This is a genomic window from Pseudoalteromonas sp. SA25 (assembly GCF_011378705.1).
GTDB classification, from domain to species: Bacteria; Pseudomonadota; Gammaproteobacteria; order Enterobacterales; family Alteromonadaceae; genus Pseudoalteromonas; species Pseudoalteromonas arctica.
Window position 1 is genome coordinate 1 of sequence record NZ_WTKV01000020.1, and the last position, 96,296, is coordinate 96,296.

Sequence of the window (96,296 nt, forward strand, 5' to 3'; positions counted from 1 at the left end):
TAACACCGATCAGTTAAGGTATTTTTGATCGGTTGACCGATCTTTTGGTTGCTTCACAATACCCTTATCATCTTTTGATTATGAGGGTATTTTTATGCTTAGTCATTGGTTACTTGATACGGATATATTCGCCACTCCTGACTCTTTATCTACATTTCAGAAACATATCCCTCTTGAGTGGATTTCTAATGTGCTCGAACAGACCGATAAAGCAAGTATTCGCAAACGTAAGTTACCTGCTGAGCTTGTCGTCTGGCTTATCATTGCAATGGGTCTTTTTCGCGACCGCTCTATTAGTGACGTTGTTGAGAAGTTAGATTTAACACTCACTGATACCCTGGGCGATACGGTTGCTCCAAGTGCTATTCCTCAAGCGAGACAGCGCCTGAGTAGCGACCCCCTCCAAGCCTTATTTCACCTATGTGCAGCCCATTGGACACAAGAAGAAGATGCTGATGATACGTGGTATGGACTCCGGTTATTTTCTGTCGATGGAACGCAATTTCGTGCACCCGATACACCAGCTCTTGCTGAGCACTTTCACTATATTAAGCACAGTAAAAACCGTCATACAGAATATCCTATTGTACGCCTATGCGCCTTAAGCTCCTTGCGTAGCCGGTTGATACACCACGTTGCCTTCGGGCCCAGTTATCAAGGTGAGGTGAACTACGCAAAGCAGTTATTTGGTCATGTAAGTGATAACAGTCTAACTATTTTTGACCGATGTTATCTCAGCGCTGAGCTACTGATTAATTGGCGTAAGCAACACCCACAGTCGCACTGGATGGTCCCGATTAAAAGCAACACGCAATACACCGTCATTGAATCTTACTCTGAGCATGACTTCAAAGTAGAGATGAGTGTATCTGCGCATGCCAGAAAACAAGACCCTTCGCTTCCTGAGTGCTGGCAGGCCAGACTGGTTCTTTATCCTGAGCCAATGGGGCCTGGAAAAATAAAAGGTCTGCTGTGCTCTTTGGATGATAAACAGGCTTTTGGTGCACAGGCCATTCTTGATGTCTATTTCGAGCGCTGGGAAATTGAAAATAGCTATGGAGAAATAAAACACCAGATGCTTGAGGATAGTATTCTTTTGCGTAGTCAGACTGTGGATGGAGTCAATCAAGAGCTATGGGGTATATTGCTAGCCTACAATTTAATTCGAGTAGAGATAAGTCGAATAGCCAAAGAGGCTAAAGTCTCCCCGCTGAGAATTAGTTTTGTCATGGCTTTGCGGGATATACAGGATGAAATACTCTGGTGTGCCATCGCTTCGCCAGGTTCAATTCCAAAGAAATTAAGGGCAATGCGAGAACGAGTGAAACGTTATATTCTTCCAGAAAAAAGAAAACGGCCCAAAAGTAGGACCGTTCGAATTTCAAAAACTCGGTACACCATTAAGTCAAAGCATGCTTAACTGAATGGTGTTAGCTAATTAGCGGCTCTTTTTGTATTTTAAATTAATCTGAACTCAAGTTAATTAGTAGCTTGCGCTGTTGGTTGCTGTTTATTTAGTTGTAAGTAACTTAGTAGCCACATACCCAAACCACCTAAAAATAATGCAGCTGCTACGTAACCTGTTTGATTAGGTGCAGCACCCTGTGCTATTGCAATTCCACCGACCCAAGGGCCTATAGCATTGGCAGTATTAAATGCGCACTGTACTAAGGCACCAATCATAGCGTGGCCTTCGGGTGCAACGTCCATTAAAAGCGTTTGAATCAGCGTAGCCAAGCCCACACTGCAACCAATAAAGAAGATCACTGCATAAAGAGCCCAAATATTATGGCTTGCCGTTACATAAGCAAAGGCAAATACAATGGTACATACAAGCGCAAGGCCAGTCGTTTTAATTGCTGATTTATCGGCAGCTTTACCCAGTACATAGTTACCGAGCGTACAACCAATACCAAACATTACCATTGCGATAGAAATAGTATACGGGGCTGTTTTTGTTACCACTAAGATGGTGTCGGCAATGTAAGTATAAATACAAAACACCCCGCCAAAGCCAATAATTACAATACCCAAAATAGACCAAACCAGTTTGTTTTTAAGTACGCCAAACTCGTTTAGTAAGTTAGAAGGCTTAGCGTTATCTATATTTGGAACTACTTTATAAACAAAAATAAAAGCAATAAATGCAAGCACTGCAGCGCCGGCTAAACAATACCGCCAACTAAGGTTTTGACCCACAAGTGTTACAACAGGCACACCAACAATAGTAGCCACAGTTAAACCCATAAACACCTTAGACATAAAGCTAGCACGCTTACCTTTTGGGGCAATATCCGATGCTAATAAAATAGCCGCGCCAAAATATGCACCATGAGGTAAACCACTTAAAAATCTAAATATTACAAGCTGCTCAAGCGACGTTGCCATCGCGCTTAATCCGTTTGAGACAAACATTAAGCTTATAAATATGAGCAATGCTTTGCGCTTTCTCATATTAGCAGTGGTAAGCATTAAAATAGGGGCACCCACTACAACACCAATGGCGTAAGCACTAATTGCATAGCCACTTTGTGATGGCGTTGAGCCAAATGTTTCGCTAATTAGTGGCAGCATAGGCATCATCGAAAACTCAGATAATCCTAAAATAAATGTGCCTAGCGCTAATACGAGTAAAATAGCGGTTCTGTTAAGTTGACTAGATGCCGACGTTACATCTGATGTCATAGATGATCCCTTAAGGTTTAATTTTAAAAATGAAACTGCATAATAGATCTTGAATAGGACATATTATGTGTATGCTTAAATTTTGGTGTGAGAGGGTAGTCTGTGAGGGCGCTATTTTAAGTTAAAAAAAGCACAGAGTCATGCATAAATTAGTGGTTTTATTAGGTTTTTAAAATGTTAATTAGAAGAAAATACTACTTAATATTTATAAAATAAAAAAACTATTTATAAAGCATATATATATAAGATATTAAATATTAGCCGAAAGGTTATTTAAAGCTTATATTTACAGTACAGCTACATATTGATATCACATTAATTTGCTAATTTTTGTACTAATTTACTCCTTAAGGTTTTTATATGTTTGGTATTTCTAAAAGAAACGCAAAAATTGAAGAAATGGAGCTTCAATTAATTCAAAAACAATCTATTTTATCGGCAATTAATAAGCACGTTGCTTATATAGAGTTTACACCTGATGGAATAATATTAGACGCAAATCAGTTGTTTTTAAAAACGATTGGGTATAGCAAAGAGAAAATAATTGGTAAGCATCATCGTATGTTTTGCGAACCTGAATATGCAAAGTCAAACGAATATAGTCAATTTTGGCAAGCATTGAAAGCAGGGAACTCTAAAGCAGGCTCGTTTTTAAGGTACAAAGCTAATGGCGATAAGCTTTGGCTTGAGGCAACTTACTTTCCTGTAGAAGAGCGCGGCGTAGTCACCAAAGTTATTAAAATAGCCTCTGATATTACAAACAGTTACATACAAAGAAAAGCGCAAGAAGCTATTGCAAATGCACTCGACAAAGCCTTGGCTACAATAGAGTTTACCCCAGAGGGTAATATTTTAAAGGCGAACCAAAACTTTTTAGCAACAATAGGTTATAGCTTAAAAGACATTGTAGGCAAGCATCATAAAATGTTTTGTACTAAATTGTTTTATGAGAAAAACCCACGCTTTTGGAGTGAATTAGCGCAGGGGCAGTTTAAGTCAGGAAAATTTAAACGTATTGCCGCCGACGGTTCAGAAATTTGGTTAGAAGCAACTTATAACCCAATTTTAGATAGCAAAGGTAATGTAATTAAAATAATTAAGTTTGCATCAAATATTACCGATCGAATTAATAATAACAGTGCAGTGACAGAAGCCGCTGCAATAGCACATGAATCGGCGGTAGCTACTGCTACAACCGCTAAAAAAGGCTCTGAAATACTACAAAGCTCTATAGCGAACTCCGACGCCATTGTAAGCCAAGTACTTAAATCGGTAGATTTAATAAAAAATCTTAATGAACAGTCTGCGGTCATAGGCTCCATTGTTTCGACAATTAGCAGCATTGCGGATCAAACTAATTTACTGGCACTTAATGCCGCAATAGAAGCAGCGCGTGCTGGTGATTATGGTCGAGGTTTTGCTGTAGTAGCTGATGAAGTAAGGCAGCTTGCAGCCAGCACTAGTCGCTCTACTAATGAAATAGCAAGTGTTGTTAAAAATAACCAAGAGCTCACTAATGATATATCAAAGCAAATAACGTCAGTTTCAGACTCATCAAAACAAGGAAGAGAGCTTATTGCTAATGTGTCTGAGGTCATTAAAGAGATTGAACGTGGAGCCGATATTGTTTCTCAAACGGTAGCTAAGTTAAATACTTAGTTAATTGCATGTTCCTATGTTTAAAGCTGCCTTCTTATGTGCTCAAACACACCTAACAACATTCTAAATTGATAAAGTGCGACAATATGTCGCGCTTTTGCTTTTGCAACTCACACTATAATTACGCCAATTATTACAGTGGCATAAATTAACAATGGTTTATAAAAGCAAAACTCAAAAAACATATTTACTAACGCCTGTCGCACTTTTTATTAGCGGTGTGCTATCTCCTTTTGCATTTGCCGACGATACGCCTTTAGAAGTGATTGAAGTACACGGACATGCTCAAAATAAGCATTTAGCACTTGGTTCGTCAGAATCGTTATTAAGTGATTTAGGTGTCGATTTTTCAGCAGCGGGCGGCGTATCTAACTTACCTATTTTAAATGGTTTAATGGGCGACAGAGTTAAAGTGTTAGTTGATGGTGCAGATGTAACCGTTGCATGCGCTAATCATATGAACCCGCCACTTTCGTATATCTCGGCTAATCAAATTACGTCTTACAATGTGGTTGCAGGCGTGTCGCCAGTAAGCGCGGGCGGCGATAATATTGCCGGTGTAATAAGCGTTAATTCTATTTCACCACAGTATAGCGATAGCAATGAATTAGGTTGGCACTCAGGTTATGTGTCAGCAAAGTACAGTAGCGTTGATAACGGACGTAAACTTGGCGTTGGTGCACGTTTAGCAAGTGACACGTTTAGCCTTAATTATCAGGGTTCGTTTAGTGACGCAGATAGTTATGAAGACGGTAACGGCGATGTAGTATTAGATACATTGTATCGAGCACAAAATCATAGTTTAACCGCAGCTATGCGCGATGATAAACAGCAATTAGTTATAAAGCTAACGCATCAAAAAATCCCGTATCAGGGATTTGCAAATCAGTATATGGATATGACCGATAACACCAGTTACGGTGCAATAGCTCAATACAAGCGTTCCTTTGAAAACAGCGAACTTGAAGGGCAAGTTAACTGGCATAGTGTAAAGCACGAAATGGGTTTTTTCAGTGAAGAAAAAACAGGCATGATGCGAATGAAAACCGATGCACAAGATATAAGTACGCAGCTTAAATGGCGTATTGCGCTTGATAAAAACAGCAGTATTTTACTCGGTCAAGAATATTACAATTACAGCATTGATGATTGGTGGCCAGGTATTGAAGGCTCAACCATGATGGGACCAGACGATTACGTAAATATAAATAACGGTAAACGAGAGCGGATAGCGGCATTTGCAGAATTTGAGAGCCAAATAAATACAAAGTTATGGTTAAACGCAGGCGTACGTATTGAAAGTATTAATACCCACGTTGGAGAGGTTCAATCTTACAACGATGACATGAGCATGACGGATATGGACGATATGAGCGACATGGGTAGTATGGAAAGTATGACCATGAGCGATACGTCTACAGATAATACCATTGCTGCACAGAACTTTAATGCTGGCGACAGAGATAAAACCGACACTATAGTTGATGCTAACTTATTAATTAATTACCAAATAACAAATTATGATGAGCTGCAATTTGGTCTTGCCCGTAAAAATCGAGCGCCTAATTTATACGAGCGATATAGTTGGGGTGTAAGTACCATGGCAACCACCATGATTGGTTGGTATGGCGATGGTAATGGCTATATTGGTAACCCCGATTTAGACGTTGAAACAGCGCATACAATAAGTGCTACTTATATTAAATCGGCTAAAGATGACCGTTGGCGATTAAGCACCAATGTTTGGTATACAGATGTGAATGATTATATTGATGCTGATATTGTAAGAAGCTTCAATAGTTATGATTTGGACAACACAGCGCGTAACATTTTGCAGTTTACTAATGTAGATGCCATTTTATATGGTGCAAAAATAGATTTAACAGCCAACATTTATGAATCTAAGCAATTAGGCAACTGGCAGTTACACGCTAATGTTACTAATACGAGAGGCAAGCGCGACGATACTAACCAGCCACTTTATCAAATTAAACCACTGCAAACTCAGCTAGGTATTAGCCAGCAAATAGGTCGATTTGAAAATGTGTTATCTTGGCAGTGGGTCGATACTAAAACCCGTGTAGATAATAATCGTTTTGAAAACCAAACAGACAGCTACAGCCTGGTTAATTTAAGCTCTAAAGCCACATGGGATTCATTAACGCTAAGCGCAGAAGTGAGTAACGTGTTTGATGAGTATTACCAGCTCCCATTAGGTGGTGTAAGTATTGCGGCACTTAAACAAGATAGCAGCAACAGGTTTGAACAACTTGCTGGGCAGGGTCGTTCATTTAATGTAAGCGTTAGTTACGCGTTCTAACTAAACTAAATTATTAAAAATAAAGCAAAAGCCATAACTGTGTTATGGCTTTTTTTGCGTTTTAACATGTAAGCCGTAAACTTATTTTTATGAAATATTTGTATGCAAAAAGCGTTCTATTAAGCACGCTTGTATTAATTTTACAGCATTATTTTAAGGCAATGCAGTAAAAAGCAGTAACTTGTTCATCACCCAATAATTAGGAAATACAGTGTTTAAGCAATTTAAAAATAAAGTGATGGGTGCGCCAACAGCTATGGCCGGTTTAGCTTTGGGTATTGCTAGTATGGGATGGGCATGGGAAAACGTTTTTAATTTAAACTCCCAAGGGCAATTTTTGGGAGCGGTACTAGCTGGCGTATTAGTTTTACTTTTGGCTGCTAAGTTTTTACTACACCCTCATTTATTAAAAGCCGATTTAGCACACCCAGTTGCAGGAAGTGTGATCCCTACATTTGCAATGGCTAATCTTGTTATTTCAAACTCAGTTGGGCAATTTAATTCATTAGCTGGCGACATTATGTGGGTTTTAGCTTTTGTGCTACATCTCACATTTTTGGTGAGTTTTTTATACCAGCGAGCAAAAAAGTTTAACTTCGAGGATATGGCGCCCAGCTGGTTTGTCCCGCCAGTGGGGATAATTATTGCAGATGTTACTTTTTCGGGAAATCCGACATTAGCGTGGTTAGCTTATAGCGCACTGGTGATTGGTATATCAACGTACAGTATTATGCTGCCAATTATGTTTTATCGCTTTTTATTAGCATTAAAAAGTGACTACGAAATACAGCCAACACTTGCCATTTTAGCAGCGCCTGCCAGTTTAACATTAGCGGGGTATTTTCATATTGTAGCTAATCCATCACTCTTTATAGTGGGGGCATTATTTATATTAGCGATAATAAAAACACTGATTGTTTATGTGTTATTTATAAAGTTATTACGCAGGCCTTTTACGCCGAGCTACGCTGCTTTTACATTTCCAATGGTTATTGGGGCAACTGCATTATTTAAAATGAAAGACTGGATGCAAAGTATAAACCTCGCAATGCCATATGTAGATACAGTTAATTACTTAGCTACGTTTGAACTTATAGTTGCCACGGCAGTAGTTGGTTATGTAAGTGCTCGGTACTTTTGCCACTTTAAATTATCAAAGCAACGGGTAGCGTAAAGTTACTCTTGGATTACCTCTGACTCATTACTTTCTTGTTCAGCTAGTTTTTCGCGCTCAGCTTTTGACACATAACCAGGTTTGTTGCTTTTATGTAGTTTAGCGTTAGTGCGTTTATCTTTCTTTTGAAATTTAGTGACGATTTTTTTACGACGGTTCACAATTAAATACTCTCTTAATTTTAAGTCGCGCATTATACATTCATCCTCATAAAAGCTGCTATATAAATATTCAGCTTAAGTTACCTGTGTGTTTAGCGTAAAGAGCTATAAGTAAGCGCTTCATAGCGTTATAATTACCGCTCTTAGTTATTAATTAAATGGGAATTGTTTTGAAAAAGTTAGCTTTAGCCAGTATTGCTTTATTTGCATTTAGCGCTCATGCGCAGTTAAATAAAAATATTGATAGCGTTGCCGATTACGCAGTAAATACATACCAAAATGCTCAAATACACACACTAACTAACTTAGTGGCTTTTCCGACCGTTAATAAGAGCGATATTGCCGCTCCTCAAAATCCCGATTTTATTGGCTTTAAAGCACTTTTAAAAATGAAAGCCGCAGAGCTTGGTTTTGACTACCAAGATTTAGGCTACACCGTTTTAATTGGAATGGGCGAGCAAAGCGAAAAAGTAACGGTAGTAACCCACGGCGACGTGCAACCTGCTAATGCTAGCAAATGGAAACAAAGTCCTTTTATTATTGATACATCTGAACCGGGAAAATTAGTTGGTCGTGGTACGGAAGACGATAAAGGTGCAATAGCAACAGCGCTTTACGCCATGAAAGCAATTAAAGATAAAGGCATAACCCTTAATAACCGAATTGAGCTTATGATTTACCTTGCTGAGGAGTCTGATTGGGGTCCGCTTACTCAATTTATGAAAACGTATGAACAACCAAAATATGCAGTAACGATTGATGCATCATACCCTGTAGTGGTTGCTGAGAAAGGCTGGAGCTTAATTGCACCTACCTTTAATGCAACATCGCCACAAACGGGTTTATATGTAAAGGATGTAACTGGCGGTGCGTTTAGAAGCCAAATTCCAGAAGATGCCAGCTTAGTACTTCACAATGCAGACGCTGCACTTATTAATACATTAAAAGCAAAAGCCAAGACATTAAATAAAGTTGAGTTTAACTTTAGTGAAAAAAGTAATGGTTTAGCAATAAGTGTTAAAGGTATGTCGGCGCATTCATCAGAGCCGGAGTCGGGTATAAATGCGATTGCGTATTTAGCTGAGTTATTTAAAGGCGTGGAGCTTGAAAATAACAGTGACGGCGAGCTAATCGACTTTGTGAATCAGTTAATTGGTTTAGATATTCATGGTAAACAGTTTGGCGAAATAGCTTACAAGCACGACTTTATGGGCCCGATGACAGTGGCACCAACCGTTATTGAGCGCGATGGTAATGCGCTAACACTTGCTGTAAATGCACGTCGCCCTATGGGTAAAGACGAAGCTGTATTACAAAAGCAAATTGATGATGCGCTCGCTAATTGGCAAGCTGCTAACAATGTAACGCTTGCTAACATAGAAACAATTATTGGCACACCTATGCTGCTTGATAGCGCGCCGCATGCGCAAAAGCTGCTTGATATTTTCAAGCATTTTACGGGCGACGAAAAAGCTGACTTTGTATCAATAGGTGGTGGCACTAACGCAAAGCTGTTTGATAATGCGGTATCGTTTGGTCCTTCAATGCCAGGCAAGCGCTACACCGGTCACTCAGAGCATGAATTTATGACCATTGAGCAACTTAAGCTTAATTTACGTATGTACACAGCGATGATGATAGAGCTAGGTAATATGTAGCTTAAGCGTTACTTTGATTCAATAAGATTTAAATAATAGGTGTTGGGTATTAATCAGCACCTATGTCCTCAAAATTCACTTCAGGCAAGTTTTCAAAGCTTGGTTTGGCAAATAAATACCCTTGCATAAGCTCAACACCTGCGTTTTTAAGCCATGTATATTCTTCTACTGTTTCAATCCCTTCAGCCAGTGCGATAATATTTAAATCGCGAAACATATTTAAGCAATGAGTTACTATTAATTGGCGTTTTTTGTCGTTGCTTATATCGCGTATTAGCGCCATATCCAGCTTAATAATATCTGTTTGAAAGTCAGCCAGTAGATTTAAACCAGAATAACCTGCACCAAAGTCATCAGTGGCGGTTTTAAATCCGAGAGACTGATAGTAATCAACAATGCGTTTAATGTGTGCGGTGTCTTCTATTTTTTCAACTTCAGTAAATTCAAACATAATATTTTGAATTGGGAAGCTATACTTTTTTGCCGCTTCTAGTGTGGTGCGTATACATCGCTCTGGTTTATAAATAGCATTAGGTAAAAAGTTAATGCTTAGCATTGATGTTATGCCCAGCTTTGAGGCTAGTTGAATGGCTTTAATACGACAAAGCTGATCAAATGCATAGCGGTTGTCTTCATTCACTTTTGAAATGATTGAATAAGCAGACTCGCCATTTAAACCCCTAACTAGTGCCTCATAGCCATAAATAAGATTAGTTTTACAGTTTATAATCGGTTGAAAAGCCATAGAAAAATCAAATTCGAGATCGTTAGCGTCAGCACAGTTACTACACGTAACTTTTTCGCAATCTTTTGATTTTTCGCTCATTTAGCTCATCCTTTTATGTTTATTTGTTTAGGTTAGTTGAGATTAGATTCTAACACAAATAGATTAAAGTATTGTTTTTTATGTTTTTATACATAATAAATAACTATGTAATTAAATGAAAAGTGATGACTAATGTCAGATCACTTAGTGACATTTAGCAGGTGTGTACGCTGCTTATTAAAACAATAATAGCGACATACATTACTTGGAGAATATAAATGAGCAATACAGTGACATTAGGCAAAAAAATTAAAGGATATTTACTTATTTTAACTTTGCTAAGCGTTATAAATTTACTAACTTCGCCTAGTTATATGTGGGTAGTATGGCCAGCAATTGGGATGGGAATAGGGCTTGTAGTAAGTACTTTGAGTAGGAATAAACCTAAAAATACTTCTTTATACTAAGCAAGCCAAGTAATTACTTGGCTTGCTTAGTAAGGAACTGTCTAAACAGTTAAGTCTAAATATTTAAAATGCTGATTGAAGTGTCGCATCTAGTGATATTTCGGTATTTAAGAGCTTGGAAATAGGGCAGCTCTTTTTGGTTTGCTCACATAAGGCTTGAAACTGCTCGTTTTGAATATCATCAATACGCGCTTTTACCTCAAGGGCAATATGCGTTACTGAAAAACCGTCATCTACTTTATCAAGGCTTACAGTGGCTTTAGTATCAATTTTATCTGCGGTAAAGCCTGCATCACCTAATGCAAGCGAAAGTGCCATACTAAAACATGCACTGTGAGCTGCACCTACTAATTCTTCAGGGTTTGAGCCTGCCTTATCTTCAAAGCGGGTATTAAAACCATAAGGTTGTTTATCAAGCGCGCCACTTTGAGTTGATATGCTACCTTTGCCTGTTTTAATATCGCCAGACCATGTTGAACTAGCCGTTTTTTTAATCGTCATCATCTTCTCCTTGCTTGAGTGTAAGCTTTTCAGGTTAGCTAAGCGTTATTTACAAAATAAACTTATATAAAGCCTTAAAAGCATTAATTACTGATGATGTTGCAAAATAGACGCCAGTTAATTGTTATCCCTGTTTATTTCGCTTACAGCGCTCTGAACAATAAATAACGTTATCCCAGTCGCGCTGCCATTTTTTACGCCACGTAAAAGGTTTATTACAAATAGGGCATATTTTTTGAGGTAAGTTTAGTTTTTTGTGCGCCATGCTTACTTAGCCTTGCTGTTACTTTTAGCATCCGTTTTACTTTTTGTTCGAGTAACTTTTTGAGTACCCCCAACGTGCTTTTTAAGAATCCTCCCTATGGCGCGTTTAACATCGGCTCGCTCACGGTATTGCCATAAGCGCTCGCGTGCTTCTTTTGAGGCCGCTGTTAAATCAAGCATGGGTTCGGGATAATCCTCCCCTAATTTAAAGTCGTTAAAGAGTGCTTCCATTGGAGTTTGCTCCCAAGGTTGGTGTAAATATTCAATAGGGAGTTTTTCAAGCTCGGGGCACCACTTTTTAATAAACGAACCTGTTGGGTCTTGATCTTCTGATTGTTTAATTGGGTTGTAGTGCCTAATGGTGTTAATGCCTGTTACCGAGGCTTGCATTTGAATTTGCGGGTAGTGAATTCCGGGCTCAAAATCTAAAAAGTAATTAGCGAGAGGAAAGCTTGCTTGCTGCCAGCTTATATTTAAATGATGCGTTACAAAGCTTACAAGCATGGCGCGCATTCTAAAGTTTATATAGCCGGTGGCTTTTAAGCAGCGCATGCAAGCGTCAATAATGGGAATACCTGTTTGACCTTGCGCCCAGCGTTCAATATCGTTTTTAACATGTTCATCATCACGATACGGAAATACATGATAACCCGGATTAAGGGCTAAAAACTCCATAGAACATTCGCTCTCAAACTTTTGCATAAAGTGGCAGTGCCAATGCAAGCGCGATACAAACGCAGCAAGCGGGCGCTTCCAGCCTCTTTTGTTAGGGTGTTTTGAATGATATTCATCAATGGCCATTTGATACACTTGCCTAAGGCTAATATTCCCCCACGCTAAATACGGCGAAAGTCGGGAGCAATGTGTTTGGCTTAAACTTGGGCTCGATATTCCTTTTTGATAACCTTTACCGCGCTCGGCAAAAAAGCTCTGCATTACAGTTCGCGCATGCAGCGGGCCACCTTGTTGAAAGCTGTCGTGATCTTGCGTGTAAGCGCTTGGTAGCTCAGGTGTTTGGTAGTTATTGAGGGTAATTGTTTTTATACTCTTCCAATTAGGAACTGCAATAGGTTCTTGCATTGTTTGCTGCCAGCGTTCGTTCCAATTATTACGATTTTTTTTGCCGCGAATAACCGCGCCTGTTTGCGACTCTTGCCAATTAATATGGTTATGCTGGCACCATGCTTTTATTGCTTTATCGCGCTTAAAGGTGTTGTTTAAGCCTATTTCTTGATGGCTAAAAATATTAACTATTTCAAATTGTGCCTTTAACGATTCAAGTAAATCGCTCATATTTAAATTAAAGATATAAACACAGGCGTTAAAACGCGCTAGCTGATTATTTAACTCAACTATTGATTGATACACAAAGCGCCAGTGCCGGTCATTGTAGTGTGCATCTTCGAGCAATAATGGCTCAAAGTTATAAAGTAATAGGGTAGGTAAGCCATTACTGAATGCATTTTTTAATGGTTGATGATCGCTAAGACGCAAATCACGTTTAAACCACACGATGTTTATTTTCATATAATTTGTTTATTGCTTTAAATAGAGATAAAAATTAGCTTGTTATTTAACTGAGTCAGCCAAACCTATACGTAACTAACTTGAATTAAGATTTAGTTTTAATGTATTAAAAGGAAAAGTATGTTTTTAGATTTAACTGTAAATAAAGAGCTTAATGTTTATTCGTATTTAGTTGGCGGGATCAGCCCTCGTCCAATTGCATGGATAAGTACATTAAGTAGCGACGGTGTGGCTAATATTGCTCCTTACTCATTTTTTACAGTAGCGAGTTGTAACCCACCAGTATTGAGTGTGACGCAAGTAAATCCACGCGATAAACCAAGTAAAGATACATTAATTAACTTATTAGCGACTAAAGAATGTGTGATTAACATTGTGAGTCATGAGCAGGTTGAAAAAATGAATCAAAGCTGTGCTAATTATCCTAGTGATGTTAGTGAGTTTGATGCTGCAAATATAACTAAAATTGATAGCCAAATGGTCGCAGTGCCGAGTGTTGCTGATTCAAAAGTACGCTATGAGTGTAAGCTACGTGAAGTTATTACTATTTCAAGCGAGCCTGGCGGCGGACAAATGATGTTGTTAGACATAGTGGGTATTTGTATAGACGATGAAGTGTTTGTTGACGGTTATATTGACCCAACACTTTTAGATGCGGTAGGTAGAATGGGTGGGGATTACTATGCAACCACTAAAGACAAATTTGTACTTAAACGACCACAAATTTAGGGCGTGTTGATCTTTGTGGATTGAAATTTGTTCAATCTAGGGGCGATTTAATCGCGGCGCGAGGTTTGTAACCTAGTGGGCTAAGTAAAAACCGAGCAACAAAGAGTCAATCGTCCCTAGAAAGAACCCAAAGGGCAACGCATGTTTGGTCTTTATGCTGCGTTATCGCCTATTTATGGGGAATAACCACACTTCATAGGCTCTGCCTTGCCTAAAAACCAAACATACTGCTGTAAATTCAACCACCAAAGATCAACACGCCCTAGTCTTATGTTTATTCTTCCTTAGTTTGTGCACATTGTTTGCACTTTTACTTGTTAACTTTGTTTTATTAAACGTTAAAGTAAAGGTTCAAGCATTGAAAACACTTCTTAAAACAAAAGCCTCTAATGTAACTAAGTTATTTGCATTAAGCGCGCTTTGCATCGCTTTAAGCGCATGTAACAGCGATTCTACAAGTACTACAACAGACGGCGAGACAGTCAGTAATAGTGCTCCAACGGTTGACGCCGGTATTGACCAAACTGTTAATGCGGGCGATACCGTTTATTTAAGTTCAACAGTTGAAGATGATGGCGAAGTATCTGTTAGCTGGTCACAAACATCAGGCACTACCGTTAGCTTATCTTCAAGTACTGCAACGTCTACTGAGTTTGTTGCACCTGAAGTTTTAACCGATGAAGCACTTGTATTTGAAATCAGTGCAGATGACGGCACAAACGATGTCGTTGTAGATACCGTTATAGTTAATGTTATTGCTTCATCAGACTCAGACTCAGATACTGGTGCAGTTGATAATAGTGCAAAACTTACCAGCTGGTTAATTAACAACGATACAACCTCTACTTATATACAAAACAATGGCGCAGTGGTTGAAGATGTTCAATCAGTTGAGGTTGTTACTGTTTCTGAGGAAGATGCTGACGTTGAATACATGTATGTGCAAACAACTGACATTCCTAAATATGACGTAACGCTTACACAAGACCAAGTAGACGCGTTAAATAACCGCCCGCGTGCAGCTACCGATTTTTATAACGGTGTAACCTCAGCAGCAGTAGGGCAAACCATTTCGTTTGGTGAAGATATTGGCTATAACAGCAGCACTGAAAACTGTGATGACACAGGCGGTGCAGGCTATTGGCCTCCAGGACCAGGTTGCCCAACAGAACAAACAGTTGAGGCGTATTTTCCGATAACACCTACCGATTTATCTGACACTGAAACTTGTGAAACAGGTTTAGGTACAGTTGGCTTAATGGTTAATGGCACCAGTATATTTAACTGGGGCGATGGTATGAGCTACGGTAATAATATTTGGTATACATTAGCGCCCATTGCTGAGCAATACGATGTTGATGTGTGTGGCGGACATGCTGCTAATGGTGAATATCATCACCATTTTTACACTAGTTGCTTAGCTGATTTACTCGAAGATGATGGCGATGCGCATTCACCTATTTATGGGTTTGCAGCTGATGGCTATCCGCTTTATGGTCCTTATGAAAGTAACGGTCAACTTGCATTAAGCGGCTGGGAAATGCGTGATTATGGCGCGTCAGAAAGTGAAGGTGGTTGTGGTACTGAAGGTGAGCGAAGCTGTACTTTAGTCGATCAATACGATGTTAGCCAAGGCACACAAACAAGTGATGCAGGTCCTGCTATTGGCGCAGAAGTAACGACGCTCTCTGGTAATACATTAAATGCCGACGATGGTTATTATTTTGAAGATTTCTACTATGCACAAAAAACAGTAACCGGTGCTCAATTAGATGAGCATAACGGCCACGATACTAACGATGGCAAGGGTTATCACTACCATATAACACTAACGTTAGACAGCGATGGTAAATTACAGCCTTCTTTTCCTTATCAAATAGGGCCTCGTTTTAAAGGTCAATTAGCCGATAATTCAATTGGTCGCTGTGATACGGGCGAAACAATGGGTCCACCACCGGGAATGTAAGGAGTAACTATGCGTTATTTTAAATACGCATTGATCCTAACTACTGCTGCGCTATTGAGCTTTAAGCTCTTTGCGCAGCAGGAAATGATGGATCATAGCCATATGCCTATAGCAGTACCAAGTGATACGCCAATCCCGGCATTAAGCCTTAAGTTATTAAAAGATAGTATGTCGGGTTATAACTTAATTTTAGATACGCAGCGCTATGATTTATCTGTACCCCCTGAGGGCGCAATGAACATGCAGCAAATGATGAGCGTTACTACAAACGATGACACGGGCTTTTTACAAGGTCATGCTCATTTATATATAAATGGGGTTAAAATACAGCGAATTTACGGACATGCATTGCATTTACCTGCTAACTTATTTAAAAGTGGTATAAATACCGTATCGGTTACTTTAAATAATCATGGTCATATGTATTGGACCGCTCAGGGCAAAAAAATAGTTGCTACGCTGTATGTTAACGATCAAACCAAAGAGTTTATAACATACCGATTTGAAAGCTTTCCTAGCAAGGTTGAAAACACGCATTAATGAAAATTCATAATAAACTTTTTTTAATACTATTTAGTTTTACCTTTAGTGTTATTGCAGGGCTAGTAGTACTTATACAATGGAGTATAGGGCAAGGCGTAATTGATTTTGTTAATGCAAAAGAAGTAAAAGCGCTTGAACCACTTGTTGTGCAACTTGCAAAGCAATACGAAAAAACCCCCTCATGGGAACGTGTTGTTGGCAATGGCGAAAATTTTAGAAAACTTATTGAATCGCAGCTAGAAAATAGCCAGTTTTTACCTAGGCCACCAGAAGGTCCAGGCCCCAGAGGGGGAATGATGCGACGGCCGCCACCCGATCATATTCGTTTAGGGGGAGAGCGCCGCCTACCACCTGAAAATATTGCTCACTACGCTTTGCTTGACGAAAATAAGCAGCGAGTAGTGGGTAGATACCTCAGCGATTTAAAATATATAACAACCCCAATTACAGTGGGCGATAAAACAGTGGGTTACTTAGCTGTATCTAAAAGAGATAGCTTGGTTGATGGTTATGAGCTTGATTTTTTACAGCAGCAAACTAACTACTTATGGTTTATTGCTTTAGCCGCTGTATTGCTTACATTGCTAGTTACCTTTTTATTGTCTCGTCACTTAGTGAGCCCAGTAAAGCAAATTGCTAATGGTATGCATCACTTAACGCAAGGTAATTACGAGACCAAACTTACGCTTGAGCGAAAAGACGAATTAGGCCAATTAAGCGAAGATTTTAATATCCTTGCATTTACACTCGCTAAAGACGAGCAAGTGCGCAAACGCTGGCTTGCCAATATTTCCCATGAGCTTAGAACGCCAATGAGTATTTTGCTCGGTGAACTTGAAGCTATGCTACTTGGAATACGTGAGCCTAATGCAAAAAATATTAACTCGGCTAACGACGAGGCATTGCATTTAAAACGCTTAATAGATGATTTGCATATGCTCAATAGCGCAGAGTTAGGGGGTATGCATTACACTATGCAACCTACTGATATGGCTTTATTATTAAATACTATTGAGCAAAAATATCAGGTTATACTTGAGCAACATAATATAAAAATTTACTTACTAAATAGCGCTAAACACATAACTGTACAAGCAGATAAAACCCGACTTTTGCAGCTGCTCGATAATATTTTAATGAACGCGGTGCACTATGCACAATGCACCACTATTTCATTAACGGCTAATAATATAAGCATTAAAGGGCAAACCTACTTAGAGCTTATAATTGAAGATAATGGCGTAGGTGTAGAGCAGTCGCATTTATCGCATTTGTTTGAGTATTTATATCGAGTAGATAGTTCGCGTAATCGCCAAGAGGGCGGTTCGGGCTTGGGCTTATCTATTTGCCAACATATAGTTAAAGGCCATAATGGTGAAATAGCTGCTGAAAAAGCCACTCTAGGCGGTCTTGCTATTATTATTAGGCTACCAACTATTTAGCTTTAGTTGATTCAGATAAAAAATACGTAACTTGAACTTTGTTTGATATGGTATTTTTATCCTAAGTTTGGATTACTAATAACAGAGAACTCTATGAGCGAACAAATACTGATTGTGGAAGATGAGGTAAAGCTAGCTAACTTAATGAGTGACTTTTTAAGTAGCCATCATTTTGTTACTCATCAAATACATCACGGAAATGAAGTATTACCTTGGCTTGAAATTAACAGGCCGAGCGTAATTTTGCTCGACATAATGCTACCTGGTCAAAGTGGTATAGAACTATGTAAAGCAATCAGGCGCTTTTCAAATGTGCCTATTATTATGGTATCGGCAAAAGTAGAAGAAATAGATAGGCTGCTTGGACTTGAATTAGGTGCAGATGATTATATTTGTAAGCCGTTTAGTTATGCTGAGCTGGTGGCGCGAGTTAAAGCTATATTAAGGCGATTAAGTAGCGCAAGTGATGTTACAGAGTCAACAATGAAGCTTGACGAGAGCACTTACAGCGTAAAATACAAATCAAGCAGCATAGAGCTAACGAACTTTGAATTTCAGCTATTTAAACCTTTGTTTAACAACCCAAATCGTATTTATTCGCGCGATAGTTTAATGGACACTATGTACGCCGATCAGCGTATTGTGAGCCATCGTACTATTGATAGCCATATTAAAAAGTTGCGTAAAAAACTAGATGAAGTGACACAAACTGAAAGTGTTATTCAGTCTGTTTATGGGGTTGGCTACCGATTTGTGCACCCGCAGTAAGAGGTATTAGTAAGCTATGACGATGAGTTACTCATCATCGTCAGCATTTTTAATTCGCTCTAAACGGTCAAACTCTTCGTATTCGGCAGCTTGAATTTCATCAAGAATAGAATCTACATCAGCAAGTTCATCGCTGTCTTCAAATTCACCAGTAAGCGTTGAATTAGGCGTTAAATTTGCCTCTTCAAATAATGCCCACATTTCTTTAGCGTATTGAGTTTTTAGTATGCTTGGCGCAAATTCACCATAGTAGCGGCGTATGTTATTTACATCGCGTGCAAACATAGCTTGTGCACTGTTATTTGCTGAAGCGTTAACTGCTTGCGGTAAATCTATAATTACAGGGCCGTTATTATCTACAAGTACATTAAATTCAGATAAATCGCCGTGTATTATACCTGCGCAAAGCATAAGCTTAATGTAATGCATCATGAGTTTATGCTGCTCAATCGCTTGCTCTTCACTAAAAACGACATGTCCAAGTTGAGGGGCTACGTTACCATTCTCGTCCGACACAAGCTCCATAAGCAGCACGCCATCAATACAAAAGTAAGTATCAGGAACACGTACACCCACGCCAGCTAAACGAGATAACGCATCAACTTCGGCATTTTGCCAAATCTCTTCTTCTAATTGACGGCCATAGCTAGAACGTTTACCCATAGCACGCGCCTGGCGTCCACCACGTACTTTTCGGCCTTCTTGGTATTGTGCCGCTTTTTTAAAGCTACGTTTAACCGCGTCTTTATACACTTTCGCACAGCGAATGTGCTCACCACAGCGGACAATAAATACATCGGCTTCTTTACCGCTCATTAGTCGGCTTATAACTTCGTCAATAAGGCCATCATCAACAAGGGGTTGTAGGCGTTTAGGTATTTTCACAGATTGCCTGCTAAGTAGGGTTGGTTATTAATCATTATTTATGAAAGTGCTCTGTATTTGTTTGTTTAATTGGCTCAAGCAGTATATCAGCTTTGAGAATTAAGGGCAGTAACACTACTGCCTGAGAGTAATTAATCGTATTATTTTATTAGCTTATATATTGATTGCAAAGCAATCAACCAGAACTTTTTAAATAAGTATTTAGATTACTATTTTTTATTAAAATAATTTATTACTTCCTCATTATTTGCACATTGTTTGCGTTTTTAAAGCGTAAGCTTAGTTTAATTCTTAAATACGAGGTTATTACTATGAAGCATTTTTCAACTCTTGCCACTGTGGCAATATTATCTATTGCTTTTTCAGCTAATGTAGCTGCTCGAGGCGGTGACAATCCTCCTGAAAAACCTGACTTTTCAACTATTGATACTGATGGTGATGGCGTAATTAGCTTTGAAGAGTTTAGTGCTAAAAAACCGCCACACGGCGATGCACAAACAATTTTTGATTCTATAGATGCCGATGGTAATGGCGAAATTAGTGAACAAGAACTTAGCGATCATAAACCACCTCGTCGTGAACGCTGAAAGGATACTAAAATGATTAATAGTATTAACAGTAGTTCTGCGAATTTTATGCCGCAACAAAGTAGTCAGGCTGCAAAACTAACAACAGAGCAAAGCGATTTTGTTAAAGAAACGCTTGCAGAGTTTGACGCTGAAAACTTAACCGAAGAAAACGCGCAAAGTATTCAAGCGGCATTTAAAGAACAAGGTATTGAACCAACAAAAGAGCTTGCTGATTTAATGAGCGAACTTGAGTTTGATGCTAAAAGCATTGGTGATGCAGGACGAGTGGAAGGTCAAAGACCGCCACCGCCGCCACAGAACTCATTAGAATCAGTAGATACAGACGAAGTAGTCAGCTACTTAGATGAGCTATTAACTGAGTATTCAAGTCAGTTGTCTGATGAAGATAAAGAATCAATCCTTGCATCAGTGCAAGAGAAGTTTGGTTTAAGTGAAGGCGATTCACTGCTAAATGTAACTGCTTAGGTGTTATAACTTAGAGTAAAGCTGACTGTTACTCGAAAGTCTTAAGTCCAAAGCCCAACGGTTAACTCTGTTGGGCTTTTTTATTGGCTTAATTTAAGCGTGTTTCTATTTTGCTGGTGCCATCTTCTTCGGTAAATTTAAATACAAAATCTTTTTTACCGTCTTGGTTTATGTCTACCAGAAGAATATCTTTATTATTTTTAGGCAGCGTTAGTTTTAATTTTTTACGTTTATCATTTAGCAGTGAGTCTTGCTCTCCGTAATAAATATACAGCGTTTTTTTACTGTATTTGTATACCGCGTCAATATAGCTGTCGCCGTTAATATCACCTAAATAGAGGGCTGGTTCGGAATCATCGCCGTTCATTCCCACTTCCATTTCTAAATCAAGTTCTATACTCGATTTATTGGCAAATGAGCCGTCGGGTTGCTGCTTATAAATGTTCATTTCTACATCTACATCAGTACTGCCACCGCCCAATGCCATAGACGCAATAGTACCTAAGCCAATATCTAAATCCATTTTTTGTAAATCAATTAAGCCATCATTATTAAAATCAGTTTTGAGCAATAACTCACTAGGGCCTTGTGTTTCAAATAAGGTAATGGGCGTATTACTAAAGCCTTTAGCACTTCCTAGGTACAAAGTATGTGCTATTTTTATATCTAACGAATCCATACCTTGCGTTGGCTTAAACTGTCTAGTTGTAAAATCTAGGAATCCGTCGTTATTAATATCAATAATTTGCTTTATTTTGCGAGTCTCGCCATTGCTTAGCTCGCCTAATTCGATGTTAAAATCAATTGAGTTGAGCTTTTGCTCAAAACCTTCTGAATTAGCAAGTAGTACATCTGCTCCAAAGTCATTTGAAAAAACCAAGTCGCTTAACCCGTCGTGGTTAAAATCAATAACGACGGGTTTATTGTTAATGTTAACTTCTAGAGAAAGCCCTTTTCCTGAAAAGCTGCCTTCATACATAGGTGTTTGTTTAAATTTGTTAGGCTTAAAGCTGCCATCTTTATTTTGAATGTATAAAGTACTGCTTGCTAACCCAGGGATGAAAATATCGCTTAGACCGTCGTTGTTGGCATCGAAGACAAAGTCTACTTTTTCAAATTTATCTATTTTTAATTGATTTAGAACCGACTCATAATTAAACAATAGTGTTGGTTTACCAGCATGGGCTTTGTATACGCCATCACTTGTTAGTACGAGTGCTTGTTTATCGGTAATGTTAGCAAGTGTAGCCACATCAAACCCGATGGCATTTTTTGGTAAAGCAAGTTCACTACTTAGTGATGTGAGTAAATTGATGGCTTCTAATTGTTTTGATTCTTTATTATATGCAAATAAAATCTCTGAATCGGTTGATACTAATTCATCCGTTGTTTTTATTGCCATTGTTTGAGCTATAGCGCTAATGGGGGTAAGTAAAGTGATGAGTGAATAGCAAAGTGGTTTTATCATGCAAATCCCTTTTTTATATTTAGTTGTATCGTTACATTTTTATTATTCACTTATATAAGCAACATCAGCGCACAACTTAACGTAGGGTCCAGCGCTGGCGGTTTGCTAATTAGCGTAAATTTAAACGTAATACACTTATGTAAGTTGGTTTATATTTAGCCTACGCTAATAACTATGTACTGGGTGTAAGTAATTGTAAGATTATGTTTTAAGAAGGGCTTGTTGACCTTTCAGGATTGAAATTTTTTCAACCCAAGGAAGATTTAATCGCGGCGCGAGGTTTGTAACCTAGTAACAAAGAGTCAATCTCCCCTAGGCAGAACCCTTCGGGCAGCGCATTTTTGGCATTTATGCTACGTTATCAACTATGTATGGTTAATAACCACACTACATAGGCTCTGCATTGCCTAAATACCAAACAGCCTGCTGCAAATTTAACCTCGAAAGATAAACAAGCCCTAATAAAAAAGGTAGTGCAAAACTCATATGGCAGTTAAGCGCTTTTAGCGGGTTTTAGTTATCAACGGCACAGCTTATTTTGCTCATTTAAATAAGCATCTACAAAATCTACTTCCATCGGTTTTGAAAAGTAATAACCTTGCAGGTGAGATACACCAATATTAGTAAGCGTGTTTGCTTGTTCAATAGTTTCAACGCCTTCGGCAACAACAGTAAAATCTAAAGATGAGGCCATTTGTACAATTGCATGAATAATACTTAACCCTCTTTTATCCATATTTTGAATAAAACTTCTGTCTATTTTTACTATATCTACACCAATATCAAGCATGCTTGATAGTGATGAGTAGCCAGTTCCAAAATCATCAATTGAAATACAAAAGCCTTGTTTTTGTAGTGCTTTCACGGCTGTCAAAAATGTGAGTTTATCCTTAGCAAATACTGATTCGGTAATTTCTATATGCAGATCTTTAGGCTCTACTTGGTGATTGTTTACTATTTTTAATACCTTAGTTACAAAATTTGGATCTTGTAATTGTATTACCGATACGTTCACGCTTACTGCAATTTTTGTCGGTAAATGGTTGAATTTATTTGCTTGTATACATGCTTGTTCTATGACCCAGAGGCCCATTTGGGTTATTAAACCGTATTGCTCGGCAATAGTTATAAACTCATCAGGGAAAATATTTTCACCGTCTAGTTGCCAGCGTAATAATGATTCGAAAGAGGTTACTTTTGATGTTTTACTATCTACAATTGGCTGAAATACTAGTCTTAAACTGTTTTCTTCTATGGCACTGGCTAGGCGTTGACTCAACAGGTACTCTCTTTCTTGTTTTAATTTGAGTGAATCGTTATAAATATTGATATTACCTTTAGCCATGCGTTTTTGGTGATACATTGCAATATCAGCAGAGCGAATTAAGGTATTTAAATCACTCCCGTGCTCAGGGTACATGGCCATTCCAATAGTTGCTGATACCCATTTTTGATATTTATATGTTTCATGCTCGGCGCTAATGCTTTGAAGCACTTTATTAGCAAACTCGATAAGCTCAGTTTGGTTTTGATACGTTGCTAAAATTAAAAACTCATCTCCGCCCCAACGGCATTTATAGAGTTGTTGGTTGCATACATTACTAATTCTCAGTGCTATTTCTTTTAATACTTTATCGCCCACTTTATGACCCAACGAATCGTTGATTTGCTTAAAACCATCTAAATCTACAAATAATAAAGCAAAGGGTTCTTTAGGGTTATCTGCTAGTTGTTTGTTTGCATTTTTTAAAAATGCGGTGCGGTTTAATAGATTTGTGAGTGGATCGGTATTCGATAAGCGGTAAATTTCTTCAGTGCGTTGTTCGACCTTGTTTTCCATTTCATTAAGCAGCTCTCTGTTTTGGTTTTTGAGCTTGATTGCACTGTGTGTAAATGTGGCTGATTTGTACGAAGAGGCAATCATGATTGTGGCAAAAGTTAAACCTAATAACCCCAATACGTGTTGGTAGTGATCGTTTGAAAGCGCTAGCAAAAAAGAGTAGGGCGCCAATAAAGTAAAACTATATAGAACAGCGGTAAAACGACTTCCAGACAGCAAATTTGCAGAGCCACCGGCAAGCGCTGATAAAATAGCGATGGTCGTAGTAACTTCCACCGTAGATGAAGTGCTATGAAACCAAAGAGCATAACCACACCAAGACACGGCTGTTGATATACAGCCAATAGCAAAGCGATTTAGATAAGAATGTGTGTTGTAAGGTTGGCGAGAATTTTGAGCTTTCAAAAAAAGCCCTACATCAATAATACGTAAAGTAAGCACGCACATCATTATGCCTAACCAGACTACTTTATCGTGGTTAGTTTTCTCATTAGTTATATCAAAAGCAAATACTAAAGCAACGCTGACTAGTACAGAGACTGCAATTCCGGAAATAGCATTCGAGTATAAAATTTTGAGCGCTTCTTTTCGCTCATTATTACTTAAATTGTTATATGGCACTAATTAAAACCTTTTTCAAAAACAACCCCTAGGAAATTAAGTAAACCATTTAGCAAATTACACTAATGCAATACTGGTAATACAAAGAGCTTAATAAGCCTTTACGCAGCTAAATAAAACTTTAATGTAAAGTAAATATAGTTTACGGGAGGGATAAAAAAAGTTTAAAAAGTAAAAAGGCCCAAAATAAATATTTATTTTGAGCCTTAAAATTATCAAGCAGGTTAAAGTGTTAACGACTTTACTTGCTGTTCTATAGATTTAACCTTCGAAATCGCTATCGTTATGGCGCTCTGCCATTTGCTCTTCTTCAGGACCCCATGTGCGATTTACGCGACGACCACGCTTAACAGCGGGGCGCTCTGATATTTGCGTAGCCCAGCGTACAACATGGGTGTATGAAGCAACATCTAAAAACTCTGCTGCATCATATAAAGCTCCAAGCACTAACGATCCGTACCACGGCCAAATTGCAATATCGGCAATTGAGTATTCATCACCTGCCATGTATTCATTTTCGCTTAAATGGCGATTTAACACGTCAAGCTGGCGTTTAGTTTCCATGGTAAAACGGTCAATAGGGTATTGCATTTTACTTGGTGCGTAGCTATAAAAATGACCAAACCCACCACCTAAGTAAGGCGCTGAGCCCATTTGCCAAAATAGCCAGTTACGACACTCTGTTTTAGCTTTTAGATCTTTAGGTATAAGTACATCAAATTTTTCAGCTAAATACTGTAAAATAGAACCAGATTCAAAGATGCGAGTAGGCGGCGTGGTTGAATGATCCATTAGCGCTGGGATTTTTGAGTTTGGATTAATATCAACAAAGTCAGATCCAAACTGATCGCCATCACCTATGTTTATTAAATATGCGTCGTAGTCTGCATCGGTGCAACCAAGCTGTAAAAGCTCTTCAAACATGATTGTAGCTTTTTGGCCATTAGGTGTCGCGAGAGAATAAAGCTGAAATGCGTGCTCACCAATAGGTAGAGTTTTGTCATGAGTCGCGCCTGCGATTGGGCGGTTAATGCTGGCAAACTTACCGCCACTTTCACTTTCCCACGTCCATACTTTTGGTGGCGTGTATTCGTTTTTATCACTCATAAATAACCTCTGTTAGATGAAATACATATATGGTAAATGTGGCCATAAAAAATTAATTAAAGGCCCTAATACTTAATTTACCGACCTTTTAATTTATCGGCTTTTGCTAATCTATAACCTAAAAACAACCCGCTTAGCGCTCCAAATAAATGGCTTTCAAACGATACATGATAGCGCTGAGGTAAAACACCCCATATAAAACCGCTATAAAGTATAGCCACTACAACTGCAATTATAATTGATTTTAATGAGCGTCTTACTAAGCCGTAGCATAGAATAAAGCCCCATAAACCATATATAACACCGCTTAAACCAACATGTATGTTACTGCGCCCAAATGCCCAAACTAAGAGTCCACCGACTAGAGCGGTAAAAATAAATACGTTATAAAAACGTTTTACGCTGTACTGGCAAATTAGCCAGCTTAATACTACAAATGGGATCATATTACTGGCAAAGTGCCACCAGCTACCATGTAAAAAAGGTGCGCATAGTATGCCAATTAATCCTTGGATACTGCGTGGATATATGCCTAAACCATTAAGGTTTATGCCAGGTAGACTATTGATCACCTGTAGTACGAAGCAAATAACAACAATACTAAATATTGCGAAACGGGTACTCGTTAGTAATGACAGTGTGGTTGGCTTGGTTGCCATATAATCGCCCTAATTGACTTTAAGAGTTGCCAGTATAGGAATTGTATTTGCTAATGAAAAGCAATTAAAAAAGCACAGCATAAGATGCTGTGCTTATTTTTAATTTTTACTCACTATTAACCTAGTTTAGTTAATAGTTTTTTGGCTGCTAGTTCAGAGCTTGCTGGGTTTTGACCGGTAATTACTAAACCATCTACTAGCGCTAATACGCCCCAGTCGTCAGTTTTTTGATAATCGCCGCCTTTTTTAATTAGCTCGTCTTCAACTAAAAATGGCACGATATCGGTAAGTTGCACTGCAGCTTCTTCAGAGTTAGTAAAACCAGTTACTTTTTTACCCGCTACTAATGCATTGCCATCGGCATCTTTAACATTTAAAAATGCAGCACTTGCATGACATACCGCAGCAACAGGTTTTTGCTCTTTTACAAAGCTTTCGATAAGTGAGATTGAATCAGTGTTGTCAACCAAGTCCCATAATGGACCGTGACCGCCTGGGTAAAATACAGCGTCAAAATCGCTAGATTTTACTTCACTCAACACTTTAGTGTTTGCCATAAGTGTTTGCGCTGCGCTATCTGCGTCATAACGTTTTGTTGCATCTGTTTGAAAATCGACAAGCGTACTTGTCGGATCAATGGGTGGTTGACCGCCAGCTGGAGACGCTAATGTTACTTCAACGCCTGCATCAACAAATGCATAATAAGGGGCTGCAAATTCTTCTACCCAAAAACCTGTTTTTTCGCCAGTGTTACCAAGTTCTGCGTGAGATGTAAGAACCATAAGTATTTTTTTAGACATTGAATATATTCCTTCTGATGATTTAAATTGGCTTATCTTGCTTACCAATTACTATATGCACTAACAGAGCTTTAAACAACGATGATAAATTTAACTTTATTGGTTTAATAATTGATACAATAGAGGGGTTGAATTTAAAACACGCTACGGAGCACATATGAAGGTGTCGTTTGAGCAGTTAAAGAGCATGGTTGTATTTGCGCAAATTGTAGAGCAGGGCAGCTTAACCGCTGCTGCCAAACAGCTAGGGCTTACGCGAGCAGTTGCAAGTTATCATTTAAAAAAATTAGAAACGCAGCTTGAAGTTACTTTACTAAATCGCTCAACCCGTACCATGGCGCTCACTGAAGCAGGCATTGCTTATTATGAGCGTTGTAGAATAATTACCGAACAAGCTAATGCGGCTAATCAGCAAATAGAAAATATAAAGAGCGAGCCACAAGGTTTACTTAAAATTAGTTGCCCAGTAAATGTGGGAATGCAGTTAATTGTGCCTGCAATAAATACGTTTAAGCGCCAATATCCTAAAATTAAAATAGACTTACAGCTTACTGACGATGTGGTTGATATTATTAAAAATGGGTTTGATTTTGCAATTAGGGGAGTGGCACTGAGTGACTCCAACTTGCAGGCAACCAAGCTGACTACAATGAGCACTTGTATTTGTGGCGCGCCGGATTACTTTACACATTTTGGTAAACCTAAAACACCTTTAGAATTGGCAGATCATCAATGGGTGGTTTATCAGCTAGGAAGTAAAACGTTAACACTTTCAAAAGATGGTAAAAAACACGACATTACAATGCAAGGCGCCTTAAGTACTAATAACGCAGCTGCACGTACTGCCTTTGTAGAAGCAGGGCATGGCATTGGGCGTATTCCGCTTTACGATGCGTGGCCTAAAGTACAAGCAGGGCTACTTGAAATAATATTAGATGATTATAAAAGCAAAGATATTGAACTGTACGGGGTATTTCCGCCAGGAGCTGCGGGTTCTAAAAAGCTACGATTATTTATTGATTACTTAAAAGCGTATTTTGTAAAACAGCATACCTCCTTGGGTATGCTGAAAAGTGTTTAATTATTTTCGCTTTTTAAATATTTATAAAGCATTTATAAAACACTTATAAAGTACGGCTAAATAATGCAACCGCTTGTTGATACATATTAATTGCAAGGGCTGCATCGTATCGCTCACCTTCATCACGCATAAAGGCATGCTGGGCATTAACTTCTTGCCATTGGTAATTAATGCCAGTGCTTACGCATTGCTGGTATATTTTAGTACGGCCTTCCTTTGGCACATGCGGGTCTTGTTTACCCCATATAAAGTGAATTTCGCCTTGTATATCAGCCATGCGTTCAAATGAGTTATTACCTGATTTTGCCGGTAATGTATTGCTGTGAATATCAGTTGCGTATAAGCAAAAAGCCGCTTTAATTTCAGGATTAAGCGCCGCTCTGTAAGCTAAATGCCCGCCAATACATACGCCCATAGCGCCTACGGTACCTGTGCAGTAATGCTGCTGCTTTATAAAGTCGATCATGGCTTGCGTGTCGCTATCATGATGCTCAAGTGGTTTTGCCCACTTATCTGCATTGCCTTTATCTTTACCTGCATCGTCGTAAGCAAGCACAGTGCCCATAGGATTTAACTCGTGAAACACTTCCGGTACTAATACCACAAAGCCATGGCTTGCTAAAATAGCTGCGCTGCGTGCAATAGGTGCAGTTTGCTGAAAAATTTCAGAATAAAAAATAATAGCAGGGAACTGCCCTTGCGCCTGAGGGCGATAGATGGTTGTTCGCATTAAACCTGTAGGTGTTGGCAAGTCTGCGTTATGTTGTTGAATTATCATAAAAGCGCTCAGTTAAATAAAATTATATATAATGATATGGTAACTGAGCGCGATAAAATAAACGACTTTTGTTGTCGAGTATTTATACCAACCTGCATAAATCTTTGATCAATTTAACGAATTAAATTTCACTATAACGTCGTTAAAAATTTTTTATTTAGAACAACTAGATAAAAAATTTTTGCCTAGTTCTAGCGTAATTTTCTTAACGTTAAATAGACCCCATATATAAGCAGATTAGTATTAAATACTTGCAGACATTTTATTACAACTAGCGTAATAACTTACGGTAGCCGGCCAATCTGAAAATATAGCCATTACACCCACGTCTTTTGCGAGTACATCAACGACCGTCATCATATCGCCATCGTTATCTATAACATCAGCAATTGATTGATAGTAATAACCACCACCTTCATTAAGCGGACCTGAGCGCTCAAGGCTCCATGCAATAAGCTCTAAACCTGCTGCTTTTGCGTCAATTGCGTATTGTGATGGCACGATATTATTTTCGTTATCTATTGTTAGCATCATCCAAATTGGAGGGGCTAAAATTTTAACGCCGTCAGCCACAAGTTCATCCATACCAGGTTGCCATGTTTGTGGGTTACTTGGATCAAATCCGGCTTCACTGTCGCGACCATCTAGGTATACGCTTTTATCTGCAAAGTCAGGGTTAGTGTTAATCCAGTATTTTACGTCTTCAAGGTTAAACGATTGCGGGTAAACTTTTGAGGCTGGCACATTCATTTGTGTGTACTCGTCTAGCATTTTTTGCGCATATTGCTCTTGCGTCATTCCATCAAATGGCATACTTACTTGTGGCGATTTAAGTTCAGGGGTCATTTTTACACCCAGCTCATTAAACAGTGCAATGCTTTGTTTATGGGTCATCAATGTGCCGTTGGTGGCATATAAATCAGTGCGCCAATTTGGTGTACCATCCATGTAATCGGCAACGGTAGTTGCATTGGCGTTTGCACCATCCATTTTACCTTCAAGGGTTAAAAATTCCGCTAAGCTTATATCACTGGTACAACATTTTGCAGAAGCAGCAACACCATTAGCGGGGTCTGCTGGTGTAAATGTCACACTGCATTTAGCTGCAAGCTCAGGGATGGCTAAAATATTAGTTGTGGTGTGTAAGTCGCATTGGGAGTGGCGACATACTAGTTCTTTATCGTTTGTAAATGTAACATCGCATTCAACAATGCCTGCGCCCATTCTAGCTGCAGCAATGTAGGCTTCTTTGGTGTGCTCAGGATATTGCATTGATGCACCGCGATGACCAATAGAAAAGTCGGTGCGGTAAAAAGGACCTTCACTGCATGACTCTAATTGTGTTTTTAAAGCGCTGTCGCTCATATCATTGACTAAATAATACGGACGAGTGCCTAGTTGAATATCTGGCGCACTACCACTTGGTACTTCTACAATAACAGGCGTAGGTACTTCAACAATCTCAACTTCGGTGTTGGTAACAACCACTTCTTTTTCTACTATTTCTACATCGTCGTCGCAGCCAGCAAGTGTGGCTAACAATATACAGCCTGTAAGTAAGGTAATACGTTTCATTGTTTATCCTTAAAAAGTAAAATTTGTACTACCTTAATGATTATTAATGACAATTTAGCTACAAGTTTATTAATTTACTTTTTATTAAGCATTTGATTCACTAATAATGCACCTAACATTATAGCTGCACCAATACTTAACCTAACTATGTCAGCATCTCTGTTCCAAATAAGCACGTTAACAATAATCCCTGCTGGGATAAGTAAGTTATTCATGACTGCCAGAGCTCCAACGTTGACGAGTGTTGCGCCTTTATTCCACATAAAGTAACCAAGGCCTGATGCAACAACCCCTAAATAAATCAGTATGCCCCACTGAGTAGAAGTGGTTGGTAATTTGTTTGAATTACCAAATAATGCATAACAAATTGTGGCAATAATAAGTGCGCCTATAAAAAACCATCCAAATACGGTTTTATCATCAAGCTTATTGTTCATCATTAAGCGTTTATAGGTTACTTGGCCTACAGCAAAACTTATGTTCGCACCTTGAACTAATAATAAGCCAATTATGAAATTGCTATTTAGGTTTTCGTAACGAATGGTAATTGCACCAATTACAGCAATAAGTGCGACTATAAAAAAGCGTGGGTTAAAATGTTTGTTCAATGCATCATTTAGCAAGGTAATGTACAAAGGAGTCATTACTGTAAATAGCAGTACTTCGGGGACGCTTAAAAATAAAAAGGAGTGGTAGTAAAAGCTATACATAACACCAAGTTGTATAGCGCCAATCAGCATGAGCTTTAAGGCTAAAGGTTTAGGTGTTTGTTTAAACTTTAAAAAGGGTAAAAATACCAGAGTGGCTAGTGCTATGCGAATTAACACACTAAACCATGCATCAACCTGGCCAGCTAAATACACGCCAATTAAACTAAATGAAAATGCCCAAAGTAAAGTTACTGCAAATAAGTACCGCATAGCCGTCGTCTTTAAATAATTAATGGCAGCAGTTTATCTGTTATAAATTAATGTATAAACAATAAAAGCCCGCAAGCGGGCTTTTATAAAAGTGAGCTTAATAAATTAAGTTATTTATTCAACTAAACCACGGCGCTTAAGTAGTGCGTCGGTAGTTGGTTTTTGACCTCTAAACTCAATGTAGCTTTGCATTAAGTCGCGGCTGTTACCTTTTGATAGGATTTCTTTACGGAACTTATCACCATTTTTACGTGTTAAGCCGCCGTTGTTTTCCATATGTGCAAAGGCGTCTGCTGCAAACACTTCAGTCCATAGGTACGCGTAGTAACCCGCTGAATAACCACCTGCAAATGTGTGGCTAAAGAAGTTTGATTTGTAACGTGGTGGAACAGGGTAGTAAGCAATACCGTGTTTTTCTAGCGCGTCTTGCTCAAACTTTTGAACGTCAGCTACTTTTTTATCAGAACCAAATGAATGCCATTCCATATCAAGTAGTGCAGCGGCTAAGTATTCAGTAGTGCCGTAACCTTGGTTGAATTTTTGTGATTCAAGTACTTTATCAAGTAAAGCTTGTGGAATTGGCTCACCTGTTTTGTAATGCTTAGCATAGTTTGCAAGTACTGTTGGTTCAATCATCCAATCTTCATTTGCTTGTGACGGAAACTCAACAAAGTCACGCGCCGTTGCAGTACCCGCTAGGCTTGGGTATTTAACATCTGAGAATAACCCATGTGCAGCATGACCAAATTCATGGAACATAGTAGACACTTCGTCAAACGTCATTAGCGTAGGCTCGCCTGCAGCAGGTTTTGGAATGTTCTGCGCATTGTAAATAACCGGTTTAGTGCCTTTTAAGCCGCTTTCGCTAACGTATGCACTCATCCATGCGCCGCCACGTTTACCTTCACGTGCATATGGGTCTAAGTAAAATAAACCAATAGCGCTGCCATCAGCGTTAAATACTTCGTATACGGTTACATCTTCATGATAAACAGGAAGATCTTTACGTTCTTTAAACGTAATACCGTATAGTTTGTTCATTGCAAAGAATAAGCCATCGTGAATAACTGATTGCATTTCAAAGTATGGTTTAACAAGTGCTGGGTCTAAGTTGTACTTTTCTGCACGTACTTTTTCAGCATAAAAAGTCCAATCCCATGGTTTAAGCTCAAAGCTTTCGCCTGAATCGTTAATCACTTTTTGAATAGCGGCTGCTTCAATCTTTGCTTTTTCAACTGCTTTTGGTGCTAGGTCATCAAGGATGCCGTAAACGTTTTCAGTTGTTTGCGCCATACGCGACGTCATTACATAAGAAGCCCAATCTTTGTAGCCTAAAAGCTCTGCTTTTTGAGCGCGTAGGTTGGTTTCTTTAATAATAATAGGGCCGTTAGTTTTTGCTGCACGGTTTGCAGAGGCTTTAAAAATTCGCTCACGTAGGTCGCGGTTTTCAAGGCTACTTAAAATTGGTTGTTGCGTTGTATTTACCAAAGTGATCATGTAGCCGTCTTTGCCCGCTTTTTTAGCTGAAGCTGCAAGGCCTGCAATTTCGCCTTCAGAAAGACCCGCTAATTCACTTTTATCTGTAACTACAATAACGTCTTCTTTAAACGATTTTAAAATGTTTTGTGAAAACGCAGTAGATAGCTGAGCTAGCTCTGAGTTAATTTCACGCATTTTAGCTTTTTCAGCGTCATTTAATTTAGCACCTGCTTTTACAAACTGCTTGTAGTAAAAATCAACTAGGCGTTTATCTTCTGCGTTTAATTTATCTTGATTGTCGTAAATTGTTTGTACGCGCTTAAATAATTCACCGTTTAAGTAAATATCATCTGAGTGAGCAGATAATACAGGCGCCATTTTTTCATCAATACGCTGGTATTCAGCATCTGAAATTAAACCAGATAAGTTATAAAAAGCAGCCGATACGCGATTTAATAGCTCCCCTGACAATTCCATTTTAACTAATGTGTTTTCAAATGTTGCTGGAGCAGGGTTATTAGCAATGGCTTGTACTTGTGCCGTGTGCTGTGCGATACCTGCATCGAATGCAGCTTCGTAGTCTTTTGTACCAAATTTATCAAACTCTGGTGCCATATATTGCAATGGGCTTGGCTTAAATAAAACATTGTTTGCGTTCATGTCTTGCACTTGTGCTGCGCCTTCTTTTGCCATGTTTTGTGTATCGTTAGATGAACAGGCCGATAATATTAAGGCACTAGCAATAGTAGTGGCGATCAGGGTTTTACGCATAATAACTCCATAGAAAGATTAGCCGGAATAGGCTTTGCGAGTCGAAAAACCTAGTTAACTTATCAAATTTTGGCGTTTATACAATAAAGTTTATCGGTATTAAGGGGGATTTGAACGCAAATTAGCTAATATTTAGCTTTAAGGGAGGTAAGAGTAGCTCTAAAAGTAAACACCTGAGCTACTTAATAAGTCGTTGAGTCATAATTGCTTAGTTATATCCAAGTACAAATTTTCTCTCAGAGCCAAAGTTGCTAGGTTGTTGTTGGCCAAACTCTTTGTTGATAGATGCCAGTGTTTGCTCTTGTTCTGCAAGAAGGCACAAAATTTTATTTCGGTAATCTAGGCTGCTTTCAAATAAATGTAAGTCTACCTGCGGCTGCAAAGTAGCGAGTCTTTGATTTAAAGTAAGTTGTGTCATATGTGATCTCCAGTGCTTGTACACTACTTATATAGCACTCGGTGCAATAAAGAGTTAATAAATTGTTCATAAAAAGTATATTGAACTTATTAACTTGGCGTTTTAGTTATATTATGACTGCTAAACTTACCCAACACTGAACCGCTTTCACTTTATAGCGATTTAAATTTAAAGCGCTCCTTTGCTTGTTTTGGAAAATAAATGACTTTAGAACACATAAACCAAATTCTTGCCTTTGTTGTATTTAGTTACAGCGATGTACACATTACCGTAGCAAAAATTATTAAAGTGCCTTTAATACTTTTCGCTATTTGGTTTATTGTGACGCGTATTGGCAAGTTAATAACAAAAACATTATTGGCAAAAAAGTTAAGCCAAGATGCCGTGCATTTATTTACACGTATCTACTTTATTTTAAGTATCGCTATTTTAATTTTTACATCTTTAGAAGTATTAAGCATACCGCTTACTGCGTTTGCTTTTGTTTCAGGTGCAATAGCCATTGGTGTAGGCTTTGGTGCTCAAAATATTATCAATAACTTTATTAGTGGCTGGATACTAATGTGGGAACGCCCAATACGTATTGGTGACTTTTTAGAGGTAGGCAATGCAAAAGGCGTGGTAGAAACAATTAATACTCGCTCAACGCGTATTCGCCGAAATGACGGCGTACATATGCTTATTCCTAATTCTCAATTGCTCGAAAATACAGTAACAAACTGGACGCTAATAGATGGCAATGCACGCTCATCGGTCAGTGTAGGCGTTGCGTATGGATCAGACGTGATACTGGTTAAAAAGCTTATTCAACAAGTGCTTGATGATCATGAAGCAATATTGGCTAATCCAAAGTCATCGGTGTTATTTGATGACTTTGCAGATAGCTCGCTCGTATTTAACGCTATTTTTTGGGTGTGCGCCGAGTCTGAAACCATGCTTAGAAAAGTACGCAGTGATATTCGTTTTAGTATTTACGCTGTATTTGAAAAGCATGATGTAGTGATTGCTTTTCCGCAGCGTGATATTCATATCGACGGTGAAATTGCATTTAAGCGCTCATAGTTCAAATATAGTAAATATTAAAAGTCGCTCTTGGGCGGCTTTTAATAAAAACACAGGTGTTTCTATTTTAGGTTAACATGTAAAACAATCCCTTCTTCCTACTCCATTTTATTAAATCCAATAAAGGACATATGTCCTTAATATTAGAATTTTGCATCTAAATAGTGATAAAAACACGTGATTTTGTAGTTAAATGTTGCAAAAAAGTTTCTAATTATGTCTATATTTATGCAGTAAAATTATCACACAATGGTATAATCTTAATCGTTCGTTCAGCCTTATAACATCGTTTTTGTACTCTCGGTAATAAGGTCCGCGCGCATGACGCAAGTCGCGAAAAATTGAACGAGCCCGCAATGAATACATTGCGCAACACAAAAAACCGTTGAACAAGAGTGCACAAAAAAGGTTAAACCCAACATGAAAGCAATGAAAAGATCTACGTTAGCTACCCTAATCAATGCAACGTTGTTCTCTGCAGTAGCAGGTACTTCATTTTCTTCTTTAGCTGCTGAAGAAAAAACAGCTAAAAAAAGTAATCAACTAGAAGTTATTCAAGTAACAGCTCGTAAACGTGTAGAAAACGCTCAAGAAGTACCAGTAGCAGTATCTGCTCTACAAGGTGATAACCTTGATGCGTATAGCTCAGCTGGTATGGATATTCGTTTTTTAAATGCGAAAATTCCAAGTTTATCTATTGAATCTTCATTTGGTCGTTCATTCCCACGCTTTTACGTTCGTGGTTTAGGTAATACCGATTTCGATTTGAATGCATCACAACCAGTATCACTTGTTGTTGATGAAGTCGTTCAAGAAAATGCAATTTTAAAAGGCTTCCCAGTATTTGATGTTGAACGCGTAGAAGTATTACGTGGACCACAGGGAACTTTATTTGGACGTAACACGCCGGCTGGCCTTGTTAAGTTTGATACTGTTAAACCAAGCCAAGAATTTGATGGTTATGGCTCTGTTTCATACGGTAGCCGTGGCGCTGTAGACACAAGTGGTGCTGTAGGTGGTGCTTTAACTGACCGTTTATCTGCTCGTGTTTCATTATTATGGCAAGATAAAGACGATTACATTGATAACCAAGCTCCAGGCTTTGAAGCTAAAGACGAGCAAGGTGGTTACACTGAAAAAGCGGCACGTGTTCAGTTTTTATATGAAGGCGATGATTTTACTGCTTTATTAAACTATCACACACGTGATTTAGATGGCTCGCCAATTGCCTTTCGTGCAAATGTAATTAAAACGGGTACTAACGAGCTAGTAGATAATTATGAAAGTGATGTTGTTTATCAAGATGCAGCATCTCGTTCTACTCAACAAGTAGAATCTGAAGGTGCAAGCTTAAAGCTTGAGTGGGAACTTAAAAATCACACAATCACTTCAATTTCTGCATGGGAAAGTGCTGAAATTTATTCTCGCGCTGACATCGACGGCGGTTACGGTGCTTCTTATATTCCAGATTTCATGGGGCCTGGTTTTATCCCTTTCTCTTCAGAAAGTGCTGATGGCATTCCAGATCACGACCAGTTGACGCAAGAGCTACGCTTATCTAGTAACTTTGATGGCGATTTAAATTATCAAGTAGGTGTTTTTTACTTCGATGAAGAACTAACAATTGAAAACTACAGCTACGATACATTCTCAACACCCGATGCTGGTGCTTTAAATGGCTATGTTCGTCAACAGCAAGATACTACAGCTTGGGCTGTATTTGGTTCTGTAGATTATACTTTTTCAGATGATTTAAAAGTAACAGCGGGACTTCGCTACTCTGATGACGATAAAGATTTTGTCGCTGACCGTACACTTAGCCCAATTGGCGGTGGTGCATTACTTGTAGAGCGTGATGTTAGTGACGACCATGTTAGCTGGGACTTATCTGCAAATTATAAAGTAAACGATGATGTTAACTGGTACGGCCGTATAGCAAATAGCTTCCGCGCACCTAGTTTACAAGGTCGTATTTTGTTTGGTGATGATGTAACAACAGCTGAATCAGAAACTGTAACATCGTACGAAACAGGCATTAAATCAGACGTGTTAGATGGCCAAGGTCGTGTTAACGCGACTGTGTTTTATTACACAATGGACGACCAGCAACTTACAGCTGTAGGCGGTGGTGCTAACTTTAACCGTTTAGTTAATGCTGATAAAACGACTGGCTATGGTTTTGAGTTAGATACGCAGTGGGTATTAAGCGATGAGTTTAATGCAACGTTTAACTTAAGCTACAATAAAACAGAAATTAAAGATAACGATTTAGCTGTCGCTGTTTGTGCTCAATGTACTGTAACTGACCCAATTAATGGTTCTGGTCTTGCTGTACTTGATGGTAATAGCTTACCGCATGCTCCTGAGTGGATCTCTAACTTTACGCTTCGCTACACTAAAGAACTTGCCGATGGTAACTTCTTCGCAAGCGGTGATATTTCTTATCGTAGTAAAATCAATATGTTCCTTTACGAATCAGTAGAGTTTGAAGGTAAAGAGCTTATTGAAACAGGTTTGCGTACAGGTTACACATGGTCTGAAGGCGATTACGAATACGAAGTAGCCGCTTTTGTTCGTAACTTATTTGACGAGCAACAAGTTATTGGAGCTGTAGACTTTAATAACAATACGGGTATTGTTAACGAAGAACGTTACGTAGGTGCTGAGTTTAAAGTTAGATTTTTCTAACTAATAGCTAAAAGTATTTACTTTAAAAGCCTGCATTGCGCAGGCTTTTTTATTTGTATAACCCCTTTTAGAGCTGCTAAAGTAGCGCCTAATTGGTTTATTTAAAGAGAAGAGCAATGGCTGGATTTTGGAATTACCGTGTAATTTTTTGTGAAGCAACGAAAGATGAAGCAGCGCAATATCAAATACACGAAGTAGAATATAACCTGAACGGTAAAGTGACTAACTGGTCAGAAACAGGCGCAGCCCCTTTTGGTACAACACTTGATGAGTTGAAAGATGACTCAGATCGTTTAAAAACAGCATTTGAAAAGCCTGTACTTAAAGTTATGCGTAAAACGCGTGGCTATGAGCTTGTTGATGTTGATACGGGTGAAGAAGCAACGGGTGAGCCACCAGCTGGCTTAACGCAATAACAACAATTTAATAAAAGGTGCTTAAGGCGCCTTTTTTATTGTCAAAATTTGGCTTAGGTTAAATAAGGAATGAGGATGACATTAGAAGCAGTATTATTTGATATGGATGGCACATTAGTTGATTCAGAAAGCATGCACTTTGTATGTTGGAGTAAACTACTTAAGCCTTATGGTGTTAGTTATTTAGAAAATGATTTTTGTCAGCGCTTTTCAGGACGACCCACTTTAGAAGCTGCAATAGAGATTAAGCAAGAGCATAACTTATCAGTAAGCGCACAGTTTTTAGCGGATGAAAAATACCGTTTATTTGGCGAATATGTAATAACACATTTACCACCACTAATGCCGTTTACTGAGCAAACGTTGAAAGCTGTAAAAGCGAGTGGCTTAAAAATGGCGCTAGTAACGGGCAGTGCTAAAAGTGAAGCTATGCCAATACTTAAAGGTTTAGGATTTTATGAGCTGTTTGACACGGTGGTAACAAAAGACGATGTAACTAATCCTAAACCTGCTGGAGACCCATATTTACTGGCACTTAAGCAGATAAATATACAGGCAGGCAATGCAATAGCCGTTGAGGATACATTTACCGGCGTTACGGCGGCGGCGGCCAACAATGCTTTGTTACGTGTTGTAGCCATTGCCAATAGCCATACTAAAGATCACGATTTTAGCCTAGCTACTTATAAAATGAGTAACTTAGATGAGTTTTGGCAATGGGTGCAATCTCAACTATAGTTTAAGCCAACTTTTACTTGCTTGGATGCGCCAATGTTTACTATTAAACACCTGCTTTTAATTGTTGTTGTATTTTTTACGCAATGTATAAGTGCAGCACAACCCTCTGTTTTACTCGCTAAAGTATATAACGAAACTAAACATTACGATGTAAGTAAGTATTTAGTCAGTGAAAAATATGATGGTGTAAGAGCTATATGGACCGGCACGCAGTTTGTTACTCGCAAGGGCAATATTATCAATGCGCCGAGTTGGTTTACAGCGCCATTGCCAAATGTATGGCTTGATGGTGAGCTATGGACCAAGCGTGAGCACTTTTCTGTGCTTAGTGGCATAGTAAGAACTAAAAAACCTAATAATCATGATTGGCAAACTATTACTTATAAAGTATTTGATATGCCAGATGAAAATCTGCCTTTTAGCACTCGTTATAAAAACTATAATGAGCTTATTACTAGCCTAAACTCGCCGCACATTAGCGTTGTAGTTCAATATAGCTTTACTAATAATGAGCAGCTCACAGAGTATTTTGAAAACATAACTAAGCAGGGCGGCGAGGGCGTAATACTTCATTTGGCCAGTGCTAAGCACAGCAATGGTCGAAGCAATGCATTACTAAAATTAAAACCTTATTTAGATGCAGAAGCGGTTGTGATTGCGCATTTACCAGGTAAAGGAAAATACCAAGGTATGTTAGGGGCATTAAGGGTAAAAACAGCACAAGGGCAGGTGTTTTCTATTGGTACTGGGTTTAGTGATGCAGAGCGCTCCACTGCGCCTGAGATAGGTAGCACTGTAACGTACCGATTTCATGGATTAACAAAAAACGGTTTACCGCGTTTTGCTAGTTTTTTACGAGTAAGAGATAGTTTATAACATTTATAATTTTTACAAAGTGTGCTAAATTGCGCGGCCTTTTTGGTAATGTGTGGTGAAGTATGTTTGTAGGTTTTGATTACGGTAGTTCTAATTGTGCTATGGGTGTAATGAGCGAGGGTAATGTTCAATTAGTACCGCTAGAGCAAGGAAAACATTACTTACCGTCTACACTTTACACTCATCACAGTGCCTTGGTTGTTGACTTTGTTGCTAAGCACTTACATGGCACAGCCCATGAGCATGACTTTTTAACGCAGCGCCAAGCATTATTAAATACCTTACCTCGTATTAAGTCAGACCTTGATTTACAGCCTTCAGATGAAACCCTATTTATTGGTCGTGAAGCGATTAGCGAGTACGTGCAGTTCCCTGAAGAAGGCTACTTTGTTAAGTCCCCTAAATCATTTTTTGGCGCAACAGGTTTAAAGCAAGGTCAAATTAACTTTTTTGAAGATATCGCAACCGCGATGATCTTAAAAATTAAGCAACGGGCTGAGCTCTCTTTAGGTAAAACACTTACACAAACAGTGATTGGTCGCCCAGTAAACTTTCAAGCTGTGGGTGGTGAGCAATCAAATCAACAAGCGGTCGGTATTTTAGAACGCGCTGCTAAACGCGCTGGTTTTAAAGACGTAGAGTTTTTATATGAGCCACTTGCTGCGGGTATCGATTACGAGAGTGATTTAACTCAGGATCAAAAAGTACTCGTTATTGATATTGGTGGTGGTACGAGTGACTGCTCGTTTGTACAAATGGGCCCGAGTTTTAGAGGAAATAGCCAGCGCGATGGCGATTTTTTATCTCACAGTGGTAAACGTGTTGGCGGAAACGATTTAGATATTGCTTTGAGCTTTCATGGTTTAATGCCGTTATTGGGTTTAGGCAGTACGTTTAAATCAGGTCTACCTTTGCCTAATCAAGCGTTTTGGCAAGCGTGTAAAATTAACGATGTAAATTTACAAAGCCAATTCTATAGTGAAAGCCATACCCGAGAGCTAAATGCACAATTACGTGATGTAAGTGCACCTGAGCTTTATAAGCGTTTAATACATTTACAGCAAAACAAGCAAGGTCATCAGTTAGTACAACAAGGTGAAGCGGCTAAAATAGCACTTTCGTCAGCTAGTGCGTTTGATTGTGATTTAAGCTTTTTAGATAGTGGGCTGAATAAAAATGTATCGGTAAGCGATTTAGCTGTTGCCGTTGAGAGTAGTATTAGCCAAATAGTTACTTTAGCAAAACAAGCAATCAGCGACGCTGCGACCACGCCAGACATTATTTACTTAACAGGCGGTAGTGCACAGTCACCATTGATTAAAGCGGCTTTAAGTGAGCACTTAGGTAATATAAAAATGGTTAACGGGGACCACTTTGGTAGTGTAACTGCTGGCCTGACTAAATGGGCCAGCATGCTTTATAAATAACCTAGATTACAATTGAGGTTTAAAGATCTATTTGTCGGGTTGCGAGGTATTTTTCGTAATCTGGCAATGTACGTTCAAGCTCTACATCCATAAGCGGTGAGCTTAATAACATATCTGCACTCACCTCATTACACGCCACCGGAATATTCCAAACAGCGGCTAAACGCAGCAGTGCTTTAACATCAGGGTCATGAGGCTGTGATGCTAATGGGTCCCAAAAAAATATCAAAACATGTATCTCATGTTCAGCTATTTTAGCGCCAAGTTGTTGATCGCCGCCCATAGGGCCACTTAATAGCTGAACTACATCAAGCCCCGTGGTTTTTTGGATTAAATGCCCGGTAGTACCTGTGCCATATAAAGTGTGCTTACTTAGTATTTCTTTGTGTTTTTCACACCATAATTTTAATGCTGCTTTTTTACCGTCGTGGGCAACTAAAGCAATATTTTTTTGTGCGGGAAGAGATTGTGTTTTTTGTTCCATGCTGATTCTTTTTTATTAGTTAGCTTAAACTCTGGGTAATAAATCTCTTAACCAAAGTGCAGGTTAGTTAAAATAATAGATTGATAGCAAGGGCTATAAATACAATGCCGGTGATCCTATCAATCCAAAGTTGGCTATTTGGGTTACGTCTAAAAAACTGTGCAATTTTGTCGCCAAAATAAATATACGTGCAGTCAATCGGAAAAGCAAAAATAGGGTAAAGCAAGCCAAAAAAAGCGAGTTGAAAAGTAGCAGATGAAAGCGTTGGATCTACAAATTGCGGAATAAATGCAATAAAAAACAGCGCCACTTTAGGGTTTAGCACTTCAGTCATCATGGCTTGAAACATGACATTACTTTTTTTACTGGTACTTATATGCGGTTTATCGGTTTGCTTGTCATCAGATATAGGCTCTGGCTGCTTTAGCGTGCCTTTAATCATCATAAATCCCAAATAACATAAATATGCTGCGCCTACATATTGCACTGCGGCATAGGCACTTGGGGAAGCTTTTAGGACTGCGCTTAGGCCTACAACAGCAAATAGAGTATGAATAACCCCACCTAATGCAAAACCAAAAGCACTTTGCATACCGGCGCTTCGACCATTAGCAAATGTTTGTGCCATCAAAAATGCATTTGATGGCCCAGGTGCTACAGCCATTAAAAAGCTGGCTAATAAAAACGAGGCTAAAAAATCAGGATTGATCATTGAGCGCTTTTAGTTGGGTGTAAAGTATGTGCTTTTTTGCTCATTAAAATAATCCAAAGCGGAACTAGTAATAATAAATGAAAAGCAATTAACCACGGTGTACTTAACCCCAAATATTGGGTTAAAACAACGAGTATACTCGCGCCACTCATTTGCATAGCACCAAGTAATGCTGAGGCTGTGCCTGCTTGTTTAGGAAAACTCGACAGAGCCATACCTGCAGCTGAGCCTAAACTTAGAGCAAAGCCTAATGCTGCAATTAAAATAGGTAACATAAGCGCAAATGCCGTCTCTATACCGCTAAGGGCTAGCATTAAAACACCTGAAAAAACCAGTACACTCACACCGACACGCAAAGCACGTTGGCTATTTCGTTTAATGTACGTTGGTAAAATAAAACTAGCGACAATACTTATTACGGCATTTAACGTAAACCAAAAAGTAAAGTCGGCTACAGTGCCGCCTAAATGCGTAATAAGCCAGCCTGGAGCTAGCGTCACATAAACTAATATCGCCGACATTGAGACCATGCAAATTAGGCTATTAAACAAAAATACCGGTGTTTTTATAATAGGTGTAAAGCGACGTAAATCTAAAATATGCCCCTGATAATGGCTATCAGCAGGACGAGTTTCTCTAAAAAAGAATAGCGTAACAACAAGGCCTACAATGGCAAACGCGGTTAAAAACATAAAGTTCATACGCCAGCCAAATTGTACGGTAAGCCAAGCCCCTAAAATAGGTGCCATTGCCGGAATAAAGCACACAATCCCGTTAAGGTAAGTGATCATTTGTCCACTTCGTTCACTACCATATTTGTCACGTACTATCGCAAATGCGACAACAAATGTGGCACAGGCTCCAAAACCTTGAAGAGCACGTGCAATCATCAATACTTCAAAAGAAGGCGAGTAATAGGCAAGTAATGCTGAGCCTGCATATAAACTTATACCCACTATAGCCACTGGCTTTCGGCCAAACCTATCGGCCAAAGGCCCCGCAATTAATTGGCCTAAACCTACTGTTAGCATAAAAATAGCAACGGTTTGCTGAACTTGTTGTTCTGTAACTGCAAATTGTTCTGCAATAGTAGGAAAAGCGGGTAAGTAAATATCGATTGCCATAGGGCAAAATATAACGAGTAACGCTAGGATAAGTAACAAAGTCATATTAGGTTTAGCGGGCTGTGTTTGCATTGAGTCTCCTTTTGTCGAGTATTTTAGGTGGGCACTCATAAAAAAGAAAGGGCTTATGACCCCTGCATAGGTTGTCATTCTTACTTTTTGATTGGATTAAGCTAAAAAGGCAGTGTAAATGCACTTTTTAAAACTGGTCTGATGTGTTAATTTTAAAAAAGTAACTGTTGATGGAAAATAATAATGAGTAATAAATCTGCACTTGTACAAACATGGCATAAATTTAAGCGCCTACCTTTCGGGAATTGGCTTTTTACTAAAGCTGTTTGCTTTAAAGCGCCATATTTTGGTTCAATGAAACCTTACGTGCTCGACCTTCGAGAAGGGCATTGTAGTGCGTTGGTTAAAAATCGTCGCAGCGTTCATAATCATATTGGAACTATTCATGCTATTGCGCAGTGTAACTTAGCTGAATTGTGTGCAGGTGTAATGGTTGATGCAACAGTGCCAGTTAAAACGCATCGTTGGATCCCAAAAGGGATGACAGTTAGGTATTTGGCTAAAGTAGATACAGATGTAAGAGCAGTCGCTGAAATTGATTTACCGCATAAGTGGATTGATAAAGAAGACTTAGTAGTACCGGTTAAACTGTATAATACCCGCAATGAGCTTGTTTTCACTGCAGATATTACTATGTATATTACTGAAAAAAGGTAGCTTACGTTAAGCTGATTTTACTTAGTTTTTATCAGCGGCTTGTTTATTTACAAACGATAAGTCGCTGCCATCTTCCTTCAACAATGCTTTAACTTCTTTTGCAGGTTTAAGCTCTTTCGAAATTAGTTCAGGCTCTTCTTTTTCAAAGCGTTGCTTTAAACTGCCTTCAATTACTGCACCTGCATCAATACTCAATGTATCGTGAAACACATCGCCATGAACATGAGCGCCACTTTGTACCTTTACTTCACTAGCATTAATTGAGCCAATAACTTTGCCTTTAACAATGACGCTTTTAGCTTCAACAATACCTTCAACAACACCCGTTGAGCCAATAACTAAATGCTCCACTTTTATATCGCCATCAATACGGCCATCAAGCTGTACTTCACCTTGGCTAACTAAAGTGCCTGTAAGGCGTACGTCTTCAGAAATAATAGACGGTGTGTGATTTACTCTTTTTAAATTAGAGCTAACTGTTTTTTGTTTTTTTCTACCAAACACGAGAAAGCGCCTTTGTTATTTTTAGAGGATTGACTTGTTTACCGTTAAGTAATACTTCGTAGTGTAAATGAGTACCTGTACTTCTGCCTGTGCTGCCCATTAAACCAATTACGTCATGTTTAGTGATTAACTGCCCTTTTTTTACTTTAATTTTATTTAAGTGTCCAAATCGAGTCACTAAGCCATTTTTATGTTCAAGCTCAATAAAGTTACCATAACCACCATTGCGACCGGCACGAAGCACTACAGCGTCTGCTGGGGCAAATATCTCGGTTTTATGCCAACCGGCTAAATCAATTCCTTTATGAAAGGCATGATTACTATTCATTGGATCTTTTCTAAGACCAAAACTACTCGAAATATAATATTTAGCTTTAGCTAAGGGGAGGGTGTTTGGTAGTTCAGTTAAAAAGTTTTCTAAATTATTTAATGCTAATAACTTATCAACGATGGCTAAAAAGTGGCTTGGAATTTTTGTTTCGTTAAATGTATCAAGTGGGCCACCTTGTGCGGTTGTTTGGGCACTTAATATTAAGTGTTGCTCAAGCGCTGACTCAATTCCAGCGCCTTTAACCATAGCTAAAATAGCTTGGTGACGTTCGCTAATTTGGTTATCTAAAAAGTTAAAGCTTTGCTCATAATGATTATTCAAATTGGCAATTCTTGTTGCGAATGGAATTGGAGCTATTAACTGCGCCTGCTTACTTTTTGGATTTTCATCGACTAATGGTTCGTGAAATTCATTGCTGCTTTCATTGATTGGCACGTCAAGATCTGAATCAAGCTTAATAACGTCTTTGCTAATCGAAGCGGGAAGGGACTCTATCATGCTTTGCAGTAGCGCCTGCTTTTGCTCAAGTATCGCAAGTTGCTCTAACTGCGTTGCTTGCAGAGCTTGCTGTTCACTGACTTTTTGTTGCCAAAGTGTTTGCTTGTTTATTTGACTTTGTTCTATATCAGATATTTTATTAGTTTGTGTGTAAACACGAAAGCTCGAAATACTCAGCCAAATAAAAGTGGCTAAAATAAGCGATGCTACAAGAAGTTGAAACCAAGAGGCTAAAACAACATGCTTCACTTCGCCATTTTGGCGAATAAGTAGCTGACGAGCTGGGAAAAATTTATGATAAAAAGACTTTATAAATACTGACATGGCATATAAACACTGGCTATTAACCGAATTAAGATAGCAATTTGAGTTAAAAAAGCTAGAAAAAAATTGTAACTGTTCAAAAATTAATAAAAAAGGGCTGCTTTTAGTAAGCAGCCCTTTTAATAATTTTTTTAATACTCGTATTACTTTGTAGGCAGTACTGTGCTCTCTACAGAGCCAAAACCTATGCGTGCATAGCCTTCATTTTCACACCAGCCGCGCATAATAACGTTATCGCCATCTTCTAAAAAGCTACGTTGTTCGCCATTGCTTAGCGTAATTTTTTCTTTACCGCCACGAGATAGTTCAAGTAAAGAACCCGCTTCTTCGTGCGTTGGACCCGACTGAGTGCCCGAACCTAACATGTCACCTGGCATAAAGTTACAGCCATTTACTGTGTGGTGAGTAACCATTTGTGCCACAGTCCAGTAAGAGTGCTTAAAGCTAGATGTTGATACACGCGTTGGGTTATGGCCTTCGCTACGCATTTTTTGCGTTTGAATTTTAACATCCATTTGAATATCAAAAGCACCTTGGTCGCGATTCGCTTTTGACTCTAAATAGTCCATAGGCTGTGGATCGTTTTCATCACGCGTCCAGCTTGTTCTATAAGGCGCTAGCGCTTCGGTTGTAACAATCCAAGGCGATACAGTTGAGGCAAAGTTTTTAGCTAAAAATGGACCAAGCGGTTGGTATTCCCACGCTTGCAAGTCACGTGCTGACCAATCGTTAAATACACAAAAGCCAAATACGTGGTTTTCAGCATTTTCGATAGCGATTGCATCGCCCAGTGCATTGCCTTTACCTAAGTAAATACCCAGCTCTAGTTCGTAATCAAGGCGTTTACAAGGACCGAATGACGGCACTTCTGCATCAGGCGCTTTAGTTTGACCTTTAGGGCGATGAAATGTTTGACCTGATACGTCAATAGATGAAGAACGACCATGGTAACCAATAGGTACCCATTTATAGTTAGGTAGTAATGGGTTATCAGGGCGAAACAAACTACCCACAGCAGTAGCATGATAAATAGAAGTGTAAAAGTCGGTGTAATCGCCAATACGACAAGGCAAAGAAAACTCTATATCAGATTGTGCTACAAGCGTATCGCTAAGTGCTTGTTGGTGCTCAGAGCCTGCTCGTAGTGCTTTTGAAAGGGCTAAACGAAGTGCTGACCAATACTGCCCCCCTAAACCCATAAATGTATTTAGAGTTGCTTCACTTGCTGCATCAGCGGCTGTTTTAGCGTCACCTGTTAAAACATTTAATTTACTCAGCTTTGCTAAATCAATTACTTGGTCACCAATTGCAACACCACCACGAAAGGCCTCATCAGACCCTTTACGGCGAAACTCTGCAAACGGTAAGTTTTGAATAGGGAAGTCGCAATTATCAACATTAGCTGACTCTACCCAGCTGGTTAAATTAATATCGTGGGTTTCGTTAATTAGGCTCATTACATTTCCTTTGGATTTTACTGTATGGCGACAAGGTATAGTTTATTTAATCATACTTGTACTTGGCGCCATACTTTTTAAATATTAAAACGACAAAAAGCAGCGAAGTTCGCTGCTTTTAATTTACTCAAATATTTTATAAAACGCCGCGACGCTCTTGGTCGCGTTCGATTGATTCAAATAATGCTTGGAAGTTACCTTCACCAAAGCCACCATCATCAACGCGTTGGATCATTTCTATAAAGATTGGACCAAATAAGTTTTTAGAGAAAATTTGTAATAAATAACAATTTTCACTTTGGCTATCTACGAGTATCTGGTGCTTACGAATTTTTTCTTTATCTTCAGCTACCCAAGGTACTCGGTCAAAAATAGTATCGTAGTACTCTGGGATAATATCGAGGGTTGCAATTGTTGATTTATCTAGCTTATCAAGAGAACTTACTAGGTCATCTGTTAAAAACGCTAAATGTTGAACGCCTGGGCCGTTGTACTCACCAAGGTATTCATCAATTTGGTTGTTATCGTTACCTTTACCTTCGTTTATTGGAATAGAGAAGGTGCCGCATGGCGATTTAAGTGCATACGAAATAAGCGCTGTTTTTTGACCTTTAATGTCAAAGTAACGTACTTCTGTAAAACCAAATACGTCTTTATAAAAGTTAGCCCATTTTTCCATGGTGCCTTTATAAACGTTATTGGTTAAATGATCGATTCGGATAAAGCCTTTATCTTCTACAACATTTTGCGTTTCTAAATCTTCAAAATCACTTTCGTAAATAGTGCCTTTGTCGCCAAAATTTTCAATAAAGTAAATTAGGCTGTCGCCAATGCCATAAATTGCAGGGTAAGGCATGTTTTTATATGTTGAATCAGTGGCTGGTTTTGCACCACGCTCTACTGCAGTTTCAAATGCTTTTTGCGCATTCTCAACACGCCAACCCATTGAACAAATAGCAGGACCATGGCTTTTAGCAAATTCTGCAGAAAAACCTTCACGCTCGTTATTCAGTAAAAAATGAATATCGTTTTGGTTGTAATAAACAATGTCTTTACCTTTGAATTTTTTAAGCTTAGAGAAGCCAAAATCAGTAAATACTTTATCCATATAATCAGCATCAGGTGTTGCGTATTCGGTAAATTCAATACCGACTAAACCTAAATAGTTATTTACTTCACTCATTATTATTACTCCCGCAATTAAGCACTGCGATTATGTGTTGTTGTCATATTGCAGTAGATAATCAACCAGATTTTTGATTTGGGGAAGAGGGGGGCACTATTTAGTGTGTAGTGTATGTGTAAATTTTATAGGACGGTTATTATAAAGTTACGTGTTTGTAATACAGTTAAGTAAAATGAAGTTATATGGTATAGGATTGAATAGTGGTTTTTATTCTTAATGTGTTGTTTTTAAATAATAAAAAGGAGAGTTCACCTGCGTGAAGCCTCCTTTTAGAATGAACAAGCAAAAGCTTGGTTGTATTTAATTATTTACACTTTTAGAGTTGCCACCAAAGAACTTGTTACGTTGCTCAATCCATTGGTTTGTTTTTATCGCTGGCGCAGCTTGATAGTGACGTTCAATCGTTTGGTTTAACACTCGCGTCGGTTGCTCAAAGGACAACTTTTGTTGTGCGCCGCCCATACTTTTAATTTCGCCACGGGTCATAGCACGGCCCGCATAGAGTAAGGCATTTAAATAACCAGGGACTGTTTCGTAGCCATTATCAGTAAATAAGAGCACTGCTTTGTTGAGAGCCCAACGTTGGTCTATTTCTCCAAATTCTTTTACACCCGTTAATTCACCATCAATATATACTTCAAATACACCATTTATTGGTGCTGTGTAAAACACAAACGCTACACGATGCCATGTTTCTGGTTTAGTATCACCAAAATATCCACTTTTAAACGTCGCTTCACCATAACCGCCACTGGGATCAATAAATATATCTGCATCGTTTTCTAAATAATCTACTGTTTCAGTTTGCATTATCGCACGATAAGAATCGCTATCTTCTGATGGCCAATATAAATCCATTATTAGAGTGTAGTCAGATACCATACCGTCATTAGCATAATCACCATTTGCTTGTGTGTTTAATTCAATTTTTAAACCCTCTGTAGGTGAGTGATCAGTAAAAGCCATTACACCAGAAGGACCATCAGTTAAATCCCCAATATTAAGATCAGTGGTTGTCTCATAGCGGGTGTCTTCGGGGCCCCAACCGTCATTTTCTGGGTCAAAGTAGTTTAAAACCGATGGACCAAAGTCTGGGGTCAGTGGGTTTGTTGGATCGTCAAAGTTCCAAATTGTTATATTTGCAACATCTTGGCAAGCATTAAGCTGTGTGTCTGTATCAAGGTGAAGACATTGAGTTGTTCTAAAGCGCGCGTATTGATCAAGTAGCCACCATGCTTCGGCAATTGGCTTTACATCATTAAAAGTAACACTGCTAAAAAATAAATCTGGATTAAGTGCTGCACCTTTAAATAAAGCGACATTATAATTTGTTGTTACTTGAATATCTTCTGGCTTTAACGCAAACCAATCGGGTTGGCTGGCAATCATTGTTTTTAAATCAGTCCCTGTAACAGTTACTTGATACAGTGAATTAAAGCCAGGTGTGTTTGAAGGCTGTCTTTCAACATAAAATGCTTTGTGAAAATCTTCTTGTGTAACAGTGCCTGGCGTCCATCTTTTTTGTACAAGTTCAGGGTTAAGCAGCGCTGCGTTAATTGAGCTTGAATGTTTAGTTGCAAGTGCTGTTATTTCTGCAACTTCAAAGCTACTTGGGTAGTTTTCTGAAATGGCAATTTCTGTATCAGCATCGGGTGCATATCGGCCCATTATTTCATCGATAGCTAGCTTGGTTTCTTCGTCAGGTTCTATAGATGTTCGCGTATCTACATGTTGATAATCGTAACGACTTAGTGCTTTATCTGCAGTATTAAATACTAAATTTAAATCGGTGACTCCGCGAGCATAAAATTCTGGTTGAATGACTAAAGCATTATTTTCAAGCTCTATAAAGTCTTCACCACCATGAGTATGCCCACCAAGCACTAAATCTATACCGGGCACATTGGTTGCTATCTCAACGTCAGTTCCTTTACCTAAGTGGCTTAGCATTATCATGTAATCAACATCACCGCTGTATTGGCTTACAATACTTTGTGCGATTTGTTGCCACTTCCAACTCATTTTAAATTGTTTTATAAAGTCAGGAATAGGGTCATCTTCAATTGGCTCGTCAAGTTCATCCCATGGTACTGACGTCATCCCAAACACACCCAATGTTATGCAGCCAACCTGTACTTTAGCAAAGTCCACACCGCCAAAGCTCTTATTTTGCTCTCCCTCAAATCGGGTATTACTTGCAAGTACAATGGCATTATCGTCTTGTGAAAACTCAAGCAGCTTTTCAGGACCCCATGCATAGTCATGATTCCCTAAAACACGTAAATCAAAAGCCATTAGCTTTACGGTTTCATCAGAGGCTAAGCCTTGTGATATTTGCTCTGCAACGGTCCCTTTTTCGTAATCATCGCCACCATCGGTAAATAATGTATGCGGAGATTCGCTTAACGCTTTTTTATAATAAGCCTTGATACGACTAAAATACTGCTCTTGATACCCAAAGCGAGCATGCATGTCGGCAACGTGAACAAATCGTATAGATTGCTCTGTTGCATTTGCATCACATGTAGGGCCAATATCAGAAAATGCCACCGTACGTTGCATTTCTATTGCATAGCTACCTAGTTGGTTTACTTGTGCACTAACAAAGCCTTGCGATACTGTTGAATTAGTAATACTTGACCAAGAGTCTCCGCTCAAACGCGCAATAGTTAATTGGCCGCCTAATACATAGTCGTCAGGTATTTTTATAGTGATTGTCATTGGGCTAGAAAGTTGAAGTGTATTCGGGGTAAGCGTATGTATATCTGAAATGATATTTTTTGCTTGATTATTCTCATCAAGGACTAGTTTTTCGTAGGTTATTTCGGTATCGCTAGCCACTATTTCCCCAGGGGCATTGATAGTAAAGTTACCTTCATCTAATGACGTTTGTAAGCCATTAGCATTGGTAATAATTAAGCCACTAGGCTCAGGCTCTACAGGATCATTTGGATTTACTGTAACTTGATCTTCGGCTCCACCACAGGCAGATAAAAAAATAAGGAGAAATGCTATTAGAGTGGCACGTAATAATGTTAATGAATGCATATACTGCTGTCCCTGAGTCTATTCAATAATCAATCAGGACATAATACCAGTTAACGAGAGTGGGGCAAAGTTGAATAAAAAAATTCCCCCATAGAGGCTATGGAGGAATGTTTAGGTTATGTTGTTATATTAAAAATATACAACAATTAAGAGACTTTCTCTTCTAACCCTTGTTTTTCCCATACTTTAGCTTTAAAGGTCATTAGTACTAAGACAGCACCAACACCAATGCTAAATAATGCAATTTGTAAGTATAAGTTAGGAATTTCAGAAACATTATTCGGATCGAAATTACCAGCAAGTAAACCCGCAATAATATTACCAATCGAGTAAGTTAATACAAATACACCCATCATTTGACCTGTGTAACGTCTAGGCGATAACTTACTTACAGCACTTAACGCTACAGGGCTTAAACAAAGCTCACCCACTGTATGTAAAAAGTACGTAGTAACAAGCCAGTAAGGCGCTACTTTTAAACCTTCAGCTGCGTAATGAGCCGCCATAAACATAACTAAAAAGCCAGATGCCATGATAATTAAGCCAATTGCACATTTAACGCTGTAGCTAGGTGACACTAAGCTTTTAGATAAGTTAATCCAAAGTGCTGCAAAAAATGGCGATAAAGCAATAATAAACAGTGAGTTTAATGATTGAAACCACGTTGTAGGGATTTCAAACGTACCAATAAATCGGTCGGTGTAATCACGGGCAAATAGGTTTAATGAAGAACCGGCTTGTTCAAAGCCAGACCAAAAACATGCAGAAGCAATACAGACTAAAAATAGTGCCCACATTCTTTGTTTTTCGGCATCGGTTAATTTACCTGTAAAGTAAATAACACCAAAATAAACAAAAAAGATAATAGTAAATACAATCGCTGTGTAACCTGCAACCACTGTTGGATTGATTACAATTGCGCCGGTCATTGCAGCCGTAGTAACTGCAGCAGCAGCAATTACAAATGCAGCAATACCAATCCATGCACGTGAAGTACCTTTAGGACCAAGTGGATTAGCAGGTAAAGCGCTGTGCTCTGGTAAGTTATTAAGTGTGAGTTTGTACTGAACTAAACCAATGGCCATACCGACAGCTGCTGCACCAAATGCCCAGTGCCAGCCTACGTTCTCCATAAAGTAACCACATACGTAGTAACCTATTAAAGAACCCATGTTAATACCCATGTAATAAAGAGCGTAACCGCCATCACGACGCTCATCTGTATCACTGTATAGTTGGCCTACCATTGCACTGATATTTGGTTTTAGCAAACCAGTACCTGTTGCTACAAATATTAAGCCAATGAAGAAAGAATAATCATGTGGAATAGCCAAAATAATATGACCAATCATAATGATTATACCGCCATACCATACTGCTTTTTGACCACCAAACAATCTATCTGCTAGCCAGCCACCTGGTAAACCTAAAAAGTATACCGCACCTGTGTATAAACCATAAATTGCAGCAGCTGAGGCAACAGTAAAGGCTAAACCTTCTTCTTGTAAGCTTGCTGTCATGAATAATACGAGCATAGCTCGCATACCGTAATAACTCATTCGTTCCCACATTTCAGTGAAGAACAATGTTGAAAGTCCTTTAGGGTGGCCACACCAACCACTATCTGGAGCTGAACTCATATTTACTTCCTAACTTTAAGAATTGTTGTAATGGCCTTATAATTTTTTGCTTTAGCTATTTTAGAATTTGTAACCACTAAAATGCTCGACCATCAGTATATTATTTGTAGCTAAGATAATGATTTGCTAAATGGCAGTAACACCACAAGGTAAGAGACACACCCTTATCCTAGTTACAATTGCGCTCAAGTATACATATACCTTAGTGCTAGGGGAAGTGTTCGCGGTGTATCACCTTATGCCAAGTTAAAACTCAGCATAAGGAACAATAGGGGTGCCTGGAAACTCAAGTGTTCCGTACACAGGATTAAAGTAGTAACGTATATAAAGCTGACCAAAATTTGGTTCGTAAAAGTCAGAACGATCGATGGCTAAGTAGCCACCAAAGAACCAATTCGGCGTTATTCTATACTCAAAACTACCTTCAAGATTATATGAAACACCAGAACTTGTTTCACCTTCAAATACAGGATCAACACCTGTTATTGACTCTCTATCATATGCAGCTATTTGCAAATCGCCATCATTAGGGAAGAAATCAATAGATTGAGTTTTTGTTTGCGAGTACGAAACACCGGTTTTTAATCGATAAACAAAATCATCGCCCCAACGCGCGTCATAAGTGAGTGGCACAGATAAACCTACATAGTTTTGTGGGCTGTAATAACCACCATGACCCCATGTTTCTTCACTTAAATTATACTTGTATGCCCAATGTAATAAGCTAGCGCCTGCGGTGAATTCACGCTCTTGATTGCTAATTACACGGTAATAAGTACCGCCCATCATACGATAGCGTTGGTTGTCTTTTACATTTTGGCCTTTATATAGGGTAAAGTCGGCGCTTGACCAAAAACCCCATTTTCCGCCTAAGTCGTGTGATACATTAGCCGTTAGGCCTGTAGAGCGTACACCACCCCAAACTTCACCTGTTTTTACATCTTTAAGACCTGCATAAGAAAGTACCGAGCTTGTAACTGGGCGTTTTTCAAGTTCTAGGCTGTATCCAAAATCACCAAAACTGTCTGCGTAATTTACACCCCATACAATATCTTCAATTAAAAAGCCAAGTGGAGTTGTACCTACATCAACACGCCAGTTTTCATTTTGCCAACCAATACCTACATCTACACCACTTTCCTCAGGTGTTACTTCATTGATTGAACAGGTAAAAATACACAGTGCACCTTGTCCATAGCGGCTGCCAGCAAATTGCTCATCAAAGCGCGTTGTTTGTGCGCTAATAGTAGTCGGGTCTACTTTAATAAACCCTTGGCCTTGCCAAAGCGGAAAGTAAGCTTCAATCGGGACTAAGCCCGCACCAAGTGTTGCTTCGCTTTCGGTGCTTGTTTGCCCACTAAAGTTAACACCAATAGCAATGTATGCTTGGTTTTTGTTTTGCTCGTTTATTAGCTCTCTTTTAGCACCGTTTACATACCATTCATCGTTTTCATCTATTTTTGAAAGCGCTCCGTAAAGCTCTTTTTCATTTAATGTACGATTAGGAAATAGGGTTTGCGCGTACCAAGATTGTGCTTGTTCGGTTTCGTTGAATTTGCTGGCTACTTGAGCGCCTAAATAACGTAGTTCTTGATCGTTGGGTGACTTTTCAACAAGTTGCTTAGCTAAGTAAAGTGCATCCCCTGAGTAATTAAACTCATTGAGAGATGACATGATTTGGCGTTGCAAATAACCTTCTTGCGATGTGGTTTGCGTAATCGCTTTTTGCGTAACTTCTTTTGCTTGAAAGTCGTCCCCAAGTTCTATGTATGCATTAGCAATAGCGAGTAGTGCTTGAGGTTCAATGGTTTGTTTATTTTGTACTTTTTGCTGGTACAAAATAACGGCCGCTTCGCGCTGTTCAAGTGCTAAATTTGCATTAATAAGGGCAGTAGTTGTTGCTGGAGTATTTTTATATTTTTGATCCAGCTGGTTAAGCTTAGCGATTAAATCACTACCATTGTAATACTGAGTAATATAGCTATTTTGTAGTTGTACATATTGAGTTGTTTCGTTTTCAGTTGCGCTCTCTGGTAATACGTACTTTTCAAACCATTGCTTCGTTTTATTTTCATCACCTTGCTCTAAAAGCCACTCACCATAAAGTGTATGCCAATAAGCAGAAAGAGAAGGCTCAGCTTCCAGTGCTTTGTTTATAAGTTTTATAGCGTGTTTTTTTTCATTAATTCGATACCAGCTTCGCGATAACTCTGCCTGCATAGCGGGTGTTAAATTTTGTGCCTCTAGGTTGCTTAAATGATAGATTGCAGTGGCTTTATCTTTAGCATCAAGGTGGCGCTCACTTTGTGTCAAAGACTCATTAAGTTGCAGCTGCTGTTCAAGCGCAATAATGTCTTTATCTCTGGATTTAAATGGAATGTACTGCAATGTTTTAATAGCACCTTGATAGTCATCAAGAGAGCGTAAAAAAAGCGCGTGACTGTAACGAATCTGAGGGTTTAACGGAAATTGCCACAGCACATTATTAAATAAAGCGCGGGCCTCTTCTGTCAACCCCTTTTGTTGGTATATAAAGGCTAAATCGTAGTATAACCAAGGCTGTTCTGGCGCTATTTCAATAGCGTCTTTTAGTACTTTTTCGGCTTGCTCTAAATCTCCCGACTGTGCAAACGTATTTGCCTTTGCGCGGTACTGACTACTTAAAGATACAGAATAAGATTCTTTAATTAGTTTCTTTTGATTAAACGATAAGCTGTTGTAAAAAGAGGTTAGGGCTTTTTCATTCTGCTCTAATTCAGCTATTTCAAGTAGGCCTATTAAAGCGCTGCTATTAAGTGGATCACTTCTTAAAACAATTTGATATGTAAGTGCAGCCTGTGAATATTGCCCTTGAGCAAATTGTAATAAACCTTTGTTATATATTACTGTATTAGTTTCTTGTTCTAAGGTGGCTGCTAAATCAAGCTTAAGCTTAGCCGTTTTAAATTCTTTATTATTAATGGCATTTTTAGCTTCGCGTATATAAAGCCAAAGCTTAGCTGTTTTTGCTAATTCTTGTAGTGTTTCACGTTCAGCGAACTCAGTTGTGTACTTTTGTGCACGAGTAAAATATTGATACGACTTTTGGTTTTCACCAAGGCGTAAATAGAGTGTGCCAAGGCTTCGCATTATAGCGCCGTCTTGCGGTCGGCCTCTTAAAGCTTTTAAAAGTAAAGGCTCTGCGGCAGCAAGTTTATTTTTCTCAAGTAATCTATCGCCCCTAACCCAAAGCTGATAGGCGGGGTCGGCAAGAAGTGTTTGACGTTTTTTATAATCTTTTAGAAAATCTTGGTATTGTAATTCACCTTTACTACTAAAGGGATAAAGAGTGAAATAGCGCTGATACTGCTCAACTGTATCATCCGTTAAAGGCATTTCCGACAGAGCCCCAAGCCAAATATATTCTACTTCATTAATAAAAGTAGGGCCTGCGCCATATTTACTTAAAATATCAATCGCTTTTTTATCTGTAAGATTACGTCTAAGTAGGTGACGGGCATAAGCAATTTCTATCTGCGCAATACTTGGGTAGCTTTGAGCTAATTTATTATAGCCTTTTTTAACACTTTCCCATTGGGAGCTATCTTGTCCATACCAGCTTAAATGCTCAAGCTCGTAATCTAATGTAGGGTAGACGTTTTTAAAAATATTATTATAGATTTCGCGAGCTTGTTCATAACGACCCGCACGAGCCAATAATTTAGCTTGCTGAATTGAAGATTTGTCTTTTCCTTCAGTACGCGAAAGGACTTTTAGCTTTTCAACGCACGGAGCCTGTTTGGTAAGCCCATTATCTATTTTACTTAGTAATTGGTTGGCTTTTACTGATTCGCCATTGGCAAAATCATAACGCGCTACCGCGCACTGCGTTTCTATTCGGGCAGGGGCAATAGCGACTAGCTTTCTCAAGCTATCTTCAACTAGTTTTTTATTTTGCTGTGCTTCACCAATACCTATTTGGCTTAGTAACCAATCAACAGATTGCGTATCAATATCGTTGACTGTGTTAGCGCTTAATCCAGAGCTAAGCGCTAATGTGCAAGCGAGGGCAAACCTTAACGGCATTCAGTGCTCCATACCGGTTGTAGCGTCCCATCTGCTGTAATTGAAAAACGCTTATTTAAAGCACTTGTACCAAACAAGTTAAGCACGCTGTCGTAATAACGAGTCTGGGTAAATGATTTATCAATCATTAGTTTTTGCTGGATCGCCATTACCGTAGAGTTATCGTTATTAGTCGCCAGTAAAGGTAATAAAGCTGAATTAAAGCCCAAAGGGCCTCTTTTTTCAGATTTTCCAGATTTAGCAAAGGTATTTAAAGGCACGTAACCACGTTTATTAATTGTTTCTATAAAAGGGTTGAATTGCGCTAATAGCTCTTTTTTATAAGGCGCGTTGTCTGCCATCATGCTTGCCCATAAATATACTCTGATGGCGTTATAACTGCCCAAGTCGCTCGTTTTTTTATCGTAGTAAAAGCCATTATTCGCATCAAACATTACCCAGTCAGGGCTAACACCTTGCTTAGCTGTATCTAAAATTAGCTTTGCTGAGCCTTCGTGTAATTGATGCCAAGGCGAGTGTGGGTAAAGCTTTTTAAACTGCTGGTAAATAAATAATGGCGAGTAGCTCGGGTTTAACTTAAAACGTTCATTATCAAATTCAAAACCTGTAGGAGCGGGTAGTAATGATAAACCTAGGCCCGAGATATAAGCGGTTTCTTCACGCATTATTCGCTGTGCAAGTACAGCTGCTAATATGCTGTAGCGGCGCTCATCCCAAAGAATAGCTGCTTGCGATAAGCTGTATGCTATCCATAAGTCAGAATCAGACGCAGGGTTTGAATCTAAAATTCCGCCAACATTTTGATTATTAACACCCCATTGCCATGCTGGTAAACGAGTGCTTAAATCACCTTCTGATAAATGTTCTTGCGTCCAATCCAGGACTAGGTCAAACATTGCTTTGTCATTTGCTACAACAGCAAAAAATAAGGCATAAGATTGGCCTTCAGAGGTTGTGACTTTTTGCTCACTCCCCAAATCAATAACGCGACCATCTTGGCTTATAAAGTTACTTTTAAACGTTTGCCATGCATCCCATGGTTGGCATTGCTCTATTTGTGCATTGGCATTAAAGGTAAATAATGCAATCACGATAAAAAATACATTAATGAGTGACTTCATTATTTATCTCCTTCAGCTAAGCGCTTGTATGTTAATGCTTGCAGTAATCGCCATATAATAAATGAGATCAGCAGTAGTGTTAAAATAGACAACAGTGCCAGTACAAACGGGTGATCCGATAAATGGAACCAAATTAGGGTATGCACAGGAATGTTACCAACAAAATATTGCTCATCAGTTTTAATTGTTTTAATGCCTTGGGAGTTTATGACCACAGCACTGCCTTTAATTTGCGCAAGAGCTTGTGAACTCATTAACGCATCATCTAGTAGAGTAAAGGCTTTTTGTGATGTTGCACTGAGCGATACTATTGATCGCTCTGAATCAAACGGTGATTGAAAGCCAGTAATAACGGCCATATCACCACTACTTTTTATACTTACTTGAACTTTATCTGTTGTTTGCTCATCGTATGCACCATTGTATATGGCTTGTTTTATAGCGCGCTGATTGTTATCAAGCAAAATATTAGTTTGTGCGTCTTCATCTAAGTTATTGGCAATGCTATTAGGTTTGGCGATAACTAAAATGTCTTTATCATCTAAGTTGGCATCTTCATTTAAATGAGCAACGCTTATTCTATGAGCTGGGTAGCCTGTAATAGCACCAAAGTGGCCTGTTAAATTAAACAATACAGATAGTGCTTTAGGTGATGGAACTTCATCTATTAATACTAAAGTTTGTTGTAAGTCTGCGTATTTTGTAAATGGGAATCCGCTGTTTGCAAATACATTTAAATCAGGCAAAGCCATGTAATGGTCAAATCCACTTACATCAATGTTAGAGTTTCCATCAATTACACCGTACTCGCCACCAGGAGGGGCAACTGGGCAGTCGCCTTTTATAGATATTGCAAACCTAAAATCAAAATTTAGTTCATTGCGGTTGGCAAGGTTAATACCCTCTAATGAAAAATCTTCTGCGCTTTGTGTTGTGTCTGTATTCGCGATTAAAGGCAACAATGTTTTAGAGGTCGTTAAAGATGTATCTTTTTTATCAAGTAAATAACCAGTTATGAACTCTTTATTTATTAACATGTTCAAACGTGAATTTAAGGTTTCGCTATCAGGCGTATTACGGTATTGCAGGGTTATTGGAATCCCTTTTTCACGCCAAGTAAATAAATCAGGCGCAAAACGAACGTTTAGTTTTATAGGTCCGTTGTTAAGACCTTCAGCTTGTAGCTGAGTTGGGTAGTCAATAAGTTCGTCAAAGTGCACAGGGCGATCGCTTCTGAGCCATCGCGGTGCATCGTATGCTTTACGCAGTGGTAGCTTATTAATTGCTTCGATGCTCGCACTTCTGCCAGTCATAATTTTATGACCAAATACAAGACCAGTGACCGCTGTTTTTAAGTCTTTTTCATCACGGCCTAGAATTAACAGCATTTTATTGTATCTGTGAATAGGGCTAGAAATCAGCTCAACAGTTGGCTTTTCAACATCTGGATAATCTTTTAAAAAATCAGGCTTTGAGTCATTAGTTATAAACACCACGCTATGTTGCTCAGGTGCTTTATTTACGACTACTGGAAAGTTAGCGCCACGCCAGTCAGCTTGTGCGCCAAACCAGCTTGATAAAGTGGCAGCTGCTTCTATTGCTTGTGTATTGGGCGTGTTTGCAAATACAAAAGGTAGGTTTAATTTGTTGTAATCTTTAGCATCAAAAAATGGTTCTGGTAAATACTCAAGGCGGCTATCAATTGCTAACTGTTTTTGATCAAGCGTGATGTGGCTTGATTTGTTTATTTCAGTCCAAATTGAGCGGCTAAAGTAATCTTGGCATCGTAAGTCGTAGTAGCCAACTAGTTCAAAGCGAATTTGGTTGTAGTCTTGAATGTATTTAGCATTTAGGTCTAGGCTATGACTTACCGTATTTTTTACAATACTTAATTGCTCATTAATAGGTAAAACAGTAACTAAGTTATCGTTAAAATAAACTTTTAAATGCGATACATTAGCCAGCAATGAAGGTGAGTTGGTGTACGAAAAGTTAAGCTTTAGATTAGTGCTTAATTTATCAATTCTATTTGTGAAATCGACTCGAGAATTATTATTCACGCCGTCGAGTTTATAGTCGTTGAACCCTAACTTTTCAAAGCTAAGACGTAAACTAGAAACCTGAGCGCTCTCAGGGTAGCCATTTACAAACATAGTTTTGTCGTGCATAGGCTCGATAGCGAGCACTTGATATGCGCTACTAATAAGTAACAATGTTAGAAATGTATTAAGTAACTTTTTAATCATAATTATTATGCACTATCGGTTTTTTTGGAGTAAATGAATTTATGTAAATGACAGTATTAGTCATAAACTTAATTATAGGTTGTAACGCTCTTGGGGCATGAAACAATAAATTACTAAAGCCCCGTAAACTGGTTTTTTGCACTTCTTTGAAGCTATACGATGGACGGTCATGTCTAAAGTTATTTTGCCAATCTAGCCAAGCATCTGCTCTGGAGAAAGTACATTGTATAAAAGCTCTTTGCTTTTCGAGAGATAAATCTTTAAGTGTAAGGCCAATTTGTTTTTTACGGGTATTACATACATACGTTGTAAACGAAAATTGCTTGTTACCGCGACTCATTAATAATTCAATTTTATCGTTAACGCGGCATAAATGTGCGTGTTCAGTCTCTATACCTACACCGTTATCTGAATAATCCGTTATTTTTACTTTTAAAGTATGGCCATTTGCTAAACGAACGCCGGCAGGAAAGTTTGCCTTTATACGATGCGAGTGCCTCACTTGGCGAGCCTCAGCAGCAACCGCAACCGCAGCACCCAAAATAATAATATTATAAAAAGCCCAACCCATACTTATTATAAGTACGCCAATCTGGCTTGAATCACCTAAAAACAGACGTAATACACCCACTATTATTCCAAGTAAGTTAATAAGTAAAAGAATTAAATACGGTTTAGAAATCCCCCAGTCGTAATGCTCTTCATCATTTAAACCGCCTTTTTCGGTTACGTTAAATTTACCTTTATTAGGATTAAATAAAGCAACGGTAGTTGGTTTTAATATGTACCAAGCAAGTACTGACTCATACACTTCACCCCAGAAGGAGTAACGGTATTTACCTTGAATGCGTGAGTTAGTTGCTTTTATTTGAATTAGTGTTGGCACCACATAGATAAAAATAGCAATAAAAGGAGCATAAATTATGTAGGCATTAAAATATATTAGCGCCAAAGGAGCTGTTAAAAATACAATACGAGGAATACCCGATAGGAAATGCAGCATTGCGTTTATATAGCATAATCGTTGAGGGATGCTTAAACCTTTACCCATCAATGGGTTATCAAGCCTAAATATTTGTGCCATACCACGCGCCCAGCGAATACGTTGGCCTATATGCGCTGACAAGCTGTCGGTAGCAAGGCCTGCGGCTTGTGGGATGTTTATATATGCAGTTTTATAACCTGCGCGCTGCATACGAAGGGCCGTGTGAGCATCCTCAGTTACTGTTTCAAATGCAAAACCACCAATGTTATCAAGCGCTTCTCGTTTTAATACGGCACAAGAACCACAAAAGAAGGTTGCATCCCACATGTCGTTACCATCTTGAATCAATCCATAAAACAACATGTTTTCGTTAGGGATTTGACTGTGGTTATTAAGATTTCGCTCAAATGGATCGGCAGAAAAAAAGTGATGCGGTGTTTGGACCAAACACACTTTACTGTCTTTTAAAAACTGTCCCATTGTCATTTGTAAGAACGAGCGAGCAGGAACGTGGTCACAATCAAAAATTGCGATATATTCGCCATCGGTATAACGCATAGCGCTATTCATATTACCGGCTTTAGCATGATTGTTATCCGAACGCGCTAAATAACCCACTCCAATCTCGGCTGCAAAATCCTTAAACTCTGAGCGCTTACCATCATCTAATATATAAACATTTAGCTTGTCTGCAGGCCAATCGATACTTAAAGCAGCGAGAGTAGTGGGTCTTACAACGCTTAACGGCTCGTTATAAGTTGGAATATATACATCAACAGTTGGCCATAGGTCAGTGTCTTTAGGTAAAGGCACTGGTTTTCGCTCAAGCGGATTAACTGTTTGAAAAAAACCTAAAATCAGTACAAGCCATGCATATGTTTCAGCAAGTAGTAAGCCGCCACCTAGTGCAAGTGCAAGTGGATCATCCCAGTTTAAAGTCTCAGTGTAACGCCACCATAAGTAACGAGAAGAGGTAGTTACTGACAAGGTGATCATGACAATGGTTGCCATTTGGCCTTTTACTCGTTTAAGTGCATACGCAACTAATAAAATAAAGCTTATAAATACGGCTTGAGCTTCCAAGCTAAAAGGAATTGTAATGAATATTGCTAATAAAAATAAAATAAACGCGAGGATGACGTATTTAACTAATTTATTTTGCCATACACGTGCATCAGCCATGGCTTTAAATGCACTTTTTTTAGGGCCTTTTTTGTTTTTTGATAGTAGGCGTTTTAATAATTTACCTAACTTTAAATCAAACCAACGTAATTGCCTTAAAAGGTAGCTAACGCCATCATAGAAATAATTAACTGCATCTTCTTTTACTGAACTAGATTTAAGCTGGTTTTTGAAAAACACTAAAAAAACACTTTGAATAATAAAGCGTAATATATTTGAGTAAATATAGGTTCGGTAAGGCAACCTTAAATGAGGGTAGTAGTCATAAAGGGTAAACTCAAAGCTGATTTTATGCTGTTTAATGTTTATAAATAGCGAGCTTAAAAGCGTAATAAAAGGCATTAAGAAAGCTTCAATTACATTTACTTTATGTTGATTAAAGTAGCTATGAAACTTGAATAAAATGTACCGAACTAACTTATCAGTAAATAAAATGCTCAGCAGCAAGTATAAAGTGCTGTGAATAGGGCGCTGATAAAATAGTGTAATGCTCATTTTATAAGGCCGCTTTACTAACTAGCCAACCAGCTAGTGTTTCAAAGTCATCGTTTGCGACACTATATGGCGCGCAATTAAGTGCTACATTTCTGTATGCGGTTGACTCTTTAATAACTTCGTCACTATTAATAAAAAAGGGAGCCATAAGGGGAAGTGTCGATTGCCATAGGGAAAATAAGTCAAATTCTAGCGTTGATGCAGAGTTATAGCGGTTAACTAAAAAGTAATGTTTCCAATTGGTATCTGAATTTTTAAGTCTTTGCAGGCGCCTATAAATTAAGCTGTGACAAATAGCGTCGCAATTAACAAGTTCAATTACAATATCGTCTTTCTCTAATGGGTAGTGAGAAAGGTTAATATGTGAAGGGCAGTCAAAAAGTATCCAGGCTTCGTTGTTATAATTTAGGTTTTTGCATTTATTGACCATTTTAGTGATGTTACCGGTGCTAGTGTCGTCGTTATCACCAAATGGTAAAAATATAATGCCATCGTTATCTTGGTGAAAATGCGTAAGTGCATCTTCAAAGCGCACTTCATTACTCCAGCCTTTGGTGTATTTCCACGGTAAACCAAAATGTAAACCTAAGTCACTTTTTGCATCTAAATCGATAGCAACAACGTCAACGTCAGACTTTTTTAGCACGCATGCAAGATTGGCAACTACAGAAGTACTGCCTAAACCGCCTTTGATACCTTTAATGAAAACTCTTTGCAACGGGGTTACCTATCCTTAGTTTAACTAGTGTATGTGTTTAGTTCGTTGTTTATCTCTTTAAGCAATGCATATTTATTAATTGTATTATTATTTTGCTGCTTGTTTACTATTTCTATGTAGTCATCACTCTTTCCACCAAAACGCAGTGTAAGGTTTTCTATATCACTCGATGTTAACGTTTGTGAGTTTTTAGATGTTAAGTTGTTCATCTTTACCTTTACAGTTACTTTAATTATTTTGATTAAAAGTGGACAATATTTGGCTATTATATATAGAATAACGGTTAAAACTAGTAAAAAAGTATTTTTTATAGGGCATTTTAAGTGCATTACTTTAACATAACGGGATTAGAGCCTGCTGCAAAAGAGTTAAAATCGGCTTCAAGTTATGCTGTTTTAGCCCCTTTAGACAATTTTGCAATCGAATTAGCGTTACATTCAATTAACCAAAGTTTGGCTAATGATATATATATAGTTTCTCAAGAGGCTGAATCATTTTTTGATTCTTCTTTTTCTGCATCGTTAAATTATGCTTATGAACATAATCGAGTACATCCTTTTTCGTTGGCCCCAGAAACACAACACTATTCAATTGAGCGAATCAATTCAGGTATTATAAAAGAGATAAGTGCTTATAAACGTCTAAACGAAGCGCTCATTTTTGTTCATTTTAATACAACACAGTTAAACAGTGTTGGCGAAAAAAGCTTAAAGCTGATGATGAATGAGTACAACGACTTTGTTCGTCGTACCGGAGCTACATTACTATTTTTAATATCTGGGCCTGATATTGCTAACTACCGCTTTTTAGTTAGGCGATTAAATAATGTATTTGATGGGCTGGTTTTTGTTGATAATGATTCTGCAATGCGAGTTCTTGAATATGATTATTGGCGCCATAGCACGGGTGTTATTGCTGGTGAACATTACCCGTTATTATTAAGTAATAATCAGTTTGTTGTTCAAAAGGGAATAATAAGCGAGAGCAAAGCACCTAAAAGTTCAGACTTTTCCGATGAAGACGATGTTTGGCTTGTGCAAAGTGCGGTGCCCGAAGGTACTAAATTACCAATGCACTATAATAGTGTAAAAGATAATAATGACTTATTTAATAAAGGCCCAAAGGTAGAAGCAGCCACCTTAATTTTTGCAGTAACGCGCTACACTGATTTAGCGTTATTAGGTAAGCAGTGTTTTGAACTTAGAAAAAACTGTGGGCGCTGGTTAAAGCTTGTTATTCAAAATGTTGATGGTGTTATTCGCCATCAAGATGAATGTTTATTTTTAACATTGGGTGTAAACCTTATTCTATATAGCTTTTCGGAGCCTTCTCGGTTGCTCTCACAAATTCAATCTATTCAAGGTTTTCAGTTTTCTAGGCCTTTACCTCCCTCAGTTGAGGACGTATTGAAATACACCGAAAACACTTTTTCGAAAGGATATTTACCTTTCATTGAGTTTACAAAACAAGTAGAAATTCATAGTGACTCAGCCGTTAATTTAGGTGTGAGCGGTGTGCTAGTAAAGCTTGAATTACTGCCACGAATCGACCCAATACACCCTTTGCATTTATTTCATATTAAACGCGAAGGTGATGTATTTAGTATTGCAGATAATACAGTTTATTTATATTTGCATGCTTGTAGAGAGAATGACGTTGATAATGCGATTAAGCATTTGTTTAAATTAAAAACAAGCGATTTTTTTGTACAGCAAAATGTAATTTCTGATCACTTTTACATTCAACAAGAATGTAAACAATTAAGGCGTTTTTATAAAGGTAAGAGTGTTGTAGATTTCTCGCAAAAACTTGCCGAGAATGATAGCTATAAATTTGCACCTGATATAGCAAACAGCGTTACTGAAAATATTAACACACCTGAATTTTCTAGTAAAAGCCGTCCAGATGCTAAGCCTTTTATAATGAAATTAAGAGACAACTTATGAGTATGAATCAGCTTTTAATTACCGTGTTTCTTGCAATGGTGCTTGGCGCGGTGCTTTGTATGCTAGGCAAATACATTTTATCTCAAATAACAAAATATTATTATAAGCTCACTTTTAAACATGAAGTACTAGAGCCTTATACACCAAATACAGTAAAAAAGGATAAGAAGTGAAATTATCAGGTTTAGGGGTTTGGAACCTTTATTTTTTAGTTAAGTTTGCTCTGTTTTATTATGGTGCAATTGATTTTAACGTATTAACTAATGCGGCTTTTGCTGCGTTGCTTGCGATTAAATTTAAACAGCCATTAATAGAGAAGGCAAAACATATAGTAGGTGCTGTGTTTGCTGTGGTATTACTTTACCAAGACTCATGGTTGCCACCAATAAACAGGTTGACTAAACAAGCGGGTAACGTTCAAGATTTTAGTTTTGGTTATTTTATTGAGTTATTAACCCGTGTTATTAACATTGATATGTTATTGGCTTTGTTCGTAATTAGTGTGTGTTTTTGGTATACATCGCAATGGATACGCTTTACAACAGTCACTATCGTTGGGCTGTTAGTTGTAGGATGGCAAGGGGGTAACTCTCAATCACAATTCGTTAATAATGTGGCTAACCCTGAGCCGGTTATACAGAGTCAAAGTAATCCTCAAACACAAGTGATCACTCAGGCAGCACAATCTCCTGATCAAAAATTAGCTGATTTTTATCAACAACAAAGCTTATTAATGAGTCACTTTCCAAGCCAGGTAAATGGTGAACTGTTTGATGTAATTATTTTGAACATATGCTCAATGGCTGTTGCTGATTTAAATGCTATTGGTGTAAGTGTTACTGATATGTATAAAGACTTTGATGTGGTGTTTTCAGACTTTAACTCGGCTACATCATACAGCGGACCAGCTGCGGTAAGGCTACTGCGCGCTAGTTGTGGCCAAACTAGTCAAACGGCATTATTTAAAGAGGCACCTGAACAATGTCACTTGTTTAAAAACCTAGAAAAACTAGGTTATCAAAATAATGTTGTGATGAATCACGACGGACATTTTGATGAGTTTAAAGGTTTAATAAATAAGTACGGTGGCCTAGATAGCACGCCATTTAATATCGATTCAATGCCAGTGGCGCTTCGAGGTTTTGATAATAGCCCTATTTACTCAGATGAAGCTGTGCTGGATGGTTGGTTAGAGCAAGCTGATGATTGTAAGCCGTGTGCGATGTACTACAACACCACAAGTTTACATGACGGTAATCAGCTAGAGAATCAACCAAGGGTGAATAGTAAAGAGACATACCCAATCAGACATAAAAACTTGTTTGCTGATATTAACCAATTTGTAAAAAAATTAGAAAAGCGTGGTCGCAACGTTATGTTAATGATAGTGCCTGAACACGGCGCTAACTTAAAAGGTGATAAAGTACAATTTGCAGGATTACGTGAAATCCCTAGTCCTGCAATTGTGTCTGTACCTGTAGCGATTAAATTTATAGGCCCAGACGTACAAAACTACTCGCAAATTGTGGTTGATGATTCAACAAGTTACTTTGCGCTTTCAGAGCTGGTAAGTAAGACGCTGCAAACTGATGTGTTTGGTGGGAAGAATAGTGTTGCTAATTTACTTGAAAATCTACCTAAAGCACCTAAAGTTGCTGAAAATGAAGGCACAATAATGATGTATGTTAACCAAAGACCATTCATACAATTAGATGGTGGTGATTGGTCAGCTTACCCACAAGGTAAGTAGTCTCATAATAAGATTTAATAAACAGCACTGGTATAGTTAAATATAGATATCAGTGCTGTTTTTTTTCGTTTAATTACATCCCACCCTTTGGCTCTAAAAGCTGTTTTGTCCAAAAATGTTTACAATAAACTACCTTCTCAAAGCGACTTAGCGTATTATTCGGCTAATATAGTTTTTCCTTCTTTGAGGATGTATGCGTCTAGATATTCACTGTGCTGATCGAATTGGTATTGCTCAAGAAATCCTTAATATATTAGTTAACTACAGCGTTGATTTGAAAGGAATTGAAGTCGATTCTATAAATTGTCGTATGTACGTTAGTTTTCCCGAAATTGAATTTGAACAATTCCAAAAAATTATGCCATCGATACGTTTAATCGACGGTGTACATGATGTGCGTACCACTGCATTTTTACCATCTGAGCGTGAACACAACGAATTAAATACTTTACTACGTGCATTGCCTGATGGGGTTATCTCTATTGATGCCAAAGGTTGGGTACGTTTATGTAACGATGCAGCATGTAAAGACTTACAGCTAATTGAAAAAGACGTGATTGGTGCAAATATTAATAACCTGCTTAAAGGCTTTAACTTTACACGCTGGTTAGAAGGTAAAGAAGTACTCGGACAAACCACACGCGTTGAAGTTGCTGGTGAGGATTTTATTGCAGACATTTTGCCAATTGCAGTGCCTCAAGGTATTGAAGGTGATGTGCTTGCTGGTGCGGTTATTAACATTAAATCGCAAAGTCGGTTAGGGCAGCAAGTCAGTGCATTTAGACGTTACGGGCAAGAAAGCTTTGCTACTATCCATAACTTTAGTACGGCAATGCGCCGAGTTGTGCGCGAAGCACGCAAAATGGCGCAACTAGAAGCCCCTATTTTGATTACTGGTGAAACAGGAACAGGTAAAGAGTTATTAGCTAGAGCGTGCCATTATGCATCTAATCGTTCTGTTAAACCTTTTATTGCACTGTCGTGTGCTTCACTTCCTGATGATGTTGCTGAGTCTGAGTTATTTGGTTATGCCGGGTACGAAGAAAATGCAGCACCTAAGCGCGGTGTATTAGAGCAAGCCGATGGTGGAACTGTATTTTTAGATGAAGTTGGCGAAATGTCGACTCAACTACAAACTAAGTTACTGCGTTTTTTACAAGATGGTACGTTTAGAAAAGTAGGCGATGAGAACGAAGTTAAAGTAAATGTACGTATTGTTGCCGCTACTCAAAAAGACTTACCTGCAATGGTACAAGAAGGGGTTTTTAGAGAAGACTTATATTACCGTATAAACGTGCTTACTTTAGAAATAGCACCACTAAGAGATAGAAAAGCAGATGTAGGACCACTTGCAGAGCATTTTATTCAAAAATATGCGCAACAAAATGGTCATGCAATTCCTGTTTTATCACAAGAGTGTTTGAGCTTTTTACAAGAGTATCCGTGGCCAGGAAATGTTCGTCAGCTGGAAAATGCAATTTACCGTGCAGTGTCGTTACTAGATGATAGCGAGCTTCGCGTAGAGCATTTACAGTTACCAACTTTTACCCATGATTTAGGGTATTTAGAGTCTGATTTTGAAGGCTCACTAGATCAAGCTGTTAAACGTTTTGAAGCGACTTTACTACGCAAACTCTACCCAGCTTATCCAAGCTCACGTCAGTTAGCTAAGCGATTGGGTCTAAGTCACACCGCGGTAGCTAATAAATTACGTGATTACGGGATTAACCGAAAAACAGTAAAAGTGTAATTAACATAAAGAAATTAAAATATGGGGACTAATTTTTAGTGCCCATATTTTTTGTTACCCCATCAACTGCAATCGTCTCAATACCTTCTTCGTTAAAGTTCATTACAATACTGGCGTTATTACGAGTGAAAAAATAGCTACGGCCATTTAGCTCAATAACATAGTCACCTTTTACCGGATCGCTAAACTGCTGCTTTTTTAGAGTGACTGTATGTTCGCCAATTAGCCATTCAAACTCTTCAATAAACCCATTATTAAATTCTTGAATCCATACTTGGCTGTCATCTTTTGAAAGCGTGATGGCGACAGAATAAGAGCTAGGAATTTGCTCCATATTGTAACTTTTAGATCCAATAGTGAATTTCTCAGCTTTTTGCTGCCATTCAAAACCAAATTTAAATTCTTTAACTACACCAGTAGGGTAAGTAATAGAGCCTTTACCCGGTAATGAAAAATCGGCAAAAGCATTGTAGCTAGGTACTAATAGGGCCAGTGAAGCGATAATTTTTAGTTTTGATTTCATTAGTTATCTTTTTATTGTAATAATGATTTAAGATTAAAGTAGAATATTCGTCTTCGCAAGGGGCTATGCTACACTCGAATAAATTTAACTGGTAAGACCTTTTTTGTGAACTTATATATTCGACTTTTATTATTGTTTTTTAAAATTAAACGTAACAAGCAATATCAAAATTTACTTGATACGGTAGATATTGATTACAAAGCTCTACCTACTGATTGTGACATTAATTTACATTTAACAAACTCACGTTACCTCGCGATGATGGATTTATCTCGAACTTGGATGACTGAGCGCGTTGGCTTGCTTAAACAAATAATGAAGCGTCGCTGGTTTCCGATTGTTAACGCAACTGCTATTACTTATATTCGTGATATTAAGCCTATGCAGCGATATACAATAAGTACTAAGTTAGTTGGATGGGATCATAAATACTTTTATATTGAGCAAAAGTTTCACTCAGAACGAGGCTTACATGCTATTGCTTATGTACGCGGTGTATTTAAAAGTAAAAAAGGGATTATAAGTATTGAAGAAATGCTTGAAGTGGCTGGTTTTGATGGCCAAACACCTATATTGCCAAGTGAAGTTATGCACTGGAAAGAAATGCTAGAGCAGAAAAAGTTAAGTAACCTGCCCTAATCTCTACAAATGAAAAAAAGGCCTTTCGGCCTTTTAACACACATTGTAATTGGGTAACTACGTACTACTTTATATATGCTTTAAAAGCTGTATCTAACACCGAACATAGCAACAACGGGGTCAAGCTCAACAGTTGATGTAAGTGCTTTTGCACCATTAGCATAAACAGTGGCATCGGTATCAATATCCATAATTGATACCATGGCGTGTAGACCCCAGTTTGCATCAATTTTATAGTTAGCACCTACCTGAGCCATAAAGCCAAACGAATCATCTAATTTTACTTCTACATCGTCTGTTTCTAGCGTCGCTTTAAGTGCTTGAGAAGGTTGCTCATCAAAAAATGCAGTGTAGTTTATGCCTACGCCTATAAAAGGTCTTAACGCATAACTTGTGTCTAAAAAGTGGTATTGCGCAACTAAAGAAGGAGGAAGCTGTTTTATATCTGCAATTTTGTTGCCTGCTAAGCCGCCTGCGCCATTCACATCGTGTGAAAAAGGTGTTGCTGCTATTAGTTCTAACACCCATTGATCGTTAAATGCATAATCTACAGTGATACCTAGTTGAGTATCTGAATCACCTTTAAGGCCCAGCGTAGGTGCTTCATTAATTGCTGAGCTACTGTTATCAGGGTTTACGTTAATAGCGCCAACATTTACGCTAAAGTTAGCGTGTGCAGCTGGAGAGAGTGCTAATAAAGAGGTTAATAATGCGATGCTAATTTGAGTTTTCATGTTGTTCTCCAAGAACTACTGTTTGATTGGCGCTATTATTACCGAGCAATAAAAATGAAAACCTGTTCTAGATCAAAGTTTAAAAAACATTTTAACCTTGTGGAATGCTTTATTGATTTAGATTAAATTTAGCGTCGTTCTGTTTTTGAAAAGATTGACATATTTATTTCATCAACAGTCATATGAATGTATTAAGGCTGACATCGCTTAGTCATAAACTCACGTTTTAATAAAGGCACATTAAATAATAAAGTGTGTTTAACATGTTTTTAGAAGCATTCGAAAAAAAATCAAAAACAACGGATATTCAAAAAGAAGTTGTAGAGCACTTACAAACACTAATTCGCTTTGAATCAGTAACCCCTAACCAAGCGGGTGCAATTGATTGGCTTGCAGATAAATTGGTGGATTTAGGTTTAAGTTGCGAGCAATTTACTATAAATGGTGTAACCAATTTAATTGCCTGCATAAAATTCAAAGATGGCCCATGTGTTGCTTTTTCAGGGCACATTGATGTAGTACCAGCAACAAGTAGCGGTTGGTTAAGTCCTCCTTTTGAAGGGCGAGTGCGCAATGATGCAATATATGGTAGAGGGGCGGCCGATATGAAAGGGGGTGTTGCCGCCATGCTTAGCGCCACAAAAAAGTTAATTAATAGTGAATCCGCTAAAGCAGGGACTCTTTACTGGCTTATCACGTCAGATGAAGAGGGAGAAGCTGAATTTGGTTCCCAAGAAATAGTTAATAAGCTTGCCAAGCAAGGTGTTGTATTAGATGGCTGTATTGTAGGGGAGCCATCAAGTGTGGCACAAGTTGGCGATACGGTTAAGAATGGCCGTCGTGGTGCGCTTTCAGCTCGGATTTTAGTTACTGGTAAGGCAGGTCATGTAGCTTATCCTCAAAACACACTCAATGCTGCTCATATTGCTGCAAAAATAGTAAATAGCTTGAGTGATCAGATCTGGTTACTCGATGTGGCTAGCTCAAAAACCACACTGCAAGTGACTGGAATTAACATAAATAATGTGGTCGATAATTTAGTGCCAAGCCATTGTGAGATTACATTTAATGTACGTTATAGCCACGGTTACAGTAGCGCAGCAGTTAAAACGCAATTAATGAATACCCTAAACAAGTTTGCTGAGCATTTTACAATTGAGTGGGAACGCCCATGCGAGCCTTATTATACAAGCCATAATACGGGTTGGAGTTTACTTACTCATATTGAGCAGGCTATTTACAAAAACACCTCAAGTTACCCATTACTAAGTACAAATGGAGGGACATCAGATGGACGATTTTTTGCCAGCCCCCATACTCAAGTTATTGAATGTGGTGTGCGAAACAATACGATTCATCAAGCTAATGAACACGTACCTATTAGTGATTTACTTAAAATTGAAGCTATTTATACAACTCTACTAGAGCAGATATTTATACAACTCTACTAGAGCAGATATTTATAAATAATTAAATATAAATCGAGTACTTTATAAATATAAAGCACTCTCTTATTATTGGTTATTCTAAATAACGTTTGGCTTTGTTTTCTTTTACATTTTCAAGATCGACCAATACCAATCCATCAATACAATTATTAAAATCGGGATCAATACTAAAGCTTAAAAATTGCACGCCACCTGGTTTACAAAGTTCAGTGTATTGTTTAAATAAAGTAGGGACTTGAGCCCCCATATTAGCTAACACATGCTTTAACTCTACAAAATCTTCTTTTACGTCATTGCCGCAAAAAAGAGTATTGCACTGGGTTAGCTGTTGCTCAGTTAATTTAAATTCATTATTAGGCGTAGCTAATTCAATACCACTTTTATAGTAATGCTGATAGTAATAAACGAGCATGGCTTTTGCTTGCTCGGGTAGAGCATTTGATACACTTACAGCACCAAACAAGTATCTGTACTGTGGATAGCTTTTTATAAAAGCGCCAATGCCATACCATAAATAGTCGAGGCTCTTACGCCCCCAATATTTAGGCTGTACAAAGCTTCTACCAAGCTCAATTCCTTGTTTTAGATAGGGCGTCATAGCGTCGGTATAAGAAAATAAGCTATCAGTATACAAACCTTCGCGGCCATGTTTTTGTATTATCTGTTGTGCACAGGCTAATCGATAAGCACCTACCAGCTCTAGCTGCATTGGGTCCCACAGTACAAGGTGTTGGTAATCCATATCGTATTTATCTATATCACGACGCTTACCACTACCTTCACCGACTGCTCTAAATGCTATTTCTCTCAGGCGCCCTAACTCTCTAAAAATAGGTGAGCTACCTGCATATTGGTATAGATGAATATGCATACCGTCTTGCGTTTTACCAAGTAGTTGGCATTGCTCAATTGCTTTTTTTAGCTCTTTTCTGCACTCGGGAACAGCGATAGGTGTTTGTGTTTTTAGCGGCAGTGCTTTTTTTGTTGTAAGCCTATAAAGCTGTTTACGGATGAGGTTTACAACTTCTTTATCTTTAAGATTTTCTATTAAGTAAGATTCAGGAGGGATAGAGGCGCCAATCTCAAACTCTAAAGATTTTTGGCGCTGCTTAAACATTTCGGCCACTAATAGTAAACTTGCCAAAGGTTTATAAATCATTGATGTGCCATAAAAAAGTGGACTGTTTTTGGCTTTAATATAAATAGGTAAAATAGGGCAGTTAGCTTTTTTTGCCATACGTAAAAAGCCACTATTCCATTTGCAGTCTTTAATACCTGTTGGCCCTAATCGCGATACTTCTCCTGCCGGAAATATAAGTAATGCGCCTTCATCCTTTAAATGGTTTTGTATATTACTAAGCTCTTGTTTTTTACTCATACCTGATAAGTTATCTACGGGGAGTAAAAGTGAGTGCATTGGAGTAACCGACATCAACATGCGGTTTGCCACTACTTTTAAATCCTGTCTTACAGTTGAAAGTACTTTGATAAGTGCTAAAGCATCTAATGAACCAATAGGGTGGTTAGCAACGATAACAAGTTTACCCTCGTTAGGAATATGTTCTATCTGCTTAGGTTTATAGCGCGTATCAAAATTGAGTTCATCGAGCACTTGTTCAACAAATTCTAATCCTTGTAGGTGAGGGTAGGCATCACCAAAAGCAACAAACTCTTGTTCATGTAATAAGTAGCCTAGGCCTTTTTTTACTAAACCTTTTACTTTTGGAGAGTTCTCTAGTTGTGGTAAGTTTGCAGCAATTACTTTATCAACACTTATCATATTAACCTCATATTCCGTTTGGCCTATTCGCCATACATGTAAGATTAAAAAAAGGGTGTGACAGTTACTTTGCAGTAGTGTGACTTTTTAAAGTGCTAACTTATAAACTGTGTATTGTTAGGAGAATTTATGTCGGTATTGGTTGCTATAACTGGGCGTGACAACACAAAACTAATAACGAAGTTACAAGAGCGATTACCAAATACGCTGATAGAGCAATGGCCTGATTGCAAAAACGCACATGATGTGGATTTTGTACTTGCGTGGAAAGCGCCAGAATCTATGTGGCCACAGCTACCTAACTTAAAGGCTGTGTCGTCATTTGGTGCTGGCGTAGACAGTATCGATTTAACATTACTCGACGAAAGTGTTGAAGTAGTACGTATTGTTGACATGCAACTAGCTGAAGATATGGCGGAATATGTACTTACACATGTATTAGCTCAAAAATTACGCTTAAAAGAGTATTACACTAAACAAACACAGCAAACATGGAAGCCAAAACGAGCTTTTAGTGATAAACATGTTGGTATACTTGGATTTGGCGAATTAGGTAAAGCATGTGCGCAAAAACTTGTAACTAATGGTTTTAAAGTAAGTGCCTGGGCGCAAAGTAATAAAAACACGACTAATGTCGAGGTTTATTATGGCGATGAAGGACTTAGAGATATGCTTTGTAAGATTGATTATCTCGTGTGCTTATTACCTCTTACGCAGGCAACGAAGGGTATTATTAATCATTCAATGCTCGCTAAGCTACCTTCACATGCTGTTGTTATTAATGTGGCACGTGGTGCTCATGTGGTTGAGCAAGATTTACTAAATGCATTAAATAACGATAGCTTACGCGCTGCTACCTTGGATGTTTTTGACCAAGAACCTTTAACGCAGAACCACCCTTACTGGGGAAATTCCAAAATAACACTTACACCACATTGTGCAGCGCTATCTGATTTAAATAGCGTTATAGACCAAATAGCCGATAATATTGAACGTTTGAATAAGGGTTTAGCACTCAATAATTCAGTGGATAGAACTAAAGGTTATTAGCTGATAGCTAATTAGTTTAAAAAACAGCTTGTTAACATTTGTAATTTTCATTAGTGTAAAAGATATTCTCACTAATAAAAATATAAAGAGGTTGTTATGAAATCCAGTCAAAGTGGGGCTAAATTAAGCCTCGTTGTTATTTCAATTATTGTGCTAGGTGTTTCAGCTTGGTTTAATCAGGCTAACGCTGAAGATAGTCCATCTAAAACACAAACCCAAAGTGAATTAACAATAGCAGATTAACCTAGCTTATTAGGTATTTTCGGTTTTCGTCTTTCTTCTCGTTTTTCTCAACAGTACATGCACAGCACCATTATTGTAGTGGTGCTTCAGTGGCGTTTAATATTGTCCTGATCCATCGTGTTTCTAATATTTTAAAAATTAGCAATAAAAAAGCCCAGCAATGCTGGGCTATTAAATATTCTAGGGAAAAGTTGTTAACTTTGGGTTACATTAAATTGCCCAAATGTATAAACTTTAAACAAGTAAAAAGTATTGATCAACACTAAACTCATATTTGAAATAACACTCGACGACATAAGATCTAAGCTAAATGATAAGAATAATAAACCACACGCACTAATGGCGGCAACGCGCAGCAGTGTTATCTGGTTAATAAAGAATGCACCTAAACCTAGTGCAAGTAGTGTAGTATTTAAAAGCCAATCTAGCTCGTTTAGCATGGTCGTTTCAATAGTTCAGTTGTTGAAAAAAGGAGCGCCATTATGTTGATCTTTTGCGCACCTTTCAACCAAGTAATTTTAAATTTTCAGATTAGTTTTTTTAATGCTAAAAGTAGCTACCGATTGCTGAAAATAAACCATTATCAGCAATTACTTGATACTTTTGGCAGCTCTGCGGTTTTTGTAAGTCACTGCATAAATAAAGGGACTCACGGCTAGAATCATAGGTGGGGTGTAGGTTTGAATCAATCAAAGTAGCCCCCTTGCCAAAGAATCCGGGCCAGTAAACACTCTCACTTACCATCCCTAATTTTTTATAGGTGAGTAAGGTAGGTTTTGGAAAAGCTAAAATTATTACAGCAACGACAGCGAGTGATATAAACAGTCCTTTTTTTTGCGTTGTTTTTTGGCTTATATCATTCTTTGCACTGGAATTTAACTCGCCAGGTGAAGGGCGCTGAGTAGAACGCTGAGGTTTTCTTTTTTGCGCTGTTTTTTTTCTTGCCGGTGCTTTACCTAGCAACGATTGTTTATTTGGGGTTTTAGACATAAAGCAAATCTGGCCTTTTTTCCGTAGGTCTCTATAATTAAATGAGTAAATTTATATACTAAGCTAATTATTATGATAACTTAAAGTTAGCTTATAGCCTACGAGGAATAAAGATGAATACGCAGCTATCAATTTTAATTGTAGATGACGTTAGCACAGTGCGTAGTTTTTTGAGCCAAACGCTCATGCACTTAGGGATAGATAACGTAAAGGAAGCATCTACTGCCTCACAATGTATTAGTGAGTGCCAAGCTGCAAATTATAATATCATTTTTTTAGACATTGAATTACCAGACGGTGATGGTAAAGATTTGATTGCACAAATCAATGAATTAAGCCCAGAGACAAATGTGGTTATGGTATCTGCACATTCAGGTATTGAGAATGTTAAGGATGCAATTGATAAAGGCGCTAAAGGGTTTGTAGTAAAGCCATTTACACCTAAAAAAATAGCGGCAATGCTTAAGAAGTTTTATCCAGATTTAGAAAATGTCTAATAAAGTAAGTACATTTAAAATTTAAACAAAAAAAAACCGGCAAAAGCCGGTTTTTTATATTCTATCAAAAACAAATTATAGAGCTTTAATCTTAGCTGCTATACGGCTCTTATGACGAGCTGCTTTGTTTTTGTGAATTAGACCCTTAGTTGCGTAACGGTCTAGGATAGGTGTAGCAACAGAAAAAGCTTGCTGTGCAGCTTCTTTATCGCCCGCTTCAATAGCAACAATTACTTTTTTGAAGTAAGTGCGCATCATTGAACGACGGCTTGCGTTGTGCTGACGGTTTTTTTCGCTTGTGATAGCGCGTTTTTTTGCAGACTTGATGTTAGCCAAGGTTTGCTCCTAACAATCTTAAAATAAAGCTTAAATTAAAGGCCGTGGAATATGCCTGTTTCTATCATGGATGTCAATTTAAATTTAACAATCCAAGAAAAACTGCACCATATAACGAGCATCAATTTGCCGCTTTAGCAGTTAATACCGACATTGTAACAAAGCACAGACCCCCAGCCTAGTGCTTTAAAGCGATTTATAAAAAAGACTGTGGCATAATCGCTTATCTTGAGGATTTTTGAGTAGGTTTAAGGTGTCAAAAGGTTTATTTCGCTCCGGTATGATTGTTAGTTGTATGACTATGATATCGCGTATTTTAGGGCTCGTTCGAGATGCTGTTGTTGCCAATTTATTAGGCGCAAGTGCGGCGGCTGATGTTTTTTTATTTGCTAACCGTATTCCTAATTTTTTACGTCGTTTATTTGCAGAAGGTGCCTTCGCACAAGCATTTGTACCTGTGCTGAGTGAAATTAAAGAACAGCAAGGCGACGACAAGGTCAGACTTTTTGTTGCACAAGCAGCAGGCACATTAGGAACCATTTTACTGATTGTCACTATTATAGGTGTTGTTGCTTCACCCGTTATTGCAGCATTGTTTGGCACCGGTTGGTTTATAGATTGGTGGCAGGGCGGACCCAATGCCGAAAAGTTTGAACTTGCAAGTTCATTACTTAAATTTACATTCCCTTATTTGTTTTTTGTAAGCTTAGTTGCGCTTAGTGGTGCGGTAATGAACGTATATAACCGTTTTGCTGTTGCTGCATTTACACCTGTTTTACTCAATGTTTCTATCATTACATGTGCAATTTTTTTACATGATAAATTTAGTGTTGGGGCTTATTCACTCGCAATTGGCGTATTTATTGGTGGCGTTGTGCAGTTATTGTTTCAACTTCCATTTTTATACCGTGCAAAAATGTTGGCGCGTCCACGCTGGGCATGGCAAGACGAAAACGTAAAAAAAGTACGTAAACTTATGCTTCCTGCTTTGTTTGGCGTATCTATTAGCCAAATTAATTTGTTGCTTGATACCATGATTGCGTCATTACTGATGACAGGCTCGATTGCATGGCTTTATTATTCAGACCGTTTAATTGAATTTCCGCTGGGCTTATTTGGTATTGGTATTGCGACAGTTATTTTACCGGCGCTTTCTAGGTTACATAGCAGTAAAAAAAGTAGTGACTTTCAGCATACTCTCGACTGGGGGGTGCGTTTTGTTATATTTTTAGGCCTACCAGCAATGATAGGTCTAATGATCATCAGCCCGCTTATTATCACCGTATTGTTCGACCACGGTGCGTTTAAAGAAGACAGTGTTGATCATGTTAAAGCAGTAAGTTTAGGCGTAGTCGCATATTCAGTAGGGCTTGTAAGCTTTATGCTGATTAAAGTACTTGCTCCTGGCTTTTATGCTCGTCAAGACACAAAAACGCCGGTGCGTATTGGTATTATTACCTTAGTGTTGAATATGGTATTTAATATTATGCTGGCTCCTTTCATTGGTTATTTAGGATTAGCACTCGCTACTTCGCTATCGGCTAGTTGTAATGCATTTTTGCTGTATAGGCAGCTTAAAAAAGAAAATGTGTATCAGTTTTCATCAATGAGTATGCGCTTTACACTTAAATGTGTTGTTGCAAGTATGGTTATGGGAGCTGTTACATGGTTTGTGAGCAGTTACTATTACTGGGCTACATGGGCTTTTACACAGCAGGTAGTCTTATTAATAGCACTCGTGGCTTTGGCAGGTATTAGTTACTTTGCAATGCTATTTTTGATGGGCGTTAGACTAAATACGATAAAAAGTGTAGCAATTACTGAATCAAACTAAAAAAAAGATTATAATCGGCAACTCTGCGGCTTTAATTAATTTTTAGCCGTAATTAATAACTCGCTAAACAAGGCATTAGGTGGCATGGAGTTAATTAGAGGTATACACAATATTCGCCCACACCACTTTGGTTGTGTGTTAACTATTGGTAATTTTGACGGTGTTCATTTAGGCCACGCAGAAGTATTAAAAGGCTTACTTAGTGATGCTAAAGCGCATAGTTTGTCTAGCACTGTAATGCTATTTGAACCCCAGCCACAAGAATTTTTTGCTAAAAATAATGCCCCAGCACGGCTAACGCGCTTACGAGATAAGCTACGTTTGCTTAGTGATTTAGGTATTGAGCGAGTTATTTGCATTAGCTTTAATCAGCAATTTGCAAACATGCATGCTGAGCAATTTGTTAATGATATTTTGATTAAAAAGTTAGGTGTTAAAGCTCTCACTGTTGGCGATGATTTTAAGTTTGGAAAGCAGCGCCAAGGTAACTTTGACTTACTTGCTAGCATGGGCAAGCAGGCGGGCATGGACGTAAAAAGCACCGCGAGTTTTCGTCAATTAAATGCTAGAGTAAGCAGTACTTTAATACGAGATGCCTTAGCATCTGGCGACTTAGCAAGTGCTAAAACAATGCTTGGTCACGATTATGCTATTTCTGGGCGTGTTATACACGGTTGGAAAAGAGGACGTGAACTCGGTTTTAGAACGGCAAATATTGCCCTAAAACGCCAAGTGTGTCCTGTCAACGGGGTGTTTGCAGTGCAAGCAACGATTGCAGGAAAACAGATTTTTGGAGTTGCAAATGTAGGCAATAAGCCGACATTTAATGGAACTCGTGCATTATTAGAAGTTCATCTTTTTGATTTTGCACAGGATATTTACGGACAATTTATGCATGTGGAGTTAATAAAAAAACTTCGCAATGAAAAAAAATTCGAGACATTAACACAATTAACGGCGCAAATAGCAACTGATGTTGCTGCCGCTAAGCAGTGTTTTGGTTTAAATCAGGTAGCCGATAGAGACGGAATGTAGGATAAATGAGCGACTATAAACATACTTTGAACTTACCGGAAACACCGTTTCCAATGCGTGGCAATTTGGCACAACGTGAACCAAAAATGCTTAAAGCATGGTATGAAGACGACCTGTACGGTCAAATTCGCAGCGCTAAGAAAGGTAAAAAGACCTTTATTTTGCATGACGGCCCTCCGTATGCAAATGGCGATATCCATTTAGGCCACTCAGTTAATAAAATATTAAAAGACATTATTGTTAAGTCTAAAACATTATCTGACTTTGATTCACCATTAGTCCCAGGTTGGGATTGTCATGGTTTACCAATCGAGTTAATGGTTGAGAAAAAAGTAGGCAAGCCGGGCGTAAAAGTAACCGCGAGCGAGTTTCGTGAAAAATGCCGTGCATACGCTAAAAAACAAGTTGAAGGTCAAAAAGTTGATTTTAAACGTTTAGGCGTATTTGCAGATTGGGATAAGCCTTACTTAACAATGAACTTTGACTTTGAAGCGAATGCAATTCGTGTACTTGGTCGTATTATTGAAAAAGGTCATTTGCATAAAGGTGCTAAGCCTGTGCATTGGTGTACAGATTGTGGTTCTGCATTAGCAGAAGCTGAAGTTGAGTACCAAGATAAGCAATCACCAGCGATTGATGTACGTTTTACATTTGTTGATCAAGATGCTGTTGTTAGTGCATTTGATTTGGCTGATGGTCATAAAGGTGAAGGCAGTGTTGGTACTGTTATTTGGACAACAACACCGTGGACGCTTCCTGCAAACCGCGCGGTAGCTGTGCATGCCGATTTAGAATATGCATTGGTGCAGGTTGAAGATGAAGGCGTACAACAACGTCTAATTTTAGGCTCTGAGCTTGTTAAAGATGCAATGGACCGCTTTGGTTTTAATCACTTCCACGTATTAGGTTATGTAAAAGGTGCTGCACTTGAAAACTTACAAGTAGCCCATCCTTTTTATGATTTTAATGTACCAGTGATTGTTGCAGAACACGTAACGACTGACTCAGGTACCGGTGTTGTACATACAGCACCAGGGCATGGTCAAGAAGATTTCGTGGCTGGTTTAAATTACAACCTTGAAGTAGCTAACCCTGTTGGCGCTAATGGCGTTTATTTACCAGATACTGAACTTTTTGCAGGTCAGCATGTATTTAAAGCAAATGCGAGCGTAATTGAAGTATTAAAAGAGCACGGTGCATTAATGCATCATCATGCTATAACTCATAGTTACCCACATTGTTGGCGCCATAAAACACCGATTATTTTCCGTGCTACACCACAATGGTTTGTAAGTATGGATCAGGCTAACTTACGTGAAGATTCTTTAAAAGAAATTAAAAACACGCAGTGGTTGCCAGAGTGGGGCGAAAGCCGTATTTCGAACATGGTTGAAAGCCGCCCAGATTGGTGTATATCTCGCCAACGTACTTGGGGTGTGCCAATTGCATTGTTTGCTGATAAAGATACCGGTGCACTTCATCCAAATACTCAAGAACTCATTGAGCAAGCTGCACAGCTAGTTGAAAAATCTGGTATTCAGGCATGGTACGATTTAGAACCAGCTACATTACTTGGTGAAGAAGATGCCAAGCAATACATGAAAGTGCAAGATACGCTAGATGTATGGTTTGACTCAGGTGTTTCACACGCATGTGTTGTAGACGCACGTGAAGACTTGGTTGGTCCAGCTGATTTATACCTTGAAGGTTCTGATCAACACCGTGGTTGGTTTATGTCATCAATGATGACATCAGTGGCTATTAATGGTCATGCGCCATACCGCCAAGTATTGACTCATGGTTTTACTGTTGATGAAAACGGCCGCAAGATGTCTAAGTCACTAGGTAATGTTATTTCACCACAAAATGTTATGAATAAACTAGGTGCCGACATTCTACGTTTATGGGTTGCCTCTACCGATTACACGGCAGAAATGACTGTGTCGGATGAAATATTTAAACGCTCTGCCGATCGCTACCGCCGTATTCGTAACACTAGCCGTTACTTACTAGCTAACCTAAATGGTTTTGATCCAAAAACAGATCAAGTTGCTGTTGATGATATGGTTGAACTTGATAAGTGGATTGTTGGTCGTGCTGCTCAGTTGCAAGATGAGATTTTAGCCGCATACGACAGCTACCAAATGCTATTAGTAACGCAAAAGCTAATGAACTTCTGTACGGGTGAACTTGGTTCGTTCTATTTAGATGTAATTAAAGACCGTCAATACACTGCTAAAAGCGACAGCCATGCACGTCGTTCTTGTCAAACAGCGCTTTATCATATTGCAGAAGCAATGACGCGTTGGATGGCACCTATTATGAGCTTTACCGCACAAGAAATTTGGGAAGCGTTACCAGGTGAGCGTAGTGACTACGTATTTACATCTGTTTGGTACGATGGCTTACAAGCGCCAACAAATAGCCAATTTAGTAACGATGACTGGTTAGAAATTCTAACAGTACGCGACGAAGTAAACCGCTTATTAGAAGCTGCACGTAAAGAAGAAGTCATTGGTGCAACGCTTCAAGCAACGGTTAATTTATTCACGGGTAAAGAGCTTGCCGCTAAATTAAATGCGCTTGGTGATGAACTTCGTTTTGTATTATTAACATCGGCCGTAAATGTTTCTGAAGTTGATAGCCAGCCAGCAGATACACAAGCTACCGAAATTGAAGGTTTATTCATTAGTGTTGCTGCAACAGATGCTGCTAAGTGTGAGCGTTGTTGGCATTACAGTGAAGATGTAGGTGTTAACCCTGCTCATCCTGAAATTTGTGGTCGTTGTGTAAGTAATGTTGACGGCGAAGGCGAAAAGCGTCAATTCGCTTAGGAGTTATTCTTAGTGAGCAAACTAGCCCAAAAAAGTGGTTTAGTGTGGCTTTGGTTGAGTCTATTACTACTAGTAATAGACTTTGCCAGTAAAACACTTGTTGTAGGGACTATGGCTTATCAAGAGTCGATAAACTTACTCCCTGTTTTTAGTATTACTTATGTGCATAACTATGGTGCTGCTTATAGCTTTTTAAGTGAAGCGGGTGGTTGGCAGCGTTGGTTTTTAAGTGCGATTGCCATTGCTATTAGTGCTTTACTTGTGTGGTGGCTAAAACGCTTACCTGCAACAAACAAAGTACTATGCGGTGCTTATGCACTGGTACTTGCAGGCGCTATTGGTAATTTATACGATCGTATTGCGTATGGTTATGTAATCGACTTTATTCACGTATTTTATAAAGACTCACATTTTCCTGTATTCAATATTGCCGATTGCGCTATTTGTATTGGCGCAGCATTATTGTTATTTGACGCCTTTACCGGCGAGAGTCCGAAGGAGCATAAAGCATGAGCCAAGCTGTAATTGGTGAAAACTCGCAAGTTATTTTCCATTTTTCTATTAAATTAGAAGATGGCTCTGCCGCTGATTCTACCAAGGTGCACAACAAACCTGCTAAATTAACAATGGGCGATGGCAGCTTAACGGCAAACTTCGAAAAGTGTTTATTAGGGCTAACTGCAGGCGAAAGTAAAACGTTTGAATTAGAACCTGAAGATGCGTTTGGTCAGCCAAACCCTGATAATATTTACTACGTTGACCGTAGTAAATTTGGCCCAGAAACACCAGCCAAAGTAGGTGCAATTATTGCGTTTACTCAACCTGATGGCACCGAGCTTCCTGGATTAGTTCGCGAAGTGCAAGGTGAGTCGGTAACGATTGATTTTAATCACCCTTTATCTGGCCAACGTTTAACGTTTGAAGTTGATATTATTGAGGTGGAAGGTTAATGGAAATATTACTAGCTAATCCACGCGGCTTTTGCGCTGGTGTTGACCGTGCTATTAGTATTGTTGAGCGCGCCTTAGATATTTTTGAAAAGCCAATTTATGTGCGCCACGAAGTAGTACATAACCGCTATGTAGTTGATGGATTAAAAAGTCGTGGTGCAGTATTTGTTGAAGAACTTGATCAAGTACCTGACGACAGCATTGTTATTTTTAGTGCACATGGTGTTTCGCAAGCTGTTCGCAGTGAAGCTAAACGTCGTGATTTAAAAGTATTTGATGCAACGTGTCCGCTTGTAACTAAAGTACATATGGAAGTTACACGTGCGAGTCGTAAAGGTATTGAGTGTATTTTAATTGGACACCATGGTCACCCTGAAGTAGAGGGAACAATGGGACAATATGATAACTCAGCCGGTGGTATTTACCTTGTTGAAACCGTTGATGATGTTGTTGCGCTTAATGTAAAAAATGCTGAAAACCTTTTTTACTGTAGTCAAACAACGCTTTCAGTTGATGACACAGCAGATGTTATTGATGCACTGCGCAACAAGTTTCCATCAATTGACGGACCTCGTAAAGATGACATTTGTTATGCAACACAAAATCGTCAAGACGCTGTTCGTGACCTAGCCGATAAAGTTGATGTGCTATTAGTTGTTGGCGCTAAAAATAGCTCTAACTCTAATCGCTTACGTGAACTTGCAGATAAAATGGGCACAGTTGCTTATTTAATTGATGACGCAACTGATGTGCAAGAACAGTGGGTTTCAGGCTCTAAATCAGTGGGTGTAACTGCGGGAGCATCTGCGCCAGAAGTACTTGTACAACAAGTAATAAGCCGGTTAAAAGAGCTAGGTGGCACACAGGTTGTTGAGAACCCAGGTGAAGTAGAAAATATAGTCTTTGCTGTTCCTGTAGAGCTACGTTAATTTAAATATATCAAGCATTTAGATTAAAGGAGAGTCGTTATGAGCAAGTCACTTCAAAATGATGGTTTGCTTTTTTCGGCTCTTTTTAATGAGCGAGGCGTACTAGCCACGCTTATTGTTTCTCAAGTTATTGCTATTGTTTTAGCTTTTGCACCCAATGTAGAAGGAGATATTTGGCTTCGACTTGGGATCATTAGTTTGTTTATGCATTTAATTGTTTTAGTCGGTACCTCTTCTTTATACTTCTGTAGATTTTTCTTACAAAAACGTACTCAAACTTTTCAATTAAGTCTATTTTTTGTCTCTTTTTTATTATCTACCTGTATTTTTAGTATTTTATTTTCTCATTTTGCTTTTGATATAGATGATACAAATAACCTAATTTATTTCACACTTCGCAATTGTATTATAGTAGCTTTACTGGCGGCTTTATTCGTCCAATTTTTATTAATTCATTTTGAAAAAGAGCAGCAAACTAAAGCACTTTCTCGTGCAGAGCTTGATGCCTTACAAGCTAGAATACGCCCTCATTTTTTATATAATAGTTTAAACACTGCTGCAGAGCTTACTCATCATGATGCCGATGCGGCAGAACAGGCTATTTTAGCATTAGCCGCCTTATCGCAGGCTGCAATGCACTCGGGGAAGAATGTATCTCTTGAAGATGAAATAACGCTGAGTAAGCAATATATCGCACTTGAAACATGGCGTTTTGGTAATCGCTTAAGAGTTGATTGGCAAATACCTAATGAACTACCCGCATTGAGCATTCCTTGCTTAACCCTGCAGCCATTAATTGAAAATGCGGTATGCCACGGCGTTGAAACAAGTGAGCATGGTGCAGAAATAAAAGTAGAGCTACATATCACGACCGGCTATATAACTATGATTGTTTCCAACCCTATAACAATTTCTAATGCTCAAACTAGGCCTAATAACGGAATGGCACTTGAAAATATTCGCCAGCGATTAAATATTTATTATAAAAATAAAGCACAGCTAACAATTACTAATAAAAATGATGTGTTTAGGGTCAAGGTCGTTATCCCTAAGCTAATTGAGGGCAGTGTATGAATGTACTCATTGTTGATGATGAACCTCTGGCGAGATCTCGCTTAATCCGTTTGTTAGCACATGATAAAAGTATAGTTGTGCAAGGTGAGGCAAGTAATGGTAATGAAGCCTTAGCACTTGCTAAAAAGCAAACGCCAGATTTGATTTTTTTAGATGTTGATATGCCCGGTATGAATGGTTTACAAGTTGCTAATGAACTTAATAGTTTAACCCTACCTCCTGCTGTTGTTTTTATAACTGCCCACCCTGAGCATGCCTACGATGCTTTACAGTTAAGTGCTGCAGGTTATTTAGTTAAACCTATTACAGAGCAATCACTGCAGAAGGTACTTAAGCAAGTAGGCCGTTTAAATAAAGTACATATTCAAAAACAACAAAATGTAAAAGTATCTTATCAGTTAGCGGGTACTTTACGTAGTGTTGATATAAATGATGTTTTGTACTTTAGTGCAGAAGAAAAATATACCAAAATGATATTCTCAGGTGGAGAGGCTTTACTTGAACAAAGCTTAAAGCAATTAGAGCTGCAATATCCCGCATATGTTTTACGAATTCACCGCAATACTTTAGTGAATAAACAAAAAGTAATCGCTTTGCATTCCAAAGGTAATAGCCATCATTTGATTGAACTACAAGGATACAGCGAGTTATTGCCAGTGAGCCGTCGCGAGCTTAAATTAGTTAAGAATACGCTTTAGACTTATTTCGCAATTAAGTTGCCTCTGACTTAAATGCATTTACACATAATTACTACTGTTTTGTTGAATGAGCCGATTTAATTAACCGTTTATCAACAAATATAACCGCTTGTCTTAGGCCTCATTGATTCCTCAAATAAATAGCATAAACTTATAATCAGATAATTTTTATTTGGTTCTACTATGCAGTCATCTCAAACAAAAGTGCAAAGAGGCTTCACTCTAATTGAAGTGTTAATTGCATTTATTATTCTTAGTTTTGGCCTTTTAGGCGCAGTTGCCCTGCAAGCAAAAGCAAAGCAAGCAAGCTTTGATTCTATGCAGCGTGCTGCTGCAGTTGCTCTGGGAAATGACATTATTCAACGTATTCGTGCTAATGACACTATTGATATGATAAAAGATTACGGAGGCGTTATACAAAGCTCAGCGAATAGTAATACTTACTCAAGTTGCTTTGGTGCAATATGTAGCTCTTCTGATATAGCAAAATTAGATATAACACAATGGAAACGTGCTATTCGAGCTAGTGAAAATACGGGTACTTTAGATGATGCGACAATATGTATAAATCCAACCTCAGTGGCAGATACTGGAGGCAAAGGGTTTAACATTGAAGTAATTATATCATGGCAAGGGCGACAAGAGTTTAAAGCAAATACAGTTACAGGAAAAGTAACTTGTGGTGATGAACCTAACAATAAACGCCGTTTAGTGGTTTTAACCAGTTATATATATGTGAGGAGTTAGCATGAAGCAAAAAGGATTTACTCTTGTAGAGGTTATGATTTCGCTATTTATTGGTGGTTTGATTTTAGGTGGTGTCATGTTCACTTTTATTAGTATGAAAGTCACCACAAAAGACACGATGAGCATAGGTGAACTCCAAGAGTCTGGCCGCTTAGCCATTAATATTATGCAGCGCGATATAGAGCAAGTGGGCTTTTGGGGAACTTATTACGATGATTCATTTACTGCAGCAAACACAACGGTTACCGCGACGGGGGTAGCAGGTGATTGCTCAGAGGGAGCTAATAATGGCAGCTTTCCAGATCTAACCAGTAGTAGTAATTTTCGCACTATTTATGCAAAAACTACTAAGAGCAAAGATAACCTGAATTGCATAAACGATGGCATTATTCCTGCTGATGATAAAGAGACCGATATTCTTCAACTAAAGTTTTTACAAGGTGACCCTCAATATGATGCTGTTGCTGGTACTAATACTACTAGCGATAAAATAAATTATTTTATCGCAGAACAAGAACAAGCACGCTTTGTAACTGGCAAATATACCCCGACAAATATCAATGCAACTATTTGGCCATATAGCCATCATGTTTATTATATTAAAGAAGAAGAATATGTAGTAAATAATCAAGAAATAAAAGTTCCCGTATTAAGACGAAAACGATTAGTAAATGGAAAAATGACCTCTGAAACGATAATGGAAGGGGTCGAAAATATGCGTTTTTTGTTTGGATTAGACACTAATAGCGACAGTCGAGTTGATACTTACAAAAGCCCCAGCACAATTACTGCTGCTGAATGGGAAAACCGCAAAGGTATGTTAACGGTGCAAGTTTTTCTATTAATCCGTGCACTTCAACCAGACCCAGGAATAAAACTTAAAAACCAAAAATATTTTTTAGGTGAGGGAGCTGGAAAGCGAGAATTAAATTTTGATGATAACTATAGAAGAACTGTTTTTACAACAACTATTCGTTTAAGTAATGTTGGGGGTAATCTATGGAGAATCTAAAGTTGTTACCAAGTAAGCAACAAGGTGTGGTGCTTTTAACAGCATTAATTATGGTGATAGCTGTTACCGGCATTGCAGTTACTCTTATGAGTAGTAGTACGATTGATATTAAGATTACCAATGCAGCGCAAGAGCGAGAAGTTGCAGAAAATCAATTGATTGGCGAGGTGCTAAGAGTTATTGCGTCAGAAGCTAAAAAAGGTGCTGATAGTGACTTTTTTCTTACTCCAGATGAGATCGCTACAGATTCGGGGAAGCTTGATGGTGATGGTAATAAAATCACTATACCAGAGAAGGACATTACAGAGCCTGGACACGAAATGAAAAGCATAATGACGAACTTAAATAATGGTTCGCTAGAGCTTAATTGCCCTCGTAGTTATAGTTTTACAGCGGGTGTTTCATGCAACATGGTTCAAGTATCCACTACGATAGAATATGGCTCTAAAAGCAAGCACCAGTTAACTATAGTAACTGGTATAGCTCAAGAGATGGCCAGTACGGGTAAGGGAATTTAAGATGAAATTTAAACTTTATATAACATTAGTTTTATTATTTACATCAGCAATTAATATGCGTGCACACGCTGAGGATATTGAGCTTTACGTAAATAAAGATGCTAATTCAGATGAAAAACCGCGAGTACTATTAATTTTTGATACCTCTGGGAGTATGGCTTACTCTTCAAGTACAGGAAGTAGCAGCTGTTCCGGTTCATGTGTTAGTAGACTTAAAGCAGCTCAGGTAGCTATGAGTAAAGTAGTCGATGATAATAAGGATTCAATTGATTTCGGATTAATGCGCTTTAATGGGACCAAGGGGGGCTACGTATTAAATGGCATTGGTAGCCCTGCCTCTGATATTGATGCATCTATAGCATCACTTCCAGCTAGCGGTGGAACGCCTCTTGCTGAAACTTTATGGGAAGCGTATTTATATATTACAGGAAAAGAGTTGAACTATGCTCTTCTGGTAGATCGAGATAAAAGAGATGCAGGTATCGAATCTGCAATTATTACCCAAGAACAAGTTCAAAGATGCGAAGATGTTGTTTACTACAACTGGAAGGGTAAAAAAAAGACTAAGAAAGTATGTAACTATGTTTTAGAAGATGTCGTTTCTAGTTACTCTTATATATCACCTTTTGCTGATAGTGTGGCTGAAGCCAAGCGCTGTGATAACTCAGTAAATATAATTTATATGACTGATGGAGACCCATCTTCGGGAAGTGATAATGAGAGAGATTATGACATTAGCGTTGAGCATAATAAGTATTTTGGTAGTTATTTAACTAACGGTGATCGCTATTATAATAACATGCTGCATCAGCTTGCTAAAGTTATTCATGGAACAGGCGACACTATTGTTGATTTGTATCCATCTACTCCCGATATTAATGAAACAGGGCGTCTATATACCATCGGCTTTGGTTCTGGCATGACTGAAAAAGGTCAAAACTTATTAAAACTAGCCTCAACATTAGGTGGTGGTAAAAATTTACCTGCAACTACACCAGAAAAGCTTTCTGAAGCTTTAAATAATGCCGTAGCGGAAATTAGACAGGAAAATAGTACTTTTACAGCCCCTTCTGTTGCAAGCAATAATGTAGATCAAACACGTAGTCGAGATGCCATATACTTAGGTATGTTTTATCCTGAAAAGCATACTAGATGGCGTGGTAATCTAAAAAAACTGAAATTATCAGGTAACAAAGTTATTGATTCCAAAGATATAGAAGCGTTTGATAGTGATGGCCTTATAAAGACGAGTGCGCATACATTTTGGAGTCCTGATGGAACTTCCGATGGTAGCTCTGTAAAAGAGGGTGGAGTCAATGCAGCATTAATAAGCAGTGACAAAACTCGTAATATACTTACAAACGCAAATACTAATGCATTAATAGATTTTAATCTTGATAAGATTGAAGATGCCTATGACACTAATAAAAAAGCTGCTGTTGTTTTTGATGTAAATGAATCTGACTTAAAAAATACTATAGACTGGGCGCGTGGAGTTGATGTTGATAATGAATTTTCATCATCAGCAGTGCGCGGTGATATATTTGGTGATCCACTGCACTCAAAGCCAGTTGCAATAGATTATGGTAACGGTGACATTCGTATTCTAATTGGTACTAATGCTGGTTTTTTGCATATGTTTAAAGACGATGATACGAACAATAAAGTTAGTGAAAGTTGGGCATTTATCCCATCTGAACTATACAAAATTATTAAGCCGCTTCGAGAAAAAGAGAGTAGCAAAAAATACGGTATAGATGGGCCTATTAGCGTTTATTTCAACAATAAGAGCCTAAATGATAAAGGTTTAAATGATGGAACTATTAACGCAAATAAAGGCGACCAAGTCTGGGCTGCTGTAGGTATGCGCAGAGGCGGTCGTAATTATTATGGCTTAGATATTACAAAGCCAGACTCCCCAAGTTTAATGTGGACTATTAAAGGCGGCGAAGGGAAATATAAAAACCTTGGCCAAACGTGGTCTAAACCCCAAGTTGCTTATATAAAATCAAAAGGAAATACCCCCCTTTTAATATTTGGGGCAGGCTATGATGACAATAAAGATTCGAATGATGCCGATAAAGCTAATATAAAAACTAAAGACAAAGTTGGCCGCGGTATTTATATCGTTGATGCAAAAACAGGTGAGAAAGTTTGGATTTTAGCTCCTAAGGAAGATGCATCTAAGGATGCTGAGTTTAAGGGAGAATATAGTATTGCTGCTGATGTAACGTTATTGGATTCTAATTATGATGGCTATACTGACCGTATATATGCTGCAGATACCGGTGGAGGTATTTGGCGTATAGATATATCAGATGAAGGTGAATTTAGTCATTTTCAGTTAGCCGATCTTGGTAGTGATGTAGATAGACGCTTTTTTTACAAGCCCGTAGTGGCGAGAACTATGTTTAGTAAAGTAACTATAACCGATGATGGTGTAGTCACTCGATTAGATACACCTTATGATGCAATTGTGATTGGTAGTGGAAATCGTTCTAATCCTAATGGAGGAGGCACTGCTGATGAATTATTTATGATTAGAGATGAAAATACAGTTACTAAATTATTCGAATCTGCGCCTCAAACTATAACGCCCAGTATGTTAATGGGGATGAATAATGATAAATTTGGTAGTGCATTAGATGATGTAACTGAGTTTGTAAAATTAGAAGATGAACTTGCGAATGATTTTGTTGGGTGGCGTTATAAACTAGCTACTGGTGAAAAGTCATTAGCAGCAGCAACCGTTGTTGGTGGGGTTGCTTATTTTACATCTTTTACTCCTACATTGGATTCATCAATTAAAAATCAATGTTCATTAAGTGGAGGAGGGGGCTCTCTTTACGCATTTCATTTACACTACGGTACTAAAGTTTATGACGATCTGAAATTTGCTACAAGTACAGAGGTGCCAGATACGCCCCAACTTTATTTTGGTTCTTCATGTGCAGATAGTGATGATAACGGAAAATGCGATGATGATCCTGATGAGGAAGTAAAAAGTCAGTTTTATTTAATTGGTCCGGGCATCAAAGGTGAAAATGCTGAAAACCCGCTCCAACCACTTGAAATTACAGGCCCAGGATTAAAAGTTGTAGATGATAAGATACAACTTGTTAATGACAAAGCATTGGGGTTTGGGTTTAAAACACAACAAACATATATTTATAAGCGTGAAGAAAATGATGAAAACATACAGAATGAAGACGATTAAGGAGGTTTGAATGATAAAAAAACAACGTGGGTTTACCTTAATTGAGCTGATGATTGCCGTTGCTATCGTCGGCATACTTGCAGCAATTGCGTTGCCTAATTATACAGAATATGTAAAGCGTGCTTCGCGCGCTGAAGCTGCTGCAGCATTATTAGATGCAGCAAACAAGGAAGAGCAGTATTTTGTTGATAATAGGGAATATACAGAGAAATTTACTGATTTAGGGTTGCAAGACAAAACCGAAAATGGTCATTTTGAATTATCTATTGATGTAGATGATGTCGACAATACATTTACCATTACCGCAAAACCTGTGGCTGGGCCGGTCAAAGGTGATGGTGATTGTAAGCAAATTACAATTACTGATACTGGTTACAAAGGCGCTAAAGGTACTAAAGGTAATTCAGATGTAGAATATTGTTGGGGGCGTTAATCTACTTCTTCTGGCACTTATCAGTTGATTTAATACGGATACGTCCAGTTTGACTTACAGATAAAGCCAATCCTTCGAGATTGGCTTTATCACTATTGGGGCAATATATAAAAGTACCGTTTTGAAAGCCATTTAAAGACCCATCCGGGCGAAAAGTAATGGCGCTACGAGGGTATTCTAAAGTATCAGCTTCATGAACATCCTCGAAAGTACTTAAGAGTAACTCGTCATCATCTAGAGTCGTTGATTTATCTTTGTCGATAAATAGCGACATTTGGCCATCCCACTCATCCTTTGTACATTGACTGTTCTTTAGTGCACAAAGAGTGACATAGGTTCCATTTTCAATAGCGTAAAGTCGCCCGTAATTAATGTTTCTATGCAGAAGGTTTACGTGGTTATCTAAGCGATTATTTGCTAAAAAATCTGGATAAAACCACATTGAAAGTTGACTGATAATACTGATAACGGCCATCGATACCATTAATTCGAGAAGTGTTACCCCCTTAGATTTTAATATTGTTACCCTCATCCTTGAAGTCCTGAGTTATAAAATGTATTAGCTCAGTATAGTAAATGATAAAAATATGACAATATGAATTGTGTTTTTTTTAACCGCAGGTTTTGTCTGTATCGCCAACGTAAAAGGCTGTACCTGACTGTGATACGGTTAATGCTTTATTATTTTCATTAGTACCATTGGGACAAAAAATAAAGTCTCCAGGCTTCGTCGTAATTCTACCACTGGTATTAAAGCGTAAGCGGCGATCGTTACCATCAAACGACAGCTTATCGTTGTCTGATATTTCTTCCATTGCTCTTAGTAATGTATCGGAAGCGTTATTGTAGTTTCCATCATTATCAACATCGATAAATACAACAATAATCTTATTCTCATCCCACTTGGCGTTGCAGTTGAACGTATCTTGTTTGTTTTTAACTTTTCCTTGTCCTGTAGGACATACAACAACTATTTCATCGGTGCTTGCTGCTTGTGAGCGGGCATATGCAATGTTTCTTTTTAATTCCAACAAAAAGTTCTCAGCTCTATTTTCTTCTAACATGTTACTGCTATTCCAAAGTGCAATTGAGGCAATAATGCCAACAATAGCCACGGTTACCATGAGTTCTAAAAGAGTGAATCCGTTTTGTTTGTTTTTCATATTAATCTCATTTACTGCTAGTTATCTAAGTATGCTATTTTTATATAATAAATTATATCATGATCGGTTGTTTTATCACCGTAATTCAATCGCTTTGTTTGCTATGAACATCATGATTGTCTAAAATCGAGGCAACTGGAGCTTTCAAAAGTAATTAATATGAAAAAAATAGAAGCAATTATCAAACCTTTTAAGTTAGACGATGTGCGTGAAGCGTTGTCGGATGTAGGTATTACAGGTATGACGGTAAGCGAAGTTAAAGGCTTTGGACGTCAAAAAGGTCACACTGAGTTATATCGTGGCGCAGAGTATATGGTTGATTTTTTACCTAAAGTAAAACTTGATATTGTATTGACTGATGAAGATGTAGACCGTGCAATTGAAGTTATTGTAAAAACGGCACAAACAGGAAAAATCGGTGACGGTAAAATATTTGTCACTGATGTTGAGCGTGTAATACGTATTCGTACTGCTGAGGAAGATGAAGAAGCGATTTAAGATTTTCTTCTACGCAATAAAAAGGCGCTTACTAAGCTGTCTCTTGATCACAAGTCTGACTCAAGAGATTTTGCTAAATCGTAGCCTTCCAGGATGGCTTGTAACTTAAGCCATCCTTGCCATAACACTTTCACAGATGCACGCCCTGTGCGCTTGGTATCTTTCCAGCCTCCTAACTTTGCCAGTTCCTGATACGCCCATGACATATTTGGAGCAGTTTCAGGCAATGGTGTTTTTATTCTCTTTAACCACAATAACTTCCATGCTTTGGGAGATAACAGTTGTTCACAACTTGGAGAATCAGGCTGCTCATTGGTGAACTTTAGTTGCAATATTCGCGTCGCAATAAAGCCATTAATCGTCACCAATCTTTCCATGTTATCTTGGCTTTGAAGGCGTAAACTTTCGATATCCGTACCATCACTTTTCCAGACTTTATGGTATTCCTCTACAAGCCAACGGTGCTCATAGTAGGTGATGATAGCTAAAGCGTCTTCTTTGCTGGTGACTGGTTCACTGGTTAATAGGTGCCAGCTTAAGCCGTTCTCAGCGTTTCCTCGCTCTGCACAGCCGACATAGTAAACTGGGAGGGAGTGTCCTTTCTTATTGTAAGGCGCTTTGAGTGTCACTGGCGCATAGGTGATATCCAGTGTTGCGCTTCGGGCTTTTCTTCCTCCTTTTTGTGCAATGTGGATGTGTTTGGTGCCTGCACTCATCAGCTCGCTTGCAAACGCATAGAGCTTATCCTCACCTTCTTCAATATGACGACTTTGCATCGAGCGTACGACGAATCGTTGCTGCTCGCTCAGTTTATACTGCAAGTATTCGTAGATGTCCGCTTCGCGGTCACACACCGATATCACGTTCGCCATTTGTCCTTGCAGCCGCTCTGCCATCGCTCGTGACGCTGACTCCCACTTGTAACTTTCTTTTTCTTCGTAAGAAGTCGTCGCGTGTTTTTCTCTTTTTCCAATCGTGTTGATATCACGACTCCAGCGAGACTGTTCAATTAATCCCACAACTTGCTTTGTGTCTGGCGCAAACAGTAATACGCTATGAGCTAACAAGCCTCGTTGTTTTGCTCCTCGTCCGACATGACCCAAATCATCTCGAATGGAGGAATGTTTATAAATTAGTGTGGTCGTGTCTTCTAATGCGAGTAATAAGTTATGACTTTTTGCTTGTTCAACCGTGGCTTTAAAGCCTGACTCTGCTATAGCCGTTGCGTCAATATTCTCGTTGCGAATAAAGCGGTAGGCACCTTCCATATCGGCGGGGGATTGAGTGATGTTCACAAGTGGTTTTCCTGGTTCATTTGCAAGCGTTGATGCTAACTTTACCAGACGCGCTGTTCTTCTTGGATCACCTAAGTCCGATTTACCGAATTGTTGTTTTGCCCAATGAGTATGTTCGTTAATCATAATGTGCCCTCAAACAAGATTTGAAGATCTGATCATGACATTGAGATTTAGTTCAAAAAAATCCCCGCTAATTTCTTAGCAGGGATTTGTGTATAAGAGACAGC

Annotated in this window: 84 protein-coding genes; 43 read left to right on the forward strand and 41 right to left on the reverse strand. The window is 38.5% G+C overall.

From position 1 onward, the window contains the following. Positions 1-94: 94 nt before the first annotated feature. On the forward strand, positions 95-1,420 hold the full coding sequence (locus tag GQR45_RS15510) for an IS4 family transposase (protein ID WP_165725782.1): 1,326 nt from the start codon (positions 95-97) through the stop codon (positions 1,418-1,420). Between the two features lie 59 nt (positions 1,421-1,479). On the opposite strand, the gene GQR45_RS15515 is transcribed toward GQR45_RS15510, so the two are convergent. After that, entirely contained in the window at positions 1,480-2,685 is a 1,206-nt protein-coding gene (locus GQR45_RS15515) for an MFS transporter (RefSeq protein WP_007581242.1), read from the reverse strand. A gap of 360 nt (positions 2,686-3,045) precedes the next feature. On the opposite strand from GQR45_RS15515, the gene GQR45_RS15520 reads away from it, so the two are divergent. The 3 genes from GQR45_RS15520 to GQR45_RS15530 all read left to right on the forward strand — a co-directional run bounded on the left by GQR45_RS15520 (position 3,046) and on the right by GQR45_RS15530 (position 7,838). Further along, a complete protein-coding gene (locus GQR45_RS15520; protein WP_165726424.1) occupies positions 3,046-4,344 on the forward strand; it encodes a PAS domain-containing methyl-accepting chemotaxis protein in 1,299 nt (432 codons plus the stop codon). Between the two features lie 154 nt (positions 4,345-4,498). After that, a complete protein-coding gene (locus GQR45_RS15525) occupies positions 4,499-6,664 on the forward strand; it encodes a TonB-dependent receptor (RefSeq protein WP_165726425.1) in 2,166 nt (721 codons plus the stop codon). Positions 6,665-6,875: 211 nt separating this feature from the next. After that, entirely contained in the window at positions 6,876-7,838 is a 963-nt protein-coding gene (locus GQR45_RS15530; RefSeq protein WP_165726426.1) for a TDT family transporter, read from the forward strand. A 2-nt stretch (positions 7,839-7,840) separates the two neighbouring features. On the opposite strand, the gene GQR45_RS15535 is transcribed toward GQR45_RS15530, so the two are convergent. Beyond that, the gene (locus GQR45_RS15535; RefSeq protein WP_206008674.1) at positions 7,841-8,032 is read right to left on the reverse strand and encodes a DUF2986 domain-containing protein; all 192 of its coding nucleotides are present in this window, start codon (positions 8,030-8,032) and stop codon (positions 7,841-7,843) included. Between the two features lie 137 nt (positions 8,033-8,169). On the opposite strand from GQR45_RS15535, the gene GQR45_RS15540 reads away from it, so the two are divergent. Then, positions 8,170-9,657 carry a dipeptidase gene (locus GQR45_RS15540; RefSeq protein WP_165726427.1) on the forward strand — a complete coding sequence of 496 codons (1,488 nt, stop codon included), beginning with the start codon at positions 8,170-8,172 and terminating at the stop codon, positions 9,655-9,657. Positions 9,658-9,706: 49 nt separating this feature from the next. Here GQR45_RS15540 and GQR45_RS15545 read toward each other — a convergent pair whose 3' ends face one another. Beyond that, a complete protein-coding gene (locus GQR45_RS15545; protein ID WP_165726428.1) occupies positions 9,707-10,483 on the reverse strand; it encodes an EAL domain-containing protein in 777 nt (258 codons plus the stop codon). Between the two features lie 218 nt (positions 10,484-10,701). Here GQR45_RS15545 and GQR45_RS15550 point away from each other — a divergent pair, with 218 nt between their 5' ends. After that, positions 10,702-10,890 carry a 2TM domain-containing protein gene (locus GQR45_RS15550; protein WP_165726429.1) on the forward strand — a complete coding sequence of 63 codons (189 nt, stop codon included), beginning with the start codon at positions 10,702-10,704 and terminating at the stop codon, positions 10,888-10,890. 63 nt (positions 10,891-10,953) lie between these two features. Here the strand turns inward: GQR45_RS15550 and GQR45_RS15555 are convergent, their stop codons facing one another. The 3 genes from GQR45_RS15555 to GQR45_RS15565 form a co-directional block, all read right to left on the reverse strand. After that, the gene (locus tag GQR45_RS15555; RefSeq protein WP_165726430.1) at positions 10,954-11,391 is read right to left on the reverse strand and encodes an OsmC family protein; all 438 of its coding nucleotides are present in this window, start codon (positions 11,389-11,391) and stop codon (positions 10,954-10,956) included. A 124-nt stretch (positions 11,392-11,515) separates the two neighbouring features. After that, entirely contained in the window at positions 11,516-11,656 is a 141-nt protein-coding gene (locus GQR45_RS15560; RefSeq protein WP_002958154.1) for a DUF2256 domain-containing protein, read from the reverse strand. A 2-nt stretch (positions 11,657-11,658) separates the two neighbouring features. Continuing rightward, positions 11,659-13,182, reverse strand: a complete 1,524-nt coding sequence (locus GQR45_RS15565; RefSeq protein ID WP_165726431.1) for a deoxyribodipyrimidine photo-lyase — start codon at positions 13,180-13,182, stop codon at positions 11,659-11,661. A 120-nt stretch (positions 13,183-13,302) separates the two neighbouring features. On the opposite strand from GQR45_RS15565, the gene GQR45_RS15570 reads away from it, so the two are divergent. The 5 genes from GQR45_RS15570 (at position 13,303) to GQR45_RS15590 (ending at position 18,630) form a co-directional block, all read left to right on the forward strand. Next, positions 13,303-13,911 (forward strand): flavin reductase family protein, encoded by a 609-nt coding sequence (locus GQR45_RS15570; protein ID WP_165726432.1) that lies wholly within the window; start codon positions 13,303-13,305, stop codon positions 13,909-13,911. A 298-nt stretch (positions 13,912-14,209) separates the two neighbouring features. Then, positions 14,210-15,877, forward strand: coding sequence for a YHYH protein (locus GQR45_RS15575; protein WP_197153125.1), 1,668 nt, complete (start codon positions 14,210-14,212; stop codon positions 15,875-15,877). 9 nt (positions 15,878-15,886) lie between these two features. After that, positions 15,887-16,417 (forward strand): hypothetical protein, encoded by a 531-nt coding sequence (locus GQR45_RS15580; protein ID WP_024589245.1) that lies wholly within the window; start codon positions 15,887-15,889, stop codon positions 16,415-16,417. After that, on the forward strand, positions 16,417-17,862 hold the full coding sequence (locus tag GQR45_RS15585; protein WP_165726434.1) for an ATP-binding protein: 1,446 nt from the start codon (positions 16,417-16,419) through the stop codon (positions 17,860-17,862). Before GQR45_RS15580 ends, GQR45_RS15585 begins: the two co-directional genes overlap by 1 nt. A gap of 93 nt (positions 17,863-17,955) precedes the next feature. Next, positions 17,956-18,630, forward strand: a complete 675-nt coding sequence (locus GQR45_RS15590) for a response regulator (RefSeq protein ID WP_024607583.1) — start codon at positions 17,956-17,958, stop codon at positions 18,628-18,630. Positions 18,631-18,657: 27 nt separating this feature from the next. On the opposite strand, the gene GQR45_RS15595 is transcribed toward GQR45_RS15590, so the two are convergent. Continuing rightward, positions 18,658-19,515 carry a PA4780 family RIO1-like protein kinase gene (locus GQR45_RS15595; protein ID WP_010555357.1) on the reverse strand — a complete coding sequence of 286 codons (858 nt, stop codon included), beginning with the start codon at positions 19,513-19,515 and terminating at the stop codon, positions 18,658-18,660. Positions 19,516-19,826: 311 nt separating this feature from the next. Between GQR45_RS15595 and GQR45_RS15600 the strand changes: the two genes are divergently transcribed. Continuing rightward, positions 19,827-20,102, forward strand: a complete 276-nt coding sequence (locus GQR45_RS15600) for an EF-hand domain-containing protein (RefSeq protein ID WP_007581281.1) — start codon at positions 19,827-19,829, stop codon at positions 20,100-20,102. A 12-nt stretch (positions 20,103-20,114) separates the two neighbouring features. Continuing rightward, the gene (locus GQR45_RS15605) at positions 20,115-20,570 is read left to right on the forward strand and encodes a hypothetical protein (RefSeq protein WP_101217777.1); all 456 of its coding nucleotides are present in this window, start codon (positions 20,115-20,117) and stop codon (positions 20,568-20,570) included. A gap of 88 nt (positions 20,571-20,658) precedes the next feature. On the opposite strand, the gene GQR45_RS15610 is transcribed toward GQR45_RS15605, so the two are convergent. The 5 genes from GQR45_RS15610 to GQR45_RS15630 all read right to left on the reverse strand — a co-directional run bounded on the left by GQR45_RS15610 (position 20,659) and on the right by GQR45_RS15630 (position 27,065). After that, positions 20,659-22,038, reverse strand: coding sequence for a VCBS repeat-containing protein (locus GQR45_RS15610; RefSeq protein WP_165726435.1), 1,380 nt, complete (start codon positions 22,036-22,038; stop codon positions 20,659-20,661). A 520-nt stretch (positions 22,039-22,558) separates the two neighbouring features. Next, positions 22,559-24,499: an EAL domain-containing protein gene (locus tag GQR45_RS15615; RefSeq protein ID WP_165726436.1), complete on the reverse strand. Its 1,941-nt coding sequence runs from the start codon at positions 24,497-24,499 to the stop codon at positions 22,559-22,561. A 261-nt stretch (positions 24,500-24,760) separates the two neighbouring features. Next, on the reverse strand, positions 24,761-25,606 hold the full coding sequence (gene yghU / locus GQR45_RS15620; protein WP_007581288.1) for a glutathione-dependent disulfide-bond oxidoreductase: 846 nt from the start codon (positions 25,604-25,606) through the stop codon (positions 24,761-24,763). A gap of 77 nt (positions 25,607-25,683) precedes the next feature. After that, positions 25,684-26,265 (reverse strand): rhomboid family intramembrane serine protease, encoded by a 582-nt coding sequence (locus GQR45_RS15625; RefSeq protein WP_010555361.1) that lies wholly within the window; start codon positions 26,263-26,265, stop codon positions 25,684-25,686. Between the two features lie 116 nt (positions 26,266-26,381). Continuing rightward, positions 26,382-27,065 carry a type 1 glutamine amidotransferase domain-containing protein gene (locus tag GQR45_RS15630; protein ID WP_165726437.1) on the reverse strand — a complete coding sequence of 228 codons (684 nt, stop codon included), beginning with the start codon at positions 27,063-27,065 and terminating at the stop codon, positions 26,382-26,384. 157 nt (positions 27,066-27,222) lie between these two features. Here GQR45_RS15630 and GQR45_RS15635 point away from each other — a divergent pair, with 157 nt between their 5' ends. Further along, positions 27,223-28,146, forward strand: coding sequence for a LysR family transcriptional regulator (locus GQR45_RS15635; RefSeq protein WP_007581293.1), 924 nt, complete (start codon positions 27,223-27,225; stop codon positions 28,144-28,146). Between the two features lie 43 nt (positions 28,147-28,189). Here GQR45_RS15635 and GQR45_RS15640 read toward each other — a convergent pair whose 3' ends face one another. The 5 genes from GQR45_RS15640 to GQR45_RS15660 form a co-directional block, all read right to left on the reverse strand. After that, entirely contained in the window at positions 28,190-28,924 is a 735-nt protein-coding gene (locus GQR45_RS15640) for a dienelactone hydrolase family protein (protein ID WP_165726438.1), read from the reverse strand. 243 nt (positions 28,925-29,167) lie between these two features. Continuing rightward, positions 29,168-30,499: a glycerophosphodiester phosphodiesterase family protein gene (locus GQR45_RS15645; RefSeq protein WP_165726439.1), complete on the reverse strand. Its 1,332-nt coding sequence runs from the start codon at positions 30,497-30,499 to the stop codon at positions 29,168-29,170. Positions 30,500-30,573: 74 nt separating this feature from the next. Further along, positions 30,574-31,419 carry a carboxylate/amino acid/amine transporter gene (locus GQR45_RS15650; protein ID WP_024604670.1) on the reverse strand — a complete coding sequence of 282 codons (846 nt, stop codon included), beginning with the start codon at positions 31,417-31,419 and terminating at the stop codon, positions 30,574-30,576. Positions 31,420-31,533: 114 nt separating this feature from the next. Next, positions 31,534-33,669 carry a M3 family metallopeptidase gene (locus GQR45_RS15655; protein WP_007581300.1) on the reverse strand — a complete coding sequence of 712 codons (2,136 nt, stop codon included), beginning with the start codon at positions 33,667-33,669 and terminating at the stop codon, positions 31,534-31,536. Between the two features lie 208 nt (positions 33,670-33,877). Then, positions 33,878-34,087 carry a hypothetical protein gene (locus GQR45_RS15660; RefSeq protein WP_024590275.1) on the reverse strand — a complete coding sequence of 70 codons (210 nt, stop codon included), beginning with the start codon at positions 34,085-34,087 and terminating at the stop codon, positions 33,878-33,880. Positions 34,088-34,288: 201 nt separating this feature from the next. Here GQR45_RS15660 and GQR45_RS15665 point away from each other — a divergent pair, with 201 nt between their 5' ends. The 6 genes from GQR45_RS15665 (at position 34,289) to yegD (ending at position 41,294) form a co-directional block, all read left to right on the forward strand. Next, positions 34,289-35,149, forward strand: coding sequence for a mechanosensitive ion channel domain-containing protein (locus GQR45_RS15665; RefSeq protein ID WP_007581304.1), 861 nt, complete (start codon positions 34,289-34,291; stop codon positions 35,147-35,149). 420 nt (positions 35,150-35,569) lie between these two features. Next, positions 35,570-37,837: a TonB-dependent receptor gene (locus GQR45_RS15670; RefSeq protein WP_165726440.1), complete on the forward strand. Its 2,268-nt coding sequence runs from the start codon at positions 35,570-35,572 to the stop codon at positions 37,835-37,837. Between the two features lie 116 nt (positions 37,838-37,953). Next, entirely contained in the window at positions 37,954-38,253 is a 300-nt protein-coding gene (locus GQR45_RS15675) for a hypothetical protein (RefSeq protein WP_007581307.1), read from the forward strand. 75 nt (positions 38,254-38,328) lie between these two features. Continuing rightward, positions 38,329-38,991, forward strand: coding sequence for an HAD family phosphatase (locus GQR45_RS15680; RefSeq protein ID WP_165726441.1), 663 nt, complete (start codon positions 38,329-38,331; stop codon positions 38,989-38,991). Positions 38,992-39,024: 33 nt separating this feature from the next. Then, the gene (locus GQR45_RS15685; protein ID WP_165726442.1) at positions 39,025-39,867 is read left to right on the forward strand and encodes a DNA ligase; all 843 of its coding nucleotides are present in this window, start codon (positions 39,025-39,027) and stop codon (positions 39,865-39,867) included. Positions 39,868-39,929: 62 nt separating this feature from the next. Then, positions 39,930-41,294, forward strand: coding sequence for a molecular chaperone (gene yegD, locus GQR45_RS15690; protein ID WP_007581315.1), 1,365 nt, complete (start codon positions 39,930-39,932; stop codon positions 41,292-41,294). A 19-nt stretch (positions 41,295-41,313) separates the two neighbouring features. Here the strand turns inward: yegD and GQR45_RS15695 are convergent, their stop codons facing one another. From GQR45_RS15695 to GQR45_RS15705, 3 genes are all read right to left on the reverse strand, one after another. Beyond that, complete coding sequence (locus GQR45_RS15695; RefSeq protein WP_002958191.1) at positions 41,314-41,778, reverse strand: methylglyoxal synthase; 465 nt, start codon at positions 41,776-41,778, stop codon at positions 41,314-41,316. Positions 41,779-41,845: 67 nt separating this feature from the next. Beyond that, a complete protein-coding gene (locus tag GQR45_RS15700) occupies positions 41,846-42,490 on the reverse strand; it encodes a LysE family translocator (protein WP_101164159.1) in 645 nt (214 codons plus the stop codon). Next, a complete protein-coding gene (locus GQR45_RS15705) occupies positions 42,487-43,686 on the reverse strand; it encodes a multidrug effflux MFS transporter (protein ID WP_101164158.1) in 1,200 nt (399 codons plus the stop codon). Before GQR45_RS15705 ends, GQR45_RS15700 begins: the two co-directional genes overlap by 4 nt. A 183-nt stretch (positions 43,687-43,869) precedes the next feature. Between GQR45_RS15705 and GQR45_RS15710 the strand changes: the two genes are divergently transcribed. Then, positions 43,870-44,343 (forward strand): hotdog fold domain-containing protein, encoded by a 474-nt coding sequence (locus tag GQR45_RS15710; protein ID WP_007581322.1) that lies wholly within the window; start codon positions 43,870-43,872, stop codon positions 44,341-44,343. Between the two features lie 21 nt (positions 44,344-44,364). Here GQR45_RS15710 and GQR45_RS15715 read toward each other — a convergent pair whose 3' ends face one another. From GQR45_RS15715 to bcsR, 12 genes are all read right to left on the reverse strand, one after another. Next, positions 44,365-44,847: a polymer-forming cytoskeletal protein gene (locus tag GQR45_RS15715; RefSeq protein ID WP_007581324.1), complete on the reverse strand. Its 483-nt coding sequence runs from the start codon at positions 44,845-44,847 to the stop codon at positions 44,365-44,367. After that, positions 44,837-46,000 (reverse strand): M23 family metallopeptidase, encoded by a 1,164-nt coding sequence (locus GQR45_RS15720; protein WP_165726443.1) that lies wholly within the window; start codon positions 45,998-46,000, stop codon positions 44,837-44,839. Before GQR45_RS15720 ends, GQR45_RS15715 begins: the two co-directional genes overlap by 11 nt. A 143-nt stretch (positions 46,001-46,143) precedes the next feature. After that, positions 46,144-47,457, reverse strand: a complete 1,314-nt coding sequence (gene fahA, locus GQR45_RS15725; protein ID WP_165726444.1) for a fumarylacetoacetase — start codon at positions 47,455-47,457, stop codon at positions 46,144-46,146. A 136-nt stretch (positions 47,458-47,593) separates the two neighbouring features. Continuing rightward, a complete protein-coding gene (hppD, locus tag GQR45_RS15730) occupies positions 47,594-48,640 on the reverse strand; it encodes a 4-hydroxyphenylpyruvate dioxygenase (protein ID WP_165726445.1) in 1,047 nt (348 codons plus the stop codon). A gap of 303 nt (positions 48,641-48,943) precedes the next feature. Then, positions 48,944-51,691, reverse strand: coding sequence for a metallophosphoesterase (locus tag GQR45_RS15735; protein ID WP_121954868.1), 2,748 nt, complete (start codon positions 51,689-51,691; stop codon positions 48,944-48,946). 146 nt (positions 51,692-51,837) lie between these two features. Next, positions 51,838-53,331 carry a peptide MFS transporter gene (locus GQR45_RS15740; RefSeq protein ID WP_007581335.1) on the reverse strand — a complete coding sequence of 498 codons (1,494 nt, stop codon included), beginning with the start codon at positions 53,329-53,331 and terminating at the stop codon, positions 51,838-51,840. A gap of 246 nt (positions 53,332-53,577) precedes the next feature. Further along, entirely contained in the window at positions 53,578-57,396 is a 3,819-nt protein-coding gene (locus GQR45_RS15745) for a cellulose synthase subunit BcsC-related outer membrane protein (RefSeq protein ID WP_165726446.1), read from the reverse strand. Beyond that, positions 57,387-58,517, reverse strand: a complete 1,131-nt coding sequence (gene bcsZ, locus GQR45_RS15750) for a cellulose synthase complex periplasmic endoglucanase BcsZ (protein ID WP_165726447.1) — start codon at positions 58,515-58,517, stop codon at positions 57,387-57,389. The genes GQR45_RS15745 and bcsZ overlap by 10 nt, the downstream gene beginning before the upstream one ends. Beyond that, a complete protein-coding gene (gene bcsB / locus GQR45_RS15755) occupies positions 58,517-60,763 on the reverse strand; it encodes a cellulose biosynthesis cyclic di-GMP-binding regulatory protein BcsB (protein WP_165726448.1) in 2,247 nt (748 codons plus the stop codon). The genes bcsZ and bcsB overlap by 1 nt, the downstream gene beginning before the upstream one ends. After that, positions 60,756-63,425 (reverse strand): UDP-forming cellulose synthase catalytic subunit, encoded by a 2,670-nt coding sequence (gene bcsA, locus GQR45_RS15760; protein ID WP_007581342.1) that lies wholly within the window; start codon positions 63,423-63,425, stop codon positions 60,756-60,758. The genes bcsB and bcsA overlap by 8 nt, the downstream gene beginning before the upstream one ends. A 1-nt stretch (position 63,426) precedes the next feature. Continuing rightward, complete coding sequence (bcsQ, locus tag GQR45_RS15765; protein ID WP_165726449.1) at positions 63,427-64,143, reverse strand: cellulose biosynthesis protein BcsQ; 717 nt, start codon at positions 64,141-64,143, stop codon at positions 63,427-63,429. Positions 64,144-64,163: 20 nt separating this feature from the next. Then, on the reverse strand, positions 64,164-64,352 hold the full coding sequence (gene bcsR / locus GQR45_RS15770; protein ID WP_007581346.1) for a BcsR/BcsP family cellulose biosynthesis protein: 189 nt from the start codon (positions 64,350-64,352) through the stop codon (positions 64,164-64,166). A 114-nt stretch (positions 64,353-64,466) separates the two neighbouring features. Here bcsR and bcsE point away from each other — a divergent pair, with 114 nt between their 5' ends. The 3 genes from bcsE (at position 64,467) to tyrR (ending at position 69,589) form a co-directional block, all read left to right on the forward strand. Further along, complete coding sequence (bcsE, locus tag GQR45_RS15775) at positions 64,467-66,089, forward strand: cellulose biosynthesis protein BcsE (protein ID WP_165726450.1); 1,623 nt, start codon at positions 64,467-64,469, stop codon at positions 66,087-66,089. Positions 66,090-66,258: 169 nt separating this feature from the next. Next, positions 66,259-67,839 carry a cellulose biosynthesis protein BcsG gene (gene bcsG, locus GQR45_RS15780; RefSeq protein WP_165726451.1) on the forward strand — a complete coding sequence of 527 codons (1,581 nt, stop codon included), beginning with the start codon at positions 66,259-66,261 and terminating at the stop codon, positions 67,837-67,839. 193 nt (positions 67,840-68,032) lie between these two features. Beyond that, positions 68,033-69,589: a transcriptional regulator TyrR gene (gene tyrR, locus GQR45_RS15785; RefSeq protein WP_165726452.1), complete on the forward strand. Its 1,557-nt coding sequence runs from the start codon at positions 68,033-68,035 to the stop codon at positions 69,587-69,589. Between the two features lie 28 nt (positions 69,590-69,617). Here tyrR and GQR45_RS15790 read toward each other — a convergent pair whose 3' ends face one another. Beyond that, positions 69,618-70,112, reverse strand: a complete 495-nt coding sequence (locus GQR45_RS15790) for a hypothetical protein (protein WP_165726453.1) — start codon at positions 70,110-70,112, stop codon at positions 69,618-69,620. A gap of 105 nt (positions 70,113-70,217) precedes the next feature. On the opposite strand from GQR45_RS15790, the gene GQR45_RS15795 reads away from it, so the two are divergent. Next, positions 70,218-70,751 carry a thioesterase family protein gene (locus tag GQR45_RS15795; RefSeq protein ID WP_002958217.1) on the forward strand — a complete coding sequence of 178 codons (534 nt, stop codon included), beginning with the start codon at positions 70,218-70,220 and terminating at the stop codon, positions 70,749-70,751. Between the two features lie 80 nt (positions 70,752-70,831). On the opposite strand, the gene GQR45_RS15800 is transcribed toward GQR45_RS15795, so the two are convergent. After that, positions 70,832-71,485, reverse strand: coding sequence for an OmpW family outer membrane protein (locus GQR45_RS15800; protein ID WP_165726454.1), 654 nt, complete (start codon positions 71,483-71,485; stop codon positions 70,832-70,834). 263 nt (positions 71,486-71,748) lie between these two features. Between GQR45_RS15800 and dapE the strand changes: the two genes are divergently transcribed. Then, the gene (gene dapE, locus GQR45_RS15805; RefSeq protein ID WP_165726455.1) at positions 71,749-72,936 is read left to right on the forward strand and encodes a succinyl-diaminopimelate desuccinylase; all 1,188 of its coding nucleotides are present in this window, start codon (positions 71,749-71,751) and stop codon (positions 72,934-72,936) included. A gap of 70 nt (positions 72,937-73,006) precedes the next feature. Here dapE and GQR45_RS15810 read toward each other — a convergent pair whose 3' ends face one another. After that, entirely contained in the window at positions 73,007-74,713 is a 1,707-nt protein-coding gene (locus tag GQR45_RS15810) for a lysophospholipid acyltransferase family protein (RefSeq protein WP_024589427.1), read from the reverse strand. A 129-nt stretch (positions 74,714-74,842) separates the two neighbouring features. On the opposite strand from GQR45_RS15810, the gene GQR45_RS15815 reads away from it, so the two are divergent. Continuing rightward, positions 74,843-75,763, forward strand: a complete 921-nt coding sequence (locus GQR45_RS15815) for a glyoxylate/hydroxypyruvate reductase A (RefSeq protein WP_165726456.1) — start codon at positions 74,843-74,845, stop codon at positions 75,761-75,763. 96 nt (positions 75,764-75,859) lie between these two features. Continuing rightward, positions 75,860-76,006 carry a hypothetical protein gene (locus GQR45_RS15820; protein WP_002958221.1) on the forward strand — a complete coding sequence of 49 codons (147 nt, stop codon included), beginning with the start codon at positions 75,860-75,862 and terminating at the stop codon, positions 76,004-76,006. A 194-nt stretch (positions 76,007-76,200) separates the two neighbouring features. On the opposite strand, the gene GQR45_RS15825 is transcribed toward GQR45_RS15820, so the two are convergent. Next, on the reverse strand, positions 76,201-76,446 hold the full coding sequence (locus GQR45_RS15825) for a hypothetical protein (RefSeq protein WP_002958222.1): 246 nt from the start codon (positions 76,444-76,446) through the stop codon (positions 76,201-76,203). Positions 76,447-76,552: 106 nt separating this feature from the next. Further along, the gene (locus GQR45_RS15830; protein ID WP_101217800.1) at positions 76,553-76,996 is read right to left on the reverse strand and encodes a hypothetical protein; all 444 of its coding nucleotides are present in this window, start codon (positions 76,994-76,996) and stop codon (positions 76,553-76,555) included. A 113-nt stretch (positions 76,997-77,109) separates the two neighbouring features. Between GQR45_RS15830 and GQR45_RS15835 the strand changes: the two genes are divergently transcribed. Beyond that, complete coding sequence (locus tag GQR45_RS15835; protein WP_002958224.1) at positions 77,110-77,493, forward strand: response regulator; 384 nt, start codon at positions 77,110-77,112, stop codon at positions 77,491-77,493. 75 nt (positions 77,494-77,568) lie between these two features. Here GQR45_RS15835 and rpsT read toward each other — a convergent pair whose 3' ends face one another. Further along, positions 77,569-77,829 carry a 30S ribosomal protein S20 gene (gene rpsT / locus GQR45_RS15840; protein ID WP_002958225.1) on the reverse strand — a complete coding sequence of 87 codons (261 nt, stop codon included), beginning with the start codon at positions 77,827-77,829 and terminating at the stop codon, positions 77,569-77,571. A gap of 253 nt (positions 77,830-78,082) precedes the next feature. On the opposite strand from rpsT, the gene murJ reads away from it, so the two are divergent. From murJ to GQR45_RS15905, 13 genes are all read left to right on the forward strand, one after another. After that, positions 78,083-79,663 carry a murein biosynthesis integral membrane protein MurJ gene (gene murJ / locus GQR45_RS15845; protein ID WP_010555111.1) on the forward strand — a complete coding sequence of 527 codons (1,581 nt, stop codon included), beginning with the start codon at positions 78,083-78,085 and terminating at the stop codon, positions 79,661-79,663. An 84-nt stretch (positions 79,664-79,747) separates the two neighbouring features. Then, positions 79,748-80,698, forward strand: a complete 951-nt coding sequence (gene ribF / locus GQR45_RS15850) for a bifunctional riboflavin kinase/FAD synthetase (protein ID WP_165726457.1) — start codon at positions 79,748-79,750, stop codon at positions 80,696-80,698. Positions 80,699-80,703: 5 nt separating this feature from the next. Then, positions 80,704-83,532 (forward strand): isoleucine--tRNA ligase, encoded by a 2,829-nt coding sequence (gene ileS, locus GQR45_RS15855; protein ID WP_024589422.1) that lies wholly within the window; start codon positions 80,704-80,706, stop codon positions 83,530-83,532. Positions 83,533-83,544: 12 nt separating this feature from the next. After that, entirely contained in the window at positions 83,545-84,045 is a 501-nt protein-coding gene (gene lspA / locus GQR45_RS15860; RefSeq protein ID WP_007376920.1) for a signal peptidase II, read from the forward strand. After that, positions 84,042-84,482 (forward strand): FKBP-type peptidyl-prolyl cis-trans isomerase, encoded by a 441-nt coding sequence (gene fkpB / locus GQR45_RS15865; RefSeq protein ID WP_002958231.1) that lies wholly within the window; start codon positions 84,042-84,044, stop codon positions 84,480-84,482. The genes lspA and fkpB overlap by 4 nt, the downstream gene beginning before the upstream one ends. After that, positions 84,482-85,411: a 4-hydroxy-3-methylbut-2-enyl diphosphate reductase gene (gene ispH / locus GQR45_RS15870; RefSeq protein ID WP_007581370.1), complete on the forward strand. Its 930-nt coding sequence runs from the start codon at positions 84,482-84,484 to the stop codon at positions 85,409-85,411. The genes fkpB and ispH overlap by 1 nt, the downstream gene beginning before the upstream one ends. 39 nt (positions 85,412-85,450) lie before the next feature. Beyond that, positions 85,451-86,485 carry a histidine kinase gene (locus GQR45_RS15875; RefSeq protein ID WP_165726458.1) on the forward strand — a complete coding sequence of 345 codons (1,035 nt, stop codon included), beginning with the start codon at positions 85,451-85,453 and terminating at the stop codon, positions 86,483-86,485. Beyond that, complete coding sequence (locus GQR45_RS15880; protein ID WP_165726459.1) at positions 86,482-87,183, forward strand: LytTR family DNA-binding domain-containing protein; 702 nt, start codon at positions 86,482-86,484, stop codon at positions 87,181-87,183. The genes GQR45_RS15875 and GQR45_RS15880 overlap by 4 nt, the downstream gene beginning before the upstream one ends. A 183-nt stretch (positions 87,184-87,366) precedes the next feature. Beyond that, positions 87,367-87,930: a type IV pilus modification protein PilV gene (gene pilV, locus GQR45_RS15885; RefSeq protein ID WP_165726460.1), complete on the forward strand. Its 564-nt coding sequence runs from the start codon at positions 87,367-87,369 to the stop codon at positions 87,928-87,930. Position 87,931: 1 nt separating this feature from the next. Next, a complete protein-coding gene (locus GQR45_RS15890; RefSeq protein ID WP_165726461.1) occupies positions 87,932-88,942 on the forward strand; it encodes a PilW family protein in 1,011 nt (336 codons plus the stop codon). Then, positions 88,930-89,460 carry a pilus assembly protein PilX gene (locus GQR45_RS15895; protein ID WP_165726462.1) on the forward strand — a complete coding sequence of 177 codons (531 nt, stop codon included), beginning with the start codon at positions 88,930-88,932 and terminating at the stop codon, positions 89,458-89,460. Before GQR45_RS15890 ends, GQR45_RS15895 begins: the two co-directional genes overlap by 13 nt. Before the next feature lies 1 nt (position 89,461). After that, complete coding sequence (locus GQR45_RS15900) at positions 89,462-92,677, forward strand: PilC/PilY family type IV pilus protein (RefSeq protein ID WP_165726463.1); 3,216 nt, start codon at positions 89,462-89,464, stop codon at positions 92,675-92,677. Positions 92,678-92,687: 10 nt separating this feature from the next. Beyond that, positions 92,688-93,110 carry a type IV pilin protein gene (locus tag GQR45_RS15905; protein ID WP_010555102.1) on the forward strand — a complete coding sequence of 141 codons (423 nt, stop codon included), beginning with the start codon at positions 92,688-92,690 and terminating at the stop codon, positions 93,108-93,110. Between the two features lies 1 nt (position 93,111). On the opposite strand, the gene GQR45_RS15910 is transcribed toward GQR45_RS15905, so the two are convergent. Together GQR45_RS15910 and GQR45_RS15915 are read right to left on the reverse strand one after the other, a co-directional pair. Further along, a complete protein-coding gene (locus GQR45_RS15910; RefSeq protein WP_165726464.1) occupies positions 93,112-93,642 on the reverse strand; it encodes a GspH/FimT family pseudopilin in 531 nt (176 codons plus the stop codon). A gap of 79 nt (positions 93,643-93,721) precedes the next feature. Continuing rightward, the gene (locus GQR45_RS15915; RefSeq protein ID WP_010555100.1) at positions 93,722-94,273 is read right to left on the reverse strand and encodes a GspH/FimT family pseudopilin; all 552 of its coding nucleotides are present in this window, start codon (positions 94,271-94,273) and stop codon (positions 93,722-93,724) included. A 159-nt stretch (positions 94,274-94,432) separates the two neighbouring features. Between GQR45_RS15915 and glnB the strand changes: the two genes are divergently transcribed. Beyond that, entirely contained in the window at positions 94,433-94,771 is a 339-nt protein-coding gene (gene glnB / locus GQR45_RS15920; protein ID WP_002962211.1) for a nitrogen regulatory protein P-II, read from the forward strand. A gap of 47 nt (positions 94,772-94,818) precedes the next feature. Here glnB and GQR45_RS15925 read toward each other — a convergent pair whose 3' ends face one another. Beyond that, positions 94,819-96,192, reverse strand: a complete 1,374-nt coding sequence (locus GQR45_RS15925) for an IS4 family transposase (protein ID WP_096058041.1) — start codon at positions 96,190-96,192, stop codon at positions 94,819-94,821. Between the last annotated feature and the right edge of the window lie 104 nt (positions 96,193-96,296).

Coding starts and splice junctions, on each gene's coding strand:
- GQR45_RS15510 (WP_165725782.1), top strand. CDS start 95: ATGCTTAGTCATTGGTTACTTGATACGGATATATTCGCCACTCCTGAC.
- GQR45_RS15515 (WP_007581242.1), bottom strand. CDS start 2,685: ATGACATCAGATGTAACGTCGGCATCTAGTCAACTTAACAGAACCGCT.
- GQR45_RS15520 (WP_165726424.1), top strand. CDS start 3,046: ATGTTTGGTATTTCTAAAAGAAACGCAAAAATTGAAGAAATGGAGCTT.
- GQR45_RS15525 (WP_165726425.1), top strand. CDS start 4,499: ATGGTTTATAAAAGCAAAACTCAAAAAACATATTTACTAACGCCTGTC.
- GQR45_RS15535 (WP_206008674.1), bottom strand. CDS start 8,032: ATGCGCGACTTAAAATTAAGAGAGTATTTAATTGTGAACCGTCGTAAA.
- GQR45_RS15545 (WP_165726428.1), bottom strand. CDS start 10,483: ATGAGCGAAAAATCAAAAGATTGCGAAAAAGTTACGTGTAGTAACTGT.
- GQR45_RS15550 (WP_165726429.1), top strand. CDS start 10,702: ATGAGCAATACAGTGACATTAGGCAAAAAAATTAAAGGATATTTACTT.
- GQR45_RS15555 (WP_165726430.1), bottom strand. CDS start 11,391: ATGACGATTAAAAAAACGGCTAGTTCAACATGGTCTGGCGATATTAAA.
- GQR45_RS15560 (WP_002958154.1), bottom strand. CDS start 11,656: ATGGCGCACAAAAAACTAAACTTACCTCAAAAAATATGCCCTATTTGT.
- GQR45_RS15565 (WP_165726431.1), bottom strand. CDS start 13,182: ATGAAAATAAACATCGTGTGGTTTAAACGTGATTTGCGTCTTAGCGAT.
- GQR45_RS15570 (WP_165726432.1), top strand. CDS start 13,303: ATGTTTTTAGATTTAACTGTAAATAAAGAGCTTAATGTTTATTCGTAT.
- GQR45_RS15580 (WP_024589245.1), top strand. CDS start 15,887: ATGCGTTATTTTAAATACGCATTGATCCTAACTACTGCTGCGCTATTG.
- GQR45_RS15585 (WP_165726434.1), top strand. CDS start 16,417: ATGAAAATTCATAATAAACTTTTTTTAATACTATTTAGTTTTACCTTT.
- GQR45_RS15590 (WP_024607583.1), top strand. CDS start 17,956: ATGAGCGAACAAATACTGATTGTGGAAGATGAGGTAAAGCTAGCTAAC.
- GQR45_RS15600 (WP_007581281.1), top strand. CDS start 19,827: ATGAAGCATTTTTCAACTCTTGCCACTGTGGCAATATTATCTATTGCT.
- GQR45_RS15605 (WP_101217777.1), top strand. CDS start 20,115: ATGATTAATAGTATTAACAGTAGTTCTGCGAATTTTATGCCGCAACAA.
- GQR45_RS15610 (WP_165726435.1), bottom strand. CDS start 22,038: ATGATAAAACCACTTTGCTATTCACTCATCACTTTACTTACCCCCATT.
- yghU (WP_007581288.1), bottom strand. CDS start 25,606: ATGAGTGATAAAAACGAATACACGCCACCAAAAGTATGGACGTGGGAA.
- GQR45_RS15625 (WP_010555361.1), bottom strand. CDS start 26,265: ATGGCAACCAAGCCAACCACACTGTCATTACTAACGAGTACCCGTTTC.
- GQR45_RS15630 (WP_165726437.1), bottom strand. CDS start 27,065: ATGTCTAAAAAAATACTTATGGTTCTTACATCTCACGCAGAACTTGGT.
- GQR45_RS15635 (WP_007581293.1), top strand. CDS start 27,223: ATGAAGGTGTCGTTTGAGCAGTTAAAGAGCATGGTTGTATTTGCGCAA.
- GQR45_RS15640 (WP_165726438.1), bottom strand. CDS start 28,924: ATGATAATTCAACAACATAACGCAGACTTGCCAACACCTACAGGTTTA.
- GQR45_RS15645 (WP_165726439.1), bottom strand. CDS start 30,499: ATGAAACGTATTACCTTACTTACAGGCTGTATATTGTTAGCCACACTT.
- GQR45_RS15650 (WP_024604670.1), bottom strand. CDS start 31,419: ATGCGGTACTTATTTGCAGTAACTTTACTTTGGGCATTTTCATTTAGT.
- GQR45_RS15655 (WP_007581300.1), bottom strand. CDS start 33,669: ATGCGTAAAACCCTGATCGCCACTACTATTGCTAGTGCCTTAATATTA.
- GQR45_RS15660 (WP_024590275.1), bottom strand. CDS start 34,087: ATGACACAACTTACTTTAAATCAAAGACTCGCTACTTTGCAGCCGCAG.
- GQR45_RS15665 (WP_007581304.1), top strand. CDS start 34,289: ATGACTTTAGAACACATAAACCAAATTCTTGCCTTTGTTGTATTTAGT.
- GQR45_RS15670 (WP_165726440.1), top strand. CDS start 35,570: ATGAAAGCAATGAAAAGATCTACGTTAGCTACCCTAATCAATGCAACG.
- GQR45_RS15675 (WP_007581307.1), top strand. CDS start 37,954: ATGGCTGGATTTTGGAATTACCGTGTAATTTTTTGTGAAGCAACGAAA.
- GQR45_RS15680 (WP_165726441.1), top strand. CDS start 38,329: ATGACATTAGAAGCAGTATTATTTGATATGGATGGCACATTAGTTGAT.
- GQR45_RS15685 (WP_165726442.1), top strand. CDS start 39,025: ATGTTTACTATTAAACACCTGCTTTTAATTGTTGTTGTATTTTTTACG.
- yegD (WP_007581315.1), top strand. CDS start 39,930: ATGTTTGTAGGTTTTGATTACGGTAGTTCTAATTGTGCTATGGGTGTA.
- GQR45_RS15695 (WP_002958191.1), bottom strand. CDS start 41,778: ATGGAACAAAAAACACAATCTCTTCCCGCACAAAAAAATATTGCTTTA.
- GQR45_RS15700 (WP_101164159.1), bottom strand. CDS start 42,490: ATGATCAATCCTGATTTTTTAGCCTCGTTTTTATTAGCCAGCTTTTTA.
- GQR45_RS15705 (WP_101164158.1), bottom strand. CDS start 43,686: ATGCAAACACAGCCCGCTAAACCTAATATGACTTTGTTACTTATCCTA.
- GQR45_RS15710 (WP_007581322.1), top strand. CDS start 43,870: ATGAGTAATAAATCTGCACTTGTACAAACATGGCATAAATTTAAGCGC.
- GQR45_RS15720 (WP_165726443.1), bottom strand. CDS start 46,000: ATGTCAGTATTTATAAAGTCTTTTTATCATAAATTTTTCCCAGCTCGT.
- fahA (WP_165726444.1), bottom strand. CDS start 47,457: ATGAGCCTAATTAACGAAACCCACGATATTAATTTAACCAGCTGGGTA.
- hppD (WP_165726445.1), bottom strand. CDS start 48,640: ATGAGTGAAGTAAATAACTATTTAGGTTTAGTCGGTATTGAATTTACC.
- GQR45_RS15735 (WP_121954868.1), bottom strand. CDS start 51,691: ATGCATTCATTAACATTATTACGTGCCACTCTAATAGCATTTCTCCTT.
- GQR45_RS15740 (WP_007581335.1), bottom strand. CDS start 53,331: ATGAGTTCAGCTCCAGATAGTGGTTGGTGTGGCCACCCTAAAGGACTT.
- GQR45_RS15745 (WP_165726446.1), bottom strand. CDS start 57,396: ATGCCGTTAAGGTTTGCCCTCGCTTGCACATTAGCGCTTAGCTCTGGA.
- bcsZ (WP_165726447.1), bottom strand. CDS start 58,517: ATGAAGTCACTCATTAATGTATTTTTTATCGTGATTGCATTATTTACC.
- bcsB (WP_165726448.1), bottom strand. CDS start 60,763: ATGATTAAAAAGTTACTTAATACATTTCTAACATTGTTACTTATTAGT.
- bcsA (WP_007581342.1), bottom strand. CDS start 63,425: ATGAGCATTACACTATTTTATCAGCGCCCTATTCACAGCACTTTATAC.
- bcsR (WP_007581346.1), bottom strand. CDS start 64,352: ATGAACAACTTAACATCTAAAAACTCACAAACGTTAACATCGAGTGAT.
- tyrR (WP_165726452.1), top strand. CDS start 68,033: ATGCGTCTAGATATTCACTGTGCTGATCGAATTGGTATTGCTCAAGAA.
- GQR45_RS15790 (WP_165726453.1), bottom strand. CDS start 70,112: ATGAAATCAAAACTAAAAATTATCGCTTCACTGGCCCTATTAGTACCT.
- GQR45_RS15800 (WP_165726454.1), bottom strand. CDS start 71,485: ATGAAAACTCAAATTAGCATCGCATTATTAACCTCTTTATTAGCACTC.
- dapE (WP_165726455.1), top strand. CDS start 71,749: ATGTTTTTAGAAGCATTCGAAAAAAAATCAAAAACAACGGATATTCAA.
- GQR45_RS15810 (WP_024589427.1), bottom strand. CDS start 74,713: ATGATAAGTGTTGATAAAGTAATTGCTGCAAACTTACCACAACTAGAG.
- GQR45_RS15815 (WP_165726456.1), top strand. CDS start 74,843: ATGTCGGTATTGGTTGCTATAACTGGGCGTGACAACACAAAACTAATA.
- GQR45_RS15820 (WP_002958221.1), top strand. CDS start 75,860: ATGAAATCCAGTCAAAGTGGGGCTAAATTAAGCCTCGTTGTTATTTCA.
- GQR45_RS15825 (WP_002958222.1), bottom strand. CDS start 76,446: ATGCTAAACGAGCTAGATTGGCTTTTAAATACTACACTACTTGCACTA.
- GQR45_RS15830 (WP_101217800.1), bottom strand. CDS start 76,996: ATGTCTAAAACCCCAAATAAACAATCGTTGCTAGGTAAAGCACCGGCA.
- GQR45_RS15835 (WP_002958224.1), top strand. CDS start 77,110: ATGAATACGCAGCTATCAATTTTAATTGTAGATGACGTTAGCACAGTG.
- ribF (WP_165726457.1), top strand. CDS start 79,748: ATGGAGTTAATTAGAGGTATACACAATATTCGCCCACACCACTTTGGT.
- ileS (WP_024589422.1), top strand. CDS start 80,704: ATGAGCGACTATAAACATACTTTGAACTTACCGGAAACACCGTTTCCA.
- fkpB (WP_002958231.1), top strand. CDS start 84,042: ATGAGCCAAGCTGTAATTGGTGAAAACTCGCAAGTTATTTTCCATTTT.
- ispH (WP_007581370.1), top strand. CDS start 84,482: ATGGAAATATTACTAGCTAATCCACGCGGCTTTTGCGCTGGTGTTGAC.
- GQR45_RS15875 (WP_165726458.1), top strand. CDS start 85,451: ATGAGCAAGTCACTTCAAAATGATGGTTTGCTTTTTTCGGCTCTTTTT.
- GQR45_RS15880 (WP_165726459.1), top strand. CDS start 86,482: ATGAATGTACTCATTGTTGATGATGAACCTCTGGCGAGATCTCGCTTA.
- pilV (WP_165726460.1), top strand. CDS start 87,367: ATGCAGTCATCTCAAACAAAAGTGCAAAGAGGCTTCACTCTAATTGAA.
- GQR45_RS15890 (WP_165726461.1), top strand. CDS start 87,932: ATGAAGCAAAAAGGATTTACTCTTGTAGAGGTTATGATTTCGCTATTT.
- GQR45_RS15895 (WP_165726462.1), top strand. CDS start 88,930: ATGGAGAATCTAAAGTTGTTACCAAGTAAGCAACAAGGTGTGGTGCTT.
- GQR45_RS15900 (WP_165726463.1), top strand. CDS start 89,462: ATGAAATTTAAACTTTATATAACATTAGTTTTATTATTTACATCAGCA.
- GQR45_RS15905 (WP_010555102.1), top strand. CDS start 92,688: ATGATAAAAAAACAACGTGGGTTTACCTTAATTGAGCTGATGATTGCC.
- GQR45_RS15910 (WP_165726464.1), bottom strand. CDS start 93,642: ATGAGGGTAACAATATTAAAATCTAAGGGGGTAACACTTCTCGAATTA.
- GQR45_RS15915 (WP_010555100.1), bottom strand. CDS start 94,273: ATGAAAAACAAACAAAACGGATTCACTCTTTTAGAACTCATGGTAACC.
- glnB (WP_002962211.1), top strand. CDS start 94,433: ATGAAAAAAATAGAAGCAATTATCAAACCTTTTAAGTTAGACGATGTG.
- GQR45_RS15925 (WP_096058041.1), bottom strand. CDS start 96,192: ATGATTAACGAACATACTCATTGGGCAAAACAACAATTCGGTAAATCG.